This is a genomic window from Oceanobacillus sp. FSL K6-3682 (assembly GCF_037976165.1).
In the GTDB taxonomy this organism is placed as follows: Bacteria; Bacillota; Bacilli; order Bacillales; family Amphibacillaceae; genus Oceanobacillus; species Oceanobacillus sojae.
The window spans coordinates 173,015-288,357 of record NZ_CP150263.1; the positions used below are offsets into that span (position 1 = coordinate 173,015).

Here is a 115,343-nt window from a genome sequence, read left to right on the forward strand (position 1 = left end):
AACGGACAGTTGAAAGCTGCTTATAATGTGCAATTGGCAACAGAAGGACGTTACGCATTAGCCTATGATATTTTTCCGAACCCTACCGATACACGAACGCTGATTCCTTTTTTAGATCGTATTGAAAAGGATTATTTTGCGTTGCCTGATGTCCTCGTAGCTGATGCGGCTTATGGAAGTGAACAGAATATAGAAGATGTCACCCTGAACCGGTTACGAACTGCCTTGATTACCTATAGTATGTACCGCAAAGAGAAGAAGAAAAAATATAAAAATAATCCCTTTAACACCGCTAACTGGGATTATGATGCCGAAATAGATGCCTTTACTTGTCCAAATGGTCAAGCTGTTACTTATCGCTATAACTCCAAACGCACAGACAAGTATGGTTACCAGCGACAATTTAAGGTCTATGAATGTGAAGATTGTACAGGCTGTCCTTTGCGAGAGCAATGTACCAAGGCAAAGGAAGGTAACCATCGGAAAATATTTTATAATGAAAAATGGGAAGCACAAAAGAAAATGATACGAGAACAGCTTTCAGATGAAGAAATGGGCAAGCTTTACGGAAAACGTAAGATAGATGTGGAGCCTTTCTTTGGATTTTTGAAGGCTAATTTGGGTTTCACTCGTTTCTCTGTACGAGGAAAATCCAAAGTGGATAATGAATTGGGATTCGCCTTAATGGCAGTGAATCTGAGAAGATACACTGCCTCTAGCTGCTTTTTTATGTATCTACTTATAAATGATTTCAAAAAAGATGGATTTCACATCAAAACCCAATGTGAAATCCATCTTTTCATTATTTTTGGCTAGTTATGTCCCAGCCTCTTTTTCGTTCATTTTTATGTCGGAAAGGGAAATTTACGGTTTCAAAATGACTTTTATACAATCGTCCTCACGATTATTAAAAATTTGATAACCTTGACTTGCTTCTTTAAGGGACATTTTATGTGTGATGATCTCTCTTGGGTCAAACTCGTTATTCGTTATTTTTTCAAATAGTTCAGGCATAAAGTGAATGACGGTGCTTGGCCCATTTTGAGATTGATATTTCTAACCCAAAATGCACCTAATGGAAACACATTATAGTTGCCCCCGTAAACACCAGTCATTCGTACTGTCCCATACTTTCGGACAGCTTTTGTAGAAATTTGAATAGGTCCAAGCGTTCCACCCTGTAGCTTTAACTTCTGTTCGAGAAATTCCAAAGGTGATTTTTTCCATCCATACCGACACAATCGATGACTACGTCTGCACCGCCATGAGTAATTTCTTTTAAATGTTCGCCCATATCGGGGTATTTTGTGAACTTAAATACCCCAACATTGTTCATCTTTTTCGCATGAGTTGCCCGGTAATCCAAGTAGTCCACCGCTATCACACGTTTTGCTGTTATGACCCCATTATTGAGTAGTAAAGGACAACCACTGGGAAACCAGCCCGATTTCTCTTCAAACAGCCAATAGTTTCACTTTTTATAACAAGCTAGTTTTGCGTAATGAAGATTAACTAAAACCAAGGAACAGTTGATGATCGATCAAACCTGCTCCTTGGTTTTTATAGTGTCGGCAGTTTTAATGCAGTGTCGATATTCTGCAGGTTGAGATTAAGCTGCTCGTTCGTATCAAAGGCATGATACCAGCCACGTTCAACCATAAAACTCGAGATTTGCTCATGCAGGTCCAGGGCTTCTTCCAAATGTTTTGTCATCACTTCTTTTATTTCAGGTGTACCCGTTTCAGTGATGGCCATCGCATAATTTCGTACGCCGCTTTTGGCTGCAATCAGAAGATCTGTTGCAACTACCTGATCTGTAAGTGCCTTCATGCCTGTTAAATTTTCAGCAATAAAGTTCATCTTTTTTCAACTCCTCATTATTGTTTTGCTTTGGAAAGAATAGCGGAGAATTCCTCCAGTTGACGTGTAGATATTTGCACATCATTCTCCATGATTCTTTTGAGTTTCTCATCGGCAACAAGGGCTCTCATGGTTTTGGACTTGGTCAAACAGTTTGACTTAAAGGCAGCCATTTCCTGGACTTCCAGAACTTCATGCAATACATAATCCATTTCATCAACCTCCTTTGATTTGACGGGAGTTCAGTCTAAGCTCCCGCCAGACAACTTTAATTATGGTTTCAGTACTACTTTAATGCAATTATCTGTCTTAGTATCAAAAATTTCATAACCACGCTTGGCTTCGCTCAGTGGCAGCACATGGGTAACGACATCACCAAGGTCAATCTTGCCAGATGTAACCAAATCATACATATGTGGCATTAGGTGAATCATTGGCGCTTGTCCAGAGCGGATATTGACGTTTCGCTGCATGATGTCACCAAGCGGGAATCCATTATATTTGCCGCCATAAACGCCTGTGATCTGGATGGTCCCTGCTTTTCGTACAGCCTGGGAGGCAATGATTAGAGCACTCATAGCGCCGCCTTGAAGTTTCAATCCGCTTGCAAGGAACTCCATATCGGTCATTTTCCCATCCATGCCGACCGCGTCAATTACGACATCTGCGCCACCTTTTGTGATTTCCTTAAGATAGCTGCCAACATTTTCGTGGTCTTCAAAATTGACGATTTCGACTTTGTTTGTGCGTTTGGCGTGATCCAAACGGTATTTGACATAATCTACAGCTATCACCCGTTTTGCGCCCTTCATCCAGGCAAATTTCTGGGCAAATAATCCAACCGGACCGCAGCCAAGGACAATGACCGTATCTCCGTTTTTGACTCCTGCATTGTCAACGCTCCAAAATCCTGTGGACATCGCATCAGCAATACAACTTAATTTCTCATCCGGTTCCTCGCAGGATTCAGGAATTTTAAAGTGGGTGAAATTCGCATAAGGAACTCTAAGATACTCAGCCTGACCGCCTGCAAAACCCCCAGTAGTACCTGAATAACCGAAATAGGCCCCCATATCGCCATTGTCATTGGAATTATTGCATTGGCTTTCCAGCTGATTTTTACAATAAATACATTCCCCGCATGCAATATTGAACGGGATGATGACGCGGTCGCCTTTTTTGAGATTTCTCACTTCAGGACCTACTTCTTCAACAATACCCATCGGTTCATGTCCGATGATATAGTCTTCCTGCATGTTCGGGATCATTCCATGAATCAAGTGGAGGTCCGAGCCGCAAATGGCGGTACTCGTGATCTTGACTATCATGTCATCCGGCTTTTCAATCTTTGGATCTGGAACTTCTTTCACATCGACATTCTTGATGCCTTGATAGGTTACTGCTTTCATACTGATTTACCTCCAGTGTTATTGGTCATCCGGTGTCCGGTCGAACATTCCTTTTCTGTTGGAGTCAACAGGGTACAGGTTCATATTTGCAATCATGTTTGTATTCTTGGCAGAGAGCTGATCTAATTGATACTGTTCACTCAGGTCATGAGGATGGAACCATTTTTTCTGGACCATCAGCTCTGTGATTTCCTGGTGCATGGCGATGCCTTGAAAAAGCTGTTTACGAAGAGCTGCTCTTAATTCGGGTGTGGTGGTTTCCGTTAAAGCAACAGCCGTATTTCTAACACCCTCTTTTGCACGAATGAGAAAATCCATTGCAAATGTCATATCAGCGAGTTCCGGCATATTCAGTGCATTAATAGGATCTAAATAATCTTGGTTCAATGTACGTTACCCTCCTTATCATCGATAATTGGTGTCGGGCGGCTCTGGGGAACCGGGGCTTCAAATGGTGCGTGTTTATAGATCTGCTGTAATTCAGCAAGATCCAACATGGATTGCTGCACATCTTTTTCCATCAATTCTCTCAGGTCCTGGTCAAAAACAAGACCCTGCATCAATTTCGACTTTGCTACACATAAAGTTTTCAAATTGATCGCTTCATGCAGGTCCAAAGATTCGTGTGGAGCCAATTGATACTTATCCAATGAAACAGACCTCCTTTTTCTTAGTTTTTAGAGTGTTTTTCTTAGGGATTTACGGGTACCTGGTCTTCAGCGGCAACTTTTGTGAGCGTCAAGTAGAAATGAACACTTTTTGCTAATTAAATTTGGACACTTTCTTCCATGAAAATGGAAGAACGGTGTTTCATTCGATAACTATCATCATCATGAAAATGAATAACTTCAGCTCGATGTAAAATTCTATCTAGGATAGCCGTTGTAATCCCTGGATCACCTAGTAATTCTCCCCATTCATTCGGTCCTTTATTAGAAGTTAATATAATTGAAGCCTTATCATAAAGGTCGTTAATAAGATGGAAAAATAAATTCGCTTCACGTGTATCCATTGCCATAAACATTAAATCATCAATAATCACTAAATGAGAGGAACGAATTCGTTTCATTCTCGTTTGTGATTTTCTGGTAACTTCTTCTGTTTTTAATGTTTGAATCAGCTGCCCCATGGAAATAAAAGAGACTTTATATCCTTTTTGTATAGCTTCTATGCCCAGCCCTGTGGCTAAATGTGTTTTACCTACACCTGGCGGTCCTAAAACGATTAAATTATAGAGTTGATCTAGCCAGTTAAACTCCTTTAATTGATTTACTTGTCTTTTGCTGAGTGATTGCTGCTCATCTAAATGAAACTCGTCCAACGTCTTATAGGAAGGGAATGCAGCCCATTTTAATCGTTTTTCGATTAATTTTTCATCCCTACGTTTTAATTCATATCCAGTCAATTGTTTCAAAAGTACTTGATATGTCCAATCTTCTGACTCTGCTTGTTGAATCAGAGATGGCAAATAATTTGCCGTCTCTGTGAGTCTCAACGATCGAAACTGTTGTTGTATTTCTTCTATTGAATGACTCATACCGTTGCTCCTTTCAATAACTCTATATAAGAATCCAATTCTCTTGTTTTTGGCTTGATTTGAAGCAGCGTATCATCCATACCATGCAATGTTTTGATAGCTTCTATTTGCGGAGGCCTTTGATGAGAATCCGTTTGTCTTTGGATAAACTCTACGACATCTCTAAACTCTGTTGCACTATATATTTTGCGTGCGACACATTCTTCTAAAGCTTGGTTCCTTCGTTCTCTTGCTACTGTTTTTGATACCTTTAAAATAAGAGATAATTGATCTCGTATATAACGAGGATATCTTTGGTGAATTTCCTGAAGGAAATCAGAAGCCATTTCCTTATCATCAAAGTACGTCGATACCGTTTCTATATAGGCAGCTATTCCTTTAGAACGGTCTCTGGTATGTTGAGAATCTTGAATCAATTTCCCTTTCTCTAAACTTAATGTGTGTTTGGCAATGATTGCTCCATTCGATTCTTCACGTATTATTAATTCGTTTTGATCGCTTATTTCAATAAAAACTTCTTTATCTTTTTTATATGTACCAAGTGGTACCGAATACCGATTCGATTGATAGATAATAGTATTGTCCTTACGAACATTTCTTGTTATACTATTATCGATATTTGAAATTGAAATTTTTTTGTTGACTGGTCTTAAGTGTTGTTTTTCTAGGGCAAACACTTCGACTGGTCTTTTTTTTGTTGTATTATGCACTTTTCCGTTTCCCGTTCGAATCAGCCATGCTAAACAGGATTCATTCCATTTATCTATATGGTGAAATACGCGGTTCTTCGCAAAATTCTTCTTCACAAATCCTACGACATTTTCAATCTTCCCTTTACTTTCTGGATCAGCTTTTCTACATACAAAGAGCTTTAATTTTCTTGCTTCCCTGTATGCTTGAAATTCACTGGTAAGGATGAGATCACCTTCATTTTCACTTACTACGATAAGGGAATCTTGATCATAAGCTAACTCATATGGAATTCCTCCAAAATACTGAAAAGCATCTTCGTGAGCTTGAATCATATCTTTTGTTGTAAAAGGACGGGAGAGCCACACAACGTATTTATAACGAGAGTGCGAAAGCACGAAACTAATAAAATATAATTTCTTTTCCTTTCCCTGGGATGTTTTCTGTATCGTCTGACCAAAATCTACTTGGGCTTGCTGCCCCATTGGTGGATCTGGAATAGCTTGATAGACACGCTTCATCTCTGTTTTTGGAATATGATATTTTTCCCGGAGTGCTTTGACATAACCACGAACGGTACTTTCTCCAACACGTAGAGTTGGAAACCTTTCTTTTAACCAATCATGAACTTGAGCACTAGAAAGATCTGGATGTTCTGTTAGCCAAGTATGAATAAGTAATTCGTAGGCATCTAATTTCTTCTTTCTTGTCTGTGTGGAAGCTACCCACTCCGCCATTTCCTGAGGAGACTTTTCAAGGTATTTATATACTGTTGTTCTTGATATACCTAGTTTTCTAGCTATTCTCCGTATTTTAAATCCTTCTTGTTTTAGTTGATAGATTTCCATATACACTTTCCATGTTTCCACCTTTCTTACTCCTCCCATTTCTGTATCGTACAAACATGTATTATACAGTAAATGAAAGATTGCAATAGTTAGTTGGTACCTGACGGAACGGCGAGCATGTAACAGGCTGCCGCCCCTACGGGGCAACAGCCTGTTACATGCCTATCCCCCAAGAAAAGTGTTCATTCTTATCAAGCAATAATGGTCTACTTTAGTTTAGCAGTTACAACTTTCTTTTAGGTAATGTGTCATATAGAAGGAGGCCACTTGTTTAAGATACCTAAAGATACCCCTTTAATATTCACATTAAGAAGGATAGTATACGTTTTGTAAAAATAAGAGATGGAGGGACACACTGGTTGCCCCGCTAGCACATTAAAAGGGGACGGAATCCTGTCCCCGCGTGCATTTATTCAAATAAATCGATCAACAACTCCCAGAACACTTTCACTTTCTCGGAAAAAGGGGCCAGACCCCCGGTTCGTTAGGAGGGTTAGCTATTTATTTTTGTGTTAATTCTTTATAATAAAGGTAATCGACTTTATGCTTTGTAGCCATTAACTGTGAAGCCAAAATTGCCGTATAAACAGTGGTTAGTACAATTGCTCCAACACCAAGACCTAAAAGGTTTATCGTATTAGATGTACTCATTCCGTTATTGCTTGTGCTCATAGCATTATTACTAGTGAGTGCTTCTTCCATTTTATTAACCCCCTAATTTGTTATAGGGGTATTATTTGTAACGGCAGTTAAACTATACTCCAAAAAGTAACTTAGAGAAAGAAAACAGGCAGGTCTTAAAAACTTAAAGTTTGTGAACAAATGTACTTAAACTAACGGGCGCGATTGTGTAATAAAATTGTTCTGGTAACAGGCATTTTTAGTCAGAAAGCCGATAGTGAAATAAGTTGAAAAACGCTCAGATTAATTCTGAGTGTTTTTGTTTGTAATTTATGGTGTTGACTCACTTGCCAATTTACTACGAATAAGTGTGTTAATTGGTGTTTTATTTTGTCTGCGATTTACTTTTCTCTCCTTAAACTGAACCCGTTATTCTAAACTACAGTCTTCTTTCTTTTAAAGTACCTCCTTTTATAAAAACAGAGAATCTGTTAATAGAACTATTTTATAAAATGAACTTCGGGCAGTACAACAATGGACTGTATTAAATCTTTTATAGAAAAAATACTTATTATAACCTTGTCCTACTCCGGCTGGTACTATAACTATTTCTCATTCAAGACAACTTTATCAATATCAACTTTCAAATGGGTCTTTCATATCTCAATTTATCTTTTCGCTTAAACGATCCTGTTAACAATGCTAATAGTATATAGTACAATAGATCTTTAGTATTGACGTATATAAAGCTCGGATGACTAACAAGGAATTGTTTGTTGTAGTAGTGCGTCAATAATATTCTGAAAGTAGTGTATGTTTCCAAACCTTAGGATTAAATAATACTTAAAATAAACTTCAGTTTTTTAAAGGGGAGAAAAGGTATGGTGCTATGTATAAAACAGTTTAATAAATTTCACGACAACATACGTTTGTTAGAAGAGAACGAGGTATTAAAAGAAAAAAGAGATATCATAATTAATACGATTAAAAACAATCTACCCAAGGAAACTTCAAAAAGCTTCACTATATTTACTCAAGGTTCATATGCAATGCATACTGGAATCAAGCCGTTAGACAATGATTATGATATAGATGTGGGACTTTACTTCGATATTTCCAAAGAGGATATTAAACCTGTACAAGCTAAGCAGTGGATCTTGAATGCAGTTGAGGGCCATACAAAAGATGTAAAAATGAAGAACCCCTGTATTACAGTTGCGTATGCTGCGGGATACCACGTAGATATAACAGTCTACGCAGCCGAAAATGCTGATGGAAAAGTTTATTTAGCTAAAGGAAAACCAACAAGCAATGGGGAAGATAAGTGTTGGGAAGAATCCAATCCAAAAGATTTGATAAAGGAAATTCGAGATCATTTATCTGATTCAGAGGATAGAAAACAATTCCGACGCATCATTCGGTACTTGAAGAGATGGAAAGATGAAAAATTAATAAAAGGTAATGGTCGTCCGACAGGAATTGCCTTGACCTCTTGCGCTTATAATTGGTTTGCAGTTGAAAAAGATGTAGATCCATTTAGTGGAGATAGAACATATAAAGACCTTGACGCACTAATCGCCTTGATCCGACAAATGATTAATGGATTTAGTTCAGAAGTTGAGCGCGATGAAAATGGCGAGTTAAACACTTTTTACAGGTTAAAGGTAGAACTTCCGGTTGAACCATACTCAGATTTGTTCGAAAAAATGAGCAATAAACAAATGAACACTTTTAAACAGAAGTTGGAAAGATTGTTAGAAAGTCTTGAGGAAGCAAGAAGCAAAGAAGACCCAACTGACGCTGCGGAAATACTACAAAAGCAGTTTGGAAAAGACTTCCCTGTTTCACCGAGGCCAACAACAGGAAAGCGCGCTACCCAGAAGGCTGTTATTCCAAGCTCTGAATCTGCAAAGAAGTGATGAAATTGACTTTTAATCCTTATAACTTAAAAAGCGAGTTGGAATTACACGAACAAAGTATGATCAAAGAAGTAGTTAAAATAACTAATGTAAACAGCGATGTATACAGAGGGTGTAAATATTTGGCTGAACTAGTCATCATTATGAATGGTGAGCCTGCTACGATCTTTGTCGGATTTAAAGACAATTATCCAGGAAGCCTCCCTCTGTTTTTTGATTTGAATGATTCCTTTGGGAGGATACCGCATAAAGAAAAAGATGGTTTTATTTGTTTTACCAGATCAGAGGCTATTGTTATAGATAAGAGATATCCCGTCTCTCTCTTGCTTAACTGCCTTGAAAATGTAATTGAATTGATTGCAAAGGGAATAAGTGGAGAGAACCACGAAGATTTCCAATTGGAATTTGAAGCCTATTGGTGCCATATCGTTAAAGGGAAAATTTATGGTGCAATTGATACGGATAATTATAACGTTCGAGAAATCAATCTTTGGTGTGAGACATCTGAAAGTAACTTTACGATAGTTGCAAGTGAAAAAAACATTAAGAACACAGAAGTCATTATGAATACATTATTCCATATTGATATATATCAGGAAGAGAAGTTCAGGTGTATTTACATCCCTCTAAAGCACGGTACTTCTATACTCCCACCAGCAGCTGAAGAAGAATGGGATTATTCATTCGTTAAAAATATTTTTTCAAAGCACATAACTAAAAAATCCAAACAAAAATTTCAGAGGATTGTTAGAAGGAAAGGCAACTCCACTAAAAAATTGGAATTTATTATTTTTGGGCTTCCACTCTCAAACGAGAACACAGCGCTATTCGCGTATGTTATGCCTGGAACTGGTATCGACTATCTACATCCTTTGGTTCAAAAGCCCAAAAATGTAAACTTAATTCCCCTTATGGTCGAAAGATGGCATCCAAATTACTTGCTGAATCGAACTGGTGGAAATACAGAAGTGGCAGATAAACACGTAGCTATTGTTGGTGTGGGCTCGGTTGGGAGCGAAATAGCTACAAGATTTGCTAAATCAGGTGTTCAGCATATTACAGTTATAGATAACGACATTTTAGAAATGGACAATGTGTATAGACACGCATTAGGCAATGATAGTGTCTATGCAAGAAACGAAGATAATCAGCTGATAAATGTTCCGAAGGTATTAGCCCTTGAGAAAGAGATAAGAAGAAAATATCCTTTTACTCAAGTGACTTCCTTACCAAAAAGTTTTGTCGAGTTGTGGGAGGAAGGCTCAATAAATTGGAAAGATTACGATCTATTAGTAATAGCAATTGGCTTAGCCAATCAAGAAATGGACATAAATGAAAAAATGCATTCTATGAAGCAACCACCTCCAACAATATATGCTTGGAACGAGCCTTTAGGAATAGGAGGGCATTCTTTAATTACATTGAATAATGAAAAGAAAGGCTGTTATCAATGTCTATTTAAACCAATGGAAGGTAAAACAATCCATAATCGTTCTTCATTTACAAAACCAAATCAAGATTTTTCAAAAGACCTCACTGGATGCGGTTCTATTTATGTACCGTATAGTTTCCTTGATAGTGAAAAAACGGCTATGTTAGTCGTAGAGAATTCACTAAAGTTACTTACTGGGAAACTACAGGATAACCCTCTACTTTCCTGGAAAGGTGACGATAGTCAATTGAAAAGTGAAGGTTTTGCCACTTCACATAGATATTCGTTTGGAGATCAAGAGCTTCAAAACACACAACTACTCTATAAGGATCCAGAATGCCCAGTATGTTCAATGAAAGGGTGAATACTATTAAAGAAGACTACCTGTATTATCTTCCTTGTGGGAAAACGTTGTTAATAAAAAAAAACGTACTTCATAAAATGAATAATTACAGACAAATAAACCGTAAAGATTTAGAAGCCGGTGGTATTTTAATTGGGCGCATTTTAATAGAAAATGAAAATTACGTTATCGATGACGTAACGATTCCTACGCAGTACGATAAAAGAACAAGAAATCGTTTTAAAAGAAATCCAAAAGGTCATCAAGAGTATTATGATGACCTTTTTCGTGAAACTGATGGAAGATGCTTTTATCTAGGCGAGTGGCACACCCATCCAGAAAGACTACCACGTCCGTCATTTATTGATAAACGTAATTGGAAACGCATAAATGAATTGAAGTTTGAGACTGAGGATTTGTTTTTTATTATTTTAGGAACGACGGATCTTAAAGTATGGTCTATTTCTAAGAACGAGGATAAAATTATACTGTTAGATAGGGAGGATAAAAATGGGTAGACGAGAATTAAGTGCTGCTGAAAAATATCATTTATGGGCTATATCAGGTGGTTTGTGTTCCTTCAAAGGGTGTAAAAAGCGCTTAATACGTAATGATAATGGTCGATTGAACAACGTAGGGGAAATAGCGCATATTATCGGATACGCAAAAAATTCAGCTCGACACGAATATATAGAGGAATATGGGCTTCAAAATGACACCGAAAACATAAAAAACCTAACTTTGATGTGTAAAGAACACCATACTGTTATTGATGGGCACTATAGCAAAGTTGATTATCCTCCGAATCTATTGTTTGAATGGAAGGCTGAACACGAAAAGAAAATCGCTTCGTGGATTGGAGAAAAGAAAAAGAGCATTGCTTTAATCCACAAAAGGTTCGGTCCGCCAATAAACAAACTTCATCACTCAGGAGAACCTCCTTATCTTCTATTAGAGGCAGTAGAAGAACAGGAAGAATTTGTGGATTTCACGCGAAATGGCTGGCTTGACGCAAAACAAAGAAATATTAATTTGCAGCATAAGTTTCAAGAGACGATTCAAGAAAATGACGCAGATGTTCTTGAGGTATTTCCAATGTCACCTATACCTCTGTTAATTCATCTGGGCTTCCTTCTCTCAGATACAGTTCCGCTCAGTATTTATCAATGGAACCGAGAAGAAGAAAACTGGGTTCAAGATTCGCCGCAGCATATAGAGTCTTCTTATCCAAATGTGAGACAAGAGGGAGATATACAGGGAAATGATGAGTTAGCAATTATGGTGGGTGTTAGTGGTCAAGTTCACATTAGAGATGTGGAAAAAACCTTAAATCAGCCGGTAGACATCTTATCATTTCACGTAAAAGATCCAAATGTTAAAAGTATCCTATATAGAGATGGTGTAAAATTTATACAAGCAATGGTTAAGGAAAAGACTGAACAGCTACTCGGTAAATATGACTATCAAAAGCTTCATCTTTTTTGCGCAGTTCCAGCTGGATTAGCCATAGAAATTGGACGTGGAATAAATACAAATATTTGGGGAGAAGTATGTTTATATGAATATAAGCGAATGAATAATCCCCGATACCACTACGCAATTTCGTTGCCATAGGTAGTAATAAAACTATATTGTAAATTGCACAGTGGTTCACATAGAATTACCCCGTTTTAATTATTTTTTCAAAACGGGTTCTTTCAATTAAATGTAAAATGTGGTTTGTGGGTGCTTTTGAACAAATTGTATTCCACAAGCTATAGCAGCTTTCTTATAGCCTGTCAATTGCCATAAGAAGCTGCTTGATATCTTTATGCGTATAAACTTTATCAGTGATATCTTTAGCTGCGTGACCCATGATCCGTTTGATTGATAGTTTATTTGCATCAGCATTATCCATAAGGGTTGCGAAGGTATGTCTGCAATCGTGTGGTCTATGATTTAATTCTAGTTGCTGCATAATCTTCTTAAACTTCTCGTGATAATAAACATAATAACTCAACTTACTTCCCTCGAAGTTTGTAATCAGATATTCATTATTAGGATCCATACGATTTTCAATTAATTTATGAATTTTTTTATGAATTGGTATGACCCTATTCGTCCCAGCTTCCGTTTTGAAGCCACCCCGAAAATATCTTTCATCTAATTGAACACTTTCATTTTTTACTTCCACAAGTTCCCCCTAAAGTGTACACGATTTTTGATTTATTAACAGATTATTGCCAAAATAATTGTGTTATGATACACTCACAATAATTATACAGGTGATATAAGTGAGATAACTTATGTTGGTGTCCTTAATGGTTAAAAACAGTAATGTTGCGCAGTGCCTCCAATCATATTGGGGGCACTTTCTTTATTTTTAAAGGAGAGTGGATAAAATGCTATTAAAAAATGAATGCGCAAGCTTGTTTGAAGATGTACATACTCATGTAAAAGAAAGTGCTAAAAAGCTGGGTTCCAGTGGTGGTGCTCTATTTATTATCCATAACGAAAAAATTGTAACAGAGTCTTATTTTGGTAAACAATCGAGTACGAAACATGCTCGGGATGTTAAAGCAGACACGCAATTTCATATTGCATCTGTAAGAAAGACTTATATTGGATTTGCAGCTGCTTATGCGATATATCATGGCTATTTTTCCATTGATGACTCGATTCAAAAATTTGTTGAAGATTCCCATGTATCCCCATCCCCGTCCCCATATGAGGGTGTAACCATTCGTCATTTATTAACCCATACACATGGACTTAAAATAGAGGATGGTAAATTAGTAAGTGAATATAAACCTGGTTCATCATGGGCATACAGAGGTCCAAGTATCGAATTGCTGGCAACGATTATCAAAAAAACAACAGGGAAATCCGTAGCTGATATTGTAAAAGAGCAGGTGATTAATCCGGCCGGCTTCCAATCGACAGAATGGATTAAGATGAGCCAGCCTCATTCAAAAATTTCTGATACTATTCGAGATACTGATAACGTCTTTTGGACGGAGACGGATATGGTAGATGGTTCCGGAATGAATATGTATGTGTCTGCAAAAGAGCTGGCCTTATGGGGATACCTTCATTTAAAAGAAGGGAAATGGGGAGGAAAACAAATTATTCCTAAAGAAATTATTCAAATGGCAACATCCATTCAGACTCCGAATACCAATCTTCCTATTCATAAGAATGGATTTTTATGGTTTATAAAAGACACGAACCATCCTTTTAACCAAATAGGTGATAGTGTTCCTAAAGGTTCTTATCAATTACTTGGTTATACAAATGTAACGCTGCTCGTCATTCCTGAGGAAAATGTAGTTGCAGTAAGAATGTTCAACCGTTATGGTTCGTCGGAAGGATACGATTATCTCAACGATGTGAGGGCTTTTGGAGACACTGTTTATGAATGTTCTATAAAGACAAAGTAATAATCGTATACATAATCAAGTGGCCAAACCGCCGTATGATTTGGTTACTATCTTTCTTGATAGTTGATATTGAAAGGGAAAGGTATAATAATCCTTGAAACTAGCTGTATAGCATCAATAGTTACCTATAAGTAACCTGCGCTCCCAAAAGTGCGTTCTTCACAGGCCCGGGAATATTTGATACCATAAATATAAACTAATGAAGGAGGAATATGAAATGGCAAAACACATTGCAGCAATTGTTACAGATATGGTAGAAGAGATAGAATTAACAGGTCCTGTAAAAGCTTATAAGGATGCAGGTCATACAGTAGACGTCATTAGTGATGAAGCAGGTAAGATAATTAAAGGTAAAAATGGAGAGGAATTAAAAGCTGATAAAGGAATTGAAGAAGTAAGTGCTAGCGACTATGATGCGTTATTAGTTCCTGGCGGATTTTCTCCCGACTTACTTCGTATTAACCCGAAAAACGGTGACTTCGCAAGAGCATTTATGGAAGCTGATAAGCCCGTATTTGCAATTTGTCACGGTCCTCAGTTTTTAGTGGAAACGGATTTATTAAAAGGCAGGGAATTAACAAGCTTTGTTTCTGTCAGAAAAGACTTAAAAAATGCAGGAGCAAGTGTAAAAGATGAAGAAGTTGTTGTTGACAAGAATTTGGTTACAAGCCGTACTCCTGACGATTTGCCAGCCTTTAACAGAGAGGCACTAAAGCTATTAAATAATTAATTTAAAAATAACGGTCAGATCGAGAATCTGGCCGTTATGTTATTTTTCAATTAATTCTAACTGATAAGCCCTTCATTTTTTAGTTGCTCAATCCGCATTTTCCCCCAGTCATACATCATCTCAATGATAGGTAATAATGTATACCCCAGTTCTGTCATGGAATACTCTACCCTAGGCGGGCTCTCTGGATAAACTTTGCGGCTAATCACACCGTCCTCCATTAATTCTTTTAATTGATTGGAAAGCGTCTTATGAGAAATATTTTTAAAAAGCCGTTGCATGTCATTAAAACGATGAGGTCCCTCGACTCCCAAGTGCCATAAAATAACTACCTTCCATTTACCGCTGAAGATAGAAAGTGTCATTTCCTTCTCACAATGGTAATCCCCATTCTGCAATTTTACTTGTATTTCTTCTCGTAATGTATTGCACACAAGTGTCAACTCCTCTCCCTTATCAATTTAATACTTTTAGGATAATCCTGAATCAATTCAACGTTTTTGTCCAGTAATATGATTTTGAAGCTAAGTATACCGAAATTCATTTTCTGTTGTATTTATTATTGGTCACGAATCGCTGAAGAAAGAATACAATAATCAGAACCAATATGAGCGAGGATGGCTTACATATGAACAACCATTGGAAAGAAATACTTGGTAATTCTCTCTCAACAATTGGCACAATACAAGCAGCTATTGGCAGTACACCACAATTTCATTTAAATCAAAATCAAAGCTATCAATGGAGATTGATAGGAAATGTACTACAGGCATTGGGAAGCGCCTTATCAGCTGATGGGCAGGGTGGGCCTTCTCTGGAAAGACTTGGAGATAATATTCAAGCTATCGGTAATTCAACGGTTATTACCGGACTGCTGCTTTATGGCACATCTGATACAGAAACAGAACAAAAAATAATTATTTCAGGAAATTGGATTCAGGCATTAGGAAGCTTTACCGCACTTACAGATGAATTTTTTGATAATACAGAGGAGGGCAGAGCAGAGAATATCATTGGGAATTTGTTACAAGGTATTGGAAATGCTCTGCAGGCCTTAAGCGGTGTTCAAGTGCTGTATGGAAACAGCATAAATCAAGGACAGCTTGGAGTGGCGGGAAGCTGGATACAAACTGCCGGCTCGGTAATAACTCTGATTGGTGAATTTTTAGAGGAATCTGAGGAAATCCGTTTAGGTATAAGTGAATAAAAATAATGAGGTGTGGACATGAACGGAAGCATCTTGTTGAGCTGCGGATGCCTTTATATTGTGCAGAGAATTGTTTATTCCCTAGGGCTCTAGCCAATAGTAAATAAAAAACGACATTCAAGCAGCGAATGCCGTCTAACTTATATTTTCTTTTTTGATAATATCATCTACAACATTTTCAACCGATACATTTCCGAGAGACTTCTCCAATGCTTTTTGAGCAGCTTCAAACACTGGTACAATAGCTGCTTGAATATTCCTTCCCACGGGGCAATCGGGATTTGGATTGTCATGCACGGAAAATAACTCTTTTTCCTGTACAACATTTACTGCCTTATAAACATCAAACAATGTTATATCGGATAAATTCTTTGCAAGTTCAGCTCCTGCAATCCCAGGCTGGACTTTTACTAATCCTGCTCCTTTAAGCATCCCTATAATCTTCCTGATTACAGCTGGATTTGTATTGACACTTCCTGCTAAAAACTCAGAAGTGCTTGTGCCATTTTTATTTATCTCAATGAGAGCTAATATATGAATACCTACAGAAAACCGACTGCTAATGGACATGTTCCTCACCTTTCATATTATAAATCGATGTATTCCAATCATACACCTGTAACCAATATTATTACAAGCGTATTCCTATTTTAATAGCCGTGAATAAGGGGCATAGTATTAAAATATTGACAAAAATTCTAGTTGTAACTATGATAGTTACATGTAATTAGCATAGTTACAAATGATATTTCTTAAAGGAGATAATAAAATGAAGATTGCTATTATTGGAGCAAGTGGTAAAGCAGGAAATTTTATTTTAAAAGAAGCGGTAAGTCGTGGACATGAAGTGACTGCCATCGTAAGAAATGCTTCAAAGCTTGAAGAGAAAAATGTTGCAGTTATAGAGAAAAGTATATTTGATCTAACATCTGAGGATTTGAAGGAGTTTGAAGCAGTTGTTAACGCCTTTGGTGCACCTCTTGGTGAAGAACAGGCTCATGTTGATGCTGGACATGCATTCATTGATGCATTAAAAGGAACGAATGCCAGAGCAATTATTGTAGGTGGAGCTGGAAGCCTTTATGTCGATGAAGACCAGACAGTTACGTTGGTGGAAACTCCTGATTTTCCAGATGCATTTGTCCCGACTGCTAAAGGACAGGGACGAAACTTACAGGAATTACAAAAGACTTCTGATATTACGTGGACATTTATCAGCCCTTCTGCAGTATTTGATGCGGAAGGAAAAAGAACCGGCTCTTATCAAACTGGAAAAGATAATCTTCTAGTTAATTCAAAAGGTGACAGCTACATCAGCTATGCAGACTATGCTATTGCGGTATTAGACGAAATTGAAAATTCAAAGCATATAAATGAGCGCTTTACAGTTGTCGGCGAAGCGGAATAAGTATTTGCGAATTTATAAAAATAACCTCAAAGGCTAAGGCACCTTTGAGGTTATTTTTATAACAGCAGTTATGATTTACCCGGTTCATCTCTTAATATCCGGTTTATATGGATAATTAAATAAATTTTTTCCTGCCGGCTTAAATCAATACTATATTTTTGTTTTATAAAATGCGTAATGCTTTCAATAATCTTATTCTCCAGCTGCATCGATTGACTTAATTGGTCAAACAGTATGTCTGTATCTGTGTCTTTGAAAATTTGATTTTTTATGATTCTTTCAGCAAAAAACTTTAGATGTGTAATAAATCTTGTGTAGGAAAGACTTGCTTTATCGAAATTGGCACTGGATTTTCTTTGAACAATTGCTTCAATATGATCAATTAATCTGGTGATTTGCGTTTCTTCACTATAGGATTCTGAATTTAAACGTGCATTGACAAAATGCATCCCAATGGCAGAGGCTTCACTTTCAGGAAGCTTAATTTCCATTGTTTGATTAATCAGGTTTACTGCGAATTTACCAATTGAATATTCCTTTGGATAATATTTCACAATCTCGACATAGTTAAATTTCTCTCCAAGGTTTCCTTCATGAAATCGGCGGACAACAAAAGAGATATGATCGGACAGCGACAGGTATAAGTAATCCATTACTTCCATATCGTATTCTTTTGTTGCAAATTCAATGATTTCTTTCACAAGATTAAAATACGTATCATCCAGCTCACTTGCAAGCTGTATAAAGTTCTTCAAAATCGTTTTGTCTTTTAGGATAAATGTTTTCTCTATTTCAGAATCTTGGATGTTGCAGCCAATTGATTTCTTATATCCGATTCCCTTGCCCATTAAAATGTATTCATTTCCAGAATCATTGATTGCCAATACTAAGGAATTGTTCATCACTTTTACGATCTGCATGGCCACGTTCCTATTCCTTTGCTGATTAATTTAATCCATTATTTTTAATAACATCCTGATACCAGTAAAAACTATCCTTCTTAATTCGGCGTAATTCTTTGAGATCAAAATCTTCTCTGTCTATATAAACCAGACCATAGCGTTTCATAAAGCCTTGGCGGGAGCTTAGCAGGTCCATAACAGACCATGGGCAATACCCAAACAGCTCGACACCATCTGAAATGGCATCATTACAAGCAGCAATATGATCTCTCAGGTAGTCAATACGGTAGTCATCATGTATTTTACCATCTTCTGTTAACTGATCGCCAGTTCCTAAGCCATTTTCGGTGATAATCATTGGCAAACGGTACTTTTCATAGTAGTCGTTGAGTAGTAGTCTTAGTCCTGTCGGATCTACTTGAATTCCGTAATCTGTTACTTCGAGATTCGGGTTTTTCTCAATTTTAAAGTATCCATATAAGTCGAAATCAATATCATTTACTTTCGTTCCGAATGGATGAGCTTCATCTGCAGGAAGATAGCTGGCTACTAAAGTACGGTAATAGTTTACGGCAATATAATCCGGCTTCGAAGCTTTTAAAATTTCTTCATCCTCTGGTTTTGTTTCCGGATAAATATCACATTTCTTAAGATATTCTTTATAGTATCCCGGATACTCACCGAAACAATACATTTCCAGGGCATAATTTGTTTTAAAATTATCATTCATTCTGGCTGCCCATACATCTTCAGGACGATTCGAGCTTGGATATGTCATCGTAGAAGATACTGCCGGTCCAATTTGTACGTCTGGAAGCATTTCACGACAAGCATTAGTAGCGAGTGCATGTGCTAAAAACATATGATAATCCATTTGTGCTCTTACTTTTTCAGCCTGTTCACTTGGCACATCGTACATATTCATGCGGATATCAACACGAATCATAAGATTTTGTTCATTGTGCACCTGCCAATGCTTTACACGATCGCCGAAAGCTTCGAAGCAGGTTTTAGCAAACTTTTCAAAAGCGAAAGCACAATCACGGCTTTCCCAGCCATTGTACTTTTCAACAAGGGCAAATGGGAGGTCAAAATGATACAGCGTTACAAATGGAATAATATCATTCTCTAATAAGAAATCAATCACGTTATTATAGAAATCTATCCCCTTTTGATTCACTTCTCCGTCTCCATCTGGAATAATTCTCGCCCAGGAAATAGAGAAGCGGTAAGCTTTTAACCCAAGTTCCTTCATTAAAAGAATATCTTCTTTATAGTTATGGTAGAAATCACTGGCAACTCTGGTATCTGCTTGTACATCTGATTTTTGGAAAGCATTATAATCAGCTACCGTTTTACCTTTGCCATCCTCGTTCCATGCTCCTTCAACCTGAAAGGCGGAGGAGGAAGCTCCCCACCAGAAATCTTTGCTGAAATAGTTTGTCATTATCATCACTCCTATATATTTTTTAATAATTATTTATCAAGCAGTTCTATCCTAATTGCTTTCTACAATGGAAACACCTTGAAACTGCGAAGAATTGGTGACAACCATCGGGGTGGTGAGATCATATCCTTTTGCTTCTATTTCTTCTATATTAAATGAGACAATTTTCGTTCCTTTACTTATCTCATCACCAGCGTTTACATGGGCTTCAAAACCTTCACCATTTAATTCGACGGTATTAAAGCCTATATGAATTAATAATTCAGCACCATTTTCGAGCTGTAGCCCGATCGCGTGTAATGTTGGGTAGAGAACGGATACCTTACAGTCGGCTGGCGCTACTACCTCACCTGCAATCGGGTAAACCGCTGCTCCTTCTCCTAATGCGCCTGATGCGAAAACTTCATCCTTTACTTCAGACAATGGAATCAGCTTTCCTTGGACTGGTGAAGGAATAGTTACTTCTGTATCTGTTACTGTATTTGGAGTATCCTCATTGCTCTCATCAAAACCTTCATCTGTTGCATCCTCCTCTTCAGGAATATCTTTAAAACCAAATAACATCGTCATAGCTGCAGCTCCAAAGAAGGCAATCGCAATACCAATAATATAACATAGGAACGCTTTTGTACCTGCTTCAATATAGACGGGAATGGTTAAAAATCCCTGGTTGGCAAAGGCTGTACCATAGGATCCGCCCCAGCCCATCAGACCGCCGCCTATCGCTCCGCTGATAACCGCATAAATCATCGGCTTTTTCAAACGGAGGTTAACGCCGTAAATGGCGGGCTCGGTAATTCCGAAAAGGGCTGTTACGGTTGCTGTTGCAGATAACGTTTTTAATTTCTTATTTTTTGTTTTCAAAAAGACTCCCGCAGCAGCTCCCGCCTGTGAAAAGTTAGCAGCTCCTGCAAATGCCAATAGATTCTGCTGACCAGTTTGTGCTACATCATTAATTCCAATTGGCAGGATTGCTTTGTGAGCACCAAATATAACAAGAACACACCAGATTCCGCCAATAAAAGCACCTAATAATGTTGGGCTGATATCCATAATGATATAGTACAGCCAGTTTATGAAGTTACCTAAGTGAATTCCGATAGGACCGAAAATAATTAAGGTTGCTGGTACCATTACTAATAGAGTAAAAGTTGGCACCATAATAATTTTTAAAACTTCTGGTGTAATACGTTCGAAAAAGCGTTGTACATACGCCATGATAAATACTGCAATAATGATTGGGATAACTGTTGATGTGTAATTTGCTAATGTTACAGGAAGACCCAAAAAGGTAACAGCTGCATCTCCAGTCATTATTTCAACCAGATCAGGGTAACATAGAGTTGCTGCCAGCACCATTGCAATTAATTCATTTGCCTTAAATACCTTCGCCGCTACATAACCAATCATAATTGGGAAGAAGTAAAATAAAGCATTGGAAGTCGCATCCAGTATCTGATACGTATTATATTCTTTAATATCCACATTCCAGTAATAAGCGGCAATCATAACTGCAAGAGCCAGAATTCCTTTCAGCATTCCGGATGCAGCAATGGCCGGGATAATCGGAATAAATATGGATGTAAATGTATTTAAAATCCGGCTTCCGATAGACCCTTTACTCTCTTCTTTCTTTTCTTTCGTTTTGTTTAAATCACCTAAAAGAAGTTGAATTTGGTCATGTACTTCAGCCACTTTATTTCCAATAACAACCTGATACTGTCCGCTATTCTCTACGACCGAGATAACCTCGTCCATCTTTTCTAAATTTGCCTTGTTTGCTTTTTTTGTGTCGTATAAAGTAAAACGCAAACGTGTATAGCAGTGGGTTAATCCGGAAACATTTTCTTTTCCGCCCACATTGTTTAAAATGTCCTGCGCCACCTGTTGATAGTTCATGTCTTTTTCTCCCTCGCTATAAATTAATCCACTGGCCAACGGATAAAATGTAAAGAACACATATTGACACAAAAAAAGACCAAACGTACACATTTAACCTCATGGAAAAAAAGCATAGTTTTCCCCATGATTATTAAAGTGTACATTTGATCTTGCCTGCATTATCAGTAACACGTCAAATGTATTCCGGTATTTTGCTTTGCACATATGTTAACACGCTTTCTTTTTTGATGCAAGCGTTTTTTAAATCTTTTTTCTGTGAAGAAATAAGAAATAAATGACACTTGTGCAAATTTTAATCTTAGGATATGATACTGCATTAGAACTTTGAAAATGGAGATTGTACTGAAAAATCTTTGTTTTAAAGCGGCTGAAAAAGCAGGAAAACTACTGGTAATCCAATAAAAAACACGAGAAAAGGGGACCGGATATGCTCAGTGAACCTTGAATTTTCTCAACATTTATTTGGAAATATTTTACTGCAAAAAGAAGGAGTAATGAAAAAGATGAGTAATACACAGAAAAAGCAGGCATCATTGATTTTATGGATTGTTGTATGCTTCTGGTTCGCCCAATATGTTTACATTCCCTATCAAACTACGTATCTAATTTTGGCGAACATTTCCAGTAACCTGGTAGGAGCTATTATTGGTGCATACGGCATTTCCCAGCTTATGCTCCGGCTTCCCGCAGGTATTTTGGCAGATCTTAGCAGCAATCACAAGCTGTTTATCCTATTTGGTTCTTTATTTGCGGGCGGTGCCTCTTTAAGCAGGATTTTGCTGCCAGATGGTATCGGTTTTTTCCTCGGTAATATTTTATCCGGAACAGCAAGTGCGACCTGGATTTCTTTTATGATTCTCTATATGAGCTTTTTCTCCCAAAATGATCAGATACGGGCAACCAGCAGGATTATTATGGCTAATAATGCCGGTATGCTGCTTGGCTTTGTAACCAGTACGCTCCTCTATGATAAAGTCGGCATGATGATGATTTGTGCTTTTAGCTTAGCGGCAGGACTTATAGGCTTTGTACTCGCTTTCTTTCTTCGATCAACCAAACCATCTAATTACATGAATAAGGTTTCCTTCAAGGAATTAATCAAGGTGACAGCAAATAAAAATTTAGTTCTTTTTTCCTGTTTGGCATTAGTGCAGCAGGGTGTGCAAATGTCTACCACGATGTCTTTTACAAATCAGATTGTCCAGGAGCTTGGCGGTTCTAATCTGGTCATCGGTGTATCGTCTATTATTTATATGCTTTCAGCTGTCGTTTTTGCCAGGTTAGCTTCCACTAAATTCCTGGAAATGATGTCTATTAAGCTATGGATTTGTTTTAGCTTTCTTTTCCTCGGCATTTACTGTGTATTAGTTCCCCAGACAGATTCAATCGTGATGGTTTGCCTCCTGCAGCTAATACCTGGTATAGGTACAGGGGTTTTGTTCTCACTGCTGACCTCCAGTGCCATGCAAACAATTCCTGAACAAAAGCGTTCTACAGCAATGGGCTTCTTTCAAGCAGTCTACGCGCTGGGTATGACTGTTTTTCCAATAATTAGCGGGAGTATTTATGAGCATTTATCCATGAAATATGCCTTTATTTTTTTAGCGGGAACGTGTTTCCTGGCAGGTACGGTTTCTTTTGTTCACTTTAGAAGGCAAGAAAAAAGTGGAAGGGGAGTAGATAAAAAAAGTGAGGTGTATCATCAAATTTAAGTGGCAGGGTAAACGATTAAGTACTTAGAATAGTTAATAAAATAAAAGTCTCACTACTTTTTTGTTAATGTTTGAGCAAGTAGTGAGACTACATTATTTTGGTTCTTTATACTAAAGGTTTATTCAAGTCCAATTTTGGTATTGCAATCCCGCGGCGTTGCTAACTTAAACTTTGTTTCTTGGACAAGTGAGGGACGAAAGAAACGAAACCTTCACTGATTGAGGTTTCACTTTATTTCGATAATCCTAAAATTAATTCTTTGTAGATATCAAAGAATGCAAAGTAGTAATCTTTGTAAACATATTCATCTGTTTTATGCGCCATTTTCGTTTCACCTGGTCCAAACATCATGAACGGGAAGTTATCATCTTTCCCCCGTAATAAATTTGATGCATCTGTCACCCCGGGTGAACCTTTAACTGAGATTTCTAAACCTAGATGTTTTTTACCAATCTCTTTAGCAAGGTTAACCATCTTAGAATGCTTTGAAGAGAAAACGCTAGGTAATGACATGGTTACTTCAACATCAATATGAGCGCCTTCTTTATTGAATTTATCAGCTGTTTTGTTGAATAAATCAATCACTTCATCGTTATCAAATTCCGGAATAGTACGCACATTTAATTCAGCTGCTGCCTTATCTGGAACGGAGTTTACTTGGTTTCCGGCATTAAAAATAGTTGTACTCATAACCAATTTGCCCAGGACCTCATTTTTACGGTCATCGCCATTCAATTTCTCGTCTAACTCTAATAGATATTTCATCAATGGATTAATCGCATTATAGCCTTGTTCAGGCATAGAACTGTGTGCTGCTTCACCAATAGATGTTATGTGCAAGTTAAGCGATCCTTTGTGAGAGTAAATAATTGTGTCATGAGAAGGTTCGGCTACCCATAGATAATTTACATCATCCATATAGCCTTCTTCGTATAATTTTTTAGAACCCGCACCGCCGACTTCTTCTCCAGTGGTTGCCATAAAACGGACAGTTCCATTCTTTAGTTTATTATTTTCTTTGAGTTCAATCATCACTAAAACAAGGTTTACTAAACCTGCTTTCATATCATCCGTTCCACGGCCGTATAATTTTCCGTCTCTTTCTATCAATGTGAACGGATCTGAAGTCCACTCGTTCTCATCACCGGGAGAAACGACATCCATATGACCGGAAACACCAATGACCGGACTTCCGCTGCCAATGTCAGCGACTAAGTTAACACGAGAGTCTGTTACTGGCACAATTTTAGATTCAATACCATATTCAGCGAATAAATCCTTTATGTAATTTGCTACTTCAATTTCATTTTCATTAACAGATTTAATTGCTATAATGTCAGATAAAATCTTTATCTTTTCATCCTCAGTAAAATGTTTCATGCTGCAACCCTCCCAAATTTCATTGTCTATTTTCAGTGAGAATATAACTATATATTCCCTAAAATGCTTTCGTATAAACGGGATGGGTTTAGAACAAGTGTGACCGAGAAGAAACAGATACTTTGTTGAAAGTAATAGGAAGGTAAGCCTTCCTGGTTCATTGAAGGAAATATTCAACGTATCAGAAAAAATTCTGTCCTAAAAAGAAATTCATTTTTTTTCGTTTTATAATGTATCTATACAGCATCAAAACACACTCTGTACTAAAAACATATAAAATATCGTCCCGCCGGCAATAGACAGCAGCATACTCCGCCTCCAGCAATGTAGGATAATAATCAAACCAATGGCAAGAAGTTCTGGCAGGAAGCCTGCCAATGATGTGACAGTTACGTTCTTTAAAGAATAGACTACCAATAATCCAAATACAGCCGGAGGTAAGACATATCCTAAGTATTTAATGTATTTTGGTGTAGGCTTATCGGATTTAAATATCATAAAAGGCAGGAACCTGGTCAATAGAGTGCCTGCAACCACAGAAGCGACGATGATAATTTGCTGCGTTATTGTCATCATTAGGAAATCACCTCATGTTTTGTGATGAATTTTTTTATTAAAGTTAGAAAAATTAATATAATAAGCATGGCAGGAATAATAAAATGTTCTGTACCAAATAGGATTAAACATAAAACGGAAGCGGCTATACCTATTACAGAACTTATGTGATTACGCTCTTTCAGCCATTGGTCTAAAAAGATAACGACAAATAGTGCCGTCATAACAAATTCCAGGCCTTCCGTATTAAACGTAATCATCGAGCCAAACAAGCTGCCGATTGTAGCACCACTGACCCAATAGATTTGGTTTAACAAGGTGACATAGAACATAAACCAGCCCTTATCGATATTAGAAGGTATGCGGGAGGTATTGTTAATCACAAATGACTCATCGCACATACCATAGATGAGATAAATCTTTTTCTTACCTGTTCCTTTATATTTATCTAACATAGAGATACCATAAAAAAGATGTCTGGCGTTTATCATTAAGGTTAATAGAAAAGCACTTAGCGGGTTAAATGCACCTAATAGTAAACTCCCAGCTACGAATTCCATCGAGCCGGCAAAAATGAGTATGCTCATTAAGATGGCATAGATTGGCTGAAACCCTAAGGAATGCATGTATACACCGTAGGCAATGCCTAAAAAAGCAAACCCGGCCAGTATCGGCAGCGTTTTTGGGAAGGCATACTTCAATGTTGATAGATGATTTTCTAAAGACATTTTTTATTCACTCGCTTTCAAGCAATGGAGACTATTTATTTTGCATAATAGATTAATACAAGAAGGTGAAGCACCTTGTCTCCAATATTTCTGTAGATATGAGTTTGATTCCCGTCAAAAATAATTGCTTCACCTTCATCAATTGTTTCAACAGTACCGTCAATATCCATTTCTAATTGTCCATCTTGTACAAATACATGCTCCTCAACACCTGGATTATGCGGAGATGATTTATGTTCATTTTCAGGATCCAGCTCAACCGTAAAAACTTCAAATTGCTTTTCCGGAGAAAAAGGTACAGCCGCATGTACTCTATAATGGTTTTTTTCTTCTGTAATCAGGTGCCTGTCTTGCTTTTTAATCACTCTGATAGGATTTGTCTGTTGACTGATCAGAGATGAAAAGGATACTTTTAGACCATTGGCGATTTTCCAGAGGGTTGTTACTGTCGGAACAGAGTCTCCTCTTTCTATTTGTGCAAGCATAGCTTTGCTTACTTCTGTTATTTTCGCTGTTTTATCTAAACTCAAGCCTCGTTCTTTCCGAATCGTTTGCAGGTTTTTACTGATATAATCCTCAATTTGTTTCATCTGTTTGCCCCCTTTCTTACACTATCCCAAGTATATTTAGTAAATATAACATACTTTTAAATGTTATAACATACAAAAATCAAAAAGAGTGAAAATGAGGCTGAAGGGTATTGAAGTAGCTGAGAAATCAGAAGAATTTAAGTCAAATCAAACAGTTGTTGAACTAATTGGTATTAATAAAGAGATGGAGTTTGCAATTATGTGCAGTGTAAAAGAATTACCCGTTTTTTAAATATTATTGACTAATAAAAAGCCATCTCAAATGAATGAGATGGCTAATGATTATATTTGATTAATGTATCCTGGGAAATTACTGTGATTGAATAATTTGGTCATTCACAAATGCTTGTATGAAAAACAATTCATTATCATTAGGCTCTCTTTTATTATCTGCTTTAAAATACTCTATAGCATCTTCGAGTGAGGCAGATTTTACAGCACGATTTGCTGTTGTTAACTCTTCCCAATATATATTCATTTCATTTAAATCACAGATTGATTCATGTCCAAGCAAGAACATTTCGGCATTGTATTTAGTAATGTCTTCAATCATAGTCAATAACAATGATTGTTTGTAATGAAATAAAGAATTGGTGGTTTTTCCATATGCGCAATCACCTAAAAAAATAATTTTTTCATCAGGAATATAAATGACTGTAGAGTCATCAGTATGAGTACTTTTAATCCTTTCAAGTAAACAAACTTTATTCCCTAGATCAATCGTTAGTGTATTTTCAAAGATTATGTCCGGAGATTTCAACTTAAAATTATCCCTGTCTGGCATATCGTTTTTTATAATCTCCATAAATAAATCACCCAACTCATTTATACCTTCATTTTTTTGAAGTGAATAATCATCAAAGGAGTAACTTTCCCATTCTTTTATTATTTCATTTGTTCGGCTATTAACGATAACAGCTGCATCAAATTCGTTCGTACCCAGAAAGTGATCCCAATGTCCATGGGTAATAACGACGTATTTAACCGGAGGTACATCGAGTTTTTCGATCTCTATTAAAAAGTCTTTGGCATGTTGAACAGAATTACCAGCATCTATGATTAAACTGTATTGTTCACCACACACCAATCCCAATGTTGGCCGCTCTTTATCATCCTGATTGGATAAATAATAAATTGTATCACTTAATTTATTTAACATGTTAGTTCTCCTCTATTCTCTATATTAATTTTATGAAAGAGAAAACCTACATGTTTATTCTATAGTTAATAAAATAATTTAAGATTTTCTCAGTTTATTTTTTTACCATTGGCCTGGTACCTCCTTCTTTTACTAAAGAAAATTATAACATGATTCAAAATATTTGTTAGGAGAATTCTCAATATTACTTAATTATTAAATACATTTCTCTTAAAAAGCTATACAAAAACTCTCCATTTATAATAGAACGAAGAGTTTTTGTATAACGTATTTACATGAAAAATTATCCTTTATGAGCCTGGCGATAAACGTCGGCCAATTCAGTTACTAGTGGTAATTTAGGGTTTGCCGTAGTACATTGATCCTCGAAAGCACGATCGGCAAGCTTATCTACCTGTGCCTCAAATTCTCTTTCATCAACACCATTTTCTGCAATACTCATCGGAATATGCAATTCTTCAGCAAGCTGATAGATTGCCCGCACTAAGCTTTCTACTCCCTGTTCAGTTGTGGCTGCTGGTAAACCTAGTACTCTTGCAATCTCTGCATAGCGTATGTCAGCGATAAAATGCTCGTATTTAGGAAATGACACGAATTTTGTCGGTTTCTTAGCATTATATCGAATAACATGCGGTAAAAGAATAGCATTGGCGCGACCATGTGCAATATGGAATGCTGCTCCCAATTTATGTGCCAGACTGTGGTTAATACCTAAAAATGCGTTGGCAAATGCCATGCCGGCAATGGTAGAGGCATTATGCATTTTTTCTCTTGCTAAAGCATTACTGCCATCACGATACGCTTGCGGCAGATATTCAAATACAAGCTGAATTGCTTTGATGGCAAGTCCGTCGGTATAATCATTTGCCATGTTAGAAACGTAAGCCTCGATTGCATGTGTCAGCACATCCATCCCTGTATCTGCTGTAACGGCTTTTGGTACGGTCATAACAAACTGCGGGTCAATAATCGCTACATCTGGCGTTAATTCATAATCTGCTAATGGATACTTTGTATTGGTTTCTTTATCGGTAATAACTGAGAAAGAAGTCACTTCAGATCCTGTTCCGGAAGTGGTAGGAATAGCGACAAATTGTGCCTGCTGACCCAGCTTCGGATATTTATAGACCCTTTTACGAATATCCATAAATTTTTGCTTTAAGCCATTAAATTCTGTATCCGGATGTTCATGAAACAGCCACATACCTTTAGCAGCATCCATTGCTGAACCGCCGCCGAGTGCAATAATAACATCCGGCTGGAAGGCATCTATTGCTGCTGCCCCGCGCATCACGGTGTCCTTTGATGGGTCTGCTTCTACATCTGAGAAGATTTCACAATGTACATAATCCGGGCGTCTGCGTAAATAATAGAGTACTTTGTCTACATAACCTAATTCAACCATCATTGGATCGGTTACGATAAAGGCTTTTGATATATTCGGCATCTTCGCCAGGTATTGAACAGCATTTTTTTCAAAATATATTTTAGGCGGTACCTTGAACCACTGCATATTCACATTCCTTCTCGCCATTTTTTTAACGTTTATTAAATTCATTGCTCCTACATTTGTGGAGACGGAGTTGCCGCCATATGATCCGCATCCAAGCGTCAATGAAGGCAGGTAAGCATTATAGATATCTCCAATTGCTCCATGAGAGGATGGGGCATTCAAGATTATTCGTCCTGCCTTCATTCTTTTGCCGAATGCCTCCTGTATAGATTGATTATCTGAATGAAGTACGGCTGAATGTCCCAATCCTCCAAATTCCAGCATTTCCTCAGCGCGCTTGAGACCTTCTTCGGTACTGTTTACTTTGTAAGCTGCCAGAACAGGGCTTAATTTCTCGCGGGAAAGTGGATGATTGGCTCCCACACCAGTTAATTCAGCGACAAGAATTTTTGTATCCTGAGGAACTTGAACATCAGCCATTTCGGCAATTTTCACAGCTTTCATGCCAACAATGGCAGGATTCACTGCACAGGTATTCTCATTGATGACCAGCTTTTCTACTTTTGCCTTTTCCTCCGGTTTTAGGAAATATACATTGTTATCTATCATTTCCTGTTTTACTTGATCATAGATTTCTCGATCGATGATAATGGCTTGCTCAGAGGCACAAATCATGCCATTATCAAATGATTTAGATAGAATCACATCATTTACTGCCCGCTTCACGTTCACTGATTTTTCGATATAGCAGGGAACATTGCCAGCTCCCACTCCTAACGCCGGTTTCCCCGAGCTGTATGCTGACTTCACCATACCAGAGCCGCCTGTTGCCAGGATTGTTGCTACACCATCATGCTTCATGAGTGCCTGTGTTGCTTCAATAGACGGCTTCTCAATCCACTGGATGCAATTTCTTGGTGCCCCGGCTTTTACAGCAGCTTCATGTACAATTCTTGCAGCCTCAGAACTGCATTTTTGTGCAGAAGGATGGAAGGCAAAGATAATAGGATTTCCCGTTTTAATAGATATAATTGACTTGAATAATGTGGTAGAAGTCGGGTTCGTTACAGGTGTTACGCCGGCAATCACACCAATTGGTTCGGCGATTTCCACCATACCTTCCTGCTCGTTCTCGCTGATGATACCAATCGTTTTATCATACTTGATATTATGATAGACATATTCGGTGGCAAAGATGTTTTTGATGATTTTATCCTCATACACACCGCGGCCAGTTTCCTCAACAGCTAATTTAGCGAGCTCCATATGCTGATCCAATCCTGCAAGCGCCATTTCTTTAACAATTTGGTCGATCTGCTTTTGGTTTAGCTTTCGCAGTTCTGTTAATGCCTTCTGGGCATTTTTAACCAGTTTATTAATACTTTCCTCAACGGTTATTGCTTGTTTTTTCTTCTCTTTTGTAATCATTGTAACCTCTCCTTATTATAAATTTGTGAAGTATTGAGCATGATATTCCAAAATAAATTTCTACAATGTTGACGGGTGGCGGGGGACTTTAAAGAAAGATATATCGTTTATGACACATGTATTGGGCTTGATAATAACGGTATAATGCTTCGTCCAGATATAATTTGGTATGTCGTGACCTTTTTCCATATACATGGCCTCGAAAACATCGCCGATTTGTTGTTCGAAAATTTCCTGTGAATACGATTCGGCATCCGTATTAAATTCTTTCCATTCATTTAGAATCATATATAATCACCCCTTTAATTATCTTGGCTATAGCATAGCATTATTTAACTATAAAAACTGTTACATATTTGTGAAATACTTCACAAACTTACTTTAAGCTTGATATATAGCATGATTAGAGCTGTTTGACAAAGAAATATTATTCTGAGATTGGAAATTATGGATGATTATCTTCAGGAAATCATTTAATGTTACATTTATCGACATTATTTCCCCGGAAATATTCTTTAAAGAGATATTCTTATTTCTCACACCCATTTAATTGTCGAAATTGGAAAACAAAAAATTCATCCTTAAAGCCTATTAAATTTATATAAGTAACCGTTAAAAAGAAAAACATGTATAATAGGATGCAAGTCGTATTGCCTACATAAATTGAATGATGAGGAGATGAACAAGTATGCAGGCTGTTTGGTTATACTCTAAAACAATTGTTCCTAAAGTTCCTGAAGCGATTATTAACAGGGATCGCTTATATGCATTACTGAAGAGAAACCCTCATCCAAGAGTTACTATTGTGCAAGCTGCAGCTGGTTACGGAAAAACAACAATATTAAGCCAGTGGGTTCATCAATTAGACGAGCCTGCAGCCTGGTTATCCATTGATATAATGGATAATGATCCGAGCCGCTTCTGGCAATATGTTTTGAAAGCTATCGCTCAGGCAACAAGGCAGCCAATCGATGAAAGACTGGAGCATCTATTTGATTTGCAGTATATGCCTCCTTTTGAACTGATTGTTGATTCGCTCCTGAATGAATTAATGATAATAGAATCCTCTTTGCATATTGTGTTGGATGACTATCATCACATTGAGCTTGATATCATTCATGAGATGATTTCGCGTCTTATTAATTATTTACCGGAGCATGTTCATATATATATGGCTAGCAGAACGAAATTACCGCTCCCTGTTGCTTCGTGGCGCGTGAAAAATTGTGTGACAGAAATTGGTACCGAAGAACTGTCTTTCACTTATCAGGAAGTAGAAGCTTTCTATCAGAAAAAGCATATAATAATGGACAAAACAGATTTTTGTCGGAAAATTTTGAGTGAAACAGGCGGTTGGGCAGCCGGAGTTCAATTAGGCGGGATATCAGAGGAAAGAAGTGCAGGTTCTCTTGATAATTCCACGTCTTTTGTGACGGAGTATATGATGCAGGAGATATTTTCTACTTTGCCTGAAAGTACCCAGCAGTTTTTGTTACAAACATCGCTGTTGAAAGTGTTAGATCCTGAATTATGCAATGATTTGACAGAAAGTTCAAATAGCTACGAACAATTAGCTGAGTTAGTTGATCAAGGTATCTTCACCATTCGTTTGTCACCGAAGAAACAGACCTTCCGTTATCATCAGCTGTTGGCGGAAGTGCTGGAACAAGAGCGGAATAACAGGTACACTGGCGAGGAGCTGGAGGCTCTCGTCAAAAAAGCCGGAGGTTTATTATATGACAGAGGAGAGTTCAATACGGCTATTGATCTAGTGCTTGAGCAGCAGCTATATACATTAGCTGACCAATGGATTAATGAACAATTACTGGATATTTTTTATAGTGGTCAAATCAGGTTGCTGATTCAATGGGTGGATAGCCTGCGTGCAGCAGCGTGCACTGTCCATGTAGAAACACTGCTGATATATGCTATTTCACTGATGACTATTCAGGATATGGAAAAGGTAGATGTGGTCACTAAAGAATTAGATAACCGTCATGAACAGGATGGATGGAAAGACAAGGACGAGCATGCTGAGCTTGTGAGTATTCTTATTTCGCTAAAGGCATACGTTCATCTGGCTTTAGGGAACTTAGACACATTTATTGAATTAATTACAAAACAAGTAAATCGGGGACTGACCAATGGCAAATGGTACCATGCTCCCGTGCATTACAATCTATATCATGCTAAACTTACGCGTACTCCGCTTGGAACGAAGGGGAATTATTCCAGTATCAGTGATATACGGGCTTTTTTAGAGATTTTTCGGCAGACTGATTTTAAGGAACACCATGTCATGGGGTACAGCTATGGTTTGTTTGCGGAAATACTTTACGAAGCGGGTCAACTAGAAGAGGCCCTGCTGGAAATTAAAGATGGCCTTCATTATGCTCATCGCTTTAATGATCGCGGGTTATATGTGCCGCTATCCATTCTGAAAGGAAAAATATTCATGGTGCAAGGGCAATCGGCAGCAGCACATACTGTATGGGATCATACGCTAAACCAAGTGCCTGAATGGTATTGGCAACGGTCTATCCAGGCGATGAAGGCATTAGCTTATTTAAAAGAAAATAAAATAGAAGCAGCAGAGACTGAATTATTTAAGACAGATCGCCCAGAGCCTTTGCAGATAGAACTTGGTCAAGAATTGTGGCTATTAGTCTATTGCCGTCTATTAATGGCAAAGAGAGCATGGCAGGAGGCATTGAAAATTGGCTTGCAGGTACATGAATATGCTGCAAAAATAGATCAGATCGATTTAATGATTGAGGCTTCTACTTTAACAGCAATCTGCTATAAACAATTGAAGCAGGAGAGCCTTGCATATGTTGCTTTGCATACCGCTCTTATGTCCGGCTCCCAGTCCGGCTACAAACGTATATTTATTGATGAACCCGGATTCGATCATTTACTGAAGGACTATCAGACATATAAAAGAATTAAGGGCTCCTTTCAGGAAGAAATCCCCCTGGATTATCTGGAGGAACTGGCTGCTATGGGCAAGCCTATGGAGTTCCTTGATGAGGGAATGGCTGCATTGACGTTGCGAGAAAGGGATGTCCTGCGTCTACTGGTAAGCGGTGTTTCCAACCGCGAAATGGCAAAGCTGCTATTCCTGTCAGAAGGTACGATACGGGTCTATCTGACGAGAATTTATAGCAAGCTTCAGGTGAAATCACGGGCGCAGGCGATATTACGTGCGAAAGAGTGGGATATTTAGCCTGGGTGAATGGGAGAGCTGGTTTTACAAAACGGGTGGATATAATGCTTAAGAATAGATATTTTTCTTTTGTGTTAATTGGTGTTAGTGGATGGCGGAAACAGAGATATATTCGATAAGGAAAATGTGCATAGAGATTTTTCAGTTGAGTAGATAAAGAAAGCTTATTGCAGAAAATACGGATGTATAAGCTGTTAGGGTTAAATTATGAACTTTTATATATGAATACTAAATGAAAATAGGCCCTGATAAGAGAATGATACTAAATATATCGCTCTCTTATCAGGGCTGTTAAACGTGTTGAACTATAAATATTTTGACGCTTACTCAGGTATAAGTGTCATTTCCATTCCTTTGTACTTACAAAAAATTCGCTTTAAGAAAAATTTAAGAAATGCTTTAGAAATAGATAAGAAATATTGTGTAATTTTTTATCTGTAGAAAAGATAAAAAACAGCAGTGAATTTCAGAAAGGAAATGATGAAAATGACAAATAATCAAGCAGAGAAACAAAATATAACACTGATTTTAGGATTAGGTGCTTTAGCACTGATTAGACCACTAATGAAAATAACCGGATTAATTCATATCTTTGGCAGTGAAGCTGTTGGAAGCATAGCTATGACAATATTAATTTCTATAGCATGGATTCTGATTGTTATATGGAAAAAGGCTCAAAATCCAATCAAAACGTTAGTTCTGTCAGGCGTCAGCTATGCAGCTTTTGCTATTATACTAAGCGGTATCCTATCACCAATTCTTGATGGCACTTTACAGGGACCGCTAACAAATCCAATTGCGCTGGTCAGTGTTTTTATGACGAACATTATTTGGGGATTAATATTAGGTATTTTAGCTTCCGCGTTACCATATAAAAAGAAGCGAAGCTGATATTTACTATGAAAAGACGTTTTTCTAAAACGACAGAAAAGCGTCTTTTATAGATTCAGGATATTTCGTCAAGAATGATAAGAAAAGGCGGCTGTGCAGGGCTGTTCGGATTCTATTATAATGGTAAGTGAAGGAAGGTGCTTCAAGGTGTCTATCAAAAAACGGTTGATTTTATCCAATATAGCAATGATTATCGTCCCGGGAGCTTTACTATTGGTAACAGAGATAGTTTTAGGATACTTCCTGTTTGTCGTTTTTAACGGCAACCCAGAAGGTGAGGATCTAAAGGTTTTTGTCCAATTCCGATTTATCGCTATTACACTTATTTTAATATTGACCAATGGTTTACTGACTTATTTTATGTCCAGAAGTATTATCAAACCAATTTCTAAATTATCTACGGCAGCAAAGAAAATCAGTGAAGGCGATTTGGAATACAGTGTCCAGTCGGATAAAAAGGATGAATTAGGTGACCTTGCCAATACGTTTGAACAGATGCGTCTTAAGTTGAGAGAAGCAGATAGAGAGCAGAAACAATATGAACAGAATCGCCAGGAACTGATTGCCAGTATCTCTCATGATTTAAAAACCCCGTTAACCTCCATAAAAGGCTATGTGAAAGGAATTCAGGATGGTGTGGCGAACACCCCCGAAAAGCTGGACAGGTATATGGATACGATTTACAGAACAGCAAATGATATGGACGGACTTATTGATGAATTATTTTTATATTCAAAGCTCGATTTAAAAAGAGAAACCTTCCAATTTGAACAAGTAGATTTATATGCTTTTTTTGCTGATTTTATTGATGAATTAGCATTTAATCTGGAAAAGGAGCAGGGAACCGCTGCTTTATCAGCCAATAAAGAAAACAGCTACGTAGTGGAAGCAGACCGTGAAAAATTAAGAAGAGTAGTGATGAATATTATTCAGAACAGCTTAAAATATATGAACCAGGAACAGAAGGAAATCCAAGTAAATTTAACATCTGAATCTGACAGAATCGTTGTGGAAATGAAGGACAATGGAAATGGGATAAGGGAAGAAGACATTCCTTATATTTTCCAAAGCTTTTACCGGACAGATACTTCGAGGAACTCTGCTACAGGAGGCAGCGGACTTGGATTGTCGATTGTCAAAAAGATAATTCAAGAGCACGGTGGAATGGTTTGGGCCGAAAGTGAACCTGGCAAAGGAACGAGTATCTACTTTACACTAAAGAAGGTGATGTAAATGCAAAGTATATTGATTATTGAAGATGAGAAGGATATTGCTGAATTGGAACGGGATTATTTAGAGATAAATGGATTTCAAAGTGATATCGCTGCAACAGGAGAAGAAGGACTGAAGCAGGCAGCGGCAAATTCTTACAGCCTTATTTTATTAGATTTGATGCTGCCGGGGATAGATGGATTTGATTTATGTGAAAAGCTGCGGAGTACATTGGATGTACCTATATTGATGGTAACAGCCAGAAAGGAGGATATCGACAAGATTCGCGGATTAGGCAGGGGAGCAGATGACTATATTGTAAAGCCATTTAACCCGAATGAGCTGATTGCAAGAGTAAAAGCGCATATTGCCAGGTACGACCGTTTAACAAAACGGGACAGAAAATCAAATGAACTCCATCTGAAAAACCTGACAATTGATCATGATTCACGAAGAGTCTTTATAAATGGTCAGGAGAAGACATTTAGTGCAAAAGAGTATGATTTATTGTATTTTTTAGCGTCTAACCCGAATATTGTCTTTACAAAGGAACATTTATTTGAACAAATTTGGGGGTATGATGCAATCGGAGATAATACTACAGTTACGGTTCATATTAGAAAAATAAGAGAAAAGATTGAAGAAAATCCTTCTTTGCCGAAATTTATTGAAACGATTTGGGGTGTGGGGTACCGGTTTCAGGAGTAATGTGTGTATTTTGTTTTTCGAGTAACTTGAAATAGCTCTGCTGATGAGCTTGCTGCGACATCTATTTAAAAGTAAACTTTATTAATAGAATTTATACAATATAAAACCAAAGACGAATTGCCTGTTTTGCGATCCGTCTTTGGTTATGAAAAGATCTATTCATCATCTGGTTTATTCTCAACATCACCAGCAATATTTAAAAGCTCTTCTCTTGTTTTTTCAAGCAGCTCCTGCAGCTGTTTTTTCTTCTCTGGATTATCCATAACTTGGCGACCTGTTTTAAAAAAATCATGGAACAACCCCTGCATTTCAGATCTTAAGTTTTGCATTTCCTCGATATTTACATTTTCAAATTGATTCATTCGAGAAACAAAGTGATCTTCCTTTTGGTGCTGGTCTAAATAGGCAGTGCCTTCCTCCGTAATATGATATACCTTTTTTCTGCCTTCTTTAACGGCCTCCACAAGATCCTGATCCTCCAACATTTGAAGGGTAGGGTATACTGAGCCCGGGCTGGGCGAGTAAAACCCCTTAAATTTTTCTTCTAACACCTTGATAATGTCATAACCGTGTCTTGGCTGCTTTTGCAATATTTTTAACAAGACCATCTTAATATCTCCACGTTTGAAAAAGCGTTCGCCGCCACGACCTCCTCCCCTGGCATCGTGTCCTGCAAAGAAATGAGGACCGCCTCTCCTTTCAAAATGTTCATTTCCCATCCCGAATTTATTCCGTCTTAAGAAGTCCTTGTGAAATGTGTTATCTCCTGCGAAAGCATGGTGGTGATTAAAATGAGCCTGCTTTTGGAAAAAAGGGTGTTCATCTTGTTGAAACATAATAGATTCCTCCTGATTATTATTTTTTGCTTCGAAGTTAACGATATATCGTTAACGATAATAATAAGCGATATATCGTTAACTGTCAAGATAAAGTATTCAGGTTATGTATTTGGGGTTTACATCCAGATAAACATAATTCACAGTATGCTATACTGGAAGAAAAACAAGGCAGGTGCAGCATATGACAAAGAAGCTATTATTAACAGGATTTGAACCTTTTCTTGATTTCTCCATTAATCCAACAATGAAAATTGCAGAAGAATTAAATGAGGCAGCAATTGGAGATTACACGATTACTTCCCATATACTATCTGTAGATTTCCATAAGGCAGGAAAACAACTCCTGCAATTAATTGAAGAGACAAAGCCGGATGCAATTATCTCTCTTGGTCTTGCCGGCGGCAGATTCAAAATTAATCCCGAACGCATTGCTATTAATGTGAATGACGGACCAAAGGATAATCAGGGGCACAAACCGGATAATGAAGTCATCTGGGAGGATGGAGCAGACGGAATGTTCTCTACTTTACCAATCAGCAGAATGGTCCAACAGCTGAAAGCACAAGGACTTCCGGCGGAAATTTCCAACACGGCGGGGACTTACCTATGTAATCATGTGATGTATCAAGCATTGCATTATACGAAAACGAAAAATCTCGGTCTTCCAGCTGGTTTTATCCATATCCCTGCATCTCATGAGCTTGCGATTGAACATGGGAAGATACCGAGCTGGAGTCATGATGATTTGAAGAGAGCTATTACTATATGTATTGAGACCTTGTCTGAAGCATAGATAAGCAAATTCAATTAAATTGTGTTCTATCGCTGTAAACGATAAATCACTATAAGAAATGAGGAATAACCCTTGAAAAAAGCATTGATAAATATTGATTACACAGTTGATTTTGTAGCAGAGGACGGCGCTTTAACTTGTGGTAAGCCCGGACAGGATCTAGAAAATACCATTGTTTCGTTAACGGAGCAATTTATCAATGATGGTGATTACACAGTTTTTGCCGTTGACGTTCATGATAAAGATGATCCTTATCACCCAGAATCGAAGCTGTTTCCGCCTCATAATATCCGGGGCACAAACGGGAGAGATTTATATGGCCGGTTGCAGGAAATATATGAAATAAACAGTAATAAAGAAAACGTATATTACATGGATAAAACGAGATATTCCGCTTTTGCAGGAACAGATTTAGAAATAAAATTGAGGGAAAGAAATATTGAAGAAGTACACCTGTTAGGAGTATGCACCGATATTTGTGTGCTTCATACAGCAGTGGATGCCTATAATAAGGGGTTTCGTATTGTTGTGTACCAAGATGCAGTTGCCTCATTTAATCAGGCAGGGCATGATTGGGCACTGGGGCATTTTGAAGGTTCACTGGGAGCGGCAGTGGAAAAGTTTGAGAATAAATAAAATAGCCGTTACATTCTCGGAGTAATTGGAAAAGGTTTTTTCATAATCTCCCTAAATCCCATTAACAGAACAAACTATACTTTATAATTAAACAGTGATAATATTTTTAGCATAGATTCATATAATTGAGAATTTACTTAAATATGCAAAATATCAACGAAATTATGGAGAGGGGAAAAGTTATGTATTCCAATATTCTTAGACATCCTGGACCTACTCCAATTCCTAAAAAAGTGGAATTGGCGATGGCGCAAGATATGATTAGCCATCGTACAGAGGAATTTACCAAACTGTATCGGGAAACAACGGAACGTGTCAAAACCATTTTTGGAACGAAGCAGAATATTATGCTTCTTCCTTCAGGCGGGACGGCAGCATTAGAAGCAGCTGTAGCCAATACTGCCTCAGCTGGTGATGAAGTAGTTGTTGTTACATTAGGTGCTTTTGGAGACTATTTCGTTTCGATATGCGAGAAACATGGCCTGCATGTTCATAAACTTGAGAAGAACTGGGGCGAAGCTTGTACAAAAGAAGAGCTTGCAAACTTTTTAAAGCCCTTGTCCGGTATCAAATCTGTTTTTGCGACTTATAATGAAACTTCGACAGGAATTCTAAATCCAGTTGATCAACTGGCAGAGGCAGTACACGAGAATTCAGATGCTTTATTTATTGTTGATGGTGTGAGCTGTATCGGTGGCGCCCCTGCAGAGATGGACAAATGGGGAATCGATATTTTAGTAACAGGCTCTCAAAAAGCAATTATGCTTCCACCGGGCCTTGCCTTTGTAGCTGTAAGTGACAGGGCCTGGAAGGTGATAGAAATGAATGATACGACTGTCTATTATTTAAATCTGTTAAGCTATCGTGAGTGGGACGCAAAGTCAATGACACCTAATACACCTGCGATTTCATTGATTATGGGATTATCTGCGGTTTGTGATTTAATTGAGGAAGAAGGCGGATTTTCGAAAACAGTAGAACGTCATGAAGTCATGAAAAATATGGTTCGGGAAGCTATGAGAGCTCTTTCCATTGACTTGTTAACAAGTGATGAGCATGCCTCACCAACCTTAACGACAATCTGTGCTCCAAAGGGGTTGGATCTTTCCGACTTTTTAACACACTTAAAGAAAAAATATCATCTTGATTTTGCTGGTGGTCTTGGACAGCTTCAGGGTAAGGTTTTTAGATTTGGACATATGGGATATTGTTTCCCAAGCGATATACTTCAAGCAGTTTCCCTGATTGAAGCAGCCTTGCAGGACTTCTCTTATCAATTTGAGAGCGGTGCCGGGGTAAAGGCAGCTCAAGATGTGTTCTTATCCTCATTAAAAAAATAGCATATTAATTGCAAATGATAGAGCTGATGGCATCCCATAAGTTGAGTAAACTTGTGGAATGCCATATTTTATATCCAGCCTTAATCTGGACAGGCTTAATGGCTGGTATACCCAGTCCATTAACTACATAAAATTCACTAACTCTTTTAAATCCCTGATCATATAATCCCCAGATAAACTACTATCCGAATCGTCAGTTAAAATAATAGATTTAACTCCAGCATTTCGGGAACAATCAGCATCAATTTGCCGGTCCCCTACATAGAATACGGCATCTTTATTTAATTTGTATTTGTCGATAATATATTCTATCCCTTGCGCATGGGGTTTCCTTTCAAAGCCATATTCACTTGTGATAACCTCTTTGAAAAAATGGGTCAGATTGAGATTTTCAAGTACATGGGCAGTGGATTTTCCCTTGTGGGTGTAAATAAAGTTTTGAATATTATTTTCATATAAATAATCTAAAACATATGCTGCATGCGGTATACATTTTATTTCATCGGCTCTCTGATTATTAAGATTAGAAGCCATTGTTTTTAGTTGATTTTTATCATAAGCAGAGCTGTTAGCCATTAAATCAATAAATGCGTTAACGGATTTAGATTTAACATATTGATAGATTTCTTTTTGAGAGTATGAAAGATGACACTGATCAGCAACGATTGCCAAGTTATCTACAATAATTTCGTAAGAGTCAATGATTGTTCCATCTAAATCCCATATAAAGGTGTTTTTCATATTTTTTATTTCTCCTTCTCCTGCATTTCCCTGACATTATCCGAATGGAAAGGTGAACCTTCGACCTCATTCACCACACTAAATGGATTTCCATCTAAATCAAAAAAATCAAAGAATTTCATATCGCCAAAAAAATCTATTTCGGTAACTGCTGCTCCCTGACTTTTAAAGTGCCGGTGTGCAATCTCGATATCAGCCACCACAAAATTGTAGTAAGAATTTTTTTTATTTCTCTTCATATTAAATTCTGTGGGCTGCGGAATTTCTACTTTGACCAAGGCTAATTGTGTTGAACCAATAGGTAAATAAAATCCTGCTCCATCTTCCCAGCTGTCAATTTTCTTTGCTCCAAGATACTTCTCATACCATTCTGAAGATTTTTCAATATTAGTTACAGGGATAAAAATACTTCCAACTTTAAACATACATTATTCCTCCTTCTGATGAAATTCTTATGTATAACGTATATACTTATGTAAAAGTTACATCTAGTTTGAAAAAGGTGAAAAGAGATGATTTTTAAGGACTTAAAGCCTGAAATTAACAAGTTGTATAAATACTGTTTAAAATTATCAGCTTCCCCTTGGCGGGCGGAAGATCTGGTACAGGAAACAATGCTAAAGACTTTTCAGCTGAAAAAATTAGAACTTGAAAGAGAGTTTACATTCTCTTTTCTATGCACTGTAGCTAAAAACCTTTATATCGATGAACAAAGAAAAAATAGAAGAGAAAGCTATCTTAATGAGGATTTTCATGGTATCGAATATGATTTTATAGAATCCAGCAGTTTAATTGAAGCTTTACTTACTGCCTTACCTTTGAAGCAGGCTATGCTGATTACATTGAAGGATGTATTTGGGTATACCTCCAAAGAGATAGCAGCTATGTTAAGAGTAAGGGACGAATCGGTAAAAACAGCGCTTCACCGCTCCAGAAAAAAACTGAAATTAAACGCAGATATCGAGATGATTCAAAGCGTCTCTCTTCCAGATGATAAAATCATTCCTGCGTTATCTAAAGCAATAGCAGGGTCCCAGCCGATGCAAATATTCTTTTATTACCGGCAACTGGAGGCGCAGAATTTTCAAGTAAGAAGAACAGGTGCCGGACGTGCTGTATTTCACGTTATTGATCCTGATGGAAATATATTGGAATTACTTTCTTCATAAAATAATAGAATGAAGGGCCTCGTATGAGGGTGGGGGTTTTCATGCAGGAGGAGTTTTATGAATTCTGATAAGGAATTAATGAATCACCATATAAATGTATTATTTAAACATGATAGTAAAGATAGAATAACTGTTGTGAATGAACCACCATATGATCCCGCCCCAAAGGTTTTTATCGGGACCACCAAGGAAGGTTCTGTCGTAAAGTATGCAGACACATTGCCTGTTTCTTTTATAATAGAATTGGAAAAGATTTTGCAAAAAAGCTCTAGTATTGATCTGGCAGAAATCATCAAAATCTTTCAGCAGGGATATGAATTAAACCAGCTGTGGACTGGCCCGGCATACGTATTCCCTGATAAAATCAACAAATCATCTTATCCGCAAATTGTACAGATAACACATGAAAATAAAGATATCTTAAAATCACAATTTCCGTATACCTTCGAGGATTTCGAGTGTAAGCAGCCTTGTTTTGTAATAATGGAGGGTAACGTTATAGCCTCTATTTGCTGCAGTGCGAGACAAAGTGTAAAGGCAGATGAGGCCAGTCTATTTACAAAAGAAGCTTATCGCAGTAAAGGCTATGGAGCAGCTGTAACAAAAGCGTGGGCTCAGGAAGTGCAGAGGCAGGGCCGTATGGCATTATACAGTACATCATGGGATAATCTGGCATCTCAATCTGTGGCAGGCAGGCTGAATCTTTATTTATATGGAACGGATATTCATATAAGCTGATAATAGGCTTCTATACAAATACAAGCACAATGCCTCATCACGGACACTTTGATAAGACATTGATCTATAGCCCCATACCTAACTACTATAATACAAGCTGTAACGATCCAAAAGATCCAGCGGACCGATTTCCATTTTAAGCTGTACATTGTTTTTTAAATGCTCTTGAAGCTGTAAATTCCGCTCTTTTGAAAACTGATGGACATCCATAATAACGCGCTCATTCGCAAGCTCTTTATAATCTAAATCCGGTATAAAAGCCTTTATCTCTTCTATGACCTTCCCATTTTCTCTTGAACTGAATTTTAGAAACACAGCATCATCTGGAGCTTTTTCCCGGTAATCTCTTGTATAGATGAATTCGCCGCCTTTTAGAAAGAGAATACGATCTGCATATTTCTCAAGGTTTTCTAAAAGGTGAGAGGCAATAATAATAATTTTTCCTTCTTTCTTTTTTTCCTCCAGCAGCTTGGAAATAAGCTCTACATTATCGGGATCAAGTCCATTCATCACTTCGTCCATTAACATATAAGGCGTATTGGCTACAATCAGCATAGCAAAGCACAGCCTCTGCCGCATCCCTAAGGAATATTGGTAGGTTTTATCTTTAATGTAATGAGACATGTTCAACCTCTGTATGACCTGGCCTGGATCAATGGAGGAGTGGTGCCACATTTGACGGTAAATATTTAAATGATCAACACCATTCAAATGGTTATACAAATCACTTTGATCAGGCATCATTGTAATCAGCGAGTGGATATAAGCTTCTTTTTTCTTATTAGCATACCGATAGCTTTCCTTGAAGGTTACCTCTCCCTTTGTCGGTGTAACGTAATTCATTAATACATTAAGAAGAGTAGATTTACCGGTTCCATTAGGCGCAACCAGCCCTATTATTTCACCGGGCTGAAATGTGGTGGTAATCCCGTTCAGTACTTTTTTATCTCCAAATTGTACAACAATATTATTTAATTGAATCATTGTATACCTCCTAGCTTTTCATCAAATTGCTAATCTTTTAATTCTGCTTATAAACCAGATAAGTAAAATGATAAGCAGAGCTGCAGCAAGAAGCACGAGCTGTCCTTTTATTATGGTTACAGAATCTATTGCCAGGATATACTGTCTGTAGCCGCTGACGATATTCCCTATTTGTATATAGGAGGTCGGCAGATAGCTTAACCAGGCATCAATAATTGCTCCTCTTTGATAATAAGTTGCTTCAATAAAGAAAATGATACCGATGGTCAGGTTAATAAACTCATTTTTCAAGACAATACTCATCAATAATACAAGACTGATAATAATCGTAAACCACAGTAACATCATGACAAAGCTTTGTACTAAAAATAAACCCATGGATATGCTTTCGTATGTTCCCAGGTTTAAAAATTCAAAGTGATATCTCACCACCGGGAGAGACAGTGTTCCAAATCCTTCCCGGAAACCGATAATCAGAAATGAAGGAATTAAAACGACAAGTGATGTGAGACTGCCTAATAAGGCCACCACTCCTTTTAGCATCAGCCGTTTAAAGGGCGTGAGCGGAAATCCATTTACAATACTCAGATGATGCCTGTCCTTCATCACAATATCGGTACTTAAAAACAGACATACGATCAGAATAATATAAGGGAGACTGGACGCTAGGAGTCTCTGAAGCGTTTGAAGTGCTGTACGTTCTTCAAAAATCTGTATACTCACATCATAGGATGCATTTGCATACTCTCTGTATCTCTCAGCAGAAGACAGATAGGCATAATGTCCATCTGAATGGGAAAATCGATTTCCATACGTATAATAACCTGTAGTATAACGTAAGAAAGAGTCCTGACCAGATGGATAAATAATCTCATCAGAATACGAATACCAATGTTGTGTTGCTTCAGCATAGGTGTGTAAGTCTCCTGTTGCTAAAGCATCTAAGCGTGCTCCATCATATTCATTCCATTCTGGGAAAATCTGATAGGCGAATACCGTTAATGGGTGGGATCCTTCCCGGATTACAACATTATCAAGGAATTCTTGCCGGTCTTCATATCTTGCTTCGATTTCGTTTTTATTAATAGATTCAATCGGCTGATAATTCGGTGCCAGATAAAGTGCATAGTAAAGACTAGCCAATAATAATAAGATAAATAATATGATATTTTTCCGGTTGCTGAAAAAAACTTTCAACTCCCAATGGACATATCCAGTCATGACATCCTCCCTCCTTTATCATCCTTCAATCGGCTCTCCTTCGTTTGGCTCCGGTGAAACTGCCAATAGATGAAGAGAAATATAACGAGAAGGCTGAGGAGCAAAGTAAGAAATCCATTGGATAATGTGATTGCTGCATTACCTGTTATTTCTGCAACGCTTCCATCAGCGACAGTTTGGAAATTAAGATAATTAAAAGGTAAAAAACTCATCCATTTTCCCAAAGCTGGCAGCAGATACACGATAAAAAAGACAAAAAAGTGCACAAAGATAATGATATACAGGTTTTTAAAGCAGTAATTTAATAAAATAGAAATGGCGATTGCCACAAGTGACAAGCATAATAAATAAAGGAAGGCGATACCTATATATTGCCAGACAGGTATTGCTGGATAATTCCCGTTAAATAAGGCTACAGGATAACTTAAATCCATATTGTAAATTATAGCAGCTGAAGTGATAGCAATGGTGAAGGTCAAAACTAAACAGAAAAAAATAAATAGAAAATAGCTTAATAGCTTTGCAAATAGTTTAGAAGCAGTAGAGAGAGGATAACCATTTACAAGAGATTTGTGATTTGTTTCATCCAACAGGATATCAGATGAGAATATGCCAACTAATAAGTACCAGCCATATCCTAGCGCAAATAGAAACAGGATAATATAAGTCGGGAAGTTAGAATTATCAACAAGCAGCCTTTCTTCCTGAGTCTGAATTTCTGTGAAAAGTGCAGCATCCAGCTGGTTTTGCCGATAGGCAGGGATAAATTGGGCAACCTCCTCAAAACCGTCCAGAGCATAAGCCTCATTCCGTACTTCTGTGAGGTCAATGGCACCTCGTATGTATGTGTCTTCATCTTCCATCACTAATCCCAGCGTTCTGTTAGCCAGATTACTCGATTGACTAATCAGATTTTGATAGAGCGGAGATGCTACATCAGAATCGGTTGCATCTACATTTCTAAACTGGTCTAAAGCGGAATTTAATGCAACAACTTCTGCAGCAGTACCTGGTTCAAGCTCTCTAAATTGACTGTTTTCCAAGTAAACGAAGGAACCGATGATGAAAAGAATTAAAATGAAAATAATAGATTTGAATTTCAGGTTCTTCCGTTCAACTAGAAAAATGGTCTTCATTAACCTGAACATGTCTATCCCCCTTTATCAACAATATGTGTCAGAAAAGTTCTAATTTTCCACATCTGTTTTATTGTAACATAAAAATGTAAGCGTTATTTTATCTTAGGGAGATTTAATGTATTATTAGAGCATATTAGGAGGTTTTTAGGAGTTTTAACCGAACACAGAGAATAAAACCGTAAGAAAATAGTTATATTGTTAATAAAGAAATTTAAACTATTGCATTATAATTTCCTATGTGATATGCTAATTTTCAGTTATATAACTAAATATTACACGGATTATGATGGCGTGTTACTGATAATGCAGGCAAAACCAGAATAATTTATACTTTATCTCTTTTAGGGATAGGTGTAAGTTGTTTTGGTATTTTTTTTGCCTTTTATAAGTAATACAGGCATCTTATAAAGGAGCAAAGGAAGATGAACTACAAACAATTAGGTAAGGAAGTATTGGCCCGTGTTGGCGGTAGAGATAATGTAGCTATGCTTACACATTGTGCAACAAGGCTTCGATTTGAATTTCATGATTATTCTAAAGTGGAAAAAGAGCAAATCGAAAAGCTGCCGGGTGTTATTTCTGTAGTAAATAAAGGAGGACAATTTCAAATTATTGTGGGCAATGAAGTGCAGCAAGTTTATCGTGCCATTCACGAAGAAATTGGCCCAGAGGGAGGTCAAAAAAATAATTCCAACAATAATAAAGAAAAGAAAAGTGTTATTTCCCGTTTGATTAGTGTTATTTCGACTACCTTCACCCCTTTTATTCCAGCTATTATTGGTGCGGGTATGATTAAAGCAGTTTTAGCAATATTGGTATTAGTTGGGCTGTTGACAGAGGAAAGCCAAACTTTCTTCATATTGAATACGGTTGCAGATGCGGCTTTCTTCTTTATGCCTGTATTACTGGCCTACGGTGCTTCTATTAAGTTTGGAACGTCACCAATTCTTTCAATGACGATTGCTGGAGTCTTGCTTCACCCGAATTGGGCAGGCGTACTGGAGGCTGGTGATACACTTCACTTTATTGGTGTACCAGTTCAATTAACAGATTATGCAGGATCTGTATTACCTATTATTATCACTGTATGGATTATGTCTTATGTGGAACGCTTTGCAGAATGGGTATCACCTTCCATTATCAAATTCTTTTTGAAGCCGATGTTAATTATGTTGATTACAGCTCCGCTAGCGCTTGTAGTCATTGGCCCAATTGGAACCTATTTAAATGATTTAGTAGCATTTGGAGCTGATACTATTAACAGTCATGCCAGCTGGCTAATTCCAATGTTAATGGGAACATTACAGCCGTTCCTGCTTATTACTGGAACTGCCTGGGCTATGACACCAATTGCTACAACACAGCTATCCAATAATGGCTACGAAACGATGAATGGACCTGGTATGCTTGCATCTAATATTGCACAGGGGGCGGCTACATTAGCGGTTGCTGTTAAATCAAAAAACAGAGAACTTAAACAGATGGCAGGCTCAGCTGGTTTTACCGCTCTAGTAGGTATTACAGAACCTTCTCTGTATGGGGTTACTCTAAAATTGAAAAAACCATTAATTGCTGCCATGATTGGTGGGGGATGTGCAGGGATATATGCAGGTCTTTCCGGGCTTGTACGCTACGCATTTGTTTCACCCGGGCTAGCAGGGATCCCAGCATTTATTGGTGAAAATCCAATGAATATCGTTCATGCTTTAATGACGATTGTTATTGCTTTTGTCGTTGCTTTTGCAGTTACTTGGATTCTTGGATTTGAGGATCCAGTTGATGAAACAATTACGACAGAAGTAAGTGAAACGAAAGAAAATCAAAAGGAAATAAATAAAGTAATTGCTACAACACAAACTTCTATCGCCAGCCCACTTTCCGGGATCGTAGTACCTTTGGAAGAGGTTAATGATGATGTGTTTTCAAGTGGATTGCTTGGAAAAGGTACAGCGATTGTTCCTGATCAGAATGAGGTAAGGGCTCCATTTTCAGGTGAGGTTGTTACACTGCTTCCTTCTAAACACGCAATAGGATTAAAGCGTGATGACGGCTTGGAATTACTAATCCATATCGGCATTGATACCGTTAATCTTAATGGAGAATTCTTTACTGTACATGTACAACAAGGTGATCGTATTGAGACTGGAGATTTGTTAGTTAACTTTGACCGTGAGGCAATTAAAGATAAAGGTTATGATATAGTTACACCTATTATTATTACGAATCCTGATGAATTTCAGGACATGACAGTTGTTTCAGTGGAACAAATTGGTTATGGCCAAAAGCTTTTAGATAAGAAGTAAGGAGGATTTAATATGTTATATAATGAATTAAAGCCTTTCCCAAAGGATTTCCTTTGGGGGGCTTCTACTTCAGCCTATCAGGTAGAAGGAGCTTCTGAGGAAGATGGGAAAGGAAAATCTGTCATCGATATGATGGATCATCCGGAAGATACTGCTGGATTTACTGTTGCGAGTGATCATTACCATCGATTTAAAGAGGATATTCGGCTTTTTCATGAATTAGGGCTGAAGGGATACCGCTTTTCCATTGCATGGACTCGTATTTTTCCTGAAGGAACAGGAGAAATAAATGAAAAAGGCTTACAGCATTATGAGGAATTAATAGACGAACTGATAAAGTATGGGATAGAACCAATTGTTACTCTTTATCATTTCGATTTGCCATATGCATTGGAAGAAAAAGGCGGCTGGGGAAATCGTGAGGTTATTGATGCTTTTGTAGAGTATGCAAGGATATTATTTAATCGATTTGGAAAAAAAGTTAATTATTGGCTTACCATTAATGAACAAAACACATTGATTCTGCATCCAGGTGCAGTTGGGGTACCAAAAGGCGGAAAACTTCCAACGAAAACTTCTTTATATCAACAAAACCATCATATGCTGATGGCTCAAGGAAAAGTAATGGAATTATGCCATGAGATGTGTCCACATGCACAGATTGGTCCAGCACTGAATATGACCTCGATGTACCAGGCTACAAGTAAACCGGAGGATGCTATTGCAGCGCACAATTGGGAAACAATTCGCGGCTGGAGCTTCCTTGACCTGGCAGTGCATGGAAAATACAATAATTTGTTGTGGAGTTATTTGGAAAATAGAGGTTGGCAGCCAGAGATTCTTGAAGGAGATTTAGAAGCTATTGGCAAGGGACATCCTGATTTTATTGCAATAAATTATTATTCCACTGCCACTATTTCTGAAAGTACGGGGGACGCCAGTGACGTAAGCCCGAGAGCTGGAGATCAGCAAATTATGCTTGGAGAACCAGGTGTATACCGAGCAGAGGAAAACCCTTATGTAGATAAAACTAAATATGGATGGGTAATCGATCCTGTGGGGTTACGGCTTACCCTGCGTAAAGTATATGAAAGATATAATTTACCGATAATGATTACCGAAAATGGCATTGGTGCGCCGGATGTACTCAATGATGATGGTTCAGTGCGCGATGATTATCGGATTGATTTTATCCAGGCACATCTGAAACAAATTCAATGGGCGTTAACAGACGGTGTAGAAGTGTTTGGATATTTCCCATGGGCAGCATTGGATGTAGTCAGTACGCATCAAGGCTATGCTAAACGATATGGTTTTATTTATGTAAATAGAGGAGAATTCGATGTGAAGGATTTGAAACGCATCAAGAAAGACAGCTTTTATTGGTATCAAAAGGTGATTGAGTCCAACGGCAAGGACGGATTAGATAAGAATAATTAAACTTCACAAGTATAGTTGGTGATCTGATGAAGGTGGACAAAGTATTGAATAACAACCTTGTGTTTTCTAAGAATGAAGAAGACCATATTGTTATTGTGATGGGGAGAGGACTGGGCTTTAAATACAAAAAAGGTGACCTTATTGATGAGGAAACCATTGAAAAGGTTTTTGTCCCTAATGATCAACATGCAAGGCAAGAATATGTGCGTATATTAGAGAGTGCTCCGAAACAGCATTTTGAAGCAATTAATGATGCTTTAGGTCATCTGAAAGATCATTGGAAAGGTGAACTGGATGATCGTTATTTTCTTATATTATTTGACCATATTGCATTTGCCATTGAACGCGCAGAAAAAGGACTGGTCTTCCAGAACAAACTTTTAAATGAGGTTCGTAATCATTATCCTGAAGAGTTTGAAGCAGCACTTACGGTGGTTAAAGAGATTAACAGCAGATTGGCTGTCCGTTTGCCGGAGGAAGAAGCGGGAAATATCGCTTTTCACCTTGTAAATGCTAAAACTAAAGATCAAAATTTTGAAAAGACGATGTTACGGATGAAGATGGTAAAGGATATGCTGAACTTAATTCAATATAAGTTAAATATCCAGCTGGACATTCATTCTATGCGCTACAACCGATTTGTCACACATCTTGAATACTTCATCCAGCGTATATTAGAGAATAAACAGCTAGATAATAAAGATCTTTTCTTATATGAGCAATTTATAGAAAAATATCCAGAAGAGTATAAAGCTACGCAAGCGATTGCTGAATATAGTAAGAATGTAGCTGGGTATGAGGTCACTGATGAAGAAAAACTTTATTTTATGATACATTTAGCACGTTTTACCAATCAACAGTAGAAATAAAGAAACAGAAACGGATATTTTAAGCCGGTTCTGTTTTTTTGTCGTCAATATGAATACTGATTTTGCGAAAAAAATTTAGAAATTGCTGTGTGATGAAGGGCTTTTGGATTTTTGGAACTTTCCAGACAATAAAAAATCTGTTGTTTATTTTTGTTGTACTTACAACAAAAATAAATTAAAATTTATATATAATAAAAAGGGCGGGGGTGAAAGAATGGCAGAAATCCTGCGCGAAATAGGGATGATTGCGAGAGCACTTGACTCTATCAGCAATATCGAATTTAAAGAATATGATCTTACAAAAGGCCAATATCTATATTTGGTCCGTATCTGTGAAAACCCGGGTATTATTCAAGAAAAGCTTGCTGAAATGATAAAAGTAGACAGAACCACAGCTGCACGAGCTATCAAAAAGCTGGAGGAAAACAATTTTATTCAAAAGACAGCTGATGCAGATAACAGAAAGATAAAGAGGCTGCTGCCAACGGAAAAAGGAGAGTACATCTACCCAATGATTAAAAAGGAAAATGATTACTCCAATCAGGTAGCCTTAAAAGGGCTGACAGAAAAAGAAGCAGAAAAGCTTGTATATTTACTTGAAAAGGTCCGGAAAAATATTGAGGTGGACTGGGAGTTTGTGAAGAAAGGAAATAAGCGGCAGTATTAAATGGAACGAAGGGAAGACAAAAACATGGTGATAAAGATAGAAGCTTGCAATCAAAACGATTTGCAAATGCTGCAAGAAATCAGTATAGAAACATTTATGGAAACATTTCAAGAGCAGAATACACCGGAGAATATGCAAGCTTATTTGGAAAGTGCATATACATTGGGTAGGCTCCGAAAGGAAATGATGAAGGAAAATTCATTTTTCTTTTTCATTTACTATAATAACCAGCTGGCTGGATATATGAAGGTGAATACAGATGACGCCCAGTCAGAGGAAATGGACGCGGATGCGCTTGAAATAGAACGAATTTATATTCGAGGCGGCTTTCAGCGGAAGGGATTGGGAAAATGTTTGATGAACAAAGCAATTGAAATAGCAGAGAATAAAAAGAAGCAGAAAGTATGGCTGGGTGTTTGGGAATATAATGAGCAGGCACTGGTCTTTTACAGGAAAAATGGTTTTGTACAGACCGGATCGCATTCCTTTTTTATGGGGGATGATGAGCAGACAGATTATATTATGACGAAAACACTGTAGATATCCATAAAGGAGAGTAGCTATGTATATACCGAAGTGTTTTAAAGTCACGGATACGAAAGAAATTTGGGAATTTGTCAAGCAGTATTCCTTTGCAACACTGGTTACGACAGAGAATAATGCACCTGTTGCAACACATCTGCCGGTAACAATAACCAGAAAAGATGATGATTATATCATTACAGGCCATGTAGCCTACGCAAACCCGCAATGGAAAACATTGGAGAATGTAGAGAATGCACTGGTGATATTTCAAGGACTGCATGCGTATATTTCCCCGACCTGGTATTCGCATGAAGATGTTCCAACCTGGAATTATCAGGCTGTCCATATGTATGGAGTTCCACGAATACTGGAGAAGGATGAACTTAGGGAGTCGCTAAAAATTCTTTCAGATAAGTATGAAAAGCATAGAGACCCTTCTTTTTCAGTAGAGAAGTTTACACCCAAGCTGTTAGAGGCACAGCTGAAAGCAATTGTGGGATTTGAAGTTAGAGTGACAGAAGTTCAGGCGGCCTACAAATTAAGTCAAAATCGAAAAGAAGCTGATTATAAAAGTGTTATGAATCATTTGCAGGAGGAAGGGGACCCTGATTCCCGTCAAGTCGCAGAGCAGATGAAAAAGAATATGCCATTGCCATGAGATAGCAGTTCAAATTATGAGAGGAAAGAGGTTGGATGAAGCCATTTTTAAATTTATGAATTATTGAAACTGGACAGTATTAATACTATCGCTGGAAGGTAGAGCAGTTCGCTCCACTATATATTAATTTGTCCGGTTTCAATCCATTTGAATGCGCTGTATACCTTTGATATAAATTCTCTAATAATGAATCAACTGTCTTCTGTGTTTTCAAGAGGGTGTCTGCTCATTTTGTACCCTTGCAGTATAAAACATATAAGTGTTAGCACAAGCAGTGCACCTACAGGATACAAAACGGCAGTACTATCAATGAATGTACTGGAACCTGGATCAATTACAAACCCAAGCAGCTTCGTAAAGAAAATACCAAAAGTTAAGCCGAATACTACCCCATAACAAACAAAGATGAATGCCTGCCAAACAATAACGCACATCATACCGTTCTGTGTTAAGCCTGATAGACGTGTAATCCGGTAGCTGGTTTGCTGCGTTAATATGTCGTTCATCAGTGTTTGCAAGATGCCGAATGCTGCACTTGCGATTAAAATAATCAATGTTCCGATAACCAGGACATATCGCTGCTGAAACATCTGGTCACCTTCTTTTAGCTCTGCTGTTTTTGTAGTGAAATGTAATGCAGGTATTTTACTGATAATGGGCTGCAAAACGTCCACATCGTCGGTATCAACAAAAATTTCACTTACATTCAAAACATCGGCTATTTCTTCGGACCAATCGACAACAATACTGTTAAATGGAAATAAGGATGATTCATTAGAAATTGCACTGACAATAAGTGGATCATAGCCTGAGTAATTATAAAGATCAGTTATTGGCAGCTCGTCTCCCACTTTAATATGATGCTCTTCTGCAAAGCTTTCTTCCACAATTGCCCCCAGTTAAGGGATATTGCTTATCTTGATGGGAAAGATTTGTTGCGCGTATATCTGTATCAATGATTTTATCAGGTAATTGAAGGCTGAAGCTTGCAATTCCACATTTAACTATTGTTTAATGAGAGATTTTTTTATCCTCTTTTTTAGATGTATACATTAGAATTCCCATTACAGTAATATTAACGGCAATAAGTATAATACCGGAAATGATTAAATAGGATTCACCTTCTAGAATGCTGCCACCAGTAGAGATTTTACCAATAATCTCAGGCACACTTGGCAGACACATTAAGAATATAAATATTGCCAAAAACCATTGCTTCAAGATAAGCGTGACAATAATGAAAATACTTAAGAGAATAGCTCCGATAATAAGGTTTACAATAAAATTGCTCTCTGCAAGCACAATCCCTGGATGATTTCGGATAATAAATTGTCCGCCGACCAGAGCAGCCATGTAAGGAGCATAAAATAAAAACAGTCCGATGTAGGTTTTTTTACTGTCTCCATATTTTTGAACGATTTTTTTTAAGGAAATGATAGTAGCCGCTGTTCCGATAATCATCACTGCAAGGTTATACAGGATAACACTTGTATTTAATTCAAAGTCACCGCTGATTAGGTCAGGAATGATAAATACCCCCAGCAAATAGACAAGTAATAAAATACTATATTTAATAAAACCTTTGTTTTGCGGAAGTTCTTCGGAAATAGACCGGATATACGCCTTCACAGAATTCCCGGTAATACTTTCTACACTTTGCCCATTTGCTTCCGCTTCTATTAAATGATCTCGCAGTTCTTCTTCAATTTCTTGAATATCTTTTTCTCTTTTACCGCGGCTTATTAACTCTAAACGTAAATTCAGCAAAAATTTTTCTGCTTCTTTACTTAGCATCCTCCACACTCCTCATCAAGTTATTCATCCCTTTATTCAGATAGGACCATTTATTTCGAAAGACGGCTAATTCTTCCAAGCCTTTATCTGTGATTGTGTAGTATTTTCGTTTTGGCCCGCCTGTATCGGATTTTTTCAGTTCGGTTTGGACATATCCTTTTTTACTTAAGCGCAGAAGTACAGGATAAATACTTCCGTCACTGATTTCCGGGAAATCCCGTTCTTTTAACTTCTCTAAAATTTCATATCCATACGTTTCACCTTGAGAAATTAGTCCTAAAATTGCTCCATCTAATAATCCCTTCATCATCTGATCAGATACTGACATGTCGTACCTCCTTGACTATCTTGTAATATACTATAGTTGATTAAAAGGTAATTGTCAACTATCTTATATAAAAAGATAGTTTAGTTTTTTCTTTTACTTTAGGGATAGGTAAAGACGATAATAATGGTGTAATTCAAAGTAGCTGAAATTTTTATTTATAGATTTGAAGTGAAGGGGAAATAATAAATCCATTTACATAAGAAAAACCAAGAAAATCACTTGTTCTTTAAAACACTGGTGTTCTTGCCAAGGAGATGTCCGCTACGGGAAGCGTAGTGTATTTCTGGAGCGGCTATCTCCAGCATTTTTTATACTTTCTTACTCTTTAAAAAAAAAGAAACCCGGGCATGCCCGGATTTCCTTTTAACAATTTACTTCAATTTATTCTGCAAATACCTTATGCCATTCTGCTTTATGTTCCAGTAATTCTTTTGCTAATTCTTTGGCACCTTCTAAGCTGTGGCTCGCAGCCCAGCCGCATTGAACTTCATTACATGCGGGAACTTCTTCAGCATTTAATACATCTTCTAATGTTTTTTCTACTGTTTCCAGAAGTCCATCATAGTTGTCATCGTTTAAAATAGTTAAATAGAATCCAGTTTGGCAGCCCATTGGACTAAAATCTACTACCGTATCATGATGGTTTCTAATTAATTCAGCCATTAGATGCTCCAGTGAATGAAGTGCAGGCATATCCATATGTCCTTTATTCGGCTGTTTTAAACGCAGGTCATACTTATAGATAACATCTCCATTTGCACCTTTTGTTGTTCCAGCCAAACGGATATAGGGTGCTGCCACTTTTGTGTGATCCAGATTAAAACTTTCTACATTCATTGCTTTTACCATAATTGATACGCTCCTTCTTTTTTCTTTAGTTTAACATGTTATTCTTTATTTTTTTAGTTTCCAGCTTTTTTAAATTTGGGAAAGCCTATTAATATAGCAATGATACCACAAATTCCTAATGTCATTGGGTAAATAGAATAAGGTATGATGCTTACTGGTGAAATAGCTGCAAGACCGGCAGCCGCCAGCATTTGCCCTCCATAAGGAACGAGCCCTTGCCAGCAGCTTGAAAAGATATCCAGCAGACTGGCAGACTTTCGCGGGTCAACATTATATTCATCGGCAATATTTTTTGCTAGTGGTCCAGTCATAATAATCGAAATGGTATTGTTTGCTGTTGCGATGTCGGCGGCACTTACTAACCCGGCAATACCAAATTCCGCTCCTTTTTTCGTTCTTATTCTGCTGGTTACAGTATTGAGCAGCCACTGAATACCACCATTATATTGGATGATGCCAATCATTCCGCCAATGAAAATAGCAACTAGTGCAATATCCTGCATGTTTAAGACCCCTTGAGAAACGGCTTGGATAAGTCCCGTTCCGGTAAAAGAACCATTGAGCAATCCAATAATACCGGCTAGAATAGTTCCTCCGAATAGAACAATGAGTACATTGATTCCGATAAGCGCACAAACTAATACAGCAATATAAGGCAAAACTTGAATAAATTCATAAGGATATTCACCAGTTAATTCAACGGAGCTCCCACGAGTGATAAACCAAAGAATAATAGATGTAACTATTGCTCCCGGTAAAATAATAAAAAAGTTTGTCTTAAATTTATCACTCATTTTTGTATGCTGTGTCCGTACAGCAGCGATGGTTGTATCTGAAATCATAGATAAATTGTCTCCGAACATTGCTCCACTGATTACTGTCCCCATTGCTAGTGCCAGTGGAATGCCGGTTTGCTCAGCAATACCTATGCCGATAGGGGTAAGTGCAGCAACAGTTCCCATAGAAGTCCCCATGGAAAGAGAGATAAAACAACCGACAATAAACAGGCCGACCATCAAATAATTACTTGGAATGAACGACAGTCCCATATTAACTGTTGATTCAACGGCACCCATTTCTGAAGCGGTCTGGGCAAATGCCCCAGCCAAAATAAAAATAACTACCATTAACATGATATTTGGATGTCCTGCACCTTTGGTGAATATCTCCAGCTTTGCAGTAAGTTTTTCTTTTCGATTCATTGCTAGTGCCGCAGCTGATGCAATAATGATAGCAACATTAATTGGCATGTTGGAAAAGTCGCCTGTGATTAATCCAGTGCCAATAAATAAAAGTACAAAAATAAGTAATGGTAAAAGCGCCAATAAGCTTCCTTTATTTTCTTGATTACCCATTGAAATCCTCCTGATTTTTTATCTGTTTAAGATAATGGAATATAAAAAACGATTAGTTCATGGTCATACCGCCGGTAACATTTACTCCTTGCCCTGTCATATAATCCGAATAAGTGGATGCCAAAAAGATAACAACATTTGCAATATCCTGTGGAACCCCTGTTCTTCCTAAAGGGACCTGAGAATTATCCTCGAGTTCAATTGCCTCCGCATTAACTTTTCGAAGCTCACAGCCAATCGTTCTTTCTGTCCTCTTCATATCTGTTTCAACGATACCTGGGCAGACGGCGTTCACATTGATTTTATCCTTAGCCAGCTCTAGAGCAGCAACCTTGGTCATACCAAGAACAGCATGCTTTGAAGCGACATAGCTCCCCATAAGCCGGTATCCGTTTTTGCCGGCCTGTGAAGAAATATTGATAATTTTTCCGCCTTCTCCCTGCTGTTTAAGGGCATTAGCCGCCGCCTGCATACAGAGGTAGACTCCTTTTGCATTAACATCCATTGTTTTATCCCAATCATTTTCCTTTATATCAACAAAATAATCCATTGTAGAAATTCCAGCATTATTTACTAAGATATCTAATCTGCCAAAATGATCTGTCACATGCTTGACCATATTGTCTACCTGATCACTTTTTGATACATCGGTGGCAATATATAAAACATTAGCTGCTGCATTTGCAGGCGCATCTATTTTGTCAGCTACAGCAACCTTTGCCCCGCAATCCAGAAGTGCCTCTACAATTGCCTTGCCAATTCCGTTAGCTCCACCAGTTACAATCGCAACCTTACCTGTTAAATCCATTGTGTACATCACGAACATTCCTTCCCTTCATTGCTGGAATAAAAAGCAAAACAAAAACCCCTTCTTAAATCAAAAGAAGAGGTAAAAATGAAATAAATTATTTTTCTCTTCCTATCTCTAAGCTTTGATGCTACTGGAATTGGCACAGTACTAATATAGTCCGCTGCCGAGGCTTCGAAGGGCCAGTCCCTCCACCTCTCTAGATAAGAAATTATATACTTATAGAATATGAATTTTGTAATTAATAGTAATAAGATACAAGAAATAAATTTGAAAGTCAATATTTGTTGTGGAATTACCTTTCCAATTTTGTTCTTTTCGAATATCCTGTTTAACTGTAGTTTAGAAGCAAATAGACCTTAAGGCTTAGACAAAGATATTTCTCAGGCTCATTACGGGGAAGTGCCAAAACCGATAAGATAAAGATACGATAACGAAAGGGGAAAAACAAAATGAAAAAATTCATGTTGTTTGTCGGAGGACTGATCGCGGTGCTTGTCCTTCTAGCAAATTTAGGCCCAATGGTATTACTGGCATTAAGCGTATGGCTACTATATATATGCTTTAAAAAATTTATGAGCACAGATTCAACTGCTGCAAAAGTAGGTTGGGCGATACTCGGATTAGTTGTAGTGAGCATTACATTCTCTAATATTTATGCTGTTTTAGGTGTTGCAGCAGCATATGCGCTTTACCTTATCTATAAAAATTGGAACACGCCGGAAAGCTCTGTTGTCCACGAAATAAAAGAAGATGATGACCCATTTACGAATTTTGAAAAACAGTGGGCGGAGTTAAACAAATAAAAATCATAAAAGGAGAGATTGATTATGTCAACAAATATTTTCACTCGAATGAAGGATACGATTTCAGCAGATTTACACACAATGATGGATAGAAAGGAGCAAAAGAATCCAATTGCTGCGCTTAATCATTATTTACGCCAAAGTGAACAGGAAAAAGAAAAAGTAAGAAAGCTGATTGACCGCCAATTTAAATTAAAAGAAGAGTTTACACGTGAGTATATGAAAGCACAGGAACTTGCGGATAAACGCTTAAATCAAGCACAAATCGCAGATCGTGCTCAGGAAGAGGAAATGCATGAATTTGCTCTAAAAGAGCATGAAGAATATCAAAACCGTGCAGATCGTATGAAAGCATCCAGAGAAGTAGCTATTACTGAGCTTGAAAACCTGGAGCAGAAATACGAAGAGATGAAGCACCGCTTAAAGGATATGCACCTGCGCCGTATGGAACTGATGGGACGTGAAAATATCGCAAAAGCGAATCATCAAATTAATCGGGTAGCGGAAGAGTCACCAGAAAAACCATTCTCTAAGTTTGCAGAAATGGAGCAGTATATTGAAAACCTGGAGTACAAAGTAAACAGCTCATACTATCGAAGCACGTTTGACAACAAAATTGCAGCAATTGAGAAGAATTTAGATGAAAAGGAAACAAACTAGAGCGCATAGACAGAAGCGAAAAAATTAAAAAGTGTTCTTAGCAGCTCAAACAGCACTCCCCTCATTGCCAATTGGTAATGAGGGGAGTGCCTATTTTGAAAACCAAAATAATTGCAGTATAAAAATTAATTAATAAAATTAGTATGGCGTACTTTCCAATCTTCCAGTTTAATAAACACCCAGAATCCATAGATACCTAATGTGATAATCGTTAAAAGCCACCATTTGATCCAGTTGCCGAAAAGGCCAACAGCTGAACCTGAAAAATGCATCCGTTTGCCATCAACAACTGTATGATTTATTCTCCAACCATAAATCATTGTAATTGACCACGGATAACAAATTCCTAGGGTAAAGACCGTCACTAATGTCCCAAGAATAACCCAGCCAATGAATTGAAGTAATCCGCCATCAAAGAAGCTGGTTCTTCCTTTAAATGTTTCTACTCTCTCATTCTCCACTATTAACTCCCTGCTCTCTATGTAAATGATGCTGTATATTCTACCAGAAAATAGAAGGGAAATCGATACTTAATTGTATTGTAGTAGGTTTTTCGTGGGAATATTGGTAACATAAAGACAATTCAAACAAAGGAAGTGTGCCATTGTTTACAACGCCCATCATTTTAGAAGAAAAAACAGACTACATGAAGCATGACCGGCTGACGAAAAAGCTGATACAAGAGTTTTTTGAGGAGTTCATCGAAGGCTTTTTCCCCGAACTTTACCCCTATATTGATTTCTCCAAGGTGACATTCCTTGAACAAGAAGTATACTTGGACTACATCAATGGCCGCAGGAAGGAAATAGATATTCTCGCTGAAGTAAAGCTGAATCACCAGGACAAAATCCTCCATATTCACACCGAAGCACAGTCAATTCATGAAGATGATTTCCCCGAAAGAATGTATCTCTATTTTTCTTACCTCTACGCCAAACACCGCAAACCGATTCAACCCATCGCCGTTTTGAGTTATACTAGAGAAAAAGAAGAACCAACTCAATTCCAAATTAATACACCTACACAAAACGTACTTCAATTTAATTTTTTACAATTACATTTAACCAAGAAAAACTGGAAGGAATATATTCAATCAGACAACCCGGCGGTGGCAGCGTTACTCAGTCAAATGGGCTATGAAGAGCATGAACGTGCTCAGGTAAAGCTAGGATTTCTGCGCATGATTACCCGAATGAAAATAAATCCAGCCAAAACAACATTTTTATATGGATTTTTTGAGACTTATTTGAAGCTAAATAAAGAGGAGGAAGCGCAAATGATGGAGAAAATCGAAAACTTGCCGGAAGAGGAAAAAGAAATGGTACTTCATCTTCCTAATTCATATTTTGAGAAGGGGTTGGAAGAAGGAAAACAAGAAGGAAAGCGGGAAGGGATAGCAGAAGGCAGGAAAGAAGGTATACAAAAACGGAATCAGGAAGTAGCGTTGAAAATGATTGCAAGAGGAATGCCGATCAATGAGATAGCAGAAATCACAGAGCTGAGCAAAGAGGAAATTAAAAATCTTGCTGATAAATAGACGGGTATAGCTGAGCTAAAAAGTGAGCGACTCTAATAAGGAGTAATGCTCGCTTTTTCTTTTCTTATCTAAAAAAGTTAAACCGGCTAATTTCTTCAAAAGCTTTTAGCAGATCTTCATAAGAGTGTGCAAAGTCACTATCCACCCATTTCATCAGAATATTCCACATTCCGCCCGCATTAAAAGCTAAAGCAAACTCCATATACGCTTCATTCATGGAGTAGGAAAATTTGTCTTTAGTCAGTCTATGGATAGAGGGTAAATGCTTATTAAAAGCCTTCAATAGCAAGCCGTCTAAATCATTTTTTCTAATCATCCGGATAAAGTCTATATGCTCTATCCAAAATGCGATAAAAATTTTGGATACTTTTCCCATATCCATGTTTTCTCCAGCTTCCAGTCTCCGCAGATACTCCTGAGCTAAGGAATCAAGGTATCGTTCCAGTAAAGCTTGTTTGGAATCGAAATGACGATAAAAGGTACTCCGGTCTAAATCTGCTTTTTCAGCAATTTCCTTAATGGAGATTTTATGATACGGTTTTTCTTCCAAAAGGAACAAAAGCGCCTCCACCAGCCATTCCTGGGACCTGATGGCAGAGGGGTTGTTACTTGGATGCGTCATTTTGGCTCACTCCTCTTTGTAAATCCAACAATGAAAGGTGGTTTGTAGGACTTATCGAGATTGTATTGCTAATTCGCTACCGCTAGTATACGATAACCTTAAAAATGCAACAAATGTTGCACTTATTCTAGGTGAAAGAAGCAGATTTTCAAGGAGACAGGATGATTTTACAAATATCTAAAAAAGGAGAATGGGTATGGCAAAACTGATCAATAAAGGTATTGTAAAAGCAGCGGGAATGATGAAAATGGATAATCGCATAAACTATTTTAAAGTGGACCCAGCAGCGTTGGAGACCATTATGGAGGCTGAGAAATATGTGCGGAAAACCTCTATTGACAGGAAACTGAAGGAGCTTATTAAAATCAGAGTCTCACAAATTAATGGATGCTCTTATTGCCTGAATATGCATACGAAGGGAGCCAAAAAGTTAAAGGTGTCTGATGAAAAGATAGATATATTGAAGAATTGGAAAAAAGCAAAGATCTTTACAAAAGAGGAAAAGGCGGCATTTACATTGGCCGAAAATATGACACTGGTTTCGGAAAACGGCGTCAGTGATGAACTATATGAACAGGTGAGAGAACACTACAGTGAGAAAGAATATGTGGAATTGGTGATGGTTATTATTCAAATTAATACGTGGAACAGGCTGTCCATTGCAATGGGGAATCATGCTGAGATATAGAGATGAATACAGCATATAGTGCAATGAGCAATATCATGAAGAAGTTCAGTAATGATATTTCAATTTATCACCTGTTTCGTATACAATAAAATGTAAAAAGGAGGAAGACAAATGCATTTTCAGTTTGACCACCTTGTTCATTTTGTCGATAGTCCGGAAGAAGCCAGAGATGAGTTGAAGGAGCTTGGCCTCCATGCTGTTGATGGCGGAAAGCATGATAATGGCGGAACATACAATGCGCTCAGTTATTTTGATTTAAGCTATATCGAGCTGATTGGAGTGTTTGATAAGCATTTAGCTGATCAGCCTGCTGAAAAATACAGCCTGGGGTATACCTTTCAAAAAGATAATTATGCATCAGGTTTATCACGAATTGCATTAAGGTCCCGCAATCTTGAGAAGGAAGCTGAACGATTGAAATCACTTGGTCTGGAGGTAATTGGTCCTGTTCCTCTTGGCAGAAAAAGACCCGACGGCAGTATGATAAGCTGGAAGCTGCTATTTGCCGGGGATCCGGAGGAAGAGCTGGCCTTGCCATTCTTTATTGAGTGGGAAGAAGCAGACGAAGAACGCAGGCAAGGCTTAAAAGAACAAGGAACGATTTTCGTTCATAAAAGGGGAGCTCTTTCGCTGGCATCTGTCGGAATTGCTGTGAAAGAGGCGAAATCTATAATAGAAAAATGGTCAGCTTATTTAAATTTGGAGCAGGGAGAATCCTTTATCGATGAAGCTTTATGTGCAACAGGATACCTTTTAAAGCTGAAAGGCGGAGATATTATATTTTATGAACCCAATGGAGTGGGAATGGTTGCTGATACATTGAAGCGGAGAGGAGAGAAACCTTTTCTTGTCAATTTTTCAGGAGGAAGCACTCAAGAACAATTTGAAGTAAAGAATGCTTTGTACCGATTTATTTAAATTGCTGCTCAGCTGGCTTAATCTAATATACAGATTAATGTGTTTAACGAAGTATAACCTCTCATATTCTGGGGTTATTTTTTTTGGAACGGAGAGTGTGAGGATTTGATTTCTAATTTAATTATATAAACAAAAAATTTTTTGATTAGTCTTAAATCAGGTACGGCTTACTGTCTTTTGGCTATTGAAAAGGATCTGTTACATAATATTTTAGCATTTTCTTATCTGAAATATGGTACAGTAATATAAATGGTATTTCTAAGAAAAATTAATGTTTACAATTCCTAGAGGTAAAGTTATAATTGAGTCGTTATTCATTATATAAACAGATTTTATAGTTTCTAAAGTATACATACATAGAAAGGATGTACTCTAATTTTTCAGGATTTTAACTGGATTTGAAAAATCTGTTTCCATTTTTTTATGAGTCAAAATGAAACAGAGACAGCGAAGAATAGATGTGGGATGGGGAAGCTTGTTGAAGAGAATAGGATACATATAAGGGGGCGCGATCAGTGAAAAAGAATCAATGGTATAATAACCAGATATTTCCTTGGCTATTACCGATTGTTATTGTGATTTTATGGCAGGTGCTTGGCCAGCTTAATCTTATTAAATCCACTATGCTGCCGACGCCATTTGAAGTTGTTGAAGCGGGAATCCGCTTATTTCAAACAGGAGAGCTTCAAGAGAATGTGTACATTAGTACAAAGCGTGCTGTAATTGGCTTTGCAATAGGTGGTGCAATAGGTTTTCTGCTCGGTTTATTTAATGGAACGATTCTATTTTTTGAAAAATTGACAGATACATCTATTCAAATGATACGGACTATTCCGCATTTAGCGCTTATTCCGCTAGTAATTTTATGGTTTGGAATTGGAGAGAGTGCTAAAATATTTCTTGTTGCGGCTGGGGTTATGTTTCCCATCTATATCAATACGTTTAGCGGTATCAAAAATGTAGATCGTAAATTAATTGAGATGGGAAAAGTATATGGTATGTCGAAATGGCAATTGTTCACCAATATCATTTTGCCTGGTGCGATGCCCAATATTCTGGTCGGGATTCGCTATGCGCTCGGAGTAACATGGATTTCTTTAATTGTGGCGGAAACCATTGGCGCTGAAGGAGGAATAGGATATATGGCGACAACAGCCCGTGAATTTATGCAGATGGATGTTGTTGTGCTGACGATTGTGCTTTATGCGATTTTAGGAAAGCTGTCCGACTTTATTGCGAAACTCTGTGAACAGCGTTTGCTGAAATGGAACCCAGCTTACCGGAAGAATTAACTGACAGGGACAGTTTGGAGGGGTTAGATGTTTGGTATTGAGTTACAAAGTGTAGGGAAAAGTTTTGGTAATAACGTGGTTCTGAGAGACATTAATTTATCCATACCCAAACGAAGTTTCACAGCGATAGTAGGAAAAAGCGGCTGCGGGAAAAGTACATTGTTAAGAGTGATTGCCGGATTAGAAAATGTGACAAGCGGTTCTTTAGCTTATACGGGTGAAGAAGCAAAGAAATCAAATATACGTATTATGTTTCAGGACGACCGTCTTCTCCCCTGGAAAAGTATTTTAAAGAATGTCGCTATTGGCGGCGTGGGTATGAAGGAAGCAGAAGAAGCATTAGAAAAAGTAGGATTAGACGGTAAAAAAGATGCCTGGCCGGATGAATTATCCGGCGGACAGAAGCAGCGTGTAGCCCTTGCAAGAGCGTTAGCCAGTAAACCCGATGTTTTATTATTTGATGAACCCTTGGGGGCGCTGGATGCGTTAACACGGATGGAGATGCAGCATTTAATTGAAGGACTGTGGCAGGAACAAAAATTCACTTCTATTTTGGTGACACATGATGTATCCGAGGCAGTACACTTAGCGGATCGTGTTATTGTGCTGGATGAGGGCGGCATTCAAATGGATAAGCAGATAGATTTACCGAGGCAGCGGGAACGGGATGAAAAGTTTACAAGCTATGAAAAAAATATACTGGATAAAATCGTAGGGGGATAAAGAATGAAGAAATTACTCTTTGCACTTATTATATTTAGTTTAGCAGCTGTAACGGCAGCTTGTGGCAATGATCCGGCTTCAGATGCGGCTGAAGATGTTGAGACGATTCGGTTAGGTTATCAAAAAGGGAATACAATGAATCTGTTAAAAGCGCGTGGAACCTTAGATGAAGCACTAAATGAAGCCGGATACAATGTGGAATGGAGAGAATTTTCGATGGGAGCACCGCTTATCGAAGCATTAAATACAAATAATATTGATTTTGGTCATTCTTCAGATGTACATAGTGTTCTCATGCAATCCGGAGGGCATAATGTTAATTATGTGGCCTCTGAGTCACCTTACCCAGAAGGTGTTGCATTATTGGCACGGGAAGGCTCTGACATTGAAACGTTAGAAGATTTAAAAGGGAAAGTAGTCGGTGTAACCAATGGCGGGAATCAGCACTATCTTCTATTAGAATCCTTAAAGCAGGCCGGCATCGGCTGGGACGAAGTAGATATGAAGTTTTATAAGGATGCATCAGAAGGTTTAATTGCATTTTCAAATGATGAATTTGATGTTTTTGGAATCTGGGATCCATTCTATGCGATTGTAGAGGATCAAAATGAAACACATATGATTCTTGATGGAACAGACTTAATCGAAAATCGTACTTTCTATTTAGCAAGAGATAATTTTGCTGAAGAACAGCCAGAAGCACTTACCATCATTTTAGAGGAATTAGAAAATATGGATCAGTGGGCAAATGAAGAAAAAAGAGAAGCAGCTGAAATATTGGCAGATGAGTTAGGATTAGAGCCTGAACCGCTGGAGGTTGCGAATGAACGCCGTCATTTCGGTGTGCAAAGGATGACAGAAGAGGTTATTGCGAATCAGCAGCAGCTGGCAGATACATTTTATGAAGCCGGATTGATTGATAATGAAATCAGTGTGCAGGAAGCGGTAGATGCATATGGTTTAGATGAATCTGTTTTTCCTGATAATATTGAATAGTTTAGAGAAATAAAAAAGAGGCTGTCAGGGCCTCTTTTTCAATACTTGAAGAAGAATATAGTTATTTATCTTGAAGCGGGCGCAAATAGAGTTGCTTGTTCAAAAATACTGATGGAGCAGGACTTAAGCGCAGTTTTAAGATAAAAGACAATGACATCAGCTGTTAGATTTGCAGCGTGCATCGTTTTACAGATATGATGCAAATGATTTACATATTTCTACAAATTTTATCGCTGCCGGAGATGGGGAGGTATTTCGTTTATAGGCAATCCCGACTGATCGTGCATAGTGCTCTGAAAAATTCTTTTGAACAAGATCTGCCGGTGCATGGCGAAGAATAGACTTTGGAACAATCGAAATGCCCAGGTTTTCCTTTACCATAGTTAAAATAGCTTGATCGACAGATAATTCATATATTACATTCGGATTGATTTTATGCTCTGATAAGATGCGCAGTACATCCCGGTCAATATTCTGTTAAGCTTCCTGTTTCAATTAACATATGAAAAGCGAGATATTGGGATAATGTAGGCATAATACACTTCCTTTTATTAATTTTTTTCATAGTTACAAATAAAAATATTCATTAGATTTATAGTTTGTTTTATTTTATAATAGAATGAAAACCAAGTAAATTAATAAGAATTTAAGGGAGATAGATAGGATGAGTGAAGAAAAGCTAATGATGAAAGCTTTGTCAATGGATATTATTACAGCGAAAATGTTTACTGAACTTCATCTCTCAATAACAGAAGCATATGGTGAAGATGAAGGACGGAAGCTTGTGCACAAAGGTTTGGAAGCATTTGGACTGAGAGATGCAGAAACAATGGCGAAAAAAGCTACAGCAGAAGGGCAAAATCACGCCTTTTATGAATATTTACCACAGGTTGTTGAGGGCGAAGAAAAATATGCAGACCTGACGACCTTTGCGCGTTTTTCAAAAATGTTTGCCCAGATCTCCAAACAGGTAGTTGATAAATATGAGGAAGAGGGCGAAGATGTTATTAGACGTGCTGTAGAGCGATACGGCAGAAAGCGCGGAGAGGGTATTGCCCAGCGTGCCCGTTCAAATGGTTTAGAAAATAACTCTGATAATTATTTGAAAAACTATGATATGGCCCGCAGTGAATTATTTGAAGTAGATACGGTGTATAAAGAGAATGAAGTGGAACAAACCTTTACGTATTGCCCATTTGGCCAGCAATGGGCAGACGATGATATGGGGAAATATGGCATTCTTTATTGCCAGGTTATTGATCCTTCTGTAGCGAAAGGCTATAACGAAAATTTTGAAGTAGTACATGATCAATATGTACTGCGTGAAGGGCAATGTCACTTCCAGTTTCAAATGAAGAAGTAAGTTAGGAATAGATGAAGAGAGGCTGAAATAAAGTCTCATCTCAAATGAAAAATAGTGATTTTCCAACGGTGGAGAATCACTATTTTTCTGTAATTGACCTTTGGAAGAAAGCTGATCTCTCTGCTTCTGCTACGAAGCCAAACTTGATACTGATAGAGAGTCCGCCTTAGATGTGACGGGCTTTTTTGCGTGTTTCCCTTTTTATACATCCAAATGATTATGTTACCTCACGATAAAAACTGTGATCAAATGTTCTTTATTATAGAAAGCGATTACAATAAACTGATATTAATATAACATCCCGGTGAATATGGCTACACAGATTTTGTATTTAGCTGAAGACTGAGCAAGACAAAATCTTTTGCTGAGAAATAGTAAGTCAGCAGCATACAATTCTATGCTGGATGTTGGAAAGGAGGGTATTGGGATAGTGAAAGAAAATGAAATAAATACACTATTTAAAAAAGAACTGATTCGTCTCAATGAAAAGTTTACTTCCCAAGAAGATTTTTTTAAGAAAGTAAGCAAATGGCTGACAAAGAAAGGCTATGTAAAAGATACATTTTATCAGGCTATCTATCATCGTGAACAGGAATCACCTACCGGGTTACATACACCGACTTTCGATGTAGCAATTCCGCACACAGATCCGGAGTATGTTTATGAAGCCTTTATAGCTGTTATTCGGCCAGAACAGCCTATCTCCTTTCGGGAAATGGGAAATTTGCAGGGAGCAACAGAGCCACAGCTATTATTTGTTATCGGCTTTAAAGAAAGCAAAGATCAATTGTCAATTTTACAGAACCTGATGAAGATGTTTCAGGATCAGAAGGTAATGGATTTCTATCTGCGTTCCAATGATACAGAAGAAATTTATACAACAATAAATGAATATTTAAGAACAGCAGCTTACAAGGCTTAAATAAGATGGAAAAGTAAGTTCATCATTAAAAATTAATTTATAGAGGAAGTTCAAATAGAACACATATCTCAAGGAGGAAGAAAAATGAAGAAATCAATTAACGTATTGTCCGTATGTGGATCAGGAACAGTAACAAGCTCAATGATTGCAGGTAAGGTGACAGATATTTTGAAGGAAAACGGGTATAACGCGAAAACAACAGAAACCAATCCAAATGGTGTGGAATCTGAGCTTTCCAATGGCAGCTGGGATATTATCGTTCATACGAGTCCGCTGAAGTCAACCTACAATGTTCCTTCTATTAATGCAGTCGGCCTTTTAACAGGAATGGATGAGGAAGGATTTATTGAAGAGCTTTTAGACGCTGTATCAAAATTAGAGTAAAAAATATAAAACTGAAAAGGGGAAATGAACATGCAAAATGTTTTGGATACGTTATCGAATATTATGGACGCATTTGGTGCATCCATTGTCGTACCTGTAGTACTTTTTATTATCTGTTTGTTTATGAGACTTCCTGTTAAGAAAGCTTTTCAGTCCGCTTTGAATGCGGGTATTGGTTTAATTGGCTTTAATCTTTTGATTGGTGCATACACTCCGATTGTGACACCTACTGTAGAAAGAATGGTAGAAACAACAGGGATTAATTTAAACATTCTTGATACAGGATGGCAGGCAACCAGTGTTGTTGCATACTCCACAGAAGTAGGAATGATTTTCTTAGGGCTTGGAATCATTCTGCAGACATTATTATTTGTAACCAAATATACGAACATTTTTATGCCATCCGATTTATGGAATAACTATTCCTTTATGCTTTGGGGGTCAATGTTATTTATTGCAACAGGAAATCTGTGGCTGGCTATTCTGTTGATGGTAGTAACAAACCTTTACACATTAGTTTTTGCGGAGCTATTATCAAAAAGATGGTCAACCTACTATGGGTATCCCAGAACAACTATCGTAGCTTCTCACGATGTAGGAGCTCTTCCGCTGGGGCTGGCAATGGATTGGATTTTAACCAAGCTTGGAGCTAATAAGGTGAGATGGAGTCCGGAAAACCTTCAAAATAAATTAGGATTTCTAGGTGAAGCAACAACGTTGGGCTTGGTAATCGGCTTGATTTTAGGTCTTGTTGGTAACTTTACTAATCTGAATACATTGGAAGGCTGGGGAGAAGCCACTATGGTTGGGGTTGCAACAGCAGCAATTATGGCAATTTTCCCACGAATTGCCGGTATTTTTGCATCAGCATTTACCAGTATTACAGATGCTTCTAAGAAAACGGCAAAATCATCTGGAGGCAAAGGGCGGGTCTGGTATTTGGGAATTAATGACGCTGCGGGGTATGGAGAATCTGCAACCCTATTAACAGGAATGCTGTTAATTCCGACAATTATTATACTATCCGTAGTTTTACCGGGGAACCAGGCTTTGCCGATGGTCGATTTGATTGCTATACCGTATATGCTGCAGGCAATAGTACCACTATCTAATGGGAATATTTTAAAAGCATTTATTTCAGGTGCTGTTTACTTATCTATTGGTCTATATCTTGTTACTGCTGTAGCTCCAATATTTACAGAAGTAGCAACAAGTGTCGGCGTATCTTTACCTGCCGGAGCAGTAATGATTTTCAGTTTAGCAGTAATGACGAATCATTTGGCAGGATTATTATTCCTGCTCTTTCTGACACAAAATCCAGTCTGGATTATTTTATCGATTGCTGTTTATGTTGTTTTATATATTGTAGTCCGCCTGAAAAAAGAAGCTATTCAAACCTATATGGAACGTCAAGCATTGGGAGATGAATTTGAGGAGCAGAAGGCAATTAATTCATAGAGGTGATCAAAGTGAAAAAAATAATTGTTGTTGGTGATGCGCTTGTCAGCAGTGAGACACTGGAAGATGCAGCATATCAACTAGATTTAGATGAACCTGTCGAAGTAAAGCGATTTGAATGGTACTCCAATTTACAAAAAGAGCAGTTTCAGGAAAAGATACTTCAGATTGAGACAGGAGGGTCAGAAGCTGTCGATATACCTGAAGGCATCCTGGAGGAGATACCGACAGCTGATTATCTTTTAGTCCATATTGCGCCAATATCTGAGGAAATGATTCAAGCAGCTGAAAAACTAAAATTTATTGGAACCTGCCGCGGAGGATTAGAGCATATCCATTTAGAAGCATGCGACCGCAAGCAAATACCGGTAATCCATGTTATTCGCAATGCAGAGCCTGTTGCCGATTTCACTCTCGGTCTGATGCTGGCAGAAACCAGAAATATTGCCCGTTCCCATCATTATATAAAACAAGGGAAGTGGGTCAAGGCTTTTGCGAATGATCCTTATAAAAAAACACTCAGCCAGCATACAGTAGGATTGTTAGGGCTGGGATATATAGGGAAGCTGGTATTAAAAAGGTTAAATGGGTTAGGGGTAAATGTGATAGCTTACGATCCTTATGTTGATGCAGAGAAATTAAAGAGAGAAGATTTGCAGGCGGAATTAGTAGGGTTAGAGGATTTATTCCGTCAATCAGATATCCTCTCCATACACGCCAGGCTGACAGATGAAACCGAAAATCTTGTTAACAAATCTTACCTGCAGTTAATGAAGCCAAGCAGTTATATAATTAATAGTGCCAGGGCGGGTCTGGTTAATAGAGAAGACTTGCTGAATGTGTTGAAAGAGGGAGCAATTGCCGGAGCTGCATTGGACGTGGCCTGGACGGAGCCCCTTGAAGAAAACGATGATTTCTTAAGTCTGGAAAATGTAACGATGACTTCGCATATTGCTGGAGATACAGTGGATGCAATTCCAAGATCTCCTTATTTATTAAGGGATGTATTAAATGATTACTTGAAAAAAGGAATGAGTGACATGCTGGTCAATTTAAAGGAATAAATCTGTTGGAAGACTGCTTAAGAATGAAATGAAGTGCGATAGATAAAGGAGCATATAAAATGGATAAAAGAGTAAGGAAACTACTCAACGATATTGTATATCAACCAGGGGTTTCAATGAAGGAGCTTTCGATTAAACATCATCTCAGTCTTGCCCAAATTGAATACGCTATAAAAAAAGCAAACCAATTGTTAAAAGAATATCAATTTAAAGAAATACAACGAATAAATAACCATTTGTATGCTGCTATATCACAAGAAGAATATGCAAAAATGATGAAGCAGAAAAGTGAGAGCTTAAACGACTATTTTTATGAAGTAGACAGACAAAATATGATTTTACTGATGCTGCTCCTGGAAAGAGATATTTCATTAATATCTCTTTCGCTTGAATTGGGAGTAAGCAAAAATACCATTCTCAAGGATTTAAAAGAGGTTGAATTAACACTGAAGCCTTATCGGTTATCACTGATTTATACACGAAAAGCAGGATACGTGATTAAAGGGCCAGAAATAAGAATACGTCAGTTTATGTTGGAGTTAATTAACCATTATGATTTTAATGATGGATGGTTTCACAAATTTATTAATCTGACTAACGATAAGAAATCCTTTTTTGCTGCCCTTTTTGAGGAAATAGAAAGAGAATTAAAAGTCCGCTTTTCCGATGAAACGATAGAAAAGCTTCCTATTATCATCACATTGATGCGAAGGCGTGTATTAAATGATTCTCCGTTATCTATGAGAGATATGCCGGATTTAGAAATGCTGTGGAAAGAAAATGCCTATAAATCTGTAAGTAATATATTGCATGAAAACGGGCTTACTGAATCACTGAATAAGTATGATATTTCTTTCATGGTGATACAGATCCTGGGTGGGAATCTATTATTAAGTAATAGCAAACTGCAGGAAAACAGCTTGTATTTTCAAGCTATCCAAAAAATGGTACATCGTTTTGAGAGTATGATGACGGCTACTTTGGCGGAGAAAGAGGACTTATACCAGAAGCTTTATCAGCATCTTATTCCAGCGATGTACCGGATAAAATACGGTGTCCCTTTGACAAATCCAATTGCAGATCAAGTTAAAGAGAAATATGGATTTATTCACAGCATTATACAGAAAGCAATTGAACCTGTGGAAGAAGTAATGGGATGCAGATACAGTCAAGATGAATTAGTTTATATCACCATGCTGTTTGTAGGTGCTTTTTCTCATTCTAATCAGAAGCAGGGAGAAAGGTTAAGAGCAATTGTCCTTTGCGAAAACGGTGTTTCTATCTCTTATTTACTTACCAATGAATTAAAGAAGCTATTTCCCGAGATAACATTTGAACGCTATATGTCAAAAAGGGCATTTTTAGAAGAAAACATAAAGGTAGACTTGATTTTTTCAACAATTTATATGCCTTTGGATATCCCCTGCTTTCAGGTCACACCATTCTTAAGCGATGAGCAAAAGCAAAACCTTCGCCATCGGGTCTTCTATCAAATGGAAGGAATGACGAATAAGCAGATTACAACATCGACGCTTATGAATATTATTAAGCAGCACGCAGATATCAGGGATTATGACAAATTAAAACAAGATATACAGAAATATATTTTAGAGGTGGAGACAAATCCGGTAAATGACATGCCGTTTTCTTATTCTTCGGATCCACAGCTGTGTGATTTGATTACAGAGAACACGATACAAATTGCAACAGAGCCGCTTCAATTTGAAGAAGCTATCCGGAAGACTGCAGAACCATTAATTGATCAGCAATTAATCAGCCCCAAATATGTTGACCGGGTGTTAACGAATTATAAAAATGCAGAATCTTATTTTGTTATTAGTCAGAATGTTGCGATTCCCCATGTAGCAAATGAAGGAGATGTTTTTAAACTAGGAATGAGTTTACTGAAGCTGGATGAGCCTATTTATTTTGCGAATGAAGGACACTGGATTCAAATTGTTATTCTCATTGCTCCCTTTGATAAAGAGCAGCATATGGATGCGATAGCGGAGCTGCACCAGCTGGTTTTAAATCAGTCAAATGTAGAAAGAATCATTGCTGCCGAAACGAAAAGTGAAATCATCGATTGTTTATATAAATTACCTCACTAAATTTTACGAAGAAAGGAAGGTTATTGTATGCTATTAAAAGAAGAAAGAGAGCAGATTGTAGCGTATGGAAAGAAGTTGATAGAAAGTGGATTGACGACAGGAACAGGCGGTAATATCAGTATTTATCATCCAGAGGAAGATTTAATGGCGATCAGTCCAAGCGGAATTGATTATTTTCAAACAAAGCCTGAAGACATTGTGGTGACAAAATTATCAGGAGAGACCGTTGATGGAGACCGGAAACCATCCAGTGAATTGGATATGCATCGGATCTTTTATCAAAGGAGAAAAGATATTCGGGCAGTTGTCCACACGCATTCCACATATAGCACAGCATTAGCAACCCTGCGCTGGGATTTGCCGGCCTCTAATTATTATCTGGCTATTGCTGGTGGTAACAATGTTAAATGTGCTGATTATGCATCATTTGGAACCTGGGATCTTGCGGAGAAGGCTTATGAAGCAATGCAAAGCAGATATGCCTGTTTTTTAGCAAATCATGGTCTATTAACTGGAGCTATCGATCTGCCTAATGCTTTTTCCATTGCGGAAGAGATTGAGCGTTGTGCGGAAACCTATTATCGTGCAAAATCGATTGGAGAACCAGTGCTGTTAAGTGATGAAGAGATGGAATTTATGCTGGAAAAGTTTCAGACTTATGGTCAGGTGAAAGCTTAAATTATAAAAAAGATAAGCTGATAAAATGAAAAATAATAATCTCTTTCATGCTTTATATAATAGGTAATGAAAGGGGTTATTTTTTCTTAGCGATGGTAGAGAGGAGTGCTATTTAAAAGCAGAGAATAAATATGTAGTAAAATAAGATTGATTTTTATTTTAGTTCACAGGACTTTTGATGTGTTATTTCGAAGTATAAAACTTACGGCCTGTTTTTTGTCATATACCCTCTTTTCTTCCCTTTTCGCCTGTTTTTGGGTTTGAAAATTTTTAATTTATGCTAAGGTAATCTTATATACTGTAATAACAATCATGATAAAGGATTAAAGGCTTTTTCATCATGATTTATTTAATAGTATAAATTAAAAACATGAGGTGATAGGATGGAGAAAGATGATAAGAAGCAGGACAAAAAGGCAGAAGAGGAAAATGCTCAGCCAACGCCTAATGAAGAAAAGGTGAATGAGGAGATTGATCAGGCAGAAGTTTTTAATGAGGGTGCCCCTGATCAAGCCGAAACAAATGATATACATGCAGACCAGAGTCAGCAGGGAGAAGAACAGAGCAGCGCAACTGTAACTGAACAACCCAAAAAAGAAAAAACTTCCCAATTTGATTTTCAGGAAAGCTTTAGTGAAACAAAAGGTATTGCATTAGGCGCGATATTAAGGCCGGGTGCTCTTATTCACTCCAGCCGGGCAATCAAAGTAGAAACAAGTGTCATTATCTTCGCTCTATTAGCTGTACTTATCAGTGTTTGTCATTATTTATTTTATAAATATGGATTTGACGGAGCTCTCTCTTATTTTAGCGATATTAATTTCACATTTTTTCTAAAAACGTTTGTATCCTGGCTTATTACATTTGCTATCGGTTATTTCTCACTTTACATTTTACTGAAACATTTTGGAAACCGGTCGATGGAGCATAAAGATTTACTGACGAAGTATGCGATTGTCAATATTCCATATGTTCTTGTCTTTTGTTTAGTAACATTATTTTTCGGGTTAGTACTTATTGATTTATTTATCGTGACATACGTGTTCTCATTATTATTATTTGGATTTATACATGTTTATTTATTTTTAGCACTAATGGAAAAATCCCGTTATGATATTTTCTGGACGCTGGCAGTGTATCAGCTGGTGCTTATCGCAGCGTCGTATTACTTAGTTGGTATGGACTTTTGAAGGATTTTAATAAATTATCGTGCAAATACCAGAGCAGTCTCAGGATTGCTCTGGTATTTTGTTTGTCTATGAATAAAGTCTTTATCTAAGAAGGCTTCCTTTTCACAAGAATTTTTCTTTATTCATTGCTGTTGTTTCTTTCTATATAAGTAGTAAATATTCCTTGATTTCTATTATCGTAAAGCAGGGCAGCAGCCATTATTGGCCAATGACTGGGTAAATTATTTATCAGAATTTTACATAAAAGTATTGTCACAGAATGTTCAATGTTGTAATATTGTATTACAAGTTAACTTGAAAGCGCATACAAAGAGGTGTTTGAATGAAGGGCAGTAAGATATTTTTATTTGCAGTACTTATTTTTACCTTTGTTTTATCCGGATGTAATTTTGAGAAGAAAGAAATTTACAACATAGCAACAGGAACTACTGGAGGTACATATTATCCGATTGGTGTTGGAATGGGGCAGCTTTGGACAGAACATTACCGGGATGAGAACATAAAATTTAATGGGCAGGCATCGGCGGGTTCTGTAGAGAATATTGATTTACTCCGAAACGGAGAAGCTGATTTTGCTATACTCCAGGGGTTGCTCTCTACACAGGCGGCAGAAGGAAGCGGTATTTATGAAGGAAATCAGTATGAGGAGCTTCGTGCTGTAGGGATGATTTGGCCAAATGTAGAACACTTTGTATTAATGGAGAATTTCGTAGAGTCAGGTGATATCTCTGATATCGATGGGAGGTCATTCTCTGTCGGCCCTCAGGCAAGTGGAACAGAGCAGTCTACAGTAACAATGATGGAGGGTATAGGACTTGATAAAAGTGATATTAGAACAGAATACCTTGGATATGACGATACCATTTCTTCAATGAGAGATGGCAGGCTAAATGGCGGCTCTCTTCCGGCAGGTGTGCCGGTGTCTGCAATTACAGATATGTATGCAAGTGGATTGAATGCAGCCATTTTAGATGTTACTGATGAACAAATGGCTGATATTAATGGCATCGTCAATACCTGGTACCGCTATACAATTGAAGCAGGTACCTATCCAAGGCAGGAAGAAGATATAGAAACAATTGCCCAGCCTAATGTATTAGTGACAACCTCGGACATGGATGAAGAATTAGTTTATAACTTAACAAAAATACTATTTGAAAATCGTGAATACATGATTAACATTCATAATTCAGCCCGGGAAATGCAGGTGGAGACAGCATTGGAAGGTTTGAATACTCCGCTTCATCCTGGTACTTACCGCTATTTTGAAGAACAGGGTGTAGAGATTGAAGATCATCTTAAGCCAGAAGAGTTAAGGGAGGAGGGGAATTAATGGGGAACGCACAGGCAAAAAAGGTAGATGTAGAAAAAAGCTTAAAAGAAGAGCCGGTTATAGACCGTAAATCATTGCGTAACAAAATCATTGCTATTGTCGGGATTATATTGTCTATCTTTGTTTTGCTGACATCCAGCTATTTAAACATTCAGGAGTTTTATAGAAATACCATATTTTTAATTTTAATTTTTGTCATGGGTTTTTTACTGCATCCATCAAACAAAAATAAGACCGGGAAAATATCATCGATTGATGTTATTATGATTTTCCTATCAATTATTTCAATTGGCTACATTACCGTAACATACACAAATCTCCATGTAGACCGGCTTTCGCAGGCGAATACAATAGATTACGTATTTGCAGTTTTATGTATTTTGATATTGTTTGAGATAACACGGCGATCTATTGGCTGGTTTATTCCGATTTTAAGTGTCTTAGCTTTGCTTTATGGGGTCTATGGTGCATATTTCCCTATTGATTTTGCTCATTCAGGCTTTACATTCGAAAGACTGCTATACCGGATTTACATGACATCTGACGGGATTTTTGGCAGTACGTTATCCATTGCTTCTACTTATATAGTATTGTTTATCTTATTTGGTTCATTCCTTACAGTGAGCGGTGCAAGTAATTTGTTTAATGATTTGGCGCTGGCGATTGCCGGGCAGCGTCGGGGCGGTCCTGCACAGGTTGCTGTTATTACAAGTGCGCTGACAGGATCATTAAACGGAAGTGCTGTAGCCAATGTGGCAACAACGGGTGCGTTTACCATCCCGTTAATGAAAAGTATCGGGCTAAAGCCAAGATTTGCTGGTGGAGTAGAAGCTGCTGCTTCTACTGGGGGCATGCTGATGCCGCCTATTATGGGAGCTGCTGCATTTATTATGGCAGGGTTTTTGGGGATTCCTTATACAGCAATTGTTTTAGCCAGTATTCTGCCATCCCTGCTATATTTTATTGCCTTAGTATTTGCAATTGACACAGAGGCGAAGAAGCTTGGGTTGAAAGGTATCAGCAAAGACAATATTCCAGATATCAAGAAAGTGTTATTGGAAAGAGGAGCATTACTTCTGCCTATTGTTGTTGTCATGGGAGTGCTTCTATTAGGAAGAACAGCAATTTTTGCCGGGTTTGCCGGAATTATTGCTACAATTGTTACTTCTTATTTAACCAAGGATAAAACGAACAGAATTACTATCTCTAAGTTTTTTGAAGCACTTGTCGACGGAGCTAAAAACTCGGTCCAAGTTGCTATCGCTTGTGCTTCTGTAGGTATTATTATCGCCGTTGTATCCATGAGTGGTGTAGGTTCCATGCTTGCTTATAATGTAGCAGACCTTGCAGGAGGAAATCTGTTTATTATATTAATGCTGGTTATGATTACTTGTATTGTACTCAGCTTGGGATTACCATCGACGGCTTTATACATTGTGGTAGCAGTAACAGCTGCTCCAGCACTTGTTCAGGTAGGAGTGAATCCGTTAGCAGCTCACTTTTTTGTGTTTTATTATGGTGCAATGTCTAATGTGACCCCTCCTGTAGCTTTGGCTGCATATACCGGGGCTGGAATTGCGAAAGCGAATCCGATGCAAACAGCCTGGACAGCCTTACGTTTGGCATTACCTGGTTTTATTATTCCAATTATTATTGCGTATGATCCAATCCTGCTGTTACAGACGGATGACGGCCCAATTAATTACTTTGTATTAGCACAGGCATTTATATCTGCTGTTATTGGTGTCTATGCACTCGCGGTTGGATTCGGCAACTATATTCGAGTAAAATTAAATATAGTAGAAAGAATCTTATTAATTGGAGTAGCCTTCTTATTGATTTCAACGAATCAATTATTAGACATTATTGGATTAGCATTATTTGCATTAGTTCTTACTTTCCATTTTATAAGAAGCAGGCGGCTCTTGGAGGCAGGATGATGGAATGAAACCGTTTAAAAAAGAAAAGTTATCTGATATTATTTTTTCCCAGTTAGAAAATATGATCAAAACCGGCGAATACTCAGAAGGACAAAAGCTGCCTTCTGAGAATGAACTGGCAAAATATTTTGATGTCAGCAGAGTCCCAATTCGTGAAGCAATCAGTAAGCTGGTCTCTGTAGGATATGTAGAGTCTATGCAGGGAAAAGGGAGCTATGTCAAGCGTCTGGATGCAGCAGATGAATTTAAGGCGTATACGTATGGCGAATTTACAAAAAAAGAGTTATTTGATCTTTTGGAAATGAGAGCACTGCTGGAAGTAGAAGCAACGGGATTCAGTGCAGCGAGACGGACGCCAAAAGCACTTCTGGAAATTGAGCTGGCGCTGAAGGATTTTGAAGAAATTACAAGTAATGAATATTCGATTGGGTTAAAGGCCGATTATAATTTTCATAAAGCAATTATTCAATCGACAGAAAATAATTATATTATCCAAACCTTTCAAAACTTAGAGCGTGTGCACAGAAATGCTTTGGAGTATTCACTGAAGCTTAATGTAGGTAAACCCAGAAAAAGAGAAGAAGTTTATAGTGAGCATGAGCGTATCTATCTGGCAATAAAATCTCAAAATGCAGCCGAAGCAAAAGAAGCAATGAGATTACATCTGCAAAACATGCGCAGGAAATTAGGTGACGACAGAATATAGGTGGGTTTAGTGATGAAAGAAAAAATAATAGAAAAATTATCGGAAATCGTAGGAGACCGGCTGCTGACAGATATTGATGAGCGTGTGTCCTATGGGTATGATGCATCCTTTGGCCAATATATGCCTGACTATGTTGTTCAGGTGATGTCGGCGGAAGAAGTGCGGGAAATCATCCAATTGGCTAATACTTATGAAATCCCTATTTATCCTAGAGGAGCGAGTACAAGTCTTTCTGGAGGGCCGTTGCCTGTACATGCCGGGATTGTGATGGATTTTTCACAATGGAATCAATATCTGGAAATATTCCCGGATGATTTATTAATTAAAGCAAGTCCTGGTGTGAAAACAGGAGATATTCATCAACTAGCGGAGGAGCATAATTTAATGTACCCTCCCGATCCTTCCTCTTCTTCTATTTGTACAATTGGAGGGAATTTAGCAGAAAATGCAGGTGGCCCCCGCGGTGTAAAGTATGGTGTGACAAAGGACTTTGTATTAGGTCTGGAAGTTGTTACTGCTGAGGGAGAGATCATTCGCACAGGGGGGAACACTGTAAAAAATGTAACTGGCTATGACTTAACGAAGCTGTTAATAGGCTCAGAGGGGACGCTTGGCATTATTACAGAAGCAACATTAAGACTGATTCCGAAGCCTATGGATACGAAAACAGCAATGGTTATATTTGATGACTTATATACAGCAGGGAAATCTATTTCCAAGATATTAACATCTGGTGTAAGACCATCTAAAATGGAAATCCTTGATCAGAATGCGATAAATAAAGTGGAAGACTACGCCAGGCTTCATTTACCTAGAACAGCTGCAGCAATCCTGCTTGTGGAAGTGGACGGAGATCCAGATGCGCTGACAAAGGAATTAAATGTTATTCAGCGTGCACTTTTAGAAATTGAAGTAGATAATGTGCAGATTGCGAAAACCAAAGAGGAAGAAGCAAGGCTATGGCAAGTGAGGAAACTAGTTTCACCTGCAATTGTCCAAAGCGGTTATACCAAAATATCAGAGGATGCCACTGTTCCCCTTAGCAAGATTCCGGACATGTTTCGGAAAATTGATGAAGTGAAGAAAAAGTATAATCTGAATATTGTTGTATTTGGACATGCGGGAGACGGCAACCTTCATCCAACAATTAATACCAATATGCGGGATGCAGAAGAAGTTTCCAAGGTGGAAGATGCAGTAGAAGAAATTTTTCGTTATGCGATTGAATTAGGCGGAACGTTATCGGGTGAGCATGGAATCGGGACGATGAAAAAACCTTTCTTCCCTGTAGAAGTTGGAGAAGCAGGTATGCTGTTTCAAAAGGCAATTAAACAAGCGCTTGATCCGAAGAATATCTTGAATCCAGGAAAAATATTCCCGGAAGCGGGAGAGAAAAGGTTAGTGTTAAAAAATGACTGAAACATTGATTGAAAAGTTAGATTATCAGGCGACTTTTGACTGTGTGCAATGCGGCTATTGCCTGCCTGCATGTCCTACTTATCTGGCTTTCAAAAAGGAAAAGCATTCTCCAAGAGGCCGTATCAATTTGGTGAAGATGGCTGCCGAGGGGAAGATTGGTATAGAGGATATGCGGGAAGGTATCGATTTATGTCTGGGCTGCCGGGCCTGTGAGACAGTCTGCCCAACGAATGTCCGCTATGGAGACATCCTGATGTCAGCAGTCGAGGTATTGAAAGATAATAAAAAAATGGGGATCTTTGAAAAGGGTGTAAGAAGGGCTGCATTTAAAGTGGTTCTTAAGAACAAACAGATTCTGAGACTGGTAAACAAAGGATTATATGCCTATCAAATTTCAGGAGTGAAACGTCTGATTAATCGTCGTAATCTTCTGAAGCCAATGAAGAAATATCGTGATCTAAATAAAGCAATGCCAGATGTACGGTTGAGCAGACGTTTGAAGAATCCGCCCAATCCATTTAGAAAATCGGCAATTCAGGTCGGTTTCTTTCAAGGCTGTATTATGGATGTATTTTTCAATCGTATTAATGATTTGGCTGTCAAAATATTGAGCAGACACGGAATGGAAGTGACGAACATTCCATCGCAAGCATGCTGTGGTGCCCTGCAGCATCATGCAGGCGAGCATAATCAGACAGTAGAGCTGGCGAAGAAAAATATTGAAGCGTATGAAGCATATGACTTTGATTATATTGTAAATACGATTGGTGGATGCGGAGCGACGTTAAAAGAATATCCTAAGCTATTCAAGGAAGGTACAGAGTGGCACCGACGGGCGGTAAATTTTACGGCAAAGATTAGAGACATTTCCGAGATGATGGCAATAGTGGATTTGAATTTTCAATATGAAGTTTCTAAGAATGCCATATTTCAGCCGTCATGTCATTTGGAAAATGTTCAGCAGGTGTTTGAGGATCCGTTAAAAATAATTAAAAGCATTCCTGGCTTAAACTATATAGAGCTAAAGGATAAAGCGCTCTGTTGCGGATCAGCAGGAATTTATAATATCCTGCACTTCGAGGAATCCATGCAAATTTTAGATATGAAGATGAAAAATGTCAAAGTGGCAAGGCCCGAATTAATTATTACTTCCAATCCCGGCTGTCATATTCAAATGCAGTTAGGTGTAGAACGAGAGGGCTTATCTGATGAAATTTCCGTAAAGCATATTGTGGAAGTGGTTGCGGAGGCTTGTGGTATTTAAAAATTGGCAAAAGACAGGAGGGGGTAAAATGAAGGTAGATGTCCTAATTGTTGGAGCAGGAATTATTGGCTTAAGCACTGCTTATCAGCTATCAAAAATCCATCAGGATAAAAAAATTGTTGTTGTAGATAAAGAAACAGAGGTGGCGAAGCATCAGACGGGACATAATAGCGGTGTGATTCATTCAGGAATCTATTACAAACCGGGGTCCTATAAAGCAAGATTTGCCCGGAATGGCTCCAAGTCGATGGTAGAATTCTGCGATACACATGATATAAAGTACAATCAATGCGGCAAGGTGATTGTGGCTACCGACGAGTCTCAGATCGCAAATATGAATAAGTTATATGAAAGAGGAATAGAAAATGGTTTAGATGTAGAGCTCTTAAACAGTGATGAGGTTAAAGAAATAGAACCATTTGTAAATACAGTCGGCGGAATACATGTTAAAAATACAGGAATCGTTGATTTTAAAAAGGTTACTGAGAAGTATGGAGAGCTTTTCGTAGAGAATGGCGGGGAACTGCGTTTACATAATGAAGTAAAAGATATACAAATTGAGAAAGAGATAATAACTGTAGTAACCAGCCAGGAGAAGTATGAAGCAGATTATTTGATTAATTGTGCCGGGTTATATAGTGATAAACTGGCACGCATGGCTAATATCAAGACAGATGTTCAAATTATTCCATTTCGAGGCGAGTATTTTGAATTAGATGAACGTATTGAACATTATGTAGAGACACTTATTTATCCGGTACCCAATCCTGATTTACCATTTTTAGGCGTGCATTTTACAAATATGATTAGCGGCGGGGTAGACGTCGGACCTAATGCAGTGCTTGGGTTTAAAAAAGAAGCGTATCAAAAAATCGGTTTTAATTTAAAAGAAACATCGCAAATCCTCACCTTCCCCGGTCTTTATCGAATGGGCTTAAAAAATATCAGGGAAGCTGTCGGTGAATACTATCGTTCATTTAGTAAAAAAGCATTTGTAAAGGAAGCGCAAAAATTAATACCTTCATTAAATGCAGAGGATATCAGGCCGATGGAAGCTGGAGTCCGCGCACAAGCAATGAAGCCTGACGGGACTATGCTGGATGATTTTTATTTTGAAGAAAATGCGTACAGTCTGCATGTATTGAATGCTCCATCTCCTGCTGCTACATGCTCAATTGAAATTGGAAAAGAAATAGCTAAACGATTTAATCAAAAAATGGAATCAGTGATATGAAATCAATTTTCTTGAACAATTATTTAAGGGCTGCCTTCTCGTGTACAAGAGGAGGCAGCCTTTTTTAGGTTTAAATAATTATTTATTTTTTGGATGTGTACGAGTCCAGGAAATAATCACCATCAGTATAAGAACAGCTGTGGAGCTGATAAAAGCAGCCAGACTTATATCACCTATAAGAGATTCCTCTCTTCCCTCAAAGAAATAACTGAGGAATATACAAATCAAACTGAGTGAGCTGACAACCATTGGCGGTACGATTCGCTTCTCTTTTAAAAATATACTTATTAGAAATAGAATAGCACCAATACCAATCATGATTGGTAAGTATCCTGTTAAAAATTCCATTCTTATCACTCCAGTAACTGACTAAATTTTAACCTTCCTTGTATATAGTTTCCCAAGTGTGAATGTAATTAATCTAATTTCTTTTGTTCTGCTTTATTTACTTTCTAATTAAGGCAGTTATTTTACAGGATTGGAACTTGTTAAACCAGACTCCGGTTTTTTTGTTTAAGTTGGAAATAAAAAAGGAACGATAATATTAAGAGATATTATTTATGGAGGGTGAATTAAAATGTCGGAGACACATATGCCAAAAGACAAAGGTCTGGATCATACGCTGAAGCTTTTAGATGAAGGGTATCGTTTTGTAACCAATCGCTCGGATAAATTTGAATCACGTATATTTGAAACAAGACTTCTAGGTGAAAAAACCATTTGTATGGTAGGTGAGAAAGAGGCAGAGCTTTTTTATGATAATACCAGGTTCTCCCGGAAAGATGCCACCCCTGGCCGGATTCAAAAGACATTATTTGGAGAAGGGGGAGTTCAAGGATTAGACGGTGCAGAACATCACCATCGAAAAGCTATGTTTATGTCGCTTATGACAAAGGCAGGTCTGGAAGAGATGTCTGCTATTATTCGGGAAGAATGGGAGAGGGAAATAAAACAACATTCCAATACGGAAATACAAATTTATCAAGCGGCAAAACATATATTAACGCAAGCCGCCTTACGCTGGACGGGAGTACCTTATCAAGAAGCGGATGTGCCGGAATGGGCTGATCAATTAAGTGACATGTTTGAAGAAGCCGGGACAGTTGGATGGAATCATTGGCAGGCAAGAAGCTCGAGGGCCAAAGCAGAGGAACGGATAGCGGGCTTGTTAGAGAGAATACGCAAAAAATCTGCAGAGGTCAGTAAGGATAGCCCGGTATACCATTTTGCAATGCATCGTGATTTAGATGGTGAATTACTTGATGTTCAAATCGCTGCAGTCGAATTATTAAATTTATTGCGCCCAATTACAGCAATTGCTGTGTATATTGATTTTGTTCTTCTGGCTGTTCATGATTACCCGGAGGAAGTGGAAAAATTGGCTTCAGAGGAAGACATACAGCATTTTATTCAGGAAGTAAGACGATTCTATCCATTTTTCCCTGTTGCTCCTGCGCGAGTTAAAGAAGATTTCAACTGGAATGGATATACTTTTGAAGAAGGAACATTAACCTTATTAGATTTATACGGTACAAATCACGACCCGGATATTTGGGATAGACCGGATAGCTTTCAACCAGAACGATTTCAAGCATGGAAGGAATCGCCGTTTAACTTTATTCCACAAGGTGGAGGAGAATTTAATATCGGTCATCGTTGTGCCGGTGAGTGGATGACAATAGATGTATTAAAAACAACACTGGATTTTTTCGTGAACAACCTTTCTTTTGAATTTACAGAGCAGGATTTAAGCTATGAAATGAATGATATTCCGCCGGTTCCGAAAAGTGGAGTAATTATCAAAGAGGCACAGTTGAAAAAGTGATGAGATTAAATAGTATTTGAATAACCTTAAAGGCTCCTTGTTAAAAATAATGCTTTAAGGTAAGTTTGTATTTTAAAAAAGCTGCCCATCAAAAATACCCTGGCAATCGGGTTACCGTCTGTCAGGGACTTTTTGATGGATAAGAATAGAGGAGAAATTCCTGAAAAATAGGTCTTTATATCAAACCGACTATGATGAGTGTACATAGTCTATAGAGAAAGATTAAAGAAATGGAAAGGAGGTCCTTTACGGTGAGAGGTAGTAAACATCATCAAGGACAATTCAATCAAGGCTGGGGGAACCAACAGGTACAAGGAGCTTCTATGAAAGGGAATTGCAATAATATGTCACAGCAAATGCCAATGCAGCAAATGCCGCAGCAACAAATGCAACCGGAATTTTGTGCTCCACAAGTATCACCTACGCAACAAGGTCCGACACAAGTGTCTCCAACAAAGCAATACGTAAAAACAAACGTTTCTAATACTGAGGTAAAGCATATCCATCCTAGTCATACTACAAATGTTAACAAACATATGACAACACACAAACACTATTTTCCTCATACAGAATCTGTTGTAAATGATATTAAAGAACAGCATGTTATGTGCGGAAAACCGCATCATCCTTGCCCACCCCAAGGCCCTTGTGGATGCTGAAGGATTAGGATCTGAATAAAAAATCATCAATTCGCAGTCTGATGTGATGCTGCGGATTGGTGATTTTTTTATGAATTTTGAGCAACCTAGTATAGTCTGAATTGGCATGTTGATTCGTCTGACTTATCTCATTATTAAGAAAAGAAAACGTGAGGGTTGGTTTCTACAGAAGAAATCCGTTATAATAAGAAAAGATTCAATTTAAATTTTTTAGGCAGAGAGGAAAGAGTATATATGAAGCAGGAAATTGGTGTTATCGGTCTAGCCGTGATGGGAAAAAATATTGCATTAAATATAGAGAGCCGAGGCTTTGCGGTTTCTGTTTTTAACCGCACCTATGAAAAGACAGAACACTTTATGGAAAACGAAGCAAAAGGAAAAAACTTCTATGGTGCAAAAACAATTGAAGATTTCGTTCAATCACTTGAGAAGCCCCGCAGAATTATGCTTATGGTGAAAGCTGGCCCTGCAACAGATGCAACTATCGCATCCCTGCAGCCATATTTAGAGGATGGCGATGTCTTAATTGATGGTGGAAACACCCTCTATGAAGATACAATGCGCCGTAACGAAGAATTAGATAAAACGGGTATTCATTTCATTGGAACTGGTGTATCCGGCGGGGAAGAAGGAGCTCTCAAGGGGCCTTCTATGATGCCTGGCGGACAAAAAGAAGCTTATGATCTGGTTGCACCAATCTTTGAAGCTATTTCTGCCAAAGTAGATGGTGAGCCATGTGTTACTTACATTGGACCAAATGGTGCAGGCCATTTTGTGAAAATGGTTCATAATGGTATTGAATATGGAGATATGCAGTTGATCGCTGAGGCATATGATCTAATGAAGAATGTTGCCGGTTTAGATGCAAAAGAGCTGCATGAAGTATTTAAAGAATGGAATAAAGGAGAGCTGGACAGCTTCCTGATTGAAATTACTGCAGATATTTTCACGAAAGTCGATGATGAAACCGGGAAGCCGTTGGTTGAAGTGATTCTTGATAAAGCAGGACAAAAAGGTACTGGAAAATGGACAAGCAAAAACGCACTGGACTTAGGTGTACCACTTCCATTAATTACAGAGTCCGTGTTTGCCCGTTTTATTTCTTCCTTAAAAGAAGAACGTGTAAATGCAAGCAAAGTACTCTCCGGCCCTGCTAAAGCAGAAGTATCAGAGAGCAAGGAAGAGCTTATCGAAGCAATCCGGCAGGCACTTTACATGAGTAAAATTGTTTCTTACGCACAAGGCTTTGCACAAATGCGTGCGGCTTCTGAAGCAAATAACTGGAACTTGAAATATGGTGATATCGCAATGATTTGGCGCGGCGGATGTATTATCCGTGCAAACTTCCTGCAAAAAATCAAAGATGCCTATGATCGTGAGGAGGATTTACCAAACCTTATGCTTGATCCTTATTTCAAAGAAATTGTAGAAGGATACCAAGCTTCTCTTCGTAAGGTTGTTTCTTTAGCAGTTCAGCATGGGGTGGCAGTACCGACATTTGCAAGTGCAATTGCTTATTATGACAGCTATCGTTCAGAGAATCTGCCTGCTAACTTAATCCAGGCACAGCGTGATTACTTTGGTGCGCATACGTATGAACGTAAAGATAAAGATGGTGTCTTCCACTCTCAATGGTTTTAATGGCCATGTAAGAAAAGTTTCTTGTGTTTGATAATGAAAGAATGTCCTGGAATCAAATAGCTTTGATTCTGGGATTTTTTTATAAGTGAGAAAGAAGTTTGTAAGCTATATTTAAAGTATCTGTTGGGGATGGGGTAAATTTGAGAAAAAGATTAGGCTGCTTACATGCTCATTATTCAAATATAGGATATATAGATGAGGCATTTTCCGCGTATGATATTGAATTGATTCATTTTACTGATCCAGGATTAATGCATCGAGTTACTTCAGATGAAAAATTTCAAGAAGCAGATGCTCAAAATAGAGTGAATGAACAAATAGAGTGGATTGCTCAATGTGATGTTGATGCTATCCTTATCACCTGTACAAACTATATTGCTGTTTTAAAGGAAGATCAGCTTTCTATCTCTGTTCCAATTATTAAAATCGACGAGCCTTTCTTTGCTTTTATCTCTAATATAGAGCAGCCCCAGAAAATTCTTTTTACAAATCCGGCAACAATTCAAGGAACAATAGATCGGCTTAAACAGTATGCTGATTACCATCAAAAATCTTTAGATTTAGAAGTTGCGGTTATCGGCAATTCGTTTGACTTGATCATGCGGGGGCTAAAGGGAAAATACAATCAAAAAATTTACAAATATTTAGACCAGGCTGTGAAGGAAGAAAATAAAATTATTTCCATTGCTCAATTATCCATGGTTGATGCAGCTAAGCAAGTTGAAGAAAAAACATCGAAGACAATTATTAACCCGATGAATACACTGGTACCGTTTATTGTGAATCATTTAGTATTAGAGAAGAACGAATAGGCATTATTTAATTAAAAGGAATAAAAAAAGCTTTTTTAGGATTAACGGGCCTTCTTGGTAAAAAGTGATGCACAATGATATATTTGGATGAAGCAGGGAGTGAATATAGTGGCGATTATAGATAAATTAAATCTCAATAAGTACAAAAACATGGCTGTCATCAATCAGCCAAAAGATTATGATATATTTACAGGACAAAACCAGACACTTGAGCAAGAGCATGATGCTATTTTTATTTTTGTAGAAACCCTGGATGAGATGGTTGTACATACAAAGGAAGTTATAGAACGCCAGTTACTGCTTCCAAAGGGTTACTTATTTTTTGCCTACCCCAAAAAGGGGAATAAGCGCTATAACACGTCTATCCACAGGGATGAGATTTTTCCGGCAATGAAGGTGGACGAGGAAGGTTATGTACCTCATAGTGATTTGAAATTTTCCCGTATGGTGCGTATGGATGATGTATTTACTGTTATTGGCTTAAAACGCGAGCAGCGAACAAAGAAGAAAACAGTCTCTGCAAGTCAGCGTGTGGCGGATTAAGCTGAAAATATAAAAGATATTGAAGCATTATTAGCTGATGATCCAGATATACTTTCATTTTATCAAAGTTTGACACCAGGTTATCAAAAAGACTGGGCTCGTTTTTTATTTTCTGCAAAACAGCAAAAGACACGTGCTAAGCGTAAACAGCAGATGTTTGATATTTTGTCTCAAGGGTATAAATCGATTGATCTGTACCGGCAACAGAAGAAGTAAGTCAGTTTTATCGAAAAGAGGAGGATGGTTATGATTCAACAGATTCCAATCACAAATGATGAAATTTATGAGTTATCCGCTTTTGCCTTTCAATTTACACCTGCACCGGAAGAAATAGAAAAGAAAAAGGAAGCAAAAAAACATGAAACGGTATGGGGATGGCTGGAGGGAGAAAATCTGGCTGCCAAGGTTCATCTTATTCCATTAGAAACACGTATTCATGGAAAAATCATAAAAACTGGGGGCATTTCTTCAGTTGCCACATGGCCTGAATATCGAAGGAAGGGTGCTGTTCGTCAACTGCTTATCCATGCTATTAGAGAAATGAAAAAAGAAGGCTATCTTGTTTCTTACCTGGCACCATTCAGTGTTCCATTCTACAGAAAATTCGGCTGGGAAATGACAATCAATGAAATGCAGTTTACAATTCCGATGGAGCGCGTACCAAAGTTTAAGGGCATAAATGGTAATGTACAACGCATGAAGGCAGGAGAAGAATCCGTTTTAAAGGAAGCTTATCAGGAATATACGAAGCAGTATACAGGTATGCTCGCCCGCGATGATCATTGGTGGGAGCATAAAATCTTCAGCAAGAAAGAGCTGAATACAGCGATTAGTTATGATGATAAGGGAAACGTGGACGGCTATATACGCTATAAAGTAAAAGATAGCAAGATGAATATTGATGAATGGGTTGCGATTACTCCAGACAGCAAAAAAAGGCTGCTTCAGTTTATTTCCAATCATGATTCTATGGCAAAGGAAGTACACTTGACGCTCCCAGATGATGATTTACTTCCGCTTTTTATGGAAGAGCCAAGAGCAAAGCAGGAGCAAAAACCATATTTTATGACGAGAATTGTAGATGTAGAGTCTTTTCTAAAGGTGTATCCATTTTTAAAGCAGGGAGACAGGGAAGAGACTTATACCATTAAAGTGAAAGATGAAATTTGTGAGGAAAATAGCGGTTTTTATCAGATTCATTTTCAAAATGGAACGCACCACATAGAAAAAACAGAAAATCCGGCAGAACAGAATTTGACTGCATCGTTGAGTATTCAGCAATTAGCAATGCTTTTATTAGGGAAAATAACGCTGGAGCAGCTATATCAGCAAGCGTTTATTTCTGGTGACTTGGATAATATAGTAAAGCTGGACACGTATTTACCTAAAAAACAGCATCCATACCTGGCCGACTTTTTCTAGAGAGACGCAGAAACATTCCTATAAGTGAAAACAAAGCCCTGACTTCATTATAAAAAGACAGGGCTTTGTTTAATTATTCTTCCTTACCAGCTGCAGTTTCTTCTCTAGCTTCCGTGGAATCATCTACTTTTTTCTGGTGATACATACTATTTAGCAAGGCCCCTACCAAGAGGATAACACCTGTTAAGAAGAACCAGATCATCAGGATGATAATTCCCCCAAGACTTCCGTAAGTAGCTGAGTAGTTGCCAAAATTAGATACATAAATAGAAAAAGCAAATGAGCTTACTAACCATAGAATACTTGCTGTTAATGTACCTGGCAGAATATGCTTGAAAGGAAGCTTCTTATTTGGAGCAAAACGATACAATCCCAATAAGATAGCAGTAACAATTACAATTACCATGATTAAACGTGATATTTGCAGAATAAGTCCTGTTCCTTCACTGATGCCGACAAAGGAGATTAAGAAATTAACAATAACATCACCGAAAACAAGCAGAGTGATAGATGAAATTGCTGCTAAAAGTAATCCGATAGTCAACAGGACAGCTGTTCCGCGCACCTTAATGAACGGTCTTGTCTCTTCCACTTCAAACGCCTGGTTTGAGACTTGAATAAATGCATTAATTCCATTTGATGCAGACCAGATAGTACCTAAAATCCCCACGGTTAACAATCCGCCACGGGGTGTTTCCACCAGACTGACGATATTTTCTTCGAAGGTTGAAGCTAATTCTTGCGGTAAGATGGATCCAATAAATCCAACAGCGTCGTCCGGGCTTATGTTAAAATAGGGAATAATTGCAAAGCCAACGATAAGAAGCGGGAAGACGGCTAATAGAAAATAATAAGCAAGTGCAGCTGCAAGTAGTGTCGTATTATTCTCAGAAAAACGTTTCATAAATTCTTTACCAAATTGTTTTATATCCATAGTCGCCTCCAATGATAAATTTTTATACCTTTTCCATTCTAGTGCTATTCCCTGAAAAATGGAATAAATATATTCATAAAGTTTAGGAAAAGATAATGGTATATGAACTCTATACCCGAAAATGAAAAGAAATAATCTTGGTGGATGGGAGAAATGATAAAATTCCTGTTTGTACGGTGAATAGAACGTCCTAATATTCGCATTCGCCCTAAGGGTTTTCTATGAAATGAGCAATCGGAGTATTGACAGGGTTGTATGGAATTAACCGCTGCATTCGCTTTGAAACATAAGTCTGATTGCGTTTTTGTAATATTATAGAGAAGAAACGTTTTATTTATTTTGGCAGGTGGTATAATATTGACTATAGAGGCTGTTCAAAAAGTCCGGTAAAAAATGAATGTATAAAAGAAATGCGGGCAAGTGCCTGGAAGAAACGGCAAGTTCATTATATCCTTTTGAACATGCAATGAAAAAGGAGGGGATTTTTACATATGCCTATTATTTCTGTAGGACTTTTACTTATTGCCATCGCGTTCGCTGTCGTTTGCTGTTATATAGCATTTACATTAAATCGACTTTCCTATAATATTCGTTCGCTCGGCAGGTCAGTTGTAAAAATGGAAGAGGAAATGAATCATATTACACCTGAAATTTCGACATCTTTGCAAGAGGTGAATCATTTAATTGATGATACGCACAAAAAACTGCAGGCAACAGACAGTGTCTTTGGATCTTTAGAGGATGTAGGCACTTCTGTTCAGAGCTTAAACGAGGCTTATAAAGTGAAGCGGCAGGCATTGGATGATGGTAAACTCGAAGAAAAATTAAACCTGGCGATGAAAGGTATCACTTGGAGCGAAGCAGCGATACAAATTTATAAGAGCTATCAGGCAAGTAAAATGAATAAAGTCACTCAGCAGAGGGAGGAAGTAAAATGACATTGATAGGGATTGGCGTCATTATTATTGGAGTCGCATGTGTTATTTTAGCTATTTTTATTGGTCATTTATTAAATAACTTAGCAAGTGTATTAAGTGGCGTTGACAAGACGGTTCAGCAATTACCAGAACAATTGGATGGCATTTTAAAAGAGACAACAAGTATTATTCATGAAAGTAATCAGGCTTTAGCGGATATAAATGATAAGATGGAGCAATTAAGCCCTCTATTTTATATTGTTGGCGATGTTGGAAGTGCTACAAGAAAACTTTCTTCTTCTCTAGTAGATGTAACCAGCTCTGTGAAAACAAAAACAGAGGTAGGTCAGGAAGTTTCAGGTAAAAATAACTTAGGCGGTGTATATGGTGGAGTTGCTCTTGGTTATTATTGGTTAAAGAAAAAAAGAGATTTAAAACGCGAGAAGCGGGCATATACACATGAGCAGTAAAGCGTATAAAGCCGGGATTGTTGCCACTACAGTTGTTGGAGCTGCGTTAGGCTGGGCTGCAGGTGCATATGTGAAAAAGAAGCGGTCTTTAGAAGAAAACCCATCATTATTAACCCGTCTCCGTGATTTCGAACAGCGTCTTTATCATGACGGCTTTCAAAAATCAACAGAGCTTCAGGAGATACGGCAGGAAGTTGAAAATAGAATTGCAGAAGAGAAATAAGAAATCCGCTTGGAACCTCGGTTCCAAGCGGATTTCTTATTTTATGACATTATTTCTTGTTCAGCTTTACAAGGAAATAACCGATAGTTGCTAAGCCGTAAATTCCCTGCAAATTTTTATTTGCTATTGTCAGATTAGCTTCTTCTGTTTTTTCCTGTAATTGATTTGCCGTTTTAAGTACAGATGATGTCATATTATGTGTAGCTCGTCCAGCGTCACCAACCAGATAGAACAAAGGAGATAATTCCTTGATCTGTTGATTGACCTGCTGCAATGTTTCGTTACCTGTTTTAAGGACATCCGTTATTTGCGAGGTAATTCCCTCTACCTGCTCTGGTAACTGATCCGTAGTTTTTTGAGCACTGGCAATGAGCTTGCCGGCTCCTCCAAGCTTTAGGAATAGAAAACCAGCTACTGCCATTAAGCCCAATCCAATCAGAACAGCTCCAATACCTAATAAAATTAATATCCAATCAGCCATAATTATACCTCCGAATCATTATTCCTATATATACAATATCACATGAGGAATAGTTTAAAACATTTATTTTTATTTTAGCATACAAGAAAAGATAAGTCATAAACCTAGCAATAAGCCCATAAATTTTAAATAAAAGGAGTTTGCTGTTTAATTTTTATAAAGTTGTACATGCTGTATCAAACAGTATTGAAATAACGGTATTCTTTGAAGTTTGCATTTCCAATCGCGGTAAGCAATACAAATTTATGCCAGAAAGGAACGAAGCGATATGTCAAAAAAGAAGAAGCTGGCTTTTTGGTTTCTAGGTTTATTTTTACTTATTTTCTTATTACAGTATCCCACAAGGGAAGCAATTAATTCTTCTAATTCCACCTGGGCATTGCCATTAAACGGAAAAGTTATTGTGATTGATCCCGGGCACGGCGGTCCGGATGGAGGAGCCGTGGGCTCAGACGGGACAGTGGAAAAAGATATTGCATTGTCAGTATCCAAGATGGTTCAATCCTACCTTATGCAGCACGGCGCGCTGGTTTATTTAACACGCGAGGAGGATGTTGATTTAGCTTCTGAGGGGACAAGCGGTCTAGCTAACCGGAAGTCGGAGGACATACGGAATCGATTAGCATTTATTCATGAAAAAGAGCCGGAATTCTTTATTTCCATCCATTTAAACGCATTGCCTTCCAGTCAGTGGCATGGCGCCCAGACCTTCTATTATCCAAAATATGAAGAGGGGGAGCATCTGGCAACGATGATTCAGGATGAAATTATCCGTAATTTGGAAAACACGGATAGACAGCCGCTTGCTATTGATCATATGTACTTATTAAAGCATGCAGAGGTACCCGGTGCATTAGTAGAAATCGGGTTTTTATCAAATGTGACGGAACGTGAGCAGTTAAAGGATGAAACATATCAGCGTCAAATGGCAGCCAGCATTTATGAAGGGGTTTTGCGATATGTTACGGAAGAAATGCAGACAGAAGAGAGTGAGTAAGGTATTATCTTTTTGTTTTAAAACTTTTAATAAGTGTAGAGATGAAGAGGCTGATATTAAGCCTCTTTATTTGCTTAAGCTGTATTGCCTAAAGACGTCTTCTGATTGTATTGCTGCTGACTTATATCCTTTCAATATGAAGCAGGCAAACCGCCTGAATGAAGTTTTGTTTTATCACAGCATGAGCGTCCGTAATTTCTCCGGCTGGGAAGGGAGAAGAAAAGGTAATATAAATGGAGAAAAACGGACGCTACATCTCCTGATTAACTCAACTACCATTCAGCCGGTTGAAGAGCAAACCGCCTGAATGAAGTTTTGTTTTATGTTATACTAGCTCATGGATAGATTCATATAAGGATGGTGAAGACATGTTAATACAAGAAGAGGTTATAGAGTTGCTTAACTCTGTAAAGGATCCTTTTTTACATAGAAGCTTAGAGGAATTAAATGCTATACAATCCGTTACGATTAAGGAAGAGAAAAAGCATGTCAGTGTGAAAATTGGAATTTCCAAAATGAATACTGGCGAACAAATGCAGTTGCAGCAAGAGATTGTAGGTATTTTAAAACGTAATGGTGCCAATACAGTAGGGCTGCGATTTGAACAGCTGCCAGAAGAAACGATAAAGAAATATCAGTCTGAAGCGGAAAAAGCAAAAGAAGAAACGTTAATCAGTGGTGCTTCCAATACACAATTTGTTGCTGTAGCAAGTGGAAAAGGGGGCGTTGGTAAATCAACTGTAACCGTTAACTTAGCGGTTTCCCTAATGCGTTTAGGTAAAAAAGTAGGAATTATCGATGCGGATATTTATGGTTTTAGTGTACCGGATATGATGGGTATAGAAGAAAGACCGGTTGTTCGCGGGGAAAAGATCATTCCTGTTGAGCGTTTTGGTGTCAAAGTTGTCTCCATGGGCTTTTTTGTGGAAGATAATTCACCGATTATCTGGCGTGGCCCAATGCTTGGCAAGATGTTAAACAGCTTTTTCACAGAAGTGGAGTGGGGAGAATTAGATTATCTATTGCTTGATTTACCACCTGGAACAGGGGATATTGCAATGGATGTCCACGAGCTCTTACCATCTTGTAAAGAGGTTATTGTTACTACACCGCATCCAACAGCAGCTTTTGTAGCAGCACGTGCGGGACAAATGGCTTTGAAAACAGATCATGAGATTCTTGGTGTTGTTGAAAATATGGCGTACTTTGAAAGCAAGAAAACAGGTGAGAAGGAATACGTTTTTGGAGAAGGCGGCGGCAAGAAGCTTGCTGACGTACTGAAAACAAAGGTTCTTGGCCAGTTGTCACTCCAACAGCCTTATGAAGAAGAGGATGAGTTTGCTCCATCTGTTTACCAGGAGGATCATCCTAATGGAAAAGAATATCATAAAATTGCCGCAAAAATTATTGCGAAATTAGAGGGGTAAGATAGAAAAAGATAGGACACTTGTTTTGACAGCAGCGTTCTATCTTTTTCGTGTTTTAAAGAGGAAATACATATGCAGGAAAGTTTATTCAAGTACTAACTGGATGAATCATCACTATTTTCATCGCCGTTAGATGAATTTTGGTTACTTTCCTCACTGCTGCCACCGGATGAATCTTTCTTTGCAGCTTCTTCTAGAGCCTTGTTTATCTTTTCCTGGAATAGCGGAGATTGAAGTGTTTCTTGTATGGTTTTTTCAAGATGGGCGCGAAATGCCTGGCTTGTCAAAATAGAAAGCATCTGCTTATCGACCTCAGGGTTTTTCAATATTTCAATCATTTGTTCCTGGAATTGGCTGTCATGCATGAGATCCTTCATAAGGTTTTTTTGCTCACCGGAGATGGACTTCGCATAAGTTTGTATGAATTCAGGATCTTGGAACATTTTCTTCCAATTTTCTTTACTTTCTTCAGATGATATAGCCTTTGTTACAGTTTCTTTTACTTCATCAGATTCTATAACCAAAAGCTCCTGTAATTCTTTATCGGCTAGTAAATCCTTTAATGCTTCCTTACCTTCCTCTGTCTGAAGAATATCAATGACCATCTTTTTAGTGGTTTCATACTCTGCTTCATGAGAATCATCATTGTTTCCGCAAGCAGAGATAAAGAAAATGGATAAGACTAGGAATAAAATGGATATGTGACGTTTCATAAAATACGCTCCTTTCTTTATGAAATAAGAAAGTAAAAACTTTTTTCATGCATGTATTCTTTCATTAAGGATAGGGCTGTTTTAATTTTCAGCGCCTGCTCAAGCAATAAAGACAGGTACAATTCCAGTGTCGATTTGATGAGAAGGTCTGTAATGAGAACATAATCTATATACTCTTAATATGTTTGATAATTTAACAAAATATACACAAGCAATGAAGAAAAATCGGACACTTCATGATAAAATACGAGTGGTTACTTCTTTAGGAGGTGAAAAATTGAACACAAGAATATTAGTTAATTTCTTTTGGAAAGCATTCTGGTTTGGTGGGCTTGCCGGATTAATTGCAAGCTTTTTTATACGACCAGAGGAATATCTTACATATATGTCTCCATTTGATGCATTGGAGTTACTCGGGGTATTTCTTTTCTTCTTAGCGCTTGGTCTGACATTTGCGGCAGTAAGTATGACTGGTTTTTTTGCATATTTATTTGTGAATCGGATGGGGCTGAATTTATTTAAAGGGTATTGGCCAACAGTACAGGTTGGTCTGATTGTCTTTGTTTTATTTGATCTTATCTACTTCCCGTATCGTGCTGCAGAGGGAAATGCAGCGATATATTGGTTTATACTGATTGCAGCAGCGATGCTGGTGATTGGATGGAGTGTTGCAAAGATAAAAGCAAAAGAAACCAATTCGACAGCTTTTGTTCCTGCACTTTTTTTCATGATTGTTTTTACAACGGTCGAATGGGTACCCGGATTAATGGTGGACAGTATAGATTATGCCTGGTTGATGGTTGTACCATTATTAGTTTGTAACACTTATCAGATCTTAACACTTCATCGGTTGCCTTTCGTGGAAAAAGAACCGAAAAAAGGGCAAACATCTATATCAAAATCTAAAAAAAATTCAACTAAAAAAGCGTAAAGCAACTTCATATAAATAATTATATGGCCTTTCCTTTGCTCTGCCGTATTGTGATTTCTTTCTTCTATTATGATAATTAAACAGGCAGCTCCTTTCTATATAGAAAGGAGCTGCCTGTTTAATGTTTACAAACTAATCTATATTCAAAAGACCGGCATATTGCCTAGATCTAAATTTGTGAATAAAACTTTATCTTTTAAGAAACAGCATTCAGAAATGACAGAATGAGTTAATCAATCAGCTCCGCGTCTGCTTTTGCCTGGTTAATCATCTCAGATATAGTAATCAGTCCAAACCCTTTATTTTTTAAGCCCGGTAGAACTGTTTCCAGAGCTTCAGCCGTTTGTTTAGCGCTGTCAGAAGCATGTAAAAGTATGATATCACCGTTTTCTGTTTGTTTCATAACCTCATCAATAATTACTTCTACTCCAGGGTTTTCCCAGTCATCCGGATTCACATTCCAATGAACAACCTGAAATTGCATACCCTCTGCGAGTTCAATAATTTCCTCGTTTAAATGGCCGTGTGGTGTACGAAGAAGCTGAATATCCTCATACCCTAATTTATTCATTACTTCCTGTGCTTTTATCAAATCCTTTCTTATTTGTTCCGGCTCTTGGTCTAAATAACTTTTGTAACGATAGCCGAGCAGGCCGATTTCATGTGCTCCTTCAGAAATAGCTTCCAATAAATCTGGATGACGCTCAGCCCATTCACCGCTGACAAAAAACGTAGCCTGTACATCTTCATTTTCTAATACTTCAAGGATGCTTTCTACTTTTTCTTCTCCCCAGCTAATGTTAAAGGTGACGGCAACATCTTCTAAATCTTCATTTCCTTTTGATAGAGCTGCAGGTTCATCCTTAGTAAAAATAGCCATGATAGAGGAGGTTTGCGTCCAAATAAGAATTGCTGCTGCGAAAACAATAGCTGTTATTAATAATATTTTCTTCCGGTTCAAGCGAATTGTATAGAAGTGATTCAATTTTGTTCCTCCTTTTTTTGTTGTATTAAATTAAGAATTAGTTGAAGTAGTGCGAAATAGTTTGTTCTAGTCTATATATATGTTGTATATTTTGAGATATGTACAAGCATGCATTATTCTATAGAGAAAATTATGATAGAAGTGTGGGGGAAAGGAATGAATCAGTTGATATGGTGTACTCTTGGTGAAATAGATAACAGGAGACAAGAGAAGGGGGCATGAGAGAGCAGCATTCATTGTATAAATGGTTGTAAAAGGTATAATTTCTTGGTGAAAAGGGAATAGAGTATCTATATGTAGAGAGTTCTATAATGCTTTATCAAGAAGAAAATGAAAAAAGTAATTTGTTTAGTTTTTTTGTGGAAAAGTATTGCCCTTCTCCATTTTCTATGGTATATTAATTTCTGTTGTCAGAAGCGAACGAATCAAAACGAAATTACTTCGACAAAACACTTCAAAAAAAGTATTGACAACAAAAACGAAACATGATAAATTATATCTTGTCGCGAAAAACGACAGATTAAAAATTGCTCTTTGAAAACTGAACAAAACAACCAGTACGAAAGAAGAAAAACACCTCGTTTTTCTTGAATATTTAAGTCAGAAGTTGACTTCTGAAAGCTAAAGAAACAAACACTTTTATGGAGAGTTTGATCTTGGCTCAGGACGAACGCTGGCGGCGTGCCTAATACATGCAAGTCGAGCGCGGGAAGCGGACAGAACTCTTCGGAGGGACGTTCGTGGAACGAGCGGCGGACGGGTGAGTAACACGTAGGCAACCTGCCTGTAAGACTGGGATAACTCGCGGAAACGCGAGCTAATACCGGATAATACTTATCATCTCCTGATGGTAAGTTGAAAGGCGGCTTTTGCTGTCACTTACAGATGGGCCTGCGGCGCATTAGCTAGTTGGTGGGGTAATGGCTCACCAAGGCGACGATGCGTAGCCGACCTGAGAGGGTGATCGGCCACACTGGGACTGAGACACGGCCCAGACTCCTACGGGAGGCAGCAGTAGGGAATCTTCCGCAATGGACGAAAGTCTGACGGAGCAACGCCGCGTGAGTGATGAAGGTTTTCGGATCGTAAAACTCTGTTGTCGGGGAAGAACAAGTATGATAGTAACTGATCGTACCTTGACGGTACCCGACCAGAAAGCCACGGCTAACTACGTGCCAGCAGCCGCGGTAATACGTAGGTGGCAAGCGTTGTCCGGAATTATTGGGCGTAAAGCGCTCGCAGGCGGTTCTTTAAGTCTGATGTGAAATCTTGCGGCTCAACCGTAAACGTGCATTGGAAACTGGAGGACTTGAGTGCAGAAGAGGAGAGTGGAATTCCACGTGTAGCGGTGAAATGCGTAGAGATGTGGAGGAACACCAGTGGCGAAGGCGACTCTCTGGTCTGTAACTGACGCTGAGGAGCGAAAGCGTGGGGAGCGAACAGGATTAGATACCCTGGTAGTCCACGCCGTAAACGATGAGTGCTAGGTGTTAGGGGGTTTCCGCCCCTTAGTGCTGAAGTTAACGCATTAAGCACTCCGCCTGGGGAGTACGGCCGCAAGGCTGAAACTCAAAAGAATTGACGGGGACCCGCACAAGCGGTGGAGCATGTGGTTTAATTCGAAGCAACGCGAAGAACCTTACCAGGTCTTGACATCCTTTGACCGCTCTGGAGACAGAGTTTTCCCTTCGGGGACAAAGTGACAGGTGGTGCATGGTTGTCGTCAGCTCGTGTCGTGAGATGTTGGGTTAAGTCCCGCAACGAGCGCAACCCTTGATCTTAGTTGCCAGCATTTAGTTGGGCACTCTAAGGTGACTGCCGGTGACAAACCGGAGGAAGGTGGGGATGACGTCAAATCATCATGCCCCTTATGACCTGGGCTACACACGTGCTACAATGGACGGAACAAAGGGAAGCAAGCCCGCGAGGTCAAGCAAATCCCATAAAACCGTTCTCAGTTCGGATTGTAGGCTGCAACTCGCCTACATGAAGCCGGAATCGCTAGTAATCGCGGATCAGCATGCCGCGGTGAATACGTTCCCGGGTCTTGTACACACCGCCCGTCACACCACGAGAGTTCGTAACACCCGAAGTCGGTGAGGTAACCTTTTTGGAGCCAGCCGCCGAAGGTGGGACGAATGATTGGGGTGAAGTCGTAACAAGGTAGCCGTATCGGAAGGTGCGGCTGGATCACCTCCTTTCTAAGGATTAAAAAGGAACGTCGATGAAGTTCGCCACGTCGTGTGGCAACATCGACATAACCCACATCGTGTGGGCCATCGTACTTGGTTGTTTGGTTCAGTTTTGAGAGAGTAATTCTCTTTTAAAAATTAGATGGGCCTGTAGCTCAGCCGGTTAGAGCGCACGCCTGATAAGCGTGAGGTCGGTGGTTCGAGTCCACTCAGGCCCACCATCTAAATTATATATTATTATGGGGCCTTAGCTCAGCTGGGAGAGCGCCTGCCTTGCACGCAGGAGGTCAGCGGTTCGATCCCGCTAGGCTCCATTTTGTACCTTGAAAACTAAATAAGAGTAACAACGACATCAAACTTTAGAAATAAGGCAAAAAAGCTATTGATATAGCAACACAACTGATTACGAAGTAATCAGCAAACTTATTCCAAAACTTTAGTTAAGTGAATAAGGGCGCACGGTGGATGCCTTGGCACTAGGAGCCGATGAAGGACGGGACTAACACCGATATGCCTCGGGGAGTTGTAAGTAAACTTTGATCCGGGGATTTCCGAATGGGGGAACCCACTGTTCGTAATGGGACAGGACATCTATCTGAATACATAGGGTAGATGAGGCAGACCCGGGGAACTGAAACATCTCAGTACCTGGAGGAAGAGAAAGAAAAATCGATTTCCTGAGTAGCGGCGAGCGAAACGGAAAGAGCCCAAACCAAGAAGCTTGCTTCTTGGGGTTGTAGGACACTCCATTGGAGTTACAAAGAAATTCTTTAAACGAATCGACTTGGAAAGGTCAGCCGAAGAAGGTAACAGCCCTGTAGTTGAAAAGGAATTTCCTCCGGAGTGTATCCTGAGTACGGCGGAACACGTGGAATTCCGTCGGAATCCGGGAGGACCATCTCCCAAGGCTAAATACTACCTAGTGACCGATAGTGAACCAGTACCGTGAGGGAAAGGTGAAAAGCACCCCGGAAGGGGAGTGAAATAGAACCTGAAACCGTGTGCCTACAAGTAGTCGGAGCCCGTTAATGGGTGACGGCGTACCTTTTGTAGAATGGACCGGCGAGTTACGATTGTATGCAAGGTTAAGTGGAAGACACGGAGCCGTAGCGAAAGCGAGTCTGAATAGGGCGAATGAGTATGCGGTCGTAGACCCGAAACCGTGTGATCTACCCATGTCCAGGGTGAAGGTCAGGTAACACTGACTGGAGGCCCGAACCCACGTATGTTGAAAAATGCGGGGATGAGGTGTGGGTAGCGGTGAAATTCCAATCGAACACGGAGATAGCTGGTTCTCTCCGAAATAGCTTTAGGGCTAGCCTCAAGATCGTGAGTACTGGAGGTAGAGCACTGATTGGACTAGGGGCCCCTACCGGGTTACCGAATTCAGTCAAACTCCGAATGCCAGTTACTTCAACTTGGGAGTCAGACTATGGGTGATAAGGTTCATAGTCGAAAGGGAAACAGCCCAGACCGCCAGCTAAGGTCCCAAAGTATACGTTAAGTGGAAAAGGATGTGGCGTTGCACAGACAACCAGGATGTTGGCTTAGAAGCAGCCATCATTGAAAGAGTGCGTAATAGCTCACTGGTCGAGTGACGCTGCGCCGAAAATGTACCGGGGCTAAACGTATCACCGAAGCTGCGGATTGTTCTTACGAACAATGGTAGGAGAGCGTTCAAAGTGCAGAGAAGTCAGACCGTGAGGACTGGTGGAGCGCTTTGAAGTGAGAATGCCGGTATGAGTAGCGAAAAAAGAGTGAGAATCTCTTTCACCGAATGCCTAAGGTTTCCTGAGGAAGGCTCGTCCTCTCAGGGTTAGTCGGGACCTAAGCCGAGGCCGACAGGCGTAGGCGATGGACAACAGGTTGATATTCCTGTACCACCTCATGATTGTTTGAACAATGGGGGGACGCAGGAGGATAAGGAGTGCGCACTGATGGATGTGCGTCCAAGCATGCGAGGAAGTCAGATAGGCAAATCCGTCTGACATATTTCTGAGCTGTGATGGGGAGGGAAATAGAGTACCGAAGTTCCTGATTTCACACTGCCAAGAAAAGCCTCTAGTTAGATCATAGGTGCCCGTACCGCAAACCGACACAGGTAGGCGAGGAGAGAATCCTAAGGTGAGCGGGAGAACTCTCGTTAAGGAACTCGGCAAAATGACCCCGTAACTTCGGGAGAAGGGGTGCTCACTTGTGAGTGAGCCGCAGTGAATAGGCCCAAGCGACTGTTTAGCAAAAACACAGGTCTCTGCGAAGCCGAAAGGCGAAGTATAGGGGCTGACACCTGCCCGGTGCTGGAAGGTTAAGGGGAAGAGTTAGCTCTTCGGAGCGAAGCTTTGAACCGAAGCCCCAGTAAACGGCGGCCGTAACTATAACGGTCCTAAGGTAGCGAAATTCCTTGTCGGGTAAGTTCCGACCCGCACGAAAGGTGCAACGACTTGGGCACTGTCTCAACGAGAGACCCGGTGAAATTATACTATGCGTGAAGATGCGCATTACCCGCGACAGGACGGAAAGACCCCGTGGAGCTTTACTGTAGCCTGATATGGAATGTTTGTGCAGTTTGTACAGGATAGGTGGGAGCCTTTGAAGCGTGAGCGCCAGCTTACGTGGAGGCACCCGTGGGATACCACCCTAACTGTATGACCATTCTAACCCAGGACCGTAATCCGGTTCGGAGACAGTGTCAGGCGGGCAGTTTGACTGGGGCGGTCGCCTCCTAAAAGGTAACGGAGGCGCCCAAAGGTTCCCTCAGAATGGTTGGAAATCATTCGTAGAGTGTAAAGGCAGAAGGGAGCTTGACTGCGAGACCTACAAGTCGAGCAGGGACGAAAGTCGGGCTTAGTGATCCGGTGGTTCCGCATGGAAGGGCCATCGCTCAACGGATAAAAGCTACCCCGGGGATAACAGGCTTATCTCCCCCAAGAGTTCACATCGACGGGGAGGTTTGGCACCTCGATGTCGGCTCATCGCATCCTGGGGCTGTAGTCGGTCCCAAGGGTTGGGCTGTTCGCCCATTAAAGCGGTACGCGAGCTGGGTTCAGAACGTCGTGAGACAGTTCGGTCCCTATCCGTCGTGGGCGTTGGAAGTTTGAGAGGAGCTGTCCTTAGTACGAGAGGACCGGGATGGACACACCGCTGGTGTACCAGTTGTTCCGCCAGGAGCATAGCTGGGTAGCTACGTGTGGAAAGGATAAGTGCTGAAAGCATCTAAGCATGAAGCCCCCCTCAAGATGAAACTTCCCATCACTTCAAGTGAGTAAAATCCCTCAGAGACGATGAGGTTGATAGGTCCGAGGTGGAAGCGTGGCGACACGTGCAGCTGACGGATACTAATCGATTGAGGACTTATCTAAGTTTTTTGATGTCACATTACTCTTATTTAGTTTTCAGGGTGCAAATCCTAAATAAATAAGTCTGGTAGCGATAGCGAAGAGGTCACACCTGTTTCCATGCCGAACACAGAAGTTAAGTTCTTCAGCGCCAATGGTAGTTGGGGGATTCCCCCTGCAAGAGTAGGACGCCGCCAGGCTTATTTTTTTACCTAAATTTAATTTGTATTCCACAGTAGCTCAGTGGTAGAGCAATCGGCTGTTAACCGATCGGTCGTAGGTTCGAATCCTACCTGTGGAGCCATTTGCTTCCATAGCTCAGCCGGTAGAGCACTTCCATGGTAAGGAAGGGGTCAGCGGTTCAAGTCCGCTTGGAAGCTTTACTAAAAACGCTGATATAAAAGGGCGCGCTTCAATTTGAAGCACGCCCTTTTATATCTATGTATCAATCCTGCCAATCAAAATAATAGTTTTAAGGAATTTTAAGGGTTTTAACTGATTTATTAAAATGGAAAATATCCACCATTTCAGCTTCATGAAGTAATCAAAGAAGAGCATTCCCATTTAGATTTGGGAATGCTCTATTAAAATTGACCACAATTAGGAATAATTAGTGTATTTAAGTGCAAATATAAGATCTTCAGGTCTTTTATATACTCAATAGCGCTCATATTATAATGATTGAACATTTGAAAAGTCTGCTTTATTTAGCATCGTGCATATTGTTTTTTATAGCTTAGAAAGTACTATTCTTTTGGTTCTAAATCTTCGAGAGAATCAATATCCATATAAGCTGGTACAGCTAAGCCGGTTTTGGCACCCTCTAAATTAGGTCCCAAATCTTCAAAATTACTTTCGTATTGCTCATATAATTCGGCATGTGTCACTGGCATCCAGACTGCTAATGACGCATCAGCGCTCCCTGTTGCTATCGATTCAAACATAATAGCTGGATCAACCTGTGTCAGTGTCACATTAAAGCCTTGTTGTTCTAGTGCAATTTTAGCAACGTTTGCTGTGAAAATGGCATCATCCCAAGGTAAAAGAGCCAGTTCTATAGAAGTTCCATCCACAGAGCTTACCCCTTCCGTCCATTCTGCAACAATATCCTGATTAGCATCTGCCCAATCTTGTGCTACTTCAGCAAAGTCCTTTTCCTGGGATTCTAATAATGCTTCTTCTAAATCTGGAAGCTCTAATTGTATACGATCAAGAACGGTATAAGCTTCAGGCATATCATTCTCCAAGCCTTCTCTTATAATCGTTGTGATCTGTTCTTCATCTCCATGAATACCCTGTGGATCATCTAAATATTTTATATCCCACTTGGCAAACATATAGTGCGGAGACCATGCACTAAAGACGATTGGTTCTTCATTGTCAATCGCATCACTTAATTGTGTTAACATTGCTCCTGCTGAAGACAATTCCTGTTCCCAGCCGGCAAGGTTATCGTATGAAGCTAAAACTTCTTCATTTTTTTGAGTTTGTCCAGCGCCGGGTTCGGTACCAGTAATTGTATAATCCAGTTCTTCACTAATACTAGATTCAGATTGTGCGCTCTCATCATCGGAACCGCAACCTGCGACAATTAGAGATAAGGATAGACCAGCTATTATCCCCAGCCTTTTCCATGTAAAGTTCATCATATGTAAAAATATCCTCCTATTATATATTACTTTTTTAATAGCTTCATCAACTGCGGCACAACTATGATATTTATTACGAGCAAGCAAACTTAATGCTATACTTATTAGTCTTTTAACTCAAACGTTAAAACCAGTTATTTCTGTGCAAATAATTTGCTAAAACATGGTTAGACATAGTTTTCTAGAAAAGAACAGCTTTTTACTCCGATTATCTCTGTATTACACATTTTTAGCGTATTTTAGTTAAAAGCTTATGCTGTAACAGGTATGATTTGTCGGAAATACAGCAAATAGACAGGGAGAAGGTGTAAGATTTAGTATGTTGTTAATAAAAGCATTTTACTATAAATGATTTTATAAAAAGAAGTATAGGTTATGCTATCTTACATGAAGGAAAAGCAGCTTCTGCAGCAACCCCATTGAGTATAAATGACAATGATATTGAGATTGCCACACATCCTCAATATAGAAAAAAAGGTTTGGCGACTATAGCAGCCTCTGAGCTTGACTTGATAATGAATAAGTGCCGGGATAGGTCAAATCGAGAATCCTTAGAACCAGCTAAAAAGCTGGGCTATAAATTTAAGAATAAGATCTTTTCAGACCAGGATGTATCATGAGTATTGAGGATGATGATATATACCTGTTACCAGTCAAAAGAAAGTATTATATATACAAAAAAGCAAAACCTTTAACATGTAAGGAATTGCTTTTTTATTTAGAAATTTCTATTTCCGTATTCCAGATAAATGAACATATACATGAGATTTTCTCAAAATTTATCTTAGCTAAAACATATTAAGGTGCAACCAATTCTACTTTCACTCTATCCGGATCCTCAAAATAAACAGCATAATGATTCTCTCCTCCCGCAAATGGGTGGCGGTCAGAGTATAGAATAGTAACTCCTCTTTGCTGAAGCTTTTTCGTCATTTCATCTACAAATTCCCGCGAGCTTGCATGAAAGGCTAAATGATTTAGACCGGTCCGGCATCGATGATAGGGAATGTCTAAAAACCTTTCTTCTGCCTGCACAAATACAAGATAAGTATCTTCAAGCTTCCAGCTCTGACCACCTTCCCATTTTTGGAAAGACGTGTATCCGAGTTCTCTTAAGAACCAGCCCCAAAAGGCAGTGGATTTACTCAAATCAGAAACATAAAGCTCAATATGATGGATTAAACCATGAGTCAAAAAATCTTCCCCCTATTCATTCCAGATATCTTTACAGCTTGTTGTAGCTCCAAAGAATCCTAATTTCTCTGCTTTTTCAAAGTCTTCTTTCTCACTCATAAAACCACTTAAAATATAGGGGACATCACGCGTTTGATGGAATTCTTGAAAAAACTTCATACCAAAAAGGCCCGGTCTTAGCTCAACCATATCAGCTTTTGATTCTTGGACAATTTTCAGAGCTGCATCCAATGCAATGGAATCCTCCAAAACGATACGCTGGATAGTCATTAAACCGGCAGTTTTTGCCATACTTATTTTAGAGGTCCCTTTTGCAATGATAAGGTCCACCTTGAAATGTTGTTTTAATAATTTAATTCCGATAGAATCTGCGTTAAATCCACTAAGCAATTCAAGATTAACAATTACTTTTTTATTTGCCTGATGACATAAATCAACTAAATTTTTCAAATTACCAATATGTGCATTTGTAAGAGCAATATACTTATGTGGGCTTTTTAATGCATCAGAAAGATATTTTAAATCTTTAACAGAAGGTATAACTTCTAATGATTGATAAGTGCTCATAAAAGTTTATCCAACTCCAATCCTGCTTCAGTACTATAATGTTATAGAATACCTGTGACAATGTCAAAAATTTAAATGAAATAAAAATTTATATCGAAATATACCATTATTTTGTTGGAGGAAATTTACATCTGATAATAATTTTTGTTTTCTGACAAATTTAATGACGTATATCTTGACAGATAGATTATGTCTCATGTAATATAAATTTAAATAAAGTGTAAGCACTTTCTTTTACAACAAAATATATTGAAGTTGAATAGTGAGATGAATTCAGCTAAAGACCCACATCTTGTCAGGCGGTATTATAGTGGGGTCTTTAGCTTTTTTATTTTTAAATTGTAAGGGTTTTCAAAAGGGGGAGAAAAAGAATGTATTTAATTGGTATTGATGCGGGAAATACATCTATTAAGACAAATCTTTTTGATACAAAGGGGAAGGTTATTGCTTCATATGCAACGAGCAGTATGCGTTTACGACCACGGGGGAAAGGCTTTGAAGAGTTTGATGTAGATGCTTTAGGTGATTCTACTTATGAAAGTATTAGAGAAACAATTAAACAGGCCAACATAAATCCTGCTGAGATTAAAGGTGTCGGGATTACATCTTTTGGAAATGGTCTAGTAGTTCTAGATAAAGATGGAAGTACGATAGCACCGGGCGCTTTCTCACAGGATTACCGTGCAACGGACATTGTTGAACAGATGATAGCAGAAGGCAAAGCAGCTCAGGTTAATAAAATTACAAAGGCCTCTTTATTTGCTGGACAGCCTGGTCCATTATTAAGATGGTTTAAAGATAATGAACCACATGTTTATAGTAAAATAGGAACTATCCTTATGTTTAAAGACTATCTTGTTTATAAACTGACCAATCAATTTGCTGCAGATGCTAATAACTTCGGGGGATCCAATTTATTAAATATGGAAACACTAGATTACTCTAAAGAGTTGATGGATATTTTTGGTGTTCCTGAAATGTACGAAGTATTACCAAGGTTAGCAAAGAAGCCGGAAGAAATTATTGGAGAAGTAACCGATGAAGCAGCAGCAAAAACGGGTCTGTTAGCCGGTACCCCTGTTGCTGCTGGTATGATGGATGTATTTGCTTCTCTTGTCGGAGCTGGTGCTACGGATGAGGGGACATTTACTGCTGTAGCAGGAACATGGTCCATTAACCTGGCACATACCGACAAAATGGTAGAGGGGGCTTCAGCAATCATGCCTTACTTAAATAGTGAAGAATACCTGGTCGGTTCCTGGTCAGGTGCATCAGGTGCAAATTATGAGTGGTTTACCAGAATTCTTGGCGGGAATGCAAAATTAGAAGCACAGGAAAGAGGTATTTCTTATTATGAGGTGCTTGATGAGCTGATCGATCTTGTTCCCATTGAAAGAGCAAAAGTTATCTATCACCCATTCGTGGCGCAGCCAAGTCTGCATACAGAAGCAAAAGCAAACTTCTTTAATGTTGATCAGAACACGACGTATGCTGAATTTGCTTATGCAGTAGCAGAAGGAGTGTCCTTCGTGCATAAGTACCATATCGATATTTTACGCAATGCAGGTATTAAAGCAGATAAATTACGATTAACTGGAGGTATTGCACGCAGTAAAGTATGGGCTAGGATATTTGCTAATGTACTTGAGCTGCCTATTGAAGTAGTAGATTGTGAGGAGGTCGGCGCATTAGGAGCTGCTATTGTTGCGGGTGTAGCAACAGGCGTTTACGAAAGCTATGAGGATGCTTTTGCAAATGCAGTTAATGTTCTTCCTGCTGTTAATCCAGATGCTTCAACCTATCCTTTATATGAAGCGCGTTATAAAGAGTGGTATACATTAACTGAAATTATGAAATTATACTGGGATAAAAAACGTGACAACGAAATTTAAGTAAACTATTAGAAAAAATATAAAAATATCCATTTTATAAAGGAGGATGACAATGGTTGAACGCACTGTAAAGCTGGAGAAGATTAATGATGTAAAAGAATTTGTAGAGACGATGACAAAATTTGATTATCAGGTGGATATTATCTCCGGCAGATATGTAATGAATGCAAAATCTATACTGGGAATATTTAGTTTGGATCTTACACAGCCTTTAACATTAAAGATACATGCTGATGAATGTGATGATTTATTGGCAGCAATTAAACCGTATTTAGTTGATTAATAAAATGAAATAATAGCAGCTATTAAAAGAATCAATATTACTTGTGTATCTGGTGTTTTGAAAAGTTTACAAAGTACTAGAGGAATGAGAAAATAAAGATAACTATTGTCCAAGTATGATAGCAAGGATACATAGTTTGGACACAATAATAGCTGCTCCTGTAAGCTATGATAAAGGAGGCAACAGGAGGTATAAAGGAGGAATTTGATGGTTGAGCGTTATGTCAGCTTAGAAAAGATTAATGATGTAAAGGATTTTGTAGAAATTGTATCACGTTATGATTATAAGGTAGATATTATTTCAGATACGTATGTATTGAGTGCTAAATCAATCATGGGTATATTTAGCCTGGACTTGACGAAGCCACTAAAGTTAAGAATCCATGCAGACAGCTGTGATGATTTATTAGCAGATATTGCACCTTATCTCAGTGAACAGATATAAAGCAAAGCAATGAATAAGGATGTTCATCAGCAGTTATCAGAATAAAATAAAGAGATGCGTCACCCTGCAAAGAAGACTTGCATTATTATTCGGCTAATGTCGATCCTCTCTCAAAGGACGGGGCGCAATCTCTATGTTTTTGGTGTACATGACATTACGGTGCAGATATTGTGACAAATATTTTCGGTGGAGCGAGTAACCGCACAGCGCCAGTCTTGGCACTAATTCTGGGATGGAACATTCTCAATCTGTAAAGACGTTTTGCTTTTCGAATTTTCTTGGCTGCAATAATGCAGTAAATGCAAAGATATTCTTAGTAAATCGAATTGAAATAAAAACAAATAAAAAAATATGCAGATTTCGAAAAAAAGTGATATGATATTACTATAAATATATGTTCAAAAAACTTGGATAAACAAAAGACTTTTTGCCGGGTATTTTGAATAGCTGTAAATGTTAAGTATAAGTTTATCACTTTGATAAAGGAGAAATAAACGATGGCAAATAACGCTCAATCATCCGTAGGTATTGTTTTGGTATCACACAGTCAAAAGGTAACAGAAGGATTGAAGGATCTTATCCTCGAGATGAATGGTGATAATGTAAACGTTCACTCGGCCGGAGGTACAGATGATGGCCGTCTGGGAACCAGCGCTACAATCATCATGAGTAAAATTGAGGAGCTTCAGGATTGTGAAAACATCTTGGTTTTCTATGATATGGGAAGTGCGTTGTTAAGCGCAGAGACTGCAATTGATTTATTAGATGAAGATTTACAGGCAAAATGTAAAATTGTAGAAGGACCAATTGTAGAAGGCGCGTTTGTTGCTTCTGTACAATCAACCATTACAAATGATATTGACGCAATTATTGAAGAAGTGTCCAAGCTGTAACAGCTTGCCTTCTTATACGCCATACTGAAAGGGTTTTCAATTCGTTTTGAAATAGGTTACAAAAATATATATCTAGGAATTGGAGGAAAATAAAATGAAACGTTTAGTCAATGATGGTTATGAGGTTGTTGAGGAGCTGCTGGAAGGGTTTACTAAAGCAAATAGTGATTATGTAGAGCTATTAGAACATGATAAACGTGTTGTTGTCAGCAAGAAACGCGGTGATAAAAGCAAAGTAGGAATTATCATTGGCGGTGGATCAGGACACGAGCCATTGTTCATTAACTATGTAGGTGAAAACTTTGCAGACGCTTCTGTAGTCGGTAACGTAAATACTTCTCCCTCTCCAGAGCCTTGCTACAATGCTGTAAAAGCAGTAGATACTGGAAAAGGCTGCCTTTACATGTACGGTAACTATGCCGGTGACGTGATGAATTTTGATATGGGTGCTGAAATGGCTGCTGATGAAGGCATTCAGGTAGAAACAGTAACAATAACGGATGATGTATATTCTTCTGAAAATATAGAAGACCGCCGTGGTGTTGCCGGCGATATATTTGTATTTAAAGCTGCAGCTGCCGCGGCTGCAAAAGGATTAGAACTTCCAGAGGTAAAGGCTGCAGCTGAAAAGGCAAATGCTGCTACCAGATCAATGGGGGTTGCATTATCCTCTTGTACATTACCTGCTACTGGTAAAAATATCTTTGAAATGGAAGAAGGAGATATGGAAATCGGTATGGGTATCCATGGTGAGCCTGGAGTAAGAAGAGATAAGATTCGTCCTGCTGACGAAGTGGTTGATGAACTTTTAGGATATATTTTAGAAGACCACAGCTTAGACAGCGGCGATGAAACTTATGTGCTTGTTAACGGACTTGGCGGATTGCCGTTAATGGATCAATATATCGTATATCGCCGTGTAGAGCAAGTATTAAGTGAAAAAGGCATTAAAGTTTATAAAAACCTCGTAGGGAACTACGCAACATCCATGGACATGGTAGGGATGTCTATCACACTGGTAAAATTAGATGATGAATTAAAAGAATTATTGGACTATCCAACGGATATTCCAAACATCAAATTCTAAGCAATAATTAGCATATATTCTTCAATTTGAGAATATGATGGAGGGAAATTCTATGTCAACACTTGTATTAGATAGAGAATATTTTATAAATGTTTTTCGTGATATGCTCCCGTTTGTAGACAAAGAGTCAGAGCATTTGCAGCAGTTGGATTCTGCAATTGGAGATGGCGATCATGGTATTAATTTAACAATCGGTTTTCGGGAAGTAACAAAGCAGTTAGACACGATTAATGAGAATGCAGCAGACATCTCAACCATCTTTAAAAAGGTAGGTATGCTTCTTCTCGGTAAAGTCGGGGGTTCTTCTGGTCCGCTTTACGGCAGCTTTTTCATGAAGGCTGGCAAGGATGTTACCGGTAAAAATGAAGTTACCTTCGATGAATTTTGCGGCATGCTTTTAAATGGTATCGAATCTATTCAGCTTAGAGGGAAAGCTGAACTTGGTGATAAAACAATGATTGATGCTTTTCTTCCTGGAGCTGAGGTGCTGAAGCAAGATTCTCCAGAGGATCCTGTTGAGAAATTTACTGCTTTTGTAGAAGCGATGAAAGAAGGCGCTGAATCAACGATACCCCTTATTGCTAAAAAAGGCCGCGCTATGCGTTTAGGCGAGCGTGCTATCGGTCATAAAGATCCAGGGGCGGAATCCGCCTGGATGATGATGGAAGTGTTCTTAAAACGTTTGAAAGAGGCGGCTTCTGCATGACGAGGAAGCCAGTCGTTGGAATCAGCTATAAAACATATGTCAATACGGTCGATAAGGCAACGGAATTGGTGAAGGCTCTTGCCGAGGTTACCACAAACGAAAAAGATGTAGAAAAATTCGTCTTTCCGTCCCTGGGAGTTATATATCCTGTGGCACAAGCGTTAAAAGGATCTGAAATTGCTTTTGGAGCACAAAATATTTCCCCTTATGAAAATGGAGCTTATACAGGAGAGGTTTCTATTGAGTCCATTATCGATTTGGGCGGGACGCATGTTGAAATTGGACATGCAGAGAGACAGCGTATTTTTCATGAAACACTTGATATGATTCATTTAAAAACAAAACTCACCCTGGAAAAAGGGCTGACTCCGGTATTATGTATTGGGGAAGGAGTGCGTCTGGATAACAGGGCAGAGCGGAAACAAGAACTAAAGAAACAAATTCTTGCTTCTTTTGGTGAAGTGAATGAAGCCCTTATTGAAAAGGTTATTTTAGCCTATGAGCCGGTGTGGGCAATCGGGAAGGCAGAAGCAGCTGATGCAGCATATGTACATCAGACCCATGAATTAATCCGGGAGATTGTTAAAGAATCATACAGCACAGAATTAGCAGAATCTGTCCGCATTATCTATGGCGGATCAGTAAGCAAGGATAATGTTTATGAGATTACTTCTCATGATGATGTGGATGGAGTATTTATTGGACGGTTCGGACATGATCCGGCCAACTATAAACAAATTCTTGATACTGTGAAGCAAGTGAAATTGAAGGGTTAATTACTTCATATATTTTATATGAAGAACATATAAAAGGAGATGGTAATTAATGAGTAAGAAATATATTCTATCCATTGACCAGGGCACTACAAGTTCACGCGCTATTTTATTTGATCATGACGGCTCCATTGTTGAGGTTGCTCAAAAGGAATTCGAACAATTCTTCCCGCATCCAGGCTGGGTAGAACACGATGCGAATGAAATCTGGACATCTGTACTAGCCTGTATTGCTGAGGTTTTACGAAAATCCGATATAGATCCCGATCAGGTTGCAGGTATTGGTATCACCAATCAAAGGGAAACAGCAGTAGTTTGGGATAAAAATACAGGCAGACCGGTTTATAAAGCGATTGTCTGGCAATCACGGCAAACAGAAGGCATTTGTAAAGAGCTTAGAGAAGCAGGCCATAATGATTTATTCAGAGAAAAAACAGGGCTGTTACTGGATCCTTATTTCTCCGGAACAAAAGTAAAATGGATTCTTAATAATGTAGAAGGCGCCAGAGAAAAAGCGGACAAGGGCGACTTGTTATTCGGCACAATCGATACATGGTTAGTTTATAAACTATCAGGTGGAAAATCTCATATTACCGATTACTCCAATGCATCCCGCACACTCATGTTCAATATCTATGATTTGAAATGGGATGATGAGCTATTAGATATTTTAGGCGTACCGAAAAGTATGCTCCCAGAGGTAAGGCAATCCTCTGAAGTTTATGCTAATACAGTGGATTATCATTTCTATGGACAGGAAGTTCCGATTGCAGGAATCGCAGGAGACCAGCAGGCTGCATTGTTTGGTCAGGCATGCTTTGAAAGAGGGATGGCGAAGAACACGTATGGTACAGGCTGTTTCATGTTAATGAATACAGGTGAAAAAGGTGTTGCATCTAAAAACGGTCTTTTAACAACACTTGCTTGGGGGATTGACGGCAAGGTAGAATATGCACTTGAAGGAAGTATTTTCGTAGCTGGTTCTGCAATTCAATGGCTGCGCGATGGTCTGAAAATCATTGAAAATGCTCCAGCAAGTGAAGATTTTGCTAAAAAAGTTGATTCTACAGACGGTGTTTATATGGTCCCGGCATTTGTCGGTCTAGGTACACCTTATTGGGATAGTGATGCACGCGGTGCTGTGTTCGGCTTAACACGCGGTACTTCGAAAGAGCATTTTATCCGTGCAACATTAGAGTCTCTTGCTTATCAGACAAAAGATGTGCTGGATGCAATGATTACTGACTCTGAAATTGATTTGAAGGCTTTACGTGTTGATGGAGGAGCAGTAAAGAATGATTTCTTAATGCAATTCCAAAGCGATATTCTGAATGTTCCAGTGGAACGTCCTGTTGTACAGGAAACAACAGCACTAGGATCTGCTTATCTGGCAGGGTTGGCTGTAGGGTATTGGAAGGATAAGGATGAAATCGCAAAACAATGGCAAAATGAAAAGACATATGAAGCAGAAATGGATAAGGCAGAGAGTGATAAGCTTTATAAAGGATGGCAGAAAGCTGTAGAAGCTACCCGGGTATTTAAATAATAGTTGGTTAAAAGAGAGCACCTTTCCTTCCGTAGAATAAAAGTCCGTAAAATGGATTCTGATTCGAAAGAGGAAGGGTTTCTTTCATTTTTTGTTGAATTGATTAAAAACAATAAAAAAAGTTGATAAAAGAAAAGCTAAGGTATATAATGAAAATAGATAAAATAAATGAGAGGAGCTTTCATAATGAAAATTGGTATTGGTGGAGATCACAACGGATATGGATTAAAAGAAACGTTAAAGAAATTTATTGAAGAATCCACAGATCATGAAGTAGTAGATTTTGGAGCTCATTCCAGTGAAGCTGTTGACTACCCGGGAGTTGCTTTTGAAGTAGCCGAGGCAGTCAGTGAGAAGAAGGTAGACCGCGGTGTACTTGTTTGTGGTACAGGTCTTGGCGTTGCTATTGCAGCTAACAAATACCCAGGAATCCGTGCAGCAACAACACATGACACTTATTCTGCAGAACGTGCTCAATTAAGTAATAACGCTCAAATCATTACACTTGGCGCTCAGGTTATTGGGCCGGAATCAGCGAAAAAAGTAGTTGAGGCATATTTAAATGTAGAATGGGCTGGCGG

General features: G+C 38.4%; 113 protein-coding genes, 4 tRNA genes, 3 rRNA genes, 2 pseudogenes and 1 riboswitch (2 of these 123 running past the window's edge). Of the genes and pseudogenes, 78 read left to right on the forward strand and 44 right to left on the reverse strand.

Going from position 1 to position 115,343, the window contains the following annotated elements; genetic code table 11:
* A protein-coding gene (locus tag MHH51_RS00920) for an IS1182 family transposase (RefSeq protein ID WP_339282663.1) crosses the window boundary here: on the forward strand, window positions 1-816 show its 3' end. Its footprint begins 846 nt before the window's first position; 816 of the gene's 1,662 nt are visible here — the last part of the coding sequence; the start codon falls outside the window, past its left edge; it ends in the stop codon at window positions 814-816.
* A 48-nt stretch (window positions 817-864) separates the two neighbouring features.
* Here MHH51_RS00920 and MHH51_RS00925 read toward each other — a convergent pair.
* From MHH51_RS00925 to MHH51_RS00965, 9 genes and pseudogenes are all read right to left on the reverse strand, one after another.
* Window positions 865-1,393, reverse strand: a pseudogene (locus tag MHH51_RS00925) (glutathione-dependent formaldehyde dehydrogenase); the annotation flags it as partial.
* Window positions 1,394-1,560: 167 nt separating this feature from the next.
* Window positions 1,561-1,860: a spore coat protein gene (locus MHH51_RS00930; protein ID WP_339284004.1), complete on the reverse strand. Its 300-nt coding sequence runs from the start codon at window positions 1,858-1,860 to the stop codon at window positions 1,561-1,563.
* Between the two features lie 17 nt (window positions 1,861-1,877).
* Window positions 1,878-2,072: a hypothetical protein gene (locus tag MHH51_RS00935; protein WP_339284006.1), complete on the reverse strand. Its 195-nt coding sequence runs from the start codon at window positions 2,070-2,072 to the stop codon at window positions 1,878-1,880.
* A gap of 60 nt (window positions 2,073-2,132) precedes the next feature.
* Window positions 2,133-3,269, reverse strand: a complete 1,137-nt coding sequence (locus MHH51_RS00940) for a zinc-dependent alcohol dehydrogenase (RefSeq protein ID WP_339284008.1) — start codon at window positions 3,267-3,269, stop codon at window positions 2,133-2,135.
* 18 nt (window positions 3,270-3,287) lie between these two features.
* Window positions 3,288-3,656, reverse strand: a complete 369-nt coding sequence (locus MHH51_RS00945; protein WP_339284010.1) for a spore coat protein — start codon at window positions 3,654-3,656, stop codon at window positions 3,288-3,290.
* A complete protein-coding gene (locus tag MHH51_RS00950) occupies window positions 3,653-3,919 on the reverse strand; it encodes a spore gernimation protein GerQ (RefSeq protein WP_148970834.1) in 267 nt (88 codons plus the stop codon). Before MHH51_RS00950 ends, MHH51_RS00945 begins: the two co-directional genes overlap by 4 nt.
* Window positions 3,920-4,035: 116 nt before the next feature.
* Complete coding sequence (istB, locus tag MHH51_RS00955) at window positions 4,036-4,806, reverse strand: IS21-like element helper ATPase IstB (RefSeq protein ID WP_042533127.1); 771 nt, start codon at window positions 4,804-4,806, stop codon at window positions 4,036-4,038.
* Window positions 4,803-6,383, reverse strand: coding sequence for an IS21 family transposase (gene istA, locus MHH51_RS00960; protein WP_042533131.1), 1,581 nt, complete (start codon window positions 6,381-6,383; stop codon window positions 4,803-4,805). Before istA ends, istB begins: the two co-directional genes overlap by 4 nt.
* A 462-nt stretch (window positions 6,384-6,845) precedes the next feature.
* Window positions 6,846-7,046 (reverse strand): hypothetical protein, encoded by a 201-nt coding sequence (locus MHH51_RS00965; RefSeq protein ID WP_339284015.1) that lies wholly within the window; start codon window positions 7,044-7,046, stop codon window positions 6,846-6,848.
* Between the two features lie 800 nt (window positions 7,047-7,846).
* Here MHH51_RS00965 and MHH51_RS00970 point away from each other — a divergent pair.
* The 4 genes from MHH51_RS00970 to MHH51_RS00985 are packed head-to-tail and all read left to right on the forward strand — an operon-like array spanning window position 7,847 to window position 12,273.
* Window positions 7,847-8,884, forward strand: a complete 1,038-nt coding sequence (locus MHH51_RS00970) for a nucleotidyltransferase (RefSeq protein ID WP_339284017.1) — start codon at window positions 7,847-7,849, stop codon at window positions 8,882-8,884.
* 59 nt (window positions 8,885-8,943) lie between these two features.
* Window positions 8,944-10,680 carry a ThiF family adenylyltransferase gene (locus MHH51_RS00975; protein ID WP_339286225.1) on the forward strand — a complete coding sequence of 579 codons (1,737 nt, stop codon included), beginning with the start codon at window positions 8,944-8,946 and terminating at the stop codon, window positions 10,678-10,680.
* Window positions 10,662-11,177 (forward strand): Mov34/MPN/PAD-1 family protein, encoded by a 516-nt coding sequence (locus MHH51_RS00980; RefSeq protein ID WP_339284019.1) that lies wholly within the window; start codon window positions 10,662-10,664, stop codon window positions 11,175-11,177. Before MHH51_RS00975 ends, MHH51_RS00980 begins: the two co-directional genes overlap by 19 nt.
* Window positions 11,170-12,273 (forward strand): SAVED domain-containing protein, encoded by a 1,104-nt coding sequence (locus MHH51_RS00985; RefSeq protein ID WP_058950481.1) that lies wholly within the window; start codon window positions 11,170-11,172, stop codon window positions 12,271-12,273. Before MHH51_RS00980 ends, MHH51_RS00985 begins: the two co-directional genes overlap by 8 nt.
* A gap of 154 nt (window positions 12,274-12,427) precedes the next feature.
* On the opposite strand, the gene MHH51_RS00990 is transcribed toward MHH51_RS00985, so the two are convergent.
* Complete coding sequence (locus tag MHH51_RS00990; protein ID WP_339284022.1) at window positions 12,428-12,832, reverse strand: tyrosine-type recombinase/integrase; 405 nt, start codon at window positions 12,830-12,832, stop codon at window positions 12,428-12,430.
* 208 nt (window positions 12,833-13,040) lie between these two features.
* On the opposite strand from MHH51_RS00990, the gene MHH51_RS00995 reads away from it, so the two are divergent.
* Complete coding sequence (locus MHH51_RS00995; protein WP_339284024.1) at window positions 13,041-14,078, forward strand: serine hydrolase domain-containing protein; 1,038 nt, start codon at window positions 13,041-13,043, stop codon at window positions 14,076-14,078.
* 217 nt (window positions 14,079-14,295) lie between these two features.
* Complete coding sequence (locus MHH51_RS01000; RefSeq protein WP_339284026.1) at window positions 14,296-14,808, forward strand: type 1 glutamine amidotransferase domain-containing protein; 513 nt, start codon at window positions 14,296-14,298, stop codon at window positions 14,806-14,808.
* Between the two features lie 56 nt (window positions 14,809-14,864).
* On the opposite strand, the gene MHH51_RS01005 is transcribed toward MHH51_RS01000, so the two are convergent.
* Complete coding sequence (locus MHH51_RS01005) at window positions 14,865-15,242, reverse strand: helix-turn-helix domain-containing protein (RefSeq protein WP_147211516.1); 378 nt, start codon at window positions 15,240-15,242, stop codon at window positions 14,865-14,867.
* Between the two features lie 194 nt (window positions 15,243-15,436).
* Here MHH51_RS01005 and MHH51_RS01010 point away from each other — a divergent pair, with 194 nt between their 5' ends.
* On the forward strand, window positions 15,437-16,015 hold the full coding sequence (locus MHH51_RS01010; protein ID WP_339284028.1) for a hypothetical protein: 579 nt from the start codon (window positions 15,437-15,439) through the stop codon (window positions 16,013-16,015).
* A 135-nt stretch (window positions 16,016-16,150) separates the two neighbouring features.
* On the opposite strand, the gene MHH51_RS01015 is transcribed toward MHH51_RS01010, so the two are convergent.
* Window positions 16,151-16,585 (reverse strand): Rrf2 family transcriptional regulator, encoded by a 435-nt coding sequence (locus tag MHH51_RS01015; protein ID WP_147211514.1) that lies wholly within the window; start codon window positions 16,583-16,585, stop codon window positions 16,151-16,153.
* Window positions 16,586-16,784: 199 nt separating this feature from the next.
* Between MHH51_RS01015 and MHH51_RS01020 the strand changes: the two genes are divergently transcribed.
* Window positions 16,785-17,423, forward strand: a complete 639-nt coding sequence (locus tag MHH51_RS01020; RefSeq protein ID WP_147211513.1) for an NAD(P)-dependent oxidoreductase — start codon at window positions 16,785-16,787, stop codon at window positions 17,421-17,423.
* Window positions 17,424-17,491: 68 nt separating this feature from the next.
* Here the strand turns inward: MHH51_RS01020 and MHH51_RS01025 are convergent, their stop codons facing one another.
* The 3 genes from MHH51_RS01025 to MHH51_RS01035 are packed head-to-tail and all read right to left on the reverse strand — an operon-like array spanning window position 17,492 to window position 21,671.
* Entirely contained in the window at window positions 17,492-18,343 is an 852-nt protein-coding gene (locus MHH51_RS01025) for a PRD domain-containing protein (RefSeq protein ID WP_339284030.1), read from the reverse strand.
* Window positions 18,344-18,368: 25 nt separating this feature from the next.
* Window positions 18,369-19,772: a glycoside hydrolase family 1 protein gene (locus MHH51_RS01030; protein WP_156988012.1), complete on the reverse strand. Its 1,404-nt coding sequence runs from the start codon at window positions 19,770-19,772 to the stop codon at window positions 18,369-18,371.
* A gap of 51 nt (window positions 19,773-19,823) precedes the next feature.
* Entirely contained in the window at window positions 19,824-21,671 is a 1,848-nt protein-coding gene (locus tag MHH51_RS01035) for a beta-glucoside-specific PTS transporter subunit IIABC (RefSeq protein WP_339284031.1), read from the reverse strand.
* Between the two features lie 506 nt (window positions 21,672-22,177).
* Between MHH51_RS01035 and MHH51_RS01040 the strand changes: the two genes are divergently transcribed.
* A complete protein-coding gene (locus MHH51_RS01040; RefSeq protein WP_339284033.1) occupies window positions 22,178-23,386 on the forward strand; it encodes an MFS transporter in 1,209 nt (402 codons plus the stop codon).
* 232 nt (window positions 23,387-23,618) lie between these two features.
* Here the strand turns inward: MHH51_RS01040 and MHH51_RS01045 are convergent, their stop codons facing one another.
* From MHH51_RS01045 to MHH51_RS01060, 4 genes are all read right to left on the reverse strand, one after another.
* Entirely contained in the window at window positions 23,619-24,767 is a 1,149-nt protein-coding gene (locus MHH51_RS01045; RefSeq protein ID WP_339284034.1) for an ArgE/DapE family deacylase, read from the reverse strand.
* A gap of 246 nt (window positions 24,768-25,013) precedes the next feature.
* Entirely contained in the window at window positions 25,014-25,340 is a 327-nt protein-coding gene (locus tag MHH51_RS01050) for an AzlD domain-containing protein (RefSeq protein WP_147211563.1), read from the reverse strand.
* A gap of 2 nt (window positions 25,341-25,342) precedes the next feature.
* Window positions 25,343-26,050 (reverse strand): AzlC family ABC transporter permease, encoded by a 708-nt coding sequence (locus MHH51_RS01055; protein ID WP_147211508.1) that lies wholly within the window; start codon window positions 26,048-26,050, stop codon window positions 25,343-25,345.
* Window positions 26,051-26,085: 35 nt separating this feature from the next.
* Complete coding sequence (locus MHH51_RS01060) at window positions 26,086-26,640, reverse strand: XRE family transcriptional regulator (protein ID WP_147211507.1); 555 nt, start codon at window positions 26,638-26,640, stop codon at window positions 26,086-26,088.
* 94 nt (window positions 26,641-26,734) lie between these two features.
* On the opposite strand from MHH51_RS01060, the gene MHH51_RS01065 reads away from it, so the two are divergent.
* Window positions 26,735-26,872 carry a hypothetical protein gene (locus MHH51_RS01065; protein WP_156988018.1) on the forward strand — a complete coding sequence of 46 codons (138 nt, stop codon included), beginning with the start codon at window positions 26,735-26,737 and terminating at the stop codon, window positions 26,870-26,872.
* Between the two features lie 78 nt (window positions 26,873-26,950).
* On the opposite strand, the gene MHH51_RS01070 is transcribed toward MHH51_RS01065, so the two are convergent.
* Both MHH51_RS01070 and adhE read right to left on the reverse strand, forming a co-directional pair.
* Complete coding sequence (locus MHH51_RS01070; RefSeq protein WP_156988021.1) at window positions 26,951-27,799, reverse strand: MBL fold metallo-hydrolase; 849 nt, start codon at window positions 27,797-27,799, stop codon at window positions 26,951-26,953.
* A 283-nt stretch (window positions 27,800-28,082) separates the two neighbouring features.
* Window positions 28,083-30,680: a bifunctional acetaldehyde-CoA/alcohol dehydrogenase gene (gene adhE / locus MHH51_RS01075; RefSeq protein WP_339284037.1), complete on the reverse strand. Its 2,598-nt coding sequence runs from the start codon at window positions 30,678-30,680 to the stop codon at window positions 28,083-28,085.
* Between the two features lie 688 nt (window positions 30,681-31,368).
* On the opposite strand from adhE, the gene MHH51_RS01080 reads away from it, so the two are divergent.
* The 4 genes from MHH51_RS01080 to MHH51_RS01095 all read left to right on the forward strand — a co-directional run bounded on the left by MHH51_RS01080 (window position 31,369) and on the right by MHH51_RS01095 (window position 36,717).
* The gene (locus MHH51_RS01080; protein WP_339284039.1) at window positions 31,369-33,906 is read left to right on the forward strand and encodes a LuxR C-terminal-related transcriptional regulator; all 2,538 of its coding nucleotides are present in this window, start codon (window positions 31,369-31,371) and stop codon (window positions 33,904-33,906) included.
* 486 nt (window positions 33,907-34,392) lie between these two features.
* Entirely contained in the window at window positions 34,393-34,797 is a 405-nt protein-coding gene (locus MHH51_RS01085; RefSeq protein WP_147211503.1) for a hypothetical protein, read from the forward strand.
* 147 nt (window positions 34,798-34,944) lie between these two features.
* Window positions 34,945-36,030 carry a HAMP domain-containing sensor histidine kinase gene (locus MHH51_RS01090; RefSeq protein WP_147211502.1) on the forward strand — a complete coding sequence of 362 codons (1,086 nt, stop codon included), beginning with the start codon at window positions 34,945-34,947 and terminating at the stop codon, window positions 36,028-36,030.
* Window positions 36,031-36,717: a response regulator transcription factor gene (locus tag MHH51_RS01095; protein WP_339284041.1), complete on the forward strand. Its 687-nt coding sequence runs from the start codon at window positions 36,031-36,033 to the stop codon at window positions 36,715-36,717.
* A 155-nt stretch (window positions 36,718-36,872) separates the two neighbouring features.
* On the opposite strand, the gene MHH51_RS01100 is transcribed toward MHH51_RS01095, so the two are convergent.
* Window positions 36,873-37,553, reverse strand: a complete 681-nt coding sequence (locus MHH51_RS01100) for a PadR family transcriptional regulator (RefSeq protein WP_156988030.1) — start codon at window positions 37,551-37,553, stop codon at window positions 36,873-36,875.
* Window positions 37,554-37,737: 184 nt separating this feature from the next.
* On the opposite strand from MHH51_RS01100, the gene MHH51_RS01105 reads away from it, so the two are divergent.
* The 3 genes from MHH51_RS01105 to MHH51_RS01115 all read left to right on the forward strand — a co-directional run bounded on the left by MHH51_RS01105 (window position 37,738) and on the right by MHH51_RS01115 (window position 40,325).
* Window positions 37,738-38,349 (forward strand): pyroglutamyl-peptidase I, encoded by a 612-nt coding sequence (locus tag MHH51_RS01105; RefSeq protein ID WP_339284043.1) that lies wholly within the window; start codon window positions 37,738-37,740, stop codon window positions 38,347-38,349.
* A gap of 72 nt (window positions 38,350-38,421) precedes the next feature.
* The gene (locus MHH51_RS01110; protein ID WP_147211498.1) at window positions 38,422-38,985 is read left to right on the forward strand and encodes an isochorismatase family cysteine hydrolase; all 564 of its coding nucleotides are present in this window, start codon (window positions 38,422-38,424) and stop codon (window positions 38,983-38,985) included.
* A 182-nt stretch (window positions 38,986-39,167) separates the two neighbouring features.
* Complete coding sequence (locus MHH51_RS01115) at window positions 39,168-40,325, forward strand: alanine--glyoxylate aminotransferase family protein (protein ID WP_339284044.1); 1,158 nt, start codon at window positions 39,168-39,170, stop codon at window positions 40,323-40,325.
* A 123-nt stretch (window positions 40,326-40,448) separates the two neighbouring features.
* Here MHH51_RS01115 and MHH51_RS01120 read toward each other — a convergent pair whose 3' ends face one another.
* Window positions 40,449-41,066, reverse strand: coding sequence for an HAD-IA family hydrolase (locus tag MHH51_RS01120; protein ID WP_339284046.1), 618 nt, complete (start codon window positions 41,064-41,066; stop codon window positions 40,449-40,451).
* Window positions 41,067-41,071: 5 nt separating this feature from the next.
* Window positions 41,072-41,491: a VOC family protein gene (locus tag MHH51_RS01125; RefSeq protein WP_147211495.1), complete on the reverse strand. Its 420-nt coding sequence runs from the start codon at window positions 41,489-41,491 to the stop codon at window positions 41,072-41,074.
* 87 nt (window positions 41,492-41,578) lie between these two features.
* On the opposite strand from MHH51_RS01125, the gene MHH51_RS01130 reads away from it, so the two are divergent.
* Both MHH51_RS01130 and MHH51_RS01135 read left to right on the forward strand, forming a co-directional pair.
* Window positions 41,579-42,235 carry an RNA polymerase sigma factor gene (locus MHH51_RS01130; protein WP_339284048.1) on the forward strand — a complete coding sequence of 219 codons (657 nt, stop codon included), beginning with the start codon at window positions 41,579-41,581 and terminating at the stop codon, window positions 42,233-42,235.
* A gap of 57 nt (window positions 42,236-42,292) precedes the next feature.
* Window positions 42,293-42,973, forward strand: coding sequence for a GNAT family N-acetyltransferase (locus MHH51_RS01135; RefSeq protein WP_156988034.1), 681 nt, complete (start codon window positions 42,293-42,295; stop codon window positions 42,971-42,973).
* A gap of 78 nt (window positions 42,974-43,051) precedes the next feature.
* On the opposite strand, the gene MHH51_RS01140 is transcribed toward MHH51_RS01135, so the two are convergent.
* From MHH51_RS01140 to MHH51_RS01150, 3 genes are read right to left on the reverse strand one after another with little or no spacing between them, the layout of a single operon-like run.
* Complete coding sequence (locus tag MHH51_RS01140; protein ID WP_339284049.1) at window positions 43,052-43,957, reverse strand: ATP-binding cassette domain-containing protein; 906 nt, start codon at window positions 43,955-43,957, stop codon at window positions 43,052-43,054.
* A 21-nt stretch (window positions 43,958-43,978) separates the two neighbouring features.
* Window positions 43,979-45,178 carry an ABC transporter permease gene (locus MHH51_RS01145; protein ID WP_339284051.1) on the reverse strand — a complete coding sequence of 400 codons (1,200 nt, stop codon included), beginning with the start codon at window positions 45,176-45,178 and terminating at the stop codon, window positions 43,979-43,981.
* Entirely contained in the window at window positions 45,175-46,326 is a 1,152-nt protein-coding gene (locus MHH51_RS01150; RefSeq protein ID WP_339284053.1) for a hypothetical protein, read from the reverse strand. Before MHH51_RS01150 ends, MHH51_RS01145 begins: the two co-directional genes overlap by 4 nt.
* A gap of 413 nt (window positions 46,327-46,739) precedes the next feature.
* Between MHH51_RS01150 and MHH51_RS01155 the strand changes: the two genes are divergently transcribed.
* From MHH51_RS01155 to MHH51_RS01180, 6 genes are all read left to right on the forward strand, one after another.
* On the forward strand, window positions 46,740-48,620 hold the full coding sequence (locus tag MHH51_RS01155) for a beta-glucoside-specific PTS transporter subunit IIABC (protein ID WP_339284055.1): 1,881 nt from the start codon (window positions 46,740-46,742) through the stop codon (window positions 48,618-48,620).
* A gap of 12 nt (window positions 48,621-48,632) precedes the next feature.
* Window positions 48,633-50,060 (forward strand): glycoside hydrolase family 1 protein, encoded by a 1,428-nt coding sequence (locus tag MHH51_RS01160; RefSeq protein WP_339284057.1) that lies wholly within the window; start codon window positions 48,633-48,635, stop codon window positions 50,058-50,060.
* A gap of 26 nt (window positions 50,061-50,086) precedes the next feature.
* A complete protein-coding gene (locus MHH51_RS01165) occupies window positions 50,087-50,923 on the forward strand; it encodes a PRD domain-containing protein (RefSeq protein WP_339284059.1) in 837 nt (278 codons plus the stop codon).
* A 220-nt stretch (window positions 50,924-51,143) separates the two neighbouring features.
* On the forward strand, window positions 51,144-51,596 hold the full coding sequence (locus MHH51_RS01170; protein WP_147211486.1) for a MarR family transcriptional regulator: 453 nt from the start codon (window positions 51,144-51,146) through the stop codon (window positions 51,594-51,596).
* 24 nt (window positions 51,597-51,620) lie between these two features.
* Entirely contained in the window at window positions 51,621-52,136 is a 516-nt protein-coding gene (locus MHH51_RS01175) for a GNAT family N-acetyltransferase (RefSeq protein WP_339284061.1), read from the forward strand.
* 22 nt (window positions 52,137-52,158) lie between these two features.
* Complete coding sequence (locus tag MHH51_RS01180; protein WP_339284063.1) at window positions 52,159-52,779, forward strand: FMN-binding negative transcriptional regulator; 621 nt, start codon at window positions 52,159-52,161, stop codon at window positions 52,777-52,779.
* A gap of 191 nt (window positions 52,780-52,970) precedes the next feature.
* Here the strand turns inward: MHH51_RS01180 and MHH51_RS01185 are convergent, their stop codons facing one another.
* From MHH51_RS01185 to MHH51_RS01210, 6 genes are all read right to left on the reverse strand, one after another.
* A complete protein-coding gene (locus tag MHH51_RS01185) occupies window positions 52,971-53,666 on the reverse strand; it encodes an FtsX-like permease family protein (protein WP_339284064.1) in 696 nt (231 codons plus the stop codon).
* Window positions 53,667-53,790: 124 nt separating this feature from the next.
* Complete coding sequence (locus MHH51_RS01190; RefSeq protein ID WP_339284065.1) at window positions 53,791-54,573, reverse strand: hypothetical protein; 783 nt, start codon at window positions 54,571-54,573, stop codon at window positions 53,791-53,793.
* Complete coding sequence (locus MHH51_RS01195) at window positions 54,563-54,901, reverse strand: PadR family transcriptional regulator (RefSeq protein WP_042530912.1); 339 nt, start codon at window positions 54,899-54,901, stop codon at window positions 54,563-54,565. Before MHH51_RS01195 ends, MHH51_RS01190 begins: the two co-directional genes overlap by 11 nt.
* A gap of 381 nt (window positions 54,902-55,282) precedes the next feature.
* Window positions 55,283-55,750, reverse strand: coding sequence for an S-ribosylhomocysteine lyase (locus MHH51_RS01200; RefSeq protein WP_147211481.1), 468 nt, complete (start codon window positions 55,748-55,750; stop codon window positions 55,283-55,285).
* Between the two features lie 53 nt (window positions 55,751-55,803).
* A complete protein-coding gene (locus tag MHH51_RS01205; protein WP_339284066.1) occupies window positions 55,804-57,105 on the reverse strand; it encodes a Na+/H+ antiporter NhaC family protein in 1,302 nt (433 codons plus the stop codon).
* Window positions 57,106-57,157: 52 nt separating this feature from the next.
* Complete coding sequence (locus MHH51_RS01210) at window positions 57,158-57,922, reverse strand: SDR family NAD(P)-dependent oxidoreductase (RefSeq protein ID WP_339286227.1); 765 nt, start codon at window positions 57,920-57,922, stop codon at window positions 57,158-57,160.
* Window positions 57,923-58,021: 99 nt separating this feature from the next.
* Window positions 58,022-58,123: riboswitch (SAM riboswitch) on the reverse strand.
* 242 nt (window positions 58,124-58,365) lie between these two features.
* Here MHH51_RS01210 and MHH51_RS01215 point away from each other — a divergent pair.
* Complete coding sequence (locus MHH51_RS01215; protein ID WP_339284068.1) at window positions 58,366-58,719, forward strand: flagellar basal body rod protein; 354 nt, start codon at window positions 58,366-58,368, stop codon at window positions 58,717-58,719.
* Between the two features lie 24 nt (window positions 58,720-58,743).
* Window positions 58,744-59,379, forward strand: a complete 636-nt coding sequence (locus MHH51_RS01220) for a PspA/IM30 family protein (RefSeq protein ID WP_339284070.1) — start codon at window positions 58,744-58,746, stop codon at window positions 59,377-59,379.
* Between the two features lie 125 nt (window positions 59,380-59,504).
* On the opposite strand, the gene MHH51_RS01225 is transcribed toward MHH51_RS01220, so the two are convergent.
* Complete coding sequence (locus tag MHH51_RS01225; protein WP_339286229.1) at window positions 59,505-59,843, reverse strand: DUF898 family protein; 339 nt, start codon at window positions 59,841-59,843, stop codon at window positions 59,505-59,507.
* 140 nt (window positions 59,844-59,983) lie between these two features.
* On the opposite strand from MHH51_RS01225, the gene MHH51_RS01230 reads away from it, so the two are divergent.
* Window positions 59,984-60,916 carry a transposase gene (locus MHH51_RS01230; protein WP_339284072.1) on the forward strand — a complete coding sequence of 311 codons (933 nt, stop codon included), beginning with the start codon at window positions 59,984-59,986 and terminating at the stop codon, window positions 60,914-60,916.
* 64 nt (window positions 60,917-60,980) lie between these two features.
* Here MHH51_RS01230 and MHH51_RS01235 read toward each other — a convergent pair whose 3' ends face one another.
* Window positions 60,981-61,538, reverse strand: a complete 558-nt coding sequence (locus tag MHH51_RS01235) for a TetR/AcrR family transcriptional regulator (RefSeq protein ID WP_339284074.1) — start codon at window positions 61,536-61,538, stop codon at window positions 60,981-60,983.
* Window positions 61,539-61,734: 196 nt separating this feature from the next.
* On the opposite strand from MHH51_RS01235, the gene MHH51_RS01240 reads away from it, so the two are divergent.
* From MHH51_RS01240 to MHH51_RS01260, 5 genes are all read left to right on the forward strand, one after another.
* On the forward strand, window positions 61,735-62,226 hold the full coding sequence (locus tag MHH51_RS01240; protein ID WP_339284076.1) for a carboxymuconolactone decarboxylase family protein: 492 nt from the start codon (window positions 61,735-61,737) through the stop codon (window positions 62,224-62,226).
* A gap of 111 nt (window positions 62,227-62,337) precedes the next feature.
* Window positions 62,338-63,144, forward strand: coding sequence for a VOC family protein (locus MHH51_RS01245; RefSeq protein WP_339284078.1), 807 nt, complete (start codon window positions 62,338-62,340; stop codon window positions 63,142-63,144).
* Between the two features lie 515 nt (window positions 63,145-63,659).
* A complete protein-coding gene (locus tag MHH51_RS01250; RefSeq protein WP_339284080.1) occupies window positions 63,660-64,436 on the forward strand; it encodes an ABC transporter permease subunit in 777 nt (258 codons plus the stop codon).
* A gap of 27 nt (window positions 64,437-64,463) precedes the next feature.
* On the forward strand, window positions 64,464-65,159 hold the full coding sequence (locus tag MHH51_RS01255) for an ABC transporter ATP-binding protein (RefSeq protein ID WP_339284082.1): 696 nt from the start codon (window positions 64,464-64,466) through the stop codon (window positions 65,157-65,159).
* A gap of 3 nt (window positions 65,160-65,162) precedes the next feature.
* The gene (locus tag MHH51_RS01260; RefSeq protein ID WP_339284084.1) at window positions 65,163-66,155 is read left to right on the forward strand and encodes an aliphatic sulfonate ABC transporter substrate-binding protein; all 993 of its coding nucleotides are present in this window, start codon (window positions 65,163-65,165) and stop codon (window positions 66,153-66,155) included.
* Between the two features lie 186 nt (window positions 66,156-66,341).
* Here the strand turns inward: MHH51_RS01260 and MHH51_RS01265 are convergent, their stop codons facing one another.
* A complete protein-coding gene (locus tag MHH51_RS01265) occupies window positions 66,342-66,626 on the reverse strand; it encodes a LysR family transcriptional regulator substrate-binding protein (RefSeq protein WP_339286231.1) in 285 nt (94 codons plus the stop codon).
* A 193-nt stretch (window positions 66,627-66,819) separates the two neighbouring features.
* Between MHH51_RS01265 and MHH51_RS01270 the strand changes: the two genes are divergently transcribed.
* The 14 genes from MHH51_RS01270 to lhgO all read left to right on the forward strand — a co-directional run bounded on the left by MHH51_RS01270 (window position 66,820) and on the right by lhgO (window position 83,221).
* A complete protein-coding gene (locus MHH51_RS01270) occupies window positions 66,820-67,518 on the forward strand; it encodes an L-2-amino-thiazoline-4-carboxylic acid hydrolase (RefSeq protein WP_147211470.1) in 699 nt (232 codons plus the stop codon).
* A 430-nt stretch (window positions 67,519-67,948) separates the two neighbouring features.
* Complete coding sequence (locus MHH51_RS01275) at window positions 67,949-68,440, forward strand: PTS sugar transporter subunit IIA (protein WP_186813685.1); 492 nt, start codon at window positions 67,949-67,951, stop codon at window positions 68,438-68,440.
* An 84-nt stretch (window positions 68,441-68,524) separates the two neighbouring features.
* Window positions 68,525-68,824: a PTS sugar transporter subunit IIB gene (locus MHH51_RS01280; RefSeq protein ID WP_147211468.1), complete on the forward strand. Its 300-nt coding sequence runs from the start codon at window positions 68,525-68,527 to the stop codon at window positions 68,822-68,824.
* 30 nt (window positions 68,825-68,854) lie between these two features.
* A complete protein-coding gene (locus tag MHH51_RS01285) occupies window positions 68,855-70,282 on the forward strand; it encodes a PTS transporter subunit IIC (RefSeq protein ID WP_339284085.1) in 1,428 nt (475 codons plus the stop codon).
* An 11-nt stretch (window positions 70,283-70,293) separates the two neighbouring features.
* Window positions 70,294-71,346: a 2-hydroxyacid dehydrogenase gene (locus tag MHH51_RS01290; protein ID WP_339284087.1), complete on the forward strand. Its 1,053-nt coding sequence runs from the start codon at window positions 70,294-70,296 to the stop codon at window positions 71,344-71,346.
* A gap of 59 nt (window positions 71,347-71,405) precedes the next feature.
* A complete protein-coding gene (locus MHH51_RS01295; protein ID WP_147211465.1) occupies window positions 71,406-73,457 on the forward strand; it encodes a BglG family transcription antiterminator in 2,052 nt (683 codons plus the stop codon).
* Between the two features lie 27 nt (window positions 73,458-73,484).
* Window positions 73,485-74,135, forward strand: a complete 651-nt coding sequence (locus tag MHH51_RS01300; protein WP_339284088.1) for an L-fuculose-phosphate aldolase — start codon at window positions 73,485-73,487, stop codon at window positions 74,133-74,135.
* A 383-nt stretch (window positions 74,136-74,518) separates the two neighbouring features.
* Window positions 74,519-75,325 carry a hypothetical protein gene (locus tag MHH51_RS01305; RefSeq protein ID WP_339284090.1) on the forward strand — a complete coding sequence of 269 codons (807 nt, stop codon included), beginning with the start codon at window positions 74,519-74,521 and terminating at the stop codon, window positions 75,323-75,325.
* A 322-nt stretch (window positions 75,326-75,647) separates the two neighbouring features.
* Window positions 75,648-76,658 carry a TAXI family TRAP transporter solute-binding subunit gene (locus MHH51_RS01310; RefSeq protein ID WP_147211462.1) on the forward strand — a complete coding sequence of 337 codons (1,011 nt, stop codon included), beginning with the start codon at window positions 75,648-75,650 and terminating at the stop codon, window positions 76,656-76,658.
* On the forward strand, window positions 76,658-78,598 hold the full coding sequence (locus MHH51_RS01315) for a TRAP transporter permease (RefSeq protein ID WP_339284092.1): 1,941 nt from the start codon (window positions 76,658-76,660) through the stop codon (window positions 78,596-78,598). Before MHH51_RS01310 ends, MHH51_RS01315 begins: the two co-directional genes overlap by 1 nt.
* Window positions 78,599-78,602: 4 nt before the next feature.
* Complete coding sequence (locus MHH51_RS01320; protein WP_147211460.1) at window positions 78,603-79,304, forward strand: FadR/GntR family transcriptional regulator; 702 nt, start codon at window positions 78,603-78,605, stop codon at window positions 79,302-79,304.
* A 12-nt stretch (window positions 79,305-79,316) separates the two neighbouring features.
* On the forward strand, window positions 79,317-80,723 hold the full coding sequence (locus MHH51_RS01325; RefSeq protein WP_147211459.1) for an FAD-linked oxidase C-terminal domain-containing protein: 1,407 nt from the start codon (window positions 79,317-79,319) through the stop codon (window positions 80,721-80,723).
* Entirely contained in the window at window positions 80,716-81,987 is a 1,272-nt protein-coding gene (locus MHH51_RS01330; RefSeq protein WP_339284094.1) for a (Fe-S)-binding protein, read from the forward strand. The genes MHH51_RS01325 and MHH51_RS01330 overlap by 8 nt, the downstream gene beginning before the upstream one ends.
* A 28-nt stretch (window positions 81,988-82,015) precedes the next feature.
* On the forward strand, window positions 82,016-83,221 hold the full coding sequence (gene lhgO, locus MHH51_RS01335) for an L-2-hydroxyglutarate oxidase (RefSeq protein ID WP_147211457.1): 1,206 nt from the start codon (window positions 82,016-82,018) through the stop codon (window positions 83,219-83,221).
* Between the two features lie 78 nt (window positions 83,222-83,299).
* Here lhgO and MHH51_RS01340 read toward each other — a convergent pair whose 3' ends face one another.
* Window positions 83,300-83,569: a hypothetical protein gene (locus MHH51_RS01340; protein WP_147211456.1), complete on the reverse strand. Its 270-nt coding sequence runs from the start codon at window positions 83,567-83,569 to the stop codon at window positions 83,300-83,302.
* 229 nt (window positions 83,570-83,798) lie between these two features.
* Between MHH51_RS01340 and MHH51_RS01345 the strand changes: the two genes are divergently transcribed.
* The 6 genes and pseudogenes from MHH51_RS01345 to MHH51_RS01370 all read left to right on the forward strand — a co-directional run bounded on the left by MHH51_RS01345 (window position 83,799) and on the right by MHH51_RS01370 (window position 90,123).
* Window positions 83,799-85,046, forward strand: coding sequence for a cytochrome P450 (locus MHH51_RS01345; RefSeq protein ID WP_339284097.1), 1,248 nt, complete (start codon window positions 83,799-83,801; stop codon window positions 85,044-85,046).
* 386 nt (window positions 85,047-85,432) lie between these two features.
* A complete protein-coding gene (locus tag MHH51_RS01350) occupies window positions 85,433-85,705 on the forward strand; it encodes a CotD family spore coat protein (protein WP_040985158.1) in 273 nt (90 codons plus the stop codon).
* A gap of 234 nt (window positions 85,706-85,939) precedes the next feature.
* Window positions 85,940-87,346, forward strand: coding sequence for an NADP-dependent phosphogluconate dehydrogenase (gndA, locus tag MHH51_RS01355; protein ID WP_147211454.1), 1,407 nt, complete (start codon window positions 85,940-85,942; stop codon window positions 87,344-87,346).
* 140 nt (window positions 87,347-87,486) lie between these two features.
* Entirely contained in the window at window positions 87,487-88,158 is a 672-nt protein-coding gene (locus tag MHH51_RS01360; protein WP_339284099.1) for a hypothetical protein, read from the forward strand.
* A gap of 108 nt (window positions 88,159-88,266) precedes the next feature.
* A pseudogene (locus MHH51_RS01365) lies at window positions 88,267-88,917 on the forward strand (YdeI/OmpD-associated family protein).
* Between the two features lie 30 nt (window positions 88,918-88,947).
* On the forward strand, window positions 88,948-90,123 hold the full coding sequence (locus tag MHH51_RS01370) for a GNAT family N-acetyltransferase (RefSeq protein WP_147211451.1): 1,176 nt from the start codon (window positions 88,948-88,950) through the stop codon (window positions 90,121-90,123).
* A gap of 73 nt (window positions 90,124-90,196) precedes the next feature.
* On the opposite strand, the gene MHH51_RS01375 is transcribed toward MHH51_RS01370, so the two are convergent.
* The gene (locus tag MHH51_RS01375; protein WP_147211450.1) at window positions 90,197-91,057 is read right to left on the reverse strand and encodes a YihY/virulence factor BrkB family protein; all 861 of its coding nucleotides are present in this window, start codon (window positions 91,055-91,057) and stop codon (window positions 90,197-90,199) included.
* 491 nt (window positions 91,058-91,548) lie between these two features.
* On the opposite strand from MHH51_RS01375, the gene MHH51_RS01380 reads away from it, so the two are divergent.
* Genes MHH51_RS01380 through MHH51_RS01390 form a run of 3 tightly spaced genes read left to right on the forward strand, consistent with a single transcriptional unit; the run spans window position 91,549 to window position 92,667 of the window.
* Entirely contained in the window at window positions 91,549-91,995 is a 447-nt protein-coding gene (locus tag MHH51_RS01380) for a DUF948 domain-containing protein (RefSeq protein WP_339284102.1), read from the forward strand.
* Complete coding sequence (locus MHH51_RS01385; protein WP_147211448.1) at window positions 91,992-92,444, forward strand: DUF948 domain-containing protein; 453 nt, start codon at window positions 91,992-91,994, stop codon at window positions 92,442-92,444. Before MHH51_RS01380 ends, MHH51_RS01385 begins: the two co-directional genes overlap by 4 nt.
* Window positions 92,434-92,667 carry a hypothetical protein gene (locus tag MHH51_RS01390; protein WP_156988065.1) on the forward strand — a complete coding sequence of 78 codons (234 nt, stop codon included), beginning with the start codon at window positions 92,434-92,436 and terminating at the stop codon, window positions 92,665-92,667. The genes MHH51_RS01385 and MHH51_RS01390 overlap by 11 nt, the downstream gene beginning before the upstream one ends.
* A gap of 49 nt (window positions 92,668-92,716) precedes the next feature.
* On the opposite strand, the gene MHH51_RS01395 is transcribed toward MHH51_RS01390, so the two are convergent.
* Window positions 92,717-93,148, reverse strand: a complete 432-nt coding sequence (locus MHH51_RS01395) for a DUF948 domain-containing protein (protein ID WP_147211446.1) — start codon at window positions 93,146-93,148, stop codon at window positions 92,717-92,719.
* A 268-nt stretch (window positions 93,149-93,416) separates the two neighbouring features.
* On the opposite strand from MHH51_RS01395, the gene cwlD reads away from it, so the two are divergent.
* From cwlD to MHH51_RS01410, 3 genes are all read left to right on the forward strand, one after another.
* Window positions 93,417-94,145 (forward strand): N-acetylmuramoyl-L-alanine amidase CwlD, encoded by a 729-nt coding sequence (gene cwlD, locus MHH51_RS01400; RefSeq protein WP_339284104.1) that lies wholly within the window; start codon window positions 93,417-93,419, stop codon window positions 94,143-94,145.
* Window positions 94,138-94,452 (forward strand): hypothetical protein, encoded by a 315-nt coding sequence (locus MHH51_RS01405; protein WP_147211444.1) that lies wholly within the window; start codon window positions 94,138-94,140, stop codon window positions 94,450-94,452. Before cwlD ends, MHH51_RS01405 begins: the two co-directional genes overlap by 8 nt.
* A gap of 61 nt (window positions 94,453-94,513) precedes the next feature.
* Entirely contained in the window at window positions 94,514-95,572 is a 1,059-nt protein-coding gene (locus MHH51_RS01410) for an Mrp/NBP35 family ATP-binding protein (RefSeq protein ID WP_339284106.1), read from the forward strand.
* 95 nt (window positions 95,573-95,667) lie between these two features.
* Here the strand turns inward: MHH51_RS01410 and gerD are convergent, their stop codons facing one another.
* Entirely contained in the window at window positions 95,668-96,285 is a 618-nt protein-coding gene (gene gerD / locus MHH51_RS01415; RefSeq protein WP_156988068.1) for a spore germination lipoprotein GerD, read from the reverse strand.
* 277 nt (window positions 96,286-96,562) lie between these two features.
* Between gerD and MHH51_RS01420 the strand changes: the two genes are divergently transcribed.
* Window positions 96,563-97,216, forward strand: coding sequence for a KinB-signaling pathway activation protein (locus MHH51_RS01420; protein WP_147211441.1), 654 nt, complete (start codon window positions 96,563-96,565; stop codon window positions 97,214-97,216).
* Between the two features lie 229 nt (window positions 97,217-97,445).
* Here MHH51_RS01420 and pdaB read toward each other — a convergent pair whose 3' ends face one another.
* Window positions 97,446-98,201, reverse strand: a complete 756-nt coding sequence (pdaB, locus tag MHH51_RS01425; protein ID WP_147211440.1) for a polysaccharide deacetylase family sporulation protein PdaB — start codon at window positions 98,199-98,201, stop codon at window positions 97,446-97,448.
* A 638-nt stretch (window positions 98,202-98,839) separates the two neighbouring features.
* Here pdaB and MHH51_RS01430 point away from each other — a divergent pair.
* The 7 genes from MHH51_RS01430 (at window position 98,840) to MHH51_RS01460 (ending at window position 104,108) form a co-directional block, all read left to right on the forward strand.
* Window positions 98,840-100,402, forward strand: a 16S ribosomal RNA gene (locus tag MHH51_RS01430).
* 135 nt (window positions 100,403-100,537) lie between these two features.
* Window positions 100,538-100,614 (forward strand) — tRNA-Ile (locus MHH51_RS01435).
* Between the two features lie 20 nt (window positions 100,615-100,634).
* Window positions 100,635-100,707, forward strand: a tRNA-Ala gene (locus tag MHH51_RS01440).
* Between the two features lie 124 nt (window positions 100,708-100,831).
* Window positions 100,832-103,752, forward strand: a 23S ribosomal RNA gene (locus tag MHH51_RS01445).
* A 60-nt stretch (window positions 103,753-103,812) separates the two neighbouring features.
* Window positions 103,813-103,928: ribosomal RNA gene (gene rrf / locus MHH51_RS01450) — 5S ribosomal RNA — on the forward strand.
* Together the 16S, 23S and 5S rRNA genes with 4 tRNA genes alongside form the textbook arrangement of a ribosomal RNA operon.
* Before the next feature lie 29 nt (window positions 103,929-103,957).
* Window positions 103,958-104,032: transfer RNA gene (locus MHH51_RS01455), tRNA-Asn, on the forward strand.
* A gap of 3 nt (window positions 104,033-104,035) precedes the next feature.
* Window positions 104,036-104,108, forward strand: a tRNA-Thr gene (locus tag MHH51_RS01460).
* Between the two features lie 366 nt (window positions 104,109-104,474).
* Here MHH51_RS01460 and MHH51_RS01465 read toward each other — a convergent pair.
* On the reverse strand, window positions 104,475-105,377 hold the full coding sequence (locus MHH51_RS01465) for a glycine betaine ABC transporter substrate-binding protein (protein WP_246145299.1): 903 nt from the start codon (window positions 105,375-105,377) through the stop codon (window positions 104,475-104,477).
* A 344-nt stretch (window positions 105,378-105,721) separates the two neighbouring features.
* Here MHH51_RS01465 and MHH51_RS01470 point away from each other — a divergent pair, with 344 nt between their 5' ends.
* Entirely contained in the window at window positions 105,722-105,997 is a 276-nt protein-coding gene (locus MHH51_RS01470) for a GNAT family N-acetyltransferase (protein WP_339286233.1), read from the forward strand.
* A gap of 178 nt (window positions 105,998-106,175) precedes the next feature.
* Here MHH51_RS01470 and MHH51_RS01475 read toward each other — a convergent pair whose 3' ends face one another.
* Window positions 106,176-106,571, reverse strand: coding sequence for a VOC family protein (locus tag MHH51_RS01475; protein WP_147212778.1), 396 nt, complete (start codon window positions 106,569-106,571; stop codon window positions 106,176-106,178).
* Between the two features lie 12 nt (window positions 106,572-106,583).
* Window positions 106,584-107,138, reverse strand: a complete 555-nt coding sequence (locus MHH51_RS01480) for a glycerol-3-phosphate responsive antiterminator (RefSeq protein WP_339284110.1) — start codon at window positions 107,136-107,138, stop codon at window positions 106,584-106,586.
* Window positions 107,139-107,509: 371 nt separating this feature from the next.
* Here MHH51_RS01480 and MHH51_RS01485 point away from each other — a divergent pair, with 371 nt between their 5' ends.
* The 9 genes from MHH51_RS01485 to rpiB all read left to right on the forward strand — a co-directional run.
* Window positions 107,510-109,030 (forward strand): FGGY-family carbohydrate kinase, encoded by a 1,521-nt coding sequence (locus tag MHH51_RS01485; RefSeq protein WP_260052888.1) that lies wholly within the window; start codon window positions 107,510-107,512, stop codon window positions 109,028-109,030.
* Between the two features lie 52 nt (window positions 109,031-109,082).
* A complete protein-coding gene (locus MHH51_RS01490) occupies window positions 109,083-109,313 on the forward strand; it encodes an HPr family phosphocarrier protein (protein WP_147212775.1) in 231 nt (76 codons plus the stop codon).
* 207 nt (window positions 109,314-109,520) lie between these two features.
* Window positions 109,521-109,757, forward strand: a complete 237-nt coding sequence (locus tag MHH51_RS01495) for an HPr family phosphocarrier protein (protein WP_156989187.1) — start codon at window positions 109,521-109,523, stop codon at window positions 109,755-109,757.
* A gap of 497 nt (window positions 109,758-110,254) precedes the next feature.
* Window positions 110,255-110,650, forward strand: coding sequence for a dihydroxyacetone kinase phosphoryl donor subunit DhaM (dhaM, locus tag MHH51_RS01500; RefSeq protein WP_147212773.1), 396 nt, complete (start codon window positions 110,255-110,257; stop codon window positions 110,648-110,650).
* Between the two features lie 94 nt (window positions 110,651-110,744).
* A complete protein-coding gene (locus tag MHH51_RS01505) occupies window positions 110,745-111,737 on the forward strand; it encodes a dihydroxyacetone kinase subunit DhaK (RefSeq protein ID WP_147212772.1) in 993 nt (330 codons plus the stop codon).
* 52 nt (window positions 111,738-111,789) lie between these two features.
* Complete coding sequence (gene dhaL / locus MHH51_RS01510; protein WP_339284113.1) at window positions 111,790-112,443, forward strand: dihydroxyacetone kinase subunit DhaL; 654 nt, start codon at window positions 111,790-111,792, stop codon at window positions 112,441-112,443.
* Window positions 112,440-113,219, forward strand: a complete 780-nt coding sequence (gene tpiA / locus MHH51_RS01515; protein WP_339284115.1) for a triose-phosphate isomerase — start codon at window positions 112,440-112,442, stop codon at window positions 113,217-113,219. Before dhaL ends, tpiA begins: the two co-directional genes overlap by 4 nt.
* Window positions 113,220-113,268: 49 nt before the next feature.
* Window positions 113,269-114,762: a glycerol kinase GlpK gene (gene glpK / locus MHH51_RS01520; protein WP_339284116.1), complete on the forward strand. Its 1,494-nt coding sequence runs from the start codon at window positions 113,269-113,271 to the stop codon at window positions 114,760-114,762.
* 186 nt (window positions 114,763-114,948) lie between these two features.
* Window positions 114,949-115,343, forward strand: partial view of a ribose 5-phosphate isomerase B gene (gene rpiB, locus MHH51_RS01525; RefSeq protein ID WP_147212769.1) — the 5' portion only. The gene runs 88 nt beyond the window's last position; the window shows 395 of its 483 coding nt (coding positions 1-395); its start codon is at window positions 114,949-114,951; its stop codon lies beyond the right edge, outside the window.

What these genes read in the sequence shown, in the direction of transcription:
- MHH51_RS00930 (WP_339284004.1), bottom strand. Translation starts at nt 1,860, where the DNA reads ATGAACTTTATTGCTGAAAATTTAACAGGCATGAAGGCACTTACAGAT.
- MHH51_RS00935 (WP_339284006.1), bottom strand. Translation starts at nt 2,072, where the DNA reads ATGGATTATGTATTGCATGAAGTTCTGGAAGTCCAGGAAATGGCTGCC.
- MHH51_RS00940 (WP_339284008.1), bottom strand. Translation starts at nt 3,269, where the DNA reads ATGAAAGCAGTAACCTATCAAGGCATCAAGAATGTCGATGTGAAAGAA.
- istB (WP_042533127.1), bottom strand. Translation starts at nt 4,806, where the DNA reads ATGAGTCATTCAATAGAAGAAATACAACAACAGTTTCGATCGTTGAGA.
- istA (WP_042533131.1), bottom strand. Translation starts at nt 6,383, where the DNA reads ATGGGAGGAGTAAGAAAGGTGGAAACATGGAAAGTGTATATGGAAATC.
- MHH51_RS00965 (WP_339284015.1), bottom strand. Translation starts at nt 7,046, where the DNA reads ATGGAAGAAGCACTCACTAGTAATAATGCTATGAGCACAAGCAATAAC.
- MHH51_RS00970 (WP_339284017.1), top strand. Translation starts at nt 7,847, where the DNA reads ATGGTGCTATGTATAAAACAGTTTAATAAATTTCACGACAACATACGT.
- MHH51_RS00975 (WP_339286225.1), top strand. Translation starts at nt 8,944, where the DNA reads ATGATCAAAGAAGTAGTTAAAATAACTAATGTAAACAGCGATGTATAC.
- MHH51_RS00980 (WP_339284019.1), top strand. Translation starts at nt 10,662, where the DNA reads ATGTTCAATGAAAGGGTGAATACTATTAAAGAAGACTACCTGTATTAT.
- MHH51_RS00985 (WP_058950481.1), top strand. Translation starts at nt 11,170, where the DNA reads ATGGGTAGACGAGAATTAAGTGCTGCTGAAAAATATCATTTATGGGCT.
- MHH51_RS00995 (WP_339284024.1), top strand. Translation starts at nt 13,041, where the DNA reads ATGCTATTAAAAAATGAATGCGCAAGCTTGTTTGAAGATGTACATACT.
- MHH51_RS01000 (WP_339284026.1), top strand. Translation starts at nt 14,296, where the DNA reads ATGGCAAAACACATTGCAGCAATTGTTACAGATATGGTAGAAGAGATA.
- MHH51_RS01010 (WP_339284028.1), top strand. Translation starts at nt 15,437, where the DNA reads ATGAACAACCATTGGAAAGAAATACTTGGTAATTCTCTCTCAACAATT.
- MHH51_RS01015 (WP_147211514.1), bottom strand. Translation starts at nt 16,585, where the DNA reads ATGTCCATTAGCAGTCGGTTTTCTGTAGGTATTCATATATTAGCTCTC.
- MHH51_RS01020 (WP_147211513.1), top strand. Translation starts at nt 16,785, where the DNA reads ATGAAGATTGCTATTATTGGAGCAAGTGGTAAAGCAGGAAATTTTATT.
- MHH51_RS01025 (WP_339284030.1), bottom strand. Translation starts at nt 18,343, where the DNA reads ATGCAGATCGTAAAAGTGATGAACAATTCCTTAGTATTGGCAATCAAT.
- MHH51_RS01030 (WP_156988012.1), bottom strand. Translation starts at nt 19,772, where the DNA reads ATGACAAACTATTTCAGCAAAGATTTCTGGTGGGGAGCTTCCTCCTCC.
- MHH51_RS01035 (WP_339284031.1), bottom strand. Translation starts at nt 21,671, where the DNA reads ATGAACTATCAACAGGTGGCGCAGGACATTTTAAACAATGTGGGCGGA.
- MHH51_RS01040 (WP_339284033.1), top strand. Translation starts at nt 22,178, where the DNA reads ATGAGTAATACACAGAAAAAGCAGGCATCATTGATTTTATGGATTGTT.
- MHH51_RS01045 (WP_339284034.1), bottom strand. Translation starts at nt 24,767, where the DNA reads ATGAAACATTTTACTGAGGATGAAAAGATAAAGATTTTATCTGACATT.
- MHH51_RS01050 (WP_147211563.1), bottom strand. Translation starts at nt 25,340, where the DNA reads ATGACAATAACGCAGCAAATTATCATCGTCGCTTCTGTGGTTGCAGGC.
- MHH51_RS01055 (WP_147211508.1), bottom strand. Translation starts at nt 26,050, where the DNA reads ATGTCTTTAGAAAATCATCTATCAACATTGAAGTATGCCTTCCCAAAA.
- MHH51_RS01060 (WP_147211507.1), bottom strand. Translation starts at nt 26,640, where the DNA reads ATGAAACAAATTGAGGATTATATCAGTAAAAACCTGCAAACGATTCGG.
- MHH51_RS01065 (WP_156988018.1), top strand. Translation starts at nt 26,735, where the DNA reads ATGAGGCTGAAGGGTATTGAAGTAGCTGAGAAATCAGAAGAATTTAAG.
- MHH51_RS01070 (WP_156988021.1), bottom strand. Translation starts at nt 27,799, where the DNA reads ATGTTAAATAAATTAAGTGATACAATTTATTATTTATCCAATCAGGAT.
- adhE (WP_339284037.1), bottom strand. Translation starts at nt 30,680, where the DNA reads ATGATTACAAAAGAGAAGAAAAAACAAGCAATAACCGTTGAGGAAAGT.
- MHH51_RS01080 (WP_339284039.1), top strand. Translation starts at nt 31,369, where the DNA reads ATGCAGGCTGTTTGGTTATACTCTAAAACAATTGTTCCTAAAGTTCCT.
- MHH51_RS01085 (WP_147211503.1), top strand. Translation starts at nt 34,393, where the DNA reads ATGACAAATAATCAAGCAGAGAAACAAAATATAACACTGATTTTAGGA.
- MHH51_RS01095 (WP_339284041.1), top strand. Translation starts at nt 36,031, where the DNA reads ATGCAAAGTATATTGATTATTGAAGATGAGAAGGATATTGCTGAATTG.
- MHH51_RS01100 (WP_156988030.1), bottom strand. Translation starts at nt 37,553, where the DNA reads ATGTTTCAACAAGATGAACACCCTTTTTTCCAAAAGCAGGCTCATTTT.
- MHH51_RS01105 (WP_339284043.1), top strand. Translation starts at nt 37,738, where the DNA reads ATGACAAAGAAGCTATTATTAACAGGATTTGAACCTTTTCTTGATTTC.
- MHH51_RS01115 (WP_339284044.1), top strand. Translation starts at nt 39,168, where the DNA reads ATGTATTCCAATATTCTTAGACATCCTGGACCTACTCCAATTCCTAAA.
- MHH51_RS01120 (WP_339284046.1), bottom strand. Translation starts at nt 41,066, where the DNA reads ATGAAAAACACCTTTATATGGGATTTAGATGGAACAATCATTGACTCT.
- MHH51_RS01125 (WP_147211495.1), bottom strand. Translation starts at nt 41,491, where the DNA reads ATGTTTAAAGTTGGAAGTATTTTTATCCCTGTAACTAATATTGAAAAA.
- MHH51_RS01130 (WP_339284048.1), top strand. Translation starts at nt 41,579, where the DNA reads ATGATTTTTAAGGACTTAAAGCCTGAAATTAACAAGTTGTATAAATAC.
- MHH51_RS01135 (WP_156988034.1), top strand. Translation starts at nt 42,293, where the DNA reads ATGAATTCTGATAAGGAATTAATGAATCACCATATAAATGTATTATTT.
- MHH51_RS01140 (WP_339284049.1), bottom strand. Translation starts at nt 43,957, where the DNA reads ATGATTCAATTAAATAATATTGTTGTACAATTTGGAGATAAAAAAGTA.
- MHH51_RS01145 (WP_339284051.1), bottom strand. Translation starts at nt 45,178, where the DNA reads ATGACTGGATATGTCCATTGGGAGTTGAAAGTTTTTTTCAGCAACCGG.
- MHH51_RS01150 (WP_339284053.1), bottom strand. Translation starts at nt 46,326, where the DNA reads ATGTTCAGGTTAATGAAGACCATTTTTCTAGTTGAACGGAAGAACCTG.
- MHH51_RS01155 (WP_339284055.1), top strand. Translation starts at nt 46,740, where the DNA reads ATGAACTACAAACAATTAGGTAAGGAAGTATTGGCCCGTGTTGGCGGT.
- MHH51_RS01160 (WP_339284057.1), top strand. Translation starts at nt 48,633, where the DNA reads ATGTTATATAATGAATTAAAGCCTTTCCCAAAGGATTTCCTTTGGGGG.
- MHH51_RS01165 (WP_339284059.1), top strand. Translation starts at nt 50,087, where the DNA reads ATGAAGGTGGACAAAGTATTGAATAACAACCTTGTGTTTTCTAAGAAT.
- MHH51_RS01170 (WP_147211486.1), top strand. Translation starts at nt 51,144, where the DNA reads ATGGCAGAAATCCTGCGCGAAATAGGGATGATTGCGAGAGCACTTGAC.
- MHH51_RS01175 (WP_339284061.1), top strand. Translation starts at nt 51,621, where the DNA reads ATGGTGATAAAGATAGAAGCTTGCAATCAAAACGATTTGCAAATGCTG.
- MHH51_RS01180 (WP_339284063.1), top strand. Translation starts at nt 52,159, where the DNA reads ATGTATATACCGAAGTGTTTTAAAGTCACGGATACGAAAGAAATTTGG.
- MHH51_RS01190 (WP_339284065.1), bottom strand. Translation starts at nt 54,573, where the DNA reads ATGCTAAGTAAAGAAGCAGAAAAATTTTTGCTGAATTTACGTTTAGAG.
- MHH51_RS01195 (WP_042530912.1), bottom strand. Translation starts at nt 54,901, where the DNA reads ATGTCAGTATCTGATCAGATGATGAAGGGATTATTAGATGGAGCAATT.
- MHH51_RS01200 (WP_147211481.1), bottom strand. Translation starts at nt 55,750, where the DNA reads ATGGTAAAAGCAATGAATGTAGAAAGTTTTAATCTGGATCACACAAAA.
- MHH51_RS01205 (WP_339284066.1), bottom strand. Translation starts at nt 57,105, where the DNA reads ATGGGTAATCAAGAAAATAAAGGAAGCTTATTGGCGCTTTTACCATTA.
- MHH51_RS01210 (WP_339286227.1), bottom strand. Translation starts at nt 57,922, where the DNA reads ATGTACACAATGGATTTAACAGGTAAGGTTGCGATTGTAACTGGTGGA.
- MHH51_RS01215 (WP_339284068.1), top strand. Translation starts at nt 58,366, where the DNA reads ATGAAAAAATTCATGTTGTTTGTCGGAGGACTGATCGCGGTGCTTGTC.
- MHH51_RS01220 (WP_339284070.1), top strand. Translation starts at nt 58,744, where the DNA reads ATGTCAACAAATATTTTCACTCGAATGAAGGATACGATTTCAGCAGAT.
- MHH51_RS01235 (WP_339284074.1), bottom strand. Translation starts at nt 61,538, where the DNA reads ATGACGCATCCAAGTAACAACCCCTCTGCCATCAGGTCCCAGGAATGG.
- MHH51_RS01240 (WP_339284076.1), top strand. Translation starts at nt 61,735, where the DNA reads ATGGCAAAACTGATCAATAAAGGTATTGTAAAAGCAGCGGGAATGATG.
- MHH51_RS01245 (WP_339284078.1), top strand. Translation starts at nt 62,338, where the DNA reads ATGCATTTTCAGTTTGACCACCTTGTTCATTTTGTCGATAGTCCGGAA.
- MHH51_RS01255 (WP_339284082.1), top strand. Translation starts at nt 64,464, where the DNA reads ATGTTTGGTATTGAGTTACAAAGTGTAGGGAAAAGTTTTGGTAATAAC.
- MHH51_RS01260 (WP_339284084.1), top strand. Translation starts at nt 65,163, where the DNA reads ATGAAGAAATTACTCTTTGCACTTATTATATTTAGTTTAGCAGCTGTA.
- MHH51_RS01270 (WP_147211470.1), top strand. Translation starts at nt 66,820, where the DNA reads ATGAGTGAAGAAAAGCTAATGATGAAAGCTTTGTCAATGGATATTATT.
- MHH51_RS01280 (WP_147211468.1), top strand. Translation starts at nt 68,525, where the DNA reads ATGAAGAAATCAATTAACGTATTGTCCGTATGTGGATCAGGAACAGTA.
- MHH51_RS01285 (WP_339284085.1), top strand. Translation starts at nt 68,855, where the DNA reads ATGCAAAATGTTTTGGATACGTTATCGAATATTATGGACGCATTTGGT.
- MHH51_RS01295 (WP_147211465.1), top strand. Translation starts at nt 71,406, where the DNA reads ATGGATAAAAGAGTAAGGAAACTACTCAACGATATTGTATATCAACCA.
- MHH51_RS01300 (WP_339284088.1), top strand. Translation starts at nt 73,485, where the DNA reads ATGCTATTAAAAGAAGAAAGAGAGCAGATTGTAGCGTATGGAAAGAAG.
- MHH51_RS01305 (WP_339284090.1), top strand. Translation starts at nt 74,519, where the DNA reads ATGGAGAAAGATGATAAGAAGCAGGACAAAAAGGCAGAAGAGGAAAAT.
- MHH51_RS01310 (WP_147211462.1), top strand. Translation starts at nt 75,648, where the DNA reads ATGAAGGGCAGTAAGATATTTTTATTTGCAGTACTTATTTTTACCTTT.
- MHH51_RS01315 (WP_339284092.1), top strand. Translation starts at nt 76,658, where the DNA reads ATGGGGAACGCACAGGCAAAAAAGGTAGATGTAGAAAAAAGCTTAAAA.
- MHH51_RS01320 (WP_147211460.1), top strand. Translation starts at nt 78,603, where the DNA reads ATGAAACCGTTTAAAAAAGAAAAGTTATCTGATATTATTTTTTCCCAG.
- MHH51_RS01325 (WP_147211459.1), top strand. Translation starts at nt 79,317, where the DNA reads ATGAAAGAAAAAATAATAGAAAAATTATCGGAAATCGTAGGAGACCGG.
- MHH51_RS01330 (WP_339284094.1), top strand. Translation starts at nt 80,716, where the DNA reads ATGACTGAAACATTGATTGAAAAGTTAGATTATCAGGCGACTTTTGAC.
- lhgO (WP_147211457.1), top strand. Translation starts at nt 82,016, where the DNA reads ATGAAGGTAGATGTCCTAATTGTTGGAGCAGGAATTATTGGCTTAAGC.
- MHH51_RS01340 (WP_147211456.1), bottom strand. Translation starts at nt 83,569, where the DNA reads ATGGAATTTTTAACAGGATACTTACCAATCATGATTGGTATTGGTGCT.
- MHH51_RS01345 (WP_339284097.1), top strand. Translation starts at nt 83,799, where the DNA reads ATGTCGGAGACACATATGCCAAAAGACAAAGGTCTGGATCATACGCTG.
- MHH51_RS01350 (WP_040985158.1), top strand. Translation starts at nt 85,433, where the DNA reads ATGCAACCGGAATTTTGTGCTCCACAAGTATCACCTACGCAACAAGGT.
- gndA (WP_147211454.1), top strand. Translation starts at nt 85,940, where the DNA reads ATGAAGCAGGAAATTGGTGTTATCGGTCTAGCCGTGATGGGAAAAAAT.
- MHH51_RS01370 (WP_147211451.1), top strand. Translation starts at nt 88,948, where the DNA reads ATGATTCAACAGATTCCAATCACAAATGATGAAATTTATGAGTTATCC.
- MHH51_RS01375 (WP_147211450.1), bottom strand. Translation starts at nt 91,057, where the DNA reads ATGGATATAAAACAATTTGGTAAAGAATTTATGAAACGTTTTTCTGAG.
- MHH51_RS01380 (WP_339284102.1), top strand. Translation starts at nt 91,549, where the DNA reads ATGCCTATTATTTCTGTAGGACTTTTACTTATTGCCATCGCGTTCGCT.
- MHH51_RS01385 (WP_147211448.1), top strand. Translation starts at nt 91,992, where the DNA reads ATGACATTGATAGGGATTGGCGTCATTATTATTGGAGTCGCATGTGTT.
- MHH51_RS01390 (WP_156988065.1), top strand. Translation starts at nt 92,434, where the DNA reads ATGAGCAGTAAAGCGTATAAAGCCGGGATTGTTGCCACTACAGTTGTT.
- MHH51_RS01395 (WP_147211446.1), bottom strand. Translation starts at nt 93,148, where the DNA reads ATGGCTGATTGGATATTAATTTTATTAGGTATTGGAGCTGTTCTGATT.
- cwlD (WP_339284104.1), top strand. Translation starts at nt 93,417, where the DNA reads ATGTCAAAAAAGAAGAAGCTGGCTTTTTGGTTTCTAGGTTTATTTTTA.
- MHH51_RS01410 (WP_339284106.1), top strand. Translation starts at nt 94,514, where the DNA reads ATGTTAATACAAGAAGAGGTTATAGAGTTGCTTAACTCTGTAAAGGAT.
- gerD (WP_156988068.1), bottom strand. Translation starts at nt 96,285, where the DNA reads ATGAAACGTCACATATCCATTTTATTCCTAGTCTTATCCATTTTCTTT.
- MHH51_RS01465 (WP_246145299.1), bottom strand. Translation starts at nt 105,377, where the DNA reads ATGATGAACTTTACATGGAAAAGGCTGGGGATAATAGCTGGTCTATCC.
- MHH51_RS01480 (WP_339284110.1), bottom strand. Translation starts at nt 107,138, where the DNA reads ATGAGCACTTATCAATCATTAGAAGTTATACCTTCTGTTAAAGATTTA.
- MHH51_RS01485 (WP_260052888.1), top strand. Translation starts at nt 107,510, where the DNA reads ATGTATTTAATTGGTATTGATGCGGGAAATACATCTATTAAGACAAAT.
- MHH51_RS01490 (WP_147212775.1), top strand. Translation starts at nt 109,083, where the DNA reads ATGGTTGAACGCACTGTAAAGCTGGAGAAGATTAATGATGTAAAAGAA.
- MHH51_RS01495 (WP_156989187.1), top strand. Translation starts at nt 109,521, where the DNA reads ATGGTTGAGCGTTATGTCAGCTTAGAAAAGATTAATGATGTAAAGGAT.
- dhaM (WP_147212773.1), top strand. Translation starts at nt 110,255, where the DNA reads ATGGCAAATAACGCTCAATCATCCGTAGGTATTGTTTTGGTATCACAC.
- MHH51_RS01505 (WP_147212772.1), top strand. Translation starts at nt 110,745, where the DNA reads ATGAAACGTTTAGTCAATGATGGTTATGAGGTTGTTGAGGAGCTGCTG.
- dhaL (WP_339284113.1), top strand. Translation starts at nt 111,790, where the DNA reads ATGTCAACACTTGTATTAGATAGAGAATATTTTATAAATGTTTTTCGT.
- tpiA (WP_339284115.1), top strand. Translation starts at nt 112,440, where the DNA reads ATGACGAGGAAGCCAGTCGTTGGAATCAGCTATAAAACATATGTCAAT.
- glpK (WP_339284116.1), top strand. Translation starts at nt 113,269, where the DNA reads ATGAGTAAGAAATATATTCTATCCATTGACCAGGGCACTACAAGTTCA.